This is a genomic window from Pseudomonas mandelii (assembly GCF_024138395.1).
In the GTDB taxonomy this organism is placed as follows: domain Bacteria; phylum Pseudomonadota; class Gammaproteobacteria; order Pseudomonadales; family Pseudomonadaceae; genus Aquipseudomonas; species Aquipseudomonas mandelii_E.
In genome coordinates this window covers 1-113,765 of sequence record NZ_JAMYDU010000006.1, presented here as the reverse complement: position 1 = coordinate 113,765, position 113,765 = coordinate 1, and the positions used below count along the sequence as shown (strand labels likewise).

Annotated in this window: 107 protein-coding genes (1 of these 107 running past the window's edge); 48 read left to right on the top strand and 59 right to left on the bottom strand. The window is 59.5% G+C overall.

Translation table 11 applies throughout. From position 1 onward, the window contains the following. The 6 genes from flgJ to NHU87_RS12565 all read right to left on the bottom strand — a co-directional run. A protein-coding gene (gene flgJ / locus NHU87_RS12590) for a flagellar assembly peptidoglycan hydrolase FlgJ (RefSeq protein ID WP_253548729.1) crosses the window boundary here: on the bottom strand, positions 1–775 show its 5' portion. 524 nt of this gene lie to the left of the window's left edge; 775 of the gene's 1,299 nt are visible here — the first part of the coding sequence; its start codon is at positions 773–775; its stop codon lies beyond the left edge, outside the window. Positions 776–786: 11 nt separating this feature from the next. Continuing rightward, a complete protein-coding gene (locus NHU87_RS12585) occupies positions 787–1,875 on the bottom strand; it encodes a flagellar basal body P-ring protein FlgI (protein WP_253548961.1) in 1,089 nt (362 codons plus the stop codon). Between the two features lie 27 nt (positions 1,876–1,902). Next, positions 1,903–2,598, bottom strand: a complete 696-nt coding sequence (flgH, locus tag NHU87_RS12580) for a flagellar basal body L-ring protein FlgH (protein WP_253548727.1) — start codon at positions 2,596–2,598, stop codon at positions 1,903–1,905. A gap of 52 nt (positions 2,599–2,650) precedes the next feature. After that, positions 2,651–3,436 (bottom strand): flagellar basal-body rod protein FlgG, encoded by a 786-nt coding sequence (gene flgG, locus NHU87_RS12575; RefSeq protein WP_008011001.1) that lies wholly within the window; start codon positions 3,434–3,436, stop codon positions 2,651–2,653. A gap of 45 nt (positions 3,437–3,481) precedes the next feature. Next, complete coding sequence (locus NHU87_RS12570; protein WP_131061636.1) at positions 3,482–4,222, bottom strand: flagellar basal body rod protein FlgF; 741 nt, start codon at positions 4,220–4,222, stop codon at positions 3,482–3,484. 366 nt (positions 4,223–4,588) lie between these two features. Then, positions 4,589–6,148, bottom strand: a complete 1,560-nt coding sequence (locus NHU87_RS12565) for a sigma-54-dependent transcriptional regulator (RefSeq protein ID WP_123720667.1) — start codon at positions 6,146–6,148, stop codon at positions 4,589–4,591. A 393-nt stretch (positions 6,149–6,541) separates the two neighbouring features. On the opposite strand from NHU87_RS12565, the gene phhA reads away from it, so the two are divergent. The 6 genes from phhA to NHU87_RS12540 all read left to right on the top strand — a co-directional run bounded on the left by phhA (position 6,542) and on the right by NHU87_RS12540 (position 10,974). Then, complete coding sequence (gene phhA, locus NHU87_RS12560; protein ID WP_253548725.1) at positions 6,542–7,333, top strand: phenylalanine 4-monooxygenase; 792 nt, start codon at positions 6,542–6,544, stop codon at positions 7,331–7,333. 69 nt (positions 7,334–7,402) lie between these two features. After that, on the top strand, positions 7,403–7,759 hold the full coding sequence (locus tag NHU87_RS12555; protein WP_095051726.1) for a 4a-hydroxytetrahydrobiopterin dehydratase: 357 nt from the start codon (positions 7,403–7,405) through the stop codon (positions 7,757–7,759). Then, entirely contained in the window at positions 7,759–8,952 is a 1,194-nt protein-coding gene (locus NHU87_RS12550; protein ID WP_301271426.1) for an amino acid aminotransferase, read from the top strand. Before NHU87_RS12555 ends, NHU87_RS12550 begins: the two co-directional genes overlap by 1 nt. 299 nt (positions 8,953–9,251) lie before the next feature. Then, on the top strand, positions 9,252–9,383 hold the full coding sequence (locus NHU87_RS28415) for a hypothetical protein (RefSeq protein WP_301271425.1): 132 nt from the start codon (positions 9,252–9,254) through the stop codon (positions 9,381–9,383). A 75-nt stretch (positions 9,384–9,458) separates the two neighbouring features. Beyond that, entirely contained in the window at positions 9,459–9,656 is a 198-nt protein-coding gene (locus NHU87_RS12545) for a hypothetical protein (RefSeq protein WP_253548723.1), read from the top strand. A gap of 103 nt (positions 9,657–9,759) precedes the next feature. After that, positions 9,760–10,974: an MFS transporter gene (locus NHU87_RS12540; RefSeq protein ID WP_253548721.1), complete on the top strand. Its 1,215-nt coding sequence runs from the start codon at positions 9,760–9,762 to the stop codon at positions 10,972–10,974. Here NHU87_RS12540 and arfB read toward each other — a convergent pair. Next, positions 10,971–11,384: an alternative ribosome rescue aminoacyl-tRNA hydrolase ArfB gene (gene arfB / locus NHU87_RS12535; RefSeq protein WP_007938537.1), complete on the bottom strand. Its 414-nt coding sequence runs from the start codon at positions 11,382–11,384 to the stop codon at positions 10,971–10,973. The two genes, NHU87_RS12540 and arfB, sit on opposite strands and share 4 nt — an antisense overlap. 196 nt (positions 11,385–11,580) lie before the next feature. Beyond that, positions 11,581–12,993: an amino acid permease gene (locus NHU87_RS12530; RefSeq protein ID WP_253548719.1), complete on the bottom strand. Its 1,413-nt coding sequence runs from the start codon at positions 12,991–12,993 to the stop codon at positions 11,581–11,583. A 963-nt stretch (positions 12,994–13,956) separates the two neighbouring features. Between NHU87_RS12530 and NHU87_RS12525 the strand changes: the two genes are divergently transcribed. Together NHU87_RS12525 and NHU87_RS12520 are read left to right on the top strand one after the other, a co-directional pair. Then, on the top strand, positions 13,957–14,094 hold the full coding sequence (locus NHU87_RS12525) for a hypothetical protein (protein ID WP_176466849.1): 138 nt from the start codon (positions 13,957–13,959) through the stop codon (positions 14,092–14,094). 67 nt (positions 14,095–14,161) lie between these two features. After that, a complete protein-coding gene (locus NHU87_RS12520) occupies positions 14,162–15,127 on the top strand; it encodes a leucyl aminopeptidase (RefSeq protein WP_253548717.1) in 966 nt (321 codons plus the stop codon). 209 nt (positions 15,128–15,336) lie between these two features. Here the strand turns inward: NHU87_RS12520 and rluB are convergent, their stop codons facing one another. The 5 genes from rluB to NHU87_RS12495 all read right to left on the bottom strand — a co-directional run bounded on the left by rluB (position 15,337) and on the right by NHU87_RS12495 (position 20,264). Continuing rightward, the gene (gene rluB, locus NHU87_RS12515) at positions 15,337–16,605 is read right to left on the bottom strand and encodes a 23S rRNA pseudouridine(2605) synthase RluB (RefSeq protein ID WP_253548715.1); all 1,269 of its coding nucleotides are present in this window, start codon (positions 16,603–16,605) and stop codon (positions 15,337–15,339) included. A gap of 311 nt (positions 16,606–16,916) precedes the next feature. Continuing rightward, positions 16,917–17,927: an SMC-Scp complex subunit ScpB gene (scpB, locus tag NHU87_RS12510; RefSeq protein WP_253548713.1), complete on the bottom strand. Its 1,011-nt coding sequence runs from the start codon at positions 17,925–17,927 to the stop codon at positions 16,917–16,919. Between the two features lie 11 nt (positions 17,928–17,938). Beyond that, positions 17,939–18,697 carry a segregation and condensation protein A gene (locus NHU87_RS12505; RefSeq protein ID WP_253548957.1) on the bottom strand — a complete coding sequence of 253 codons (759 nt, stop codon included), beginning with the start codon at positions 18,695–18,697 and terminating at the stop codon, positions 17,939–17,941. A 60-nt stretch (positions 18,698–18,757) separates the two neighbouring features. Further along, the gene (locus NHU87_RS12500) at positions 18,758–19,387 is read right to left on the bottom strand and encodes an L-threonylcarbamoyladenylate synthase (protein ID WP_033864897.1); all 630 of its coding nucleotides are present in this window, start codon (positions 19,385–19,387) and stop codon (positions 18,758–18,760) included. A 13-nt stretch (positions 19,388–19,400) separates the two neighbouring features. Beyond that, on the bottom strand, positions 19,401–20,264 hold the full coding sequence (locus NHU87_RS12495; RefSeq protein ID WP_030130050.1) for a PHP domain-containing protein: 864 nt from the start codon (positions 20,262–20,264) through the stop codon (positions 19,401–19,403). An 87-nt stretch (positions 20,265–20,351) separates the two neighbouring features. On the opposite strand from NHU87_RS12495, the gene NHU87_RS12490 reads away from it, so the two are divergent. The 6 genes from NHU87_RS12490 (at position 20,352) to NHU87_RS12465 (ending at position 24,830) form a co-directional block, all read left to right on the top strand. After that, entirely contained in the window at positions 20,352–20,948 is a 597-nt protein-coding gene (locus tag NHU87_RS12490; protein WP_253548710.1) for a septation protein A, read from the top strand. 1 nt (position 20,949) lies between these two features. Further along, positions 20,950–21,249: a YciI family protein gene (locus NHU87_RS12485; protein ID WP_008074905.1), complete on the top strand. Its 300-nt coding sequence runs from the start codon at positions 20,950–20,952 to the stop codon at positions 21,247–21,249. A gap of 110 nt (positions 21,250–21,359) precedes the next feature. Continuing rightward, positions 21,360–21,770 carry a translation initiation factor 2 gene (locus NHU87_RS12480; protein WP_253548708.1) on the top strand — a complete coding sequence of 137 codons (411 nt, stop codon included), beginning with the start codon at positions 21,360–21,362 and terminating at the stop codon, positions 21,768–21,770. 7 nt (positions 21,771–21,777) lie between these two features. Continuing rightward, a complete protein-coding gene (locus NHU87_RS12475; RefSeq protein WP_048394251.1) occupies positions 21,778–22,455 on the top strand; it encodes a response regulator transcription factor in 678 nt (225 codons plus the stop codon). A gap of 297 nt (positions 22,456–22,752) precedes the next feature. Then, on the top strand, positions 22,753–23,202 hold the full coding sequence (locus NHU87_RS12470) for a Spy/CpxP family protein refolding chaperone (RefSeq protein ID WP_253548706.1): 450 nt from the start codon (positions 22,753–22,755) through the stop codon (positions 23,200–23,202). 287 nt (positions 23,203–23,489) lie between these two features. Further along, the gene (locus NHU87_RS12465; RefSeq protein ID WP_253548703.1) at positions 23,490–24,830 is read left to right on the top strand and encodes a sensor histidine kinase; all 1,341 of its coding nucleotides are present in this window, start codon (positions 23,490–23,492) and stop codon (positions 24,828–24,830) included. A 97-nt stretch (positions 24,831–24,927) separates the two neighbouring features. On the opposite strand, the gene NHU87_RS12460 is transcribed toward NHU87_RS12465, so the two are convergent. Then, a complete protein-coding gene (locus NHU87_RS12460) occupies positions 24,928–25,494 on the bottom strand; it encodes an NAD(P)H nitroreductase (RefSeq protein WP_253548701.1) in 567 nt (188 codons plus the stop codon). 122 nt (positions 25,495–25,616) lie between these two features. Between NHU87_RS12460 and NHU87_RS12455 the strand changes: the two genes are divergently transcribed. Further along, a complete protein-coding gene (locus tag NHU87_RS12455) occupies positions 25,617–27,071 on the top strand; it encodes a TrkH family potassium uptake protein (protein WP_253548699.1) in 1,455 nt (484 codons plus the stop codon). On the opposite strand, the gene NHU87_RS12450 is transcribed toward NHU87_RS12455, so the two are convergent. After that, on the bottom strand, positions 27,028–28,089 hold the full coding sequence (locus tag NHU87_RS12450) for an AraC family transcriptional regulator (protein ID WP_253548697.1): 1,062 nt from the start codon (positions 28,087–28,089) through the stop codon (positions 27,028–27,030). The genes NHU87_RS12455 and NHU87_RS12450 overlap by 44 nt on opposite strands. Before the next feature lie 158 nt (positions 28,090–28,247). Between NHU87_RS12450 and NHU87_RS12445 the strand changes: the two genes are divergently transcribed. Next, the gene (locus tag NHU87_RS12445) at positions 28,248–28,559 is read left to right on the top strand and encodes a DUF962 domain-containing protein (protein ID WP_007895016.1); all 312 of its coding nucleotides are present in this window, start codon (positions 28,248–28,250) and stop codon (positions 28,557–28,559) included. 94 nt (positions 28,560–28,653) lie between these two features. Then, positions 28,654–29,244 carry an HD domain-containing protein gene (locus tag NHU87_RS12440; protein WP_253548695.1) on the top strand — a complete coding sequence of 197 codons (591 nt, stop codon included), beginning with the start codon at positions 28,654–28,656 and terminating at the stop codon, positions 29,242–29,244. A gap of 142 nt (positions 29,245–29,386) precedes the next feature. Here the strand turns inward: NHU87_RS12440 and NHU87_RS12435 are convergent, their stop codons facing one another. Then, on the bottom strand, positions 29,387–30,202 hold the full coding sequence (locus NHU87_RS12435; protein ID WP_095051704.1) for a UDP-2,3-diacylglucosamine diphosphatase: 816 nt from the start codon (positions 30,200–30,202) through the stop codon (positions 29,387–29,389). Between the two features lie 148 nt (positions 30,203–30,350). Here NHU87_RS12435 and NHU87_RS12430 point away from each other — a divergent pair, with 148 nt between their 5' ends. Further along, on the top strand, positions 30,351–31,109 hold the full coding sequence (locus NHU87_RS12430) for a helix-turn-helix transcriptional regulator (RefSeq protein WP_253548693.1): 759 nt from the start codon (positions 30,351–30,353) through the stop codon (positions 31,107–31,109). A 295-nt stretch (positions 31,110–31,404) separates the two neighbouring features. Further along, the gene (locus tag NHU87_RS12425; protein WP_253548691.1) at positions 31,405–32,298 is read left to right on the top strand and encodes a DMT family transporter; all 894 of its coding nucleotides are present in this window, start codon (positions 31,405–31,407) and stop codon (positions 32,296–32,298) included. Here the strand turns inward: NHU87_RS12425 and NHU87_RS12420 are convergent. From NHU87_RS12420 to recQ, 4 genes are all read right to left on the bottom strand, one after another. After that, positions 32,292–32,579 (bottom strand): SelT/SelW/SelH family protein, encoded by a 288-nt coding sequence (locus tag NHU87_RS12420; protein ID WP_007895010.1) that lies wholly within the window; start codon positions 32,577–32,579, stop codon positions 32,292–32,294. The genes NHU87_RS12425 and NHU87_RS12420 overlap by 7 nt on opposite strands. A gap of 112 nt (positions 32,580–32,691) precedes the next feature. Continuing rightward, a complete protein-coding gene (locus NHU87_RS12415; RefSeq protein WP_253548688.1) occupies positions 32,692–34,512 on the bottom strand; it encodes a FimV/HubP family polar landmark protein in 1,821 nt (606 codons plus the stop codon). 127 nt (positions 34,513–34,639) lie between these two features. Continuing rightward, positions 34,640–35,074: a MarR family transcriptional regulator gene (locus NHU87_RS12410; RefSeq protein ID WP_253548686.1), complete on the bottom strand. Its 435-nt coding sequence runs from the start codon at positions 35,072–35,074 to the stop codon at positions 34,640–34,642. Between the two features lie 119 nt (positions 35,075–35,193). Beyond that, positions 35,194–37,320 (bottom strand): DNA helicase RecQ, encoded by a 2,127-nt coding sequence (gene recQ, locus NHU87_RS12405; RefSeq protein ID WP_008010974.1) that lies wholly within the window; start codon positions 37,318–37,320, stop codon positions 35,194–35,196. Positions 37,321–37,743: 423 nt separating this feature from the next. Between recQ and NHU87_RS12400 the strand changes: the two genes are divergently transcribed. The 4 genes from NHU87_RS12400 to lapD all read left to right on the top strand — a co-directional run bounded on the left by NHU87_RS12400 (position 37,744) and on the right by lapD (position 41,627). After that, the gene (locus NHU87_RS12400; RefSeq protein ID WP_253548684.1) at positions 37,744–38,331 is read left to right on the top strand and encodes a YecA family protein; all 588 of its coding nucleotides are present in this window, start codon (positions 37,744–37,746) and stop codon (positions 38,329–38,331) included. A gap of 10 nt (positions 38,332–38,341) precedes the next feature. Continuing rightward, entirely contained in the window at positions 38,342–38,737 is a 396-nt protein-coding gene (locus NHU87_RS12395) for a YbaN family protein (protein WP_253548682.1), read from the top strand. Between the two features lie 219 nt (positions 38,738–38,956). Continuing rightward, on the top strand, positions 38,957–39,664 hold the full coding sequence (gene lapG / locus NHU87_RS12390) for a cysteine protease LapG (protein WP_253548680.1): 708 nt from the start codon (positions 38,957–38,959) through the stop codon (positions 39,662–39,664). 22 nt (positions 39,665–39,686) lie between these two features. Next, positions 39,687–41,627: a cyclic di-GMP receptor LapD gene (lapD, locus tag NHU87_RS12385; RefSeq protein WP_253548678.1), complete on the top strand. Its 1,941-nt coding sequence runs from the start codon at positions 39,687–39,689 to the stop codon at positions 41,625–41,627. Positions 41,628–41,701: 74 nt separating this feature from the next. Here the strand turns inward: lapD and NHU87_RS12380 are convergent, their stop codons facing one another. The 10 genes from NHU87_RS12380 to NHU87_RS12335 all read right to left on the bottom strand — a co-directional run bounded on the left by NHU87_RS12380 (position 41,702) and on the right by NHU87_RS12335 (position 50,525). Next, positions 41,702–42,760 carry an AI-2E family transporter gene (locus NHU87_RS12380; RefSeq protein WP_253548676.1) on the bottom strand — a complete coding sequence of 353 codons (1,059 nt, stop codon included), beginning with the start codon at positions 42,758–42,760 and terminating at the stop codon, positions 41,702–41,704. Positions 42,761–42,842: 82 nt separating this feature from the next. Continuing rightward, on the bottom strand, positions 42,843–43,649 hold the full coding sequence (locus tag NHU87_RS12375) for a DUF4892 domain-containing protein (protein WP_253548674.1): 807 nt from the start codon (positions 43,647–43,649) through the stop codon (positions 42,843–42,845). Between the two features lie 8 nt (positions 43,650–43,657). Then, the gene (locus tag NHU87_RS12370; protein ID WP_253548672.1) at positions 43,658–44,317 is read right to left on the bottom strand and encodes a glutathione S-transferase family protein; all 660 of its coding nucleotides are present in this window, start codon (positions 44,315–44,317) and stop codon (positions 43,658–43,660) included. A gap of 50 nt (positions 44,318–44,367) precedes the next feature. Next, positions 44,368–45,222 carry an alpha/beta hydrolase gene (locus NHU87_RS12365; protein ID WP_253548670.1) on the bottom strand — a complete coding sequence of 285 codons (855 nt, stop codon included), beginning with the start codon at positions 45,220–45,222 and terminating at the stop codon, positions 44,368–44,370. Then, the gene (locus NHU87_RS12360) at positions 45,219–46,025 is read right to left on the bottom strand and encodes an alpha/beta fold hydrolase (protein WP_253548668.1); all 807 of its coding nucleotides are present in this window, start codon (positions 46,023–46,025) and stop codon (positions 45,219–45,221) included. Before NHU87_RS12360 ends, NHU87_RS12365 begins: the two co-directional genes overlap by 4 nt. Before the next feature lie 289 nt (positions 46,026–46,314). Further along, the gene (locus NHU87_RS12355; protein WP_253548666.1) at positions 46,315–46,758 is read right to left on the bottom strand and encodes a hotdog fold thioesterase; all 444 of its coding nucleotides are present in this window, start codon (positions 46,756–46,758) and stop codon (positions 46,315–46,317) included. Positions 46,759–46,791: 33 nt separating this feature from the next. Continuing rightward, the gene (locus NHU87_RS12350) at positions 46,792–48,459 is read right to left on the bottom strand and encodes an AMP-binding protein (protein ID WP_253548664.1); all 1,668 of its coding nucleotides are present in this window, start codon (positions 48,457–48,459) and stop codon (positions 46,792–46,794) included. A gap of 213 nt (positions 48,460–48,672) precedes the next feature. Further along, on the bottom strand, positions 48,673–49,125 hold the full coding sequence (sixA, locus tag NHU87_RS12345) for a phosphohistidine phosphatase SixA (RefSeq protein WP_253548640.1): 453 nt from the start codon (positions 49,123–49,125) through the stop codon (positions 48,673–48,675). Continuing rightward, positions 49,122–49,469 carry a DUF4389 domain-containing protein gene (locus tag NHU87_RS12340; protein ID WP_253548638.1) on the bottom strand — a complete coding sequence of 116 codons (348 nt, stop codon included), beginning with the start codon at positions 49,467–49,469 and terminating at the stop codon, positions 49,122–49,124. The genes sixA and NHU87_RS12340 overlap by 4 nt, the downstream gene beginning before the upstream one ends. Positions 49,470–49,499: 30 nt before the next feature. Beyond that, positions 49,500–50,525 (bottom strand): NAD(P)H-dependent glycerol-3-phosphate dehydrogenase, encoded by a 1,026-nt coding sequence (locus tag NHU87_RS12335; protein WP_253548636.1) that lies wholly within the window; start codon positions 50,523–50,525, stop codon positions 49,500–49,502. A gap of 196 nt (positions 50,526–50,721) precedes the next feature. Here NHU87_RS12335 and NHU87_RS12330 point away from each other — a divergent pair, with 196 nt between their 5' ends. From NHU87_RS12330 to NHU87_RS12305, 6 genes are all read left to right on the top strand, one after another. Beyond that, on the top strand, positions 50,722–52,845 hold the full coding sequence (locus NHU87_RS12330) for a TonB-dependent receptor plug domain-containing protein (RefSeq protein ID WP_253548634.1): 2,124 nt from the start codon (positions 50,722–50,724) through the stop codon (positions 52,843–52,845). 1 nt (position 52,846) lies between these two features. Continuing rightward, entirely contained in the window at positions 52,847–53,779 is a 933-nt protein-coding gene (locus NHU87_RS12325; protein WP_253548632.1) for an ABC transporter substrate-binding protein, read from the top strand. After that, positions 53,776–55,677, top strand: coding sequence for an ATP-binding protein (locus NHU87_RS12320; protein WP_253548630.1), 1,902 nt, complete (start codon positions 53,776–53,778; stop codon positions 55,675–55,677). Before NHU87_RS12325 ends, NHU87_RS12320 begins: the two co-directional genes overlap by 4 nt. 248 nt (positions 55,678–55,925) lie before the next feature. Further along, a complete protein-coding gene (gene fabA / locus NHU87_RS12315) occupies positions 55,926–56,441 on the top strand; it encodes a 3-hydroxyacyl-[acyl-carrier-protein] dehydratase FabA (RefSeq protein WP_018926285.1) in 516 nt (171 codons plus the stop codon). A gap of 11 nt (positions 56,442–56,452) precedes the next feature. Next, complete coding sequence (gene fabB, locus NHU87_RS12310; protein WP_253548628.1) at positions 56,453–57,673, top strand: beta-ketoacyl-ACP synthase I; 1,221 nt, start codon at positions 56,453–56,455, stop codon at positions 57,671–57,673. A 379-nt stretch (positions 57,674–58,052) separates the two neighbouring features. Continuing rightward, entirely contained in the window at positions 58,053–58,241 is a 189-nt protein-coding gene (locus NHU87_RS12305) for a hypothetical protein (protein ID WP_253548626.1), read from the top strand. Between the two features lie 71 nt (positions 58,242–58,312). On the opposite strand, the gene NHU87_RS12300 is transcribed toward NHU87_RS12305, so the two are convergent. The 6 genes from NHU87_RS12300 to cysM form a co-directional block, all read right to left on the bottom strand. Continuing rightward, positions 58,313–59,260 carry a hypothetical protein gene (locus NHU87_RS12300; RefSeq protein ID WP_253548624.1) on the bottom strand — a complete coding sequence of 316 codons (948 nt, stop codon included), beginning with the start codon at positions 59,258–59,260 and terminating at the stop codon, positions 58,313–58,315. 199 nt (positions 59,261–59,459) lie between these two features. Then, complete coding sequence (locus NHU87_RS12295) at positions 59,460–60,002, bottom strand: DUF2058 domain-containing protein (RefSeq protein WP_253548622.1); 543 nt, start codon at positions 60,000–60,002, stop codon at positions 59,460–59,462. Positions 60,003–60,030: 28 nt separating this feature from the next. Continuing rightward, complete coding sequence (gene mazG, locus NHU87_RS12290) at positions 60,031–60,864, bottom strand: nucleoside triphosphate pyrophosphohydrolase (RefSeq protein ID WP_253548620.1); 834 nt, start codon at positions 60,862–60,864, stop codon at positions 60,031–60,033. A gap of 122 nt (positions 60,865–60,986) precedes the next feature. Next, positions 60,987–63,230, bottom strand: coding sequence for a GTP diphosphokinase (gene relA, locus NHU87_RS12285; RefSeq protein WP_008074961.1), 2,244 nt, complete (start codon positions 63,228–63,230; stop codon positions 60,987–60,989). Between the two features lie 127 nt (positions 63,231–63,357). Beyond that, a complete protein-coding gene (gene rlmD / locus NHU87_RS12280) occupies positions 63,358–64,710 on the bottom strand; it encodes a 23S rRNA (uracil(1939)-C(5))-methyltransferase RlmD (protein WP_253548619.1) in 1,353 nt (450 codons plus the stop codon). Continuing rightward, complete coding sequence (gene cysM, locus NHU87_RS12275; protein ID WP_007899067.1) at positions 64,710–65,612, bottom strand: cysteine synthase CysM; 903 nt, start codon at positions 65,610–65,612, stop codon at positions 64,710–64,712. The genes rlmD and cysM overlap by 1 nt, the downstream gene beginning before the upstream one ends. Positions 65,613–66,077: 465 nt before the next feature. Here cysM and NHU87_RS12270 point away from each other — a divergent pair, with 465 nt between their 5' ends. Next, entirely contained in the window at positions 66,078–68,828 is a 2,751-nt protein-coding gene (locus NHU87_RS12270) for a response regulator (protein ID WP_253548617.1), read from the top strand. A gap of 194 nt (positions 68,829–69,022) precedes the next feature. Continuing rightward, the gene (locus NHU87_RS12265; protein ID WP_253548615.1) at positions 69,023–70,012 is read left to right on the top strand and encodes a 2-hydroxyacid dehydrogenase; all 990 of its coding nucleotides are present in this window, start codon (positions 69,023–69,025) and stop codon (positions 70,010–70,012) included. 5 nt (positions 70,013–70,017) lie between these two features. Here NHU87_RS12265 and NHU87_RS12260 read toward each other — a convergent pair whose 3' ends face one another. Further along, complete coding sequence (locus tag NHU87_RS12260; RefSeq protein WP_253548613.1) at positions 70,018–70,404, bottom strand: hypothetical protein; 387 nt, start codon at positions 70,402–70,404, stop codon at positions 70,018–70,020. A gap of 134 nt (positions 70,405–70,538) precedes the next feature. Between NHU87_RS12260 and NHU87_RS12255 the strand changes: the two genes are divergently transcribed. Next, a complete protein-coding gene (locus NHU87_RS12255) occupies positions 70,539–70,973 on the top strand; it encodes a hypothetical protein (protein ID WP_253548611.1) in 435 nt (144 codons plus the stop codon). Next, positions 70,973–71,377 (top strand): META domain-containing protein, encoded by a 405-nt coding sequence (locus NHU87_RS12250; protein WP_253548609.1) that lies wholly within the window; start codon positions 70,973–70,975, stop codon positions 71,375–71,377. The genes NHU87_RS12255 and NHU87_RS12250 overlap by 1 nt, the downstream gene beginning before the upstream one ends. Positions 71,378–71,508: 131 nt before the next feature. On the opposite strand, the gene NHU87_RS12245 is transcribed toward NHU87_RS12250, so the two are convergent. Then, positions 71,509–71,976 (bottom strand): TlpA family protein disulfide reductase, encoded by a 468-nt coding sequence (locus tag NHU87_RS12245; protein WP_253548607.1) that lies wholly within the window; start codon positions 71,974–71,976, stop codon positions 71,509–71,511. 114 nt (positions 71,977–72,090) lie between these two features. On the opposite strand from NHU87_RS12245, the gene arsC reads away from it, so the two are divergent. Genes arsC through NHU87_RS12230 form a run of 3 tightly spaced genes read left to right on the top strand, consistent with a single transcriptional unit; the run spans position 72,091 to position 73,464 of the window. After that, positions 72,091–72,444, top strand: a complete 354-nt coding sequence (arsC, locus tag NHU87_RS12240) for an arsenate reductase (glutaredoxin) (RefSeq protein ID WP_253548605.1) — start codon at positions 72,091–72,093, stop codon at positions 72,442–72,444. After that, a complete protein-coding gene (gene wrbA, locus NHU87_RS12235; protein WP_253548603.1) occupies positions 72,441–73,037 on the top strand; it encodes an NAD(P)H:quinone oxidoreductase in 597 nt (198 codons plus the stop codon). The genes arsC and wrbA overlap by 4 nt, the downstream gene beginning before the upstream one ends. A gap of 1 nt (position 73,038) precedes the next feature. Continuing rightward, positions 73,039–73,464: a DUF2069 domain-containing protein gene (locus NHU87_RS12230; protein ID WP_038979465.1), complete on the top strand. Its 426-nt coding sequence runs from the start codon at positions 73,039–73,041 to the stop codon at positions 73,462–73,464. A 90-nt stretch (positions 73,465–73,554) separates the two neighbouring features. Here NHU87_RS12230 and NHU87_RS12225 read toward each other — a convergent pair whose 3' ends face one another. Further along, on the bottom strand, positions 73,555–74,229 hold the full coding sequence (locus tag NHU87_RS12225) for a DNA-3-methyladenine glycosylase I (protein ID WP_038979464.1): 675 nt from the start codon (positions 74,227–74,229) through the stop codon (positions 73,555–73,557). 123 nt (positions 74,230–74,352) lie between these two features. Continuing rightward, positions 74,353–75,177, bottom strand: coding sequence for a tRNA 2-thiocytidine(32) synthetase TtcA (ttcA, locus tag NHU87_RS12220; protein ID WP_253548601.1), 825 nt, complete (start codon positions 75,175–75,177; stop codon positions 74,353–74,355). A gap of 430 nt (positions 75,178–75,607) precedes the next feature. Here ttcA and NHU87_RS12215 point away from each other — a divergent pair, with 430 nt between their 5' ends. Both NHU87_RS12215 and NHU87_RS12210 read left to right on the top strand, forming a co-directional pair. Then, positions 75,608–76,210 carry a Yip1 family protein gene (locus NHU87_RS12215; protein ID WP_030131100.1) on the top strand — a complete coding sequence of 201 codons (603 nt, stop codon included), beginning with the start codon at positions 75,608–75,610 and terminating at the stop codon, positions 76,208–76,210. A gap of 154 nt (positions 76,211–76,364) precedes the next feature. Further along, a complete protein-coding gene (locus NHU87_RS12210) occupies positions 76,365–76,859 on the top strand; it encodes a SprT family zinc-dependent metalloprotease (protein ID WP_008074985.1) in 495 nt (164 codons plus the stop codon). 244 nt (positions 76,860–77,103) lie between these two features. Here the strand turns inward: NHU87_RS12210 and NHU87_RS12205 are convergent, their stop codons facing one another. After that, a complete protein-coding gene (locus tag NHU87_RS12205; RefSeq protein ID WP_253548599.1) occupies positions 77,104–78,285 on the bottom strand; it encodes a CaiB/BaiF CoA transferase family protein in 1,182 nt (393 codons plus the stop codon). A gap of 145 nt (positions 78,286–78,430) precedes the next feature. Then, positions 78,431–79,765 (bottom strand): dicarboxylate/amino acid:cation symporter, encoded by a 1,335-nt coding sequence (locus NHU87_RS12200; RefSeq protein WP_253548596.1) that lies wholly within the window; start codon positions 79,763–79,765, stop codon positions 78,431–78,433. A gap of 340 nt (positions 79,766–80,105) precedes the next feature. Between NHU87_RS12200 and NHU87_RS12195 the strand changes: the two genes are divergently transcribed. Continuing rightward, positions 80,106–81,104 carry an AraC family transcriptional regulator gene (locus NHU87_RS12195; protein WP_253548594.1) on the top strand — a complete coding sequence of 333 codons (999 nt, stop codon included), beginning with the start codon at positions 80,106–80,108 and terminating at the stop codon, positions 81,102–81,104. 108 nt (positions 81,105–81,212) lie between these two features. Here the strand turns inward: NHU87_RS12195 and NHU87_RS12190 are convergent, their stop codons facing one another. From NHU87_RS12190 to NHU87_RS12175, 4 genes are all read right to left on the bottom strand, one after another. Continuing rightward, on the bottom strand, positions 81,213–81,572 hold the full coding sequence (locus NHU87_RS12190) for a DUF6124 family protein (RefSeq protein WP_253548592.1): 360 nt from the start codon (positions 81,570–81,572) through the stop codon (positions 81,213–81,215). 507 nt (positions 81,573–82,079) lie between these two features. Beyond that, positions 82,080–83,426, bottom strand: a complete 1,347-nt coding sequence (locus tag NHU87_RS12185; RefSeq protein WP_253548590.1) for an ATP-binding protein — start codon at positions 83,424–83,426, stop codon at positions 82,080–82,082. Next, on the bottom strand, positions 83,423–84,100 hold the full coding sequence (locus NHU87_RS12180; RefSeq protein WP_253548588.1) for a response regulator transcription factor: 678 nt from the start codon (positions 84,098–84,100) through the stop codon (positions 83,423–83,425). The genes NHU87_RS12185 and NHU87_RS12180 overlap by 4 nt, the downstream gene beginning before the upstream one ends. A 247-nt stretch (positions 84,101–84,347) precedes the next feature. Then, positions 84,348–84,950: a porin family protein gene (locus tag NHU87_RS12175; RefSeq protein WP_253548586.1), complete on the bottom strand. Its 603-nt coding sequence runs from the start codon at positions 84,948–84,950 to the stop codon at positions 84,348–84,350. 146 nt (positions 84,951–85,096) lie between these two features. On the opposite strand from NHU87_RS12175, the gene NHU87_RS12170 reads away from it, so the two are divergent. Then, entirely contained in the window at positions 85,097–85,888 is a 792-nt protein-coding gene (locus NHU87_RS12170) for a dienelactone hydrolase family protein (protein WP_253548584.1), read from the top strand. Between the two features lie 149 nt (positions 85,889–86,037). Continuing rightward, a complete protein-coding gene (locus NHU87_RS12165) occupies positions 86,038–86,763 on the top strand; it encodes a 4'-phosphopantetheinyl transferase family protein (protein ID WP_253548582.1) in 726 nt (241 codons plus the stop codon). 116 nt (positions 86,764–86,879) lie between these two features. Here the strand turns inward: NHU87_RS12165 and NHU87_RS12160 are convergent, their stop codons facing one another. Both NHU87_RS12160 and NHU87_RS12155 read right to left on the bottom strand, forming a co-directional pair. After that, on the bottom strand, positions 86,880–88,490 hold the full coding sequence (locus NHU87_RS12160) for an ATP-binding protein (RefSeq protein ID WP_253548580.1): 1,611 nt from the start codon (positions 88,488–88,490) through the stop codon (positions 86,880–86,882). Next, the gene (locus NHU87_RS12155; protein WP_253548578.1) at positions 88,487–89,200 is read right to left on the bottom strand and encodes a response regulator; all 714 of its coding nucleotides are present in this window, start codon (positions 89,198–89,200) and stop codon (positions 88,487–88,489) included. Before NHU87_RS12155 ends, NHU87_RS12160 begins: the two co-directional genes overlap by 4 nt. A gap of 734 nt (positions 89,201–89,934) precedes the next feature. Here NHU87_RS12155 and NHU87_RS12150 point away from each other — a divergent pair. Further along, on the top strand, positions 89,935–92,829 hold the full coding sequence (locus NHU87_RS12150) for a ribonucleoside-diphosphate reductase subunit alpha (RefSeq protein WP_253548576.1): 2,895 nt from the start codon (positions 89,935–89,937) through the stop codon (positions 92,827–92,829). Positions 92,830–93,127: 298 nt separating this feature from the next. Here NHU87_RS12150 and flgE read toward each other — a convergent pair whose 3' ends face one another. The 6 genes from flgE to NHU87_RS12120 form a co-directional block, all read right to left on the bottom strand. Beyond that, positions 93,128–94,441, bottom strand: a complete 1,314-nt coding sequence (gene flgE / locus NHU87_RS12145; RefSeq protein WP_253548574.1) for a flagellar hook protein FlgE — start codon at positions 94,439–94,441, stop codon at positions 93,128–93,130. Between the two features lie 30 nt (positions 94,442–94,471). Continuing rightward, a complete protein-coding gene (gene flgD, locus NHU87_RS12140) occupies positions 94,472–95,161 on the bottom strand; it encodes a flagellar hook assembly protein FlgD (protein WP_253548572.1) in 690 nt (229 codons plus the stop codon). A 15-nt stretch (positions 95,162–95,176) separates the two neighbouring features. Then, positions 95,177–95,620, bottom strand: a complete 444-nt coding sequence (gene flgC / locus NHU87_RS12135; RefSeq protein WP_253548570.1) for a flagellar basal body rod protein FlgC — start codon at positions 95,618–95,620, stop codon at positions 95,177–95,179. A gap of 3 nt (positions 95,621–95,623) precedes the next feature. Continuing rightward, positions 95,624–96,031, bottom strand: coding sequence for a flagellar basal body rod protein FlgB (flgB, locus tag NHU87_RS12130; RefSeq protein ID WP_253548568.1), 408 nt, complete (start codon positions 96,029–96,031; stop codon positions 95,624–95,626). Between the two features lie 364 nt (positions 96,032–96,395). Then, positions 96,396–97,223: a protein-glutamate O-methyltransferase CheR gene (cheR, locus tag NHU87_RS12125; protein WP_253548566.1), complete on the bottom strand. Its 828-nt coding sequence runs from the start codon at positions 97,221–97,223 to the stop codon at positions 96,396–96,398. A gap of 46 nt (positions 97,224–97,269) precedes the next feature. Beyond that, the gene (locus tag NHU87_RS12120) at positions 97,270–98,202 is read right to left on the bottom strand and encodes a chemotaxis protein CheV (protein WP_253548563.1); all 933 of its coding nucleotides are present in this window, start codon (positions 98,200–98,202) and stop codon (positions 97,270–97,272) included. 81 nt (positions 98,203–98,283) lie between these two features. Here NHU87_RS12120 and flgA point away from each other — a divergent pair, with 81 nt between their 5' ends. The 4 genes from flgA (at position 98,284) to NHU87_RS12100 (ending at position 100,901) form a co-directional block, all read left to right on the top strand. Further along, a complete protein-coding gene (gene flgA / locus NHU87_RS12115; protein ID WP_253548561.1) occupies positions 98,284–99,045 on the top strand; it encodes a flagellar basal body P-ring formation chaperone FlgA in 762 nt (253 codons plus the stop codon). Positions 99,046–99,223: 178 nt separating this feature from the next. Continuing rightward, positions 99,224–99,550 carry a flagellar biosynthesis anti-sigma factor FlgM gene (gene flgM, locus NHU87_RS12110; protein WP_105346318.1) on the top strand — a complete coding sequence of 109 codons (327 nt, stop codon included), beginning with the start codon at positions 99,224–99,226 and terminating at the stop codon, positions 99,548–99,550. Positions 99,551–99,598: 48 nt separating this feature from the next. Continuing rightward, complete coding sequence (locus NHU87_RS12105) at positions 99,599–100,066, top strand: flagella synthesis protein FlgN (protein WP_008071798.1); 468 nt, start codon at positions 99,599–99,601, stop codon at positions 100,064–100,066. A gap of 88 nt (positions 100,067–100,154) precedes the next feature. After that, positions 100,155–100,901, top strand: coding sequence for a flagellar brake protein (locus tag NHU87_RS12100; RefSeq protein WP_253548559.1), 747 nt, complete (start codon positions 100,155–100,157; stop codon positions 100,899–100,901). 63 nt (positions 100,902–100,964) lie between these two features. On the opposite strand, the gene NHU87_RS12095 is transcribed toward NHU87_RS12100, so the two are convergent. The 4 genes from NHU87_RS12095 to NHU87_RS12080 form a co-directional block, all read right to left on the bottom strand. Next, on the bottom strand, positions 100,965–102,347 hold the full coding sequence (locus tag NHU87_RS12095) for an MFS transporter (protein ID WP_253548557.1): 1,383 nt from the start codon (positions 102,345–102,347) through the stop codon (positions 100,965–100,967). A 73-nt stretch (positions 102,348–102,420) separates the two neighbouring features. Next, on the bottom strand, positions 102,421–103,662 hold the full coding sequence (locus tag NHU87_RS12090; protein ID WP_253548955.1) for a glutamine synthetase family protein: 1,242 nt from the start codon (positions 103,660–103,662) through the stop codon (positions 102,421–102,423). 370 nt (positions 103,663–104,032) lie between these two features. Then, positions 104,033–104,725: a sensor histidine kinase gene (locus tag NHU87_RS12085; RefSeq protein ID WP_253548555.1), complete on the bottom strand. Its 693-nt coding sequence runs from the start codon at positions 104,723–104,725 to the stop codon at positions 104,033–104,035. Further along, positions 104,722–106,326 (bottom strand): tetratricopeptide repeat-containing response regulator, encoded by a 1,605-nt coding sequence (locus tag NHU87_RS12080; RefSeq protein WP_253548553.1) that lies wholly within the window; start codon positions 106,324–106,326, stop codon positions 104,722–104,724. The genes NHU87_RS12085 and NHU87_RS12080 overlap by 4 nt, the downstream gene beginning before the upstream one ends. Positions 106,327–106,711: 385 nt before the next feature. On the opposite strand from NHU87_RS12080, the gene NHU87_RS12075 reads away from it, so the two are divergent. Continuing rightward, a complete protein-coding gene (locus tag NHU87_RS12075; protein WP_253548551.1) occupies positions 106,712–110,845 on the top strand; it encodes a CheR family methyltransferase in 4,134 nt (1,377 codons plus the stop codon). A gap of 15 nt (positions 110,846–110,860) precedes the next feature. On the opposite strand, the gene NHU87_RS12070 is transcribed toward NHU87_RS12075, so the two are convergent. Next, positions 110,861–111,400, bottom strand: a complete 540-nt coding sequence (locus tag NHU87_RS12070) for a hypothetical protein (RefSeq protein ID WP_253548549.1) — start codon at positions 111,398–111,400, stop codon at positions 110,861–110,863. Between the two features lie 627 nt (positions 111,401–112,027). Here NHU87_RS12070 and NHU87_RS12065 point away from each other — a divergent pair. Continuing rightward, on the top strand, positions 112,028–113,765 hold a 1,738-nt coding region (locus tag NHU87_RS12065; RefSeq protein WP_253548547.1), incomplete at its 3' end, for a VCBS domain-containing protein.

Below are 113,765 nucleotides of genomic sequence, written 5' to 3'. Positions count from 1 at the left end.
GGATTTGCGCCATGGCACGACCATAAATCTGCAGGCGTCCGCTGGATGTCGTATCCGTTTGCGCAGCGAGCCAATCGCCGTTGTACAGCGGTCCGGAATCGGTCTTGGTGCTCTGTGGCAACTGGATATTGTTCTGCACCGTTGTGGCAGTCGTTGCAGCGGTCGATGCCGACGGCACCAGCCCGGCGAGCAAACGATCGGCCAGTTTCGGTGGCAGCGCCAGACGCCGCTGATTGATCAGCGCCATGTCATTGCGATGAACGCCCTCGCCCGCGCTTGCCGGCGTTTTCATCGAGCGCGAAGCCCACAATGGACGCTCACCATTGAGGCGCGACAGCGGCCCGTTGGTGGCGACTGTACCGGCGGCAATCGGCGTTTCCACGGCGGCTTTCGCGACAGCTTGCTTGGCGGCAGACGCTGCCGCGGCCTCACCCGGCGCCAGCGGTTTGTTCTTCGACATCTGGCGCATCAGCACGTCCGCCAAGCCAATACCACCGCCTTCGCGGGACAGGGAAACGGCCAACTGCTGGTCGTACATTTCCTGGTATTGCTTGGCGGCAGGGGTATTGAGCGGGTTGTCCTGGCCCAGCGCATCGGTGGCCGAGCGCATGGACTTGAGCATTTCACCAAGGAACAGCGATTCGAATTCCTGCGCCACTTTGCGCATGTTCGCATCGCTGTTCTTGTCGCCGACCTTGAGCTGGTTCAGGCGGTTCAGGTCCGAGTAGGAACCCGAGTCGCTGCTGCTGACCAGCCCACTTTTGCGCATATCCATGGTCGCCGTCCTCAGATCACGATCAGGTCGGCTTGCAACGCACCGGCCTGCTTCAGCGCTTCGAGGATCGCCATCAAGTCACCCGGTGCCGCGCCGACCTGGTTCACCGCCCGGACGATTTCGTCGAGGGTGGTGCCCGGGCCGAACTTGAACATCGGCTTGGCTTCTTGCTGAGCGTTGACCCGCGAGCGCGGCACCACCGCCGTCTGCCCGTTGGACAGAGGGCCGGGCTGGCTGACGATAGGGTCTTCGGTGATGGTCACGGTCAGGCTGCCATGGGTCACGGCGGCCGGGGAAACCTTGACGTTCTGGCCGATCACGATGGTGCCGGTGCGCGAGTTGATGATGACTTTCGCCACCGCCTGACCCGGGTCGACTTCGAGGTTTTCGAGGATCGATAAATAGTCGACCCGCTGACTCGGATCGAGTGGCGCAGTGACGCGGATCGAACCACCGTCGATGGCCTGAGCGACGCCAGGGCCAAGCATGTTGTTGATCTTGTCGACGATACGCTTGGCGGTGGTGAAGTCCGAACGGTTGAGGTTCAGGGTCAAGCTATTGCCCTGATTGAAACCGCTTGGCACTGCTCGCTCGACCGATGCACCGCCAGGGATGCGACCGGCCGACGGAACGTTGACGGTGATCTTCGAACCGTCACGACCCTCAGCATCGAAACCGCCGACCACCAGGTTGCCCTGAGCGATAGCGTAGACGTTGCCGTCGATACCTTTGAGCGGCGTCAGCAGCAAGGTGCCGCCGCGCAGGCTCTTGGAGTTGCCGATGGATGCGACGGTGATGTCCACCTGCTGACCCGGCTTGGCGAACGCTGGCAAATCTGCACTGATCGATACCGCCGCGACGTTCTTCAATTGCACGTTGCCGGAACCGGCCGGCACCTTGATGCCGAACTGCGAAAGCATGTTGTTGAAAGTCTGCAGGGTGAACGGGGTCTGGGTCGTCTGGTCGCCGGTGCCGTTAAGCCCGACCACCAGGCCGTAGCCGATCAATTGGTTGGAACGCACGCCGGAAATACTGGCGATGTCCTTCAGCCGCTCGGCTTGAGCATCGAAGGCCACGAACAGCAACAGGGCGCCCACCATAAGGCTTTTCAGATTCAACGTAGCCACCTAGAAAGGGAACAGCGGGCTGAGGAAGAAACGGTCGAACCAGCCTGGCTGACTCGCATCGGCAAACGCACCGGTGCCCGAATAGGTGATGCGCGCATCGGCGACGCGGGTCGACGGCACGGTGTTGTCGGTGGCGATGTCATCGGCGCGAACGAGGCCGGCAATCCGCACCAGCTCATCGCCAGTGTTGAGGGTCAGCCACTTCTCGCCACGCACGGCGATGATGCCGTTGGGCAACACGTCCGCGACGGTCACGGTGATCGAACCGGTCAGGCTGTTGCTCTGGCCGGACTTGCTGTCGCCCTTGGTGGCGCGGTCACCTTCGTAACCGACGTCCAGACTCAGGCTACCGCTGCCCACGGGATCACTGGTGCTTAGGCCGCCCCCGAAAAACGAGCTCAGACCGATGTCAGTTTTGCTGTTCTTGTCGATCTGCGAATTGGCGTTCTTGCTCGCCTGGGTGCGCTCGTTCAGGGTGATGGTGATGATGTCACCGACCCGGAACGCCTTGCGGTCGCTGTACAGGTTCTGTTCGAAACCGGCCTGGTAGATCGAGCCGTTATTGGCGGCAGCCGGCAGCGGCGTGCGCGGCAACACCGGGGCGTAGTAAGGGTCATTGGGCTTGGGCGGCGGGGCAACGCAGCCCGCGAGCACGACGACCCCACTCAGTGCCAGAACAGATACAAAGCGATTCATGACCCTACCTCACGGTGTTGCAGGCGACCTCATGGCCGCCTCATAGACTTGATTACAGATTCTGCGTTACGAACGAGAGCATCTGGTCGGCGGTGGAGATCACTTTGGAGTTCATCTCGTAGGCGCGCTGAGTGGTGATCATGTTGACCATCTCTTCAACGGTGCTGACGTTGGACGTTTCCAGGGTGTTCTGCAGCGTGGTGCCGAAACCGGCGAGGCCCGGAGTGCCGACTTGCGGCGCGCCACTGGCAGCGGTTTCCAGGAACAGGTTGTTACCCACCGCTTGCAGACCGGCCGGGTTGATGAAGTCGGCGGTTTGCAGGTTGCCGATCACCTGGGAGGCCGGGTTGCCGGCAACGGTGATGGACACGGTGCCGTCACGGCCGACGGTGAAGGTCTGGGCGTCGTTCGGAATGACAATGGCCGGCTCCAGGGCGAAGCCACTGGCATTCACGATCTGGCCGTTGGAATCCAGGTGGAACGTACCGTCACGGGTGTAGGACGTGGTGCCGTCCGGCTGCAGAATCTGGAAGAAACCGCGACCGTCGATGGCCATGTCCAACGGCTGCTCGGTGGTTTGCAGGCTGCCGGCGGTGAAGTTTTTCTGAGTGCCGACGATGCGCACACCGGTACCCACTTGCAGACCCGACGGCAATTCGCTGTCCTGGGTCGACTGGGCGCCTGGCTGACGTTTGATCTGATACAGCAGGTCCTGAAACTCGGCGCGATCACGTTTGAAACCCGTGGTCGATACGTTCGCCAGGTTGTTGGAAATGGTGGTGAGGTTGGTGTCCTGGGCGGACAGACCTGTTTTGGCAACCCATAGAGCCGGAAGCATTCGATTCTCCTCGTGCGCCTGTTTTACGGCGCGACGTTCTGATAATTAGCTGATCTGCAAGACCCGAGCCATGGCCTGGTCATCGTCTTTGGCGGTGTTCATCATCTTGATGTGCAGCTCGAACTGCTTGGCCAACGCCAGCACCGAAGTCATTTCTTCCACGGCATTGACGTTGCTCGACTCCAGGAACCCGGACACCAGTTTGACGTTGGCATCGGCCTGCGCCGGCTTGCCATCCTTGGTGTGGATCGAACCGTCCAGGCCCTTGGTCATGTTCTTGAAGTCCGGGTTGACCAGTTTGATCCGGTCGACTTCAGCCATCACCCGCGGGCCTTCGCCCATCGCGCGGATGCTGATGGTGCCGTCTTCACCGACTTCGATTTGCTGCTCGGGAGGCACGGCAATCGGGCCGCCATTGCCAATCACCGGCATACCGTTGCCGGCGCGCAGCACGCCCAGCGCGTCAACGTTCAGGCTGCCGGTGCGCACGTAGCTTTCACCGCCATCGGGGTTCTGCACGGCGATCCAGCCGTTGCCCTGCACCGCGACATCGAGGTCACGACCGGTTTGCACCAGCGCACCAGGAGAGAAGTCGGTGGCCGGACGCTCGGTCATGGCAAACGCACGCGCCGGAAAGCTGTCACCAAACACCGGCATCGAACGGGCCTGTTCCAGGTCCTTCTGAAAACCGTTGGTAGAGATGTTCGCCAGGTTGTTCGCATGAGCCTTCTGCGCCAGTGCATTCTGGCTGGCGCCGGTCATTGCCACATAAAGGTACTTGTCCACACTCTTTCCTCTGCATGCCGGACGTTTGCCGCCCACCGCTGTACTGCTGAGCCATAAGCAATTTGCAGACCAACTTTTTTCTGGCGGCGCAGGGCCCGGCAAACAAAGGACTTGAGGGATTAAGAGGGGATTGGGGGAATGTATCGAAGACGAAAAACCGGCGGTGTTATGCCGCTTACGGCAAGCGTCGACCTCCAGGGCTCAACGCATGCCTGGTAGCAGCTGCCGAGCCTGCGAGGCTGCGTTCGGCTGCGAAGCAGTCGTGAAATCAGATATCGCGGTGAGTCAGGAAAACCTTACATACAGGATTTGCGACGGCTGCGCCGCCGAACGCAGCCTCGCAGGCTCGGCAGCTGCTACAGGGCACTAGCCCGGTTCTTTACCGACTTCGTACTCACGCAACTTATTGGCAATGGTTGTATGCGAAACCCCCAACCGCTTGCCCAGTTGACGACTGCTCGGATGCTCGGAATACAAGCGCTCCAGTACGGCTTTCTCAAAGCGACCGACAATCTCGTCCAGCCCGCCCTCAAGGGAAAAGTCGCCAAGCGGCTGACGCACGCCGTAGTCCGGCAGACGAATGTGCTCGGCTTTGACGGTGCCGCCGTCACACAGGGAAACTGCCTGGAACAGTACGTTCTCCAACTGCCGCACGTTACCCGGCCAGTGATAGTGACTGAGCCGCTCCATCGCCGCCGGAGCCAGTTTCGGCAACGGGCAACCGATCTGCCGACTGGCCTGATCGAGGAAGTGTTCCACCAGCGGGGCCAGTCCGTCGAGGCATTCGCGCAGCGGCGGGATGTGCAGCGAGAGTACGTTCAAGCGGTGGTACAAATCCTGGCGAAACTCACCGCGAGCGCACAACTCGGACAAGTCCACTTGCGTTGCGCAGATCACCCGCACATCCAGATAGACCTCTTCATCGCTGCCGACACGTCGGAAGCAGCCGTCCTGCAGAAAACGCAGCAATTTCACCTGTAAGCGCGGGCTCATTTCACCGACGCCATCGAGAAATAGCGTACCACCCGCCGTTAGCTCCAACAGCCCGAGCTTGCCTTCGGCCCGCGCCCCTTCGAAGGCACCCGGGCCGTAGCCGAACAGTTCGGTCTCGGCCATGGACTCCGGCAGACCGGCGCAGTTGAGCGCCATCAACGGTGACTGCCCACGCGGGCTCGCCAAGTGACAGGCCCGCGCCAACAATTCTTTGCCGGTGCCGGTTTCGCCTTCTATCAATAGCGGCGCATCCAGGGGTGCCATGCGCCGCGCTTCGCGCACCACCGCCGCCATTACTTTCGAACTCTGGAAAATGCTGTCGAAGCCACGCAACTCCTGCTTGCGCACGTTATAAATGCGCTCGCCCACCCGATCCGCCCGGTGCAACGTCAACACCGCACCGGCCATGGCCTCGCTTTCGTCATGCTCCGATTGCAGCGGCGCGATGTCGGCGAGAAACACGTCACCCTTGACCTTGACCCGCAAGCCATTGATCCGCGACTTGTTGGCGCGCACCAGCTCCGGCAAATCGAAATCCTCGGCGTACCGCGACAACGGAATCCCCGGAACCTCGTCCACCCGCACCCCGAGCAACTGCGCCGCCGCACGGTTGGCCGCGACGATGGAGCCGCCCATGTCGATCGACAACACCGGAAACTCCAGGGCGCCGAGCAAGGCATTGAGCTCCATGTGCCGACGCTCGCTGGGCATCAGGCCTACGCGCTTGACGCCGAATACCCCGCCAATCGCCTCAAACTTCGGACGCAACGCCTGGAACTGAATATTGATAAGGTTCGGACAGTGCAGGTAGATCGCATTGCCGTGCTCACCACCCACCTCGCCGCGAGCGACGTTGATCCCGTACTCGACCAGCAGATTGAGAATGTCGCGCAGGATACCGATGCGGTTCTGGCAGTGGACTTTGATGCGCATATAAAGGCCCGTAACAGCGGTGAGTAGGTTGCAACCTGTAGGAGCGAAGCTTGCTCGCGAAAGCGGTCTATCTGATACATCGATGCCGGATGGTCCGACGCTTTCGCGAGCAAGCTTCGCTCCTACAGGGGAATTCGCAGTGCACTCGGACGTATTTTTTTGCCGAGCGGCTCAGTTAGTCGTCAAGATTATGTGACAGGTAGAGCGCTTTTCAAACCCTGAAAACTCAATACTTGCGCCATAGCGGCCAATCCGTAACGAATACTTTACGAAAAGTGCTGATTTTTCCTACATGCAACGACGATCACCTGCTGCAACACCGCACGCCTTGGGGTATTTCTAGGTCTATAGCTGTACACACAACAAGAACGAATCCCCAAGCAGGAGAGCAGCATGAAGCAGACGCAATACGTGGCTCGCGAGCCCGATGCGCAAGGTTTTATCGACTACCCCGCCGAAGAACACGCGGTGTGGAACACGCTGATCACTCGCCAACTGAAAGTGGTCGAGGGTCGTGCGTGCCAGGAATACCTGGACGGTATCGAAAAACTCGGTCTGCCCCACGACCGCATTCCGCAACTAGGTGAAATCAACAAGGTTCTCGGTGAAACCACCGGTTGGCAGGTTGCCCGAGTTCCCGCGCTGATTCCCTTCCAGACCTTTTTCGAATTGCTGGCGAACAAGCAGTTTCCGGTGGCGACCTTTATTCGTACCCGCGAAGAGCTGGATTACCTGCAAGAACCGGACATTTTCCACGAGATCTTTGGCCACTGTCCGCTGCTGACCAACCCCTGGTTCGCCGAATTTACCCACACCTACGGCAAACTTGGCCTACAGGCATCCAAGGAAGAACGCGTGTACCTGGCGCGCCTATACTGGATGACCATCGAGTTCGGCCTGGTCGACACGCCACAAGGCCTGCGCATCTACGGTGGCGGCATTCTGTCCTCGCCCAAAGAAACCGTTTACTGCCTGTCGGACGAGCCGGAGCATCAGGCCTTCGACCCGCTGGAATGCATGCGCACGCCGTACCGCATCGACATTCTGCAGCCGCTGTACTTTGTCCTGCCGAACCTCAAGCGCCTGTTCGATCTGGCCCACGAAGACATCATGGGCATGGTCAAGCAAGGTATGCAGCTGGGGTTGCACGCGCCGAAATTTCCGCCAAAGCCCAAAGCGGCCTGAGCAGATCCCGCTCGCGACTTGCGCGCAAAGATAGTAATTTCCAACAAGAATCGAATTCAGGAATACACCATGAACGCTCTGAACCAAGCCCATTGCGAAGCCTGCCAAGCCGGCGCCCCTCAGGTCAGCGACGAAGAATTGCCGATCCTGATCAAGCAGATCCCTGACTGGAACATCGAAGTCCGTGACAGCGTGATGCAGTTGGAAAAAGTTTTCCTGTTCAAGAATTTCAAACACGCGTTGGCGTTCACCAACGCCGTCGGTGAAATCTCCGAGGCCGAAGGTCACCACCCGGGCCTGCTGACCGAGTGGGGCAAAGTCACTGTGACCTGGTGGAGCCACTCCATCAAAGGCCTGCACCGCAACGACTTCATCATGGCCGCGCGCACTGACGAAGTGGCGAAGAACGCCGAGGGCCGCAAATAATGCATTTCGACGCCATCGGTCGAGTACCCGGCGACCCGATTCTCGGCCTGATGGAGGCCTATGCGCTGGACCCTAACCCGCGCAAATTCGACCTCGGCGTGGGTGTCTATAAAGACGCCCAGGGCCTGACGCCAATCCCCGAGGCGGTGAAGCTCGCCGAGCAGCACCTGGTGGAGCGTCAATCCACCAAGACCTACATCGGCGGCCACGGCAATGTAGCGTTCGGCAAGGTCATCAACGAGTTGGTGCTTGGCGCTGATTCGGCGCTGATCGCCGAGCAACGGGCCGGCGCCACTCAAACGCCGGGCGGCACTGGCGCATTGCGTTTGAGCGCCGACTTCATCGCCCAATGCCTGCCGGGCCGTGGCGTGTGGTTGAGCAACCCGACCTGGCCGATCCACGAAACCATTTTCGCGGCGGCTGGGGTCAAGGTCAGTCATTACCCGTACGTGGGCAGTGATAACCGTCTCGATGTGGAAGCGATGCTGGCGGTGCTCAATGAAGTACCCAAGGGCGATGTGGTGCTGCTGCATGCCTGCTGCCACAACCCGACCGGTTTCGACCTGTCCCATGACGATTGGCGGCGGGTGCTGGACGTGGTGCGCAGTCGCGATTTGCTGCCACTGATCGATTTCGCCTATCAGGGTTTCGGCGATGGCCTGGAGCAAGATGCCTGGTCGACCCGGCTGTTCGCCGCCGAGTTGCCGGAAGTGCTGATCACCAGTTCCTGCTCGAAGAACTTCGGCCTGTACTGCGACCGCACCGGCGCACTGATTGTCTGCGCGCAAACCGCCGACAAACTGGTGGATATCCGCAGCCAACTGGCCAATATCGCCCGTAACCTGTGGTCGACGCCGCCGGATCATGGCGCGGCCGTGGTGGCGACCATCCTTGGCGATCCAGAGCTGAAAAGCCGCTGGGCCGACGAAGTGGAAGCCATGCGTTTGCGTATCGCGCAGTTGCGCAGCGGTCTGGTCGAAGCGCTTGAACCCCATGGTTTGCGCGAGCAATTCGCGCACATTGGTGTGCAACGCGGGATGTTTTCCTACACCGGTTTGTCGCCGGAACAGGTCAAGCAACTGCGCGAACGCCATAGCGTTTACATGGTGAGCTCGGGCCGGGCGAACGTGGCGGGGATTGATGCGACGCGCCTGGATCTGTTGGCCGAAGCTATCGCTGACGTCTGCAAGTAATCCTCTCCCACTGATCGCCCTGATCGTTCCCACGCTCTGCGTGGGAATGCCTCAACGGACGCTCCGCGTTCGGCTTTGAAGGGACGCGGAGCGTCCCGGGCTGCATTCCCACGCGGAGCGTGGGAACGATCATCGCCGGCTCCCGCCAGCTCTTACACAGACCTGTCTAGACAATCCCATCCGTCGCAACAATTGGATATAAAAGTCTATTTGTCATTTCTCCTGCTGTATCCTGCGCAGGCTTTTTTAAAAGCGCGGATCTACCAGATCTATCAACAGACTTAGCGAGGAGCGCGAACATGCACGAGATCCCTAATCTCCCCTTCCCAAGCCTGCACGAAACTGAGCAGACAACCACGCAACAAGCCGGTGCCCAACAGCCCGAGACAAAAGAAGCATCTGAACGCCGCCAGGCCGACAGCGAAGACTGATACACCCGCACGAACAGACCGTGTGGAAAGCGCTAATATGCGCTTTCCACACCGCCTGAACCTTGAGCCCTCCCCATGACCGATGAATTCACTCCTCCTTTTGATGAAGAGCTGCAGGCCAGCGTTCTGATCGGCACCGCCGAGAAGATGATCGAGATCTGGAATCGCCTTTCCCCCGAGAAGCAAGCCGCCCTGCTGGCCCGCTTCGGCAGCGAAGAAAACGCCTTGGCCGCCCTGGTCACGACACAACTGGTTGCCCCCACCAAACCCTGACTCACCCCGCCCGGCAAATAGTTTTACTTTTTCTACCACCCGCAGTCGTCCGCGCCGCTATCATAAGCAGCCTATCTATCCTGCTGCCCGCGGACCTTTACCCATGTCAGAACCCCAGCGCCCCATGGCGGTCACGCTGCAAGTCGTTTCCATCGTCCTGTTCACGTTCATCGGTTACCTGAATATCGGCATTCCCCTGGCTGTATTGCCGGGCTACGTCCACAGCGACCTCGGTTTCGGCGCCGTGATCGCCGGGCTGGTGATCAGCGTGCAATACCTGGCCACCCTGCTCAGCCGTCCTTACGCCGGGCGCATCATCGATAACAAGGGCAGCAAACTGGCGGTGATGTACGGCCTCGCCGGCTGCGGCTTGAGCGGTGTGTTCATGCTGATTTCGGCCTGGACGCAAAGCCTGCCGACGCTGAGTCTGATCAGCCTGTTGATCGGCCGACTGGTGCTTGGCAGCGCAGAAAGTCTGGTCGGCTCCGGGTCGATCGGCTGGGGCATCGGCCGGGTCGGCGCGGCGAATACCGCCAAAGTCATCTCCTGGAACGGCATCGCCAGTTACGGCGCGCTGGCGGTCGGCGCACCATTGGGGGTGCTGCTGGTCAGTCAGTTGGGCTTGTGGAGCATGGGCGTAAGTATCGTGCTGTTGGCCGTTCTGGGCCTGGCGCTGGCCTGGCCGAAAACCGCTGCGCCGATCGTTGTCGGCGAACGCCTGCCGTTCATGCATGTGCTGGGGCGCGTACTGCCTCACGGCTGCGGTCTGGCCTTGGGCTCCATCGGCTTTGGCACCATCGCCACATTCATCACCCTGTATTACGCCACTCAGCAGTGGTCCAACGCGGTGCTGTGCCTGAGCCTGTTCGGCACCAGTTTCATCGGTGCGCGATTACTCTTCGGTAACCTGATCAACCGCCTCGGCGGTTTTCGCGTGGCGATAGCCTGCCTCTCGGTGGAAACCCTGGGACTATTGCTGCTGTGGCTGGCACCCGATGCCCATTGGGCACTGGCCGGTGCGGCGCTGAGTGGTTTCGGTTTCTCGCTGGTGTTCCCGGCCTTGGGCGTGGAAGCGGTCAACCTGGTGCCCGCCTCCAGCCGCGGCGCGGCAGTCGGGGCATACTCACTGTTTATTGATTTGTCGCTGGGGATTACCGGACCGCTGGCGGGTGCGATTGCGGCTGGATTCGGGTTCGCCTCGATCTTCCTGTTTGCCGCATTGGCCGCTCTGGGTGGTTTGGCACTGAGCATCTATTTGTACCGGCAAGCGCCAAAGCACCTTAATGAAAAGCACCGCGAAGAACGCGACGCCCGCTAGAAATCCACCTTGCCACGTCCAGCCTTGATGCTGCCGCGTTTGGTCTTGGATTCGAGCCGACGCTTCTTCGAACCGAGGGTCGGCTTGGTCGGGCGGCGTTTCTTTTCCACTTTGGTGGCGCTGAGGATCAACTCGGTCAGCCGCTCCAGCGCATCGGCACGGTTCTGCTCCTGCGTGCGGTACTGCTGGGCCTTGATGATCAACACGCCTTCGCTGGTGATGCGACTGTCACGCAGCGCCAGCAGCCGCTCCTTGTAGAACTCGGGCAAAGACGAGGCCGGAATGTCGAAGCGCAGGTGCACGGCGCTGGAGACCTTGTTGACGTTCTGCCCACCGGCGCCCTGGGCGCGAATGGCCGTCAACTCAATCTCGGCATCCGGCAGATGGACGTTGTTGGAAATCACCAGCATGGAAAAAAGTCCGATATCAGGACCGCCAGAATACCTTGTAGGAGCGAGGCTTGCCCGCGAAGAACGATAACGCGGTTTGCCTGATGAACCGCGGCGTCTTCTTCGCGGGCAAGCCTCGCTCCTACAGGGTTTTGTATGAACCCATAAAACGACAAACCCGGCACATTGGCCGGGTTTGTTGTATCTGCGCGCTGAGTTATTTCACTGCAGCCTGCAACGCCTGCTGCGCACTACGCTTGTTCTTGATGCCGTAGCAGATCCACATGAAGGCGACCCACACCGGAATCGCATACACAGAGATCTGGATGCCCGGGATCAGCAGCATCACGCCAAGGATGAACACCACGAACGCCAGGCAAACATAGTTACCGTACGGGTACCACAGGGCCTTGAACAACGGCGTCTGTTTGGTCTTGTTCATGTGCTGGCGGAACTTGAAGTGCGAGAAGCTGATCATCGCCCAGTTGATCACCAGGGTGGCCACCACCAACGACATCAACAACTCCAGTGCATGTTGCGGAACCAAATAGTTCAGCAGCACCGCGACCAGGGTCACGGCAGCCGACGCCAGAATCGAACGCACCGGCACGCCGCGCTTGTCGATCTTCGCCAAGGCTTTCGGCGCATCGCCCTGCTCGGCCATGCCCAGCAGCATGCGGCTGTTGCAGTAGGTGCCGCTGTTGTACACCGACAGCGCCGCGGTCAGGACCACGAAGTTGAGGATGTGCGCGGCGGTGTTGCTGCCGAGCATCGAGAACACTTGCACGAACGGGCTACCGCTGTAGGCATCGCCGGACGCGTTCAGTGTCGTCAGCAAGCTGTCCCAAGGAGTCAGCGACAACAGGACCACCAGCGCACCGATGTAGAAAATCAGAATCCGGTAGATCACCTGGTTGATGGCTTTCGGGATCACGGTTTTCGGTTTGTCGGCTTCGGCTGCGGTGAAACCGAGCATTTCCAGGCCGCCGAAGGAGAACATGATGATCGCCATGGCCATCACCAGACCGCTGACGCCGTTCGGGAAGAAGCCGCCGTGCTCCCAAAGGTTGGTCACAGAGGCTTGTGGGCCGCCGTTGCCGCTGACCAGCAGATAGCTGCCCAAGGCAATCATGCCGACGATCGCCACGACTTTGATGATCGCGAACCAGAACTCGGCCTCACCGAAGACTTTGACGTTGGCCAGGTTAATCAGGTTGATCAGTACGAAAAACCCGGCGGCCGAGACCCAGGTCGGGATATCCGGCGCCCAGTAGTGGATGTATTTGCCGACCGCGGTCAGCTCGGACATGCCCACCAGGATGTACAGAATCCAGCAGTTCCAGCCCGACAGGAAGCCGGCAAAACCGCCCCAGTATTTGTGGGCGAAGTGGCTGAAAGAACCGGCGACCGGCTCTTCGACAATCATTTCACCGAGTTGGCGCATGATCATGAAAGCGATGAAGCCGCAAATGGCGTAGCCGAGAATCATCGACGGGCCAGCGGATTTGAGCACGCCGGCCGAGCCGAGGAACAACCCGGTACCGATCGCGCCACCGAGGGCGATCAGTTGAATATGGCGATTTTTCAGGCCGCGTTTCAGCTCGCCTGAATGCGAGTTTTGTCCACTCATGAAAAAGGTCTCACGCAAGGTTTGATGATGTTCGGTAGACGTTGCTGCTCGGTTGCGATTTCAAGCAGCGCCGATCAAACCCCAGCGCAGGCACCAGGAGTTCAGCGTTTTTACGACAGTCATGCGTCACCTGTTTGTTTTTATCTGTGACGAAATCGAACCCGACACGCTCGTGACGCGGCGGAGTGAACAAGGCGGGTAGCCTTGAAGTTTGCGCAGTTGCGCAGAGGGTCACAGTTAAAACGCGGCGCATTGTACACCTGTAACCCCCTGCTGCCAGACACCGCTGGATCAGCGCGTCGGTTGCCGGGATTGCCTGTGTCCGCCTCGAGGGTCTCGGGCGACTGCAAAAATTGAGTCAGACCTTTGCAGGTCATCGATAAGGGCAGCGGAAAAATCGCCCTTTGGGGAGAGATAAAGATGAGTCACGGCGTTCATTGCGCCTCCTTCTTGTTATGCACCTGCACGACAGGCATGGGGCGCATCTCACCCTTCCTGCGCTGCCGAAACAAGCGTGCCAGAGCCCTTGAAGACTACAAACCCGGCGGTTGGCGGAAGGTTTTCCTTACAGATCTTTCCATCGCCGCATTCCACGGGGCTTAAGGGCGCTTTGCGTAAGGTTTTATTGACAATGCGTAACGTAAATTTTCCGAATCAGATCAAAAGGCCAACTGACTGTAAATTGACGATAGGAAGCTTCCTAAGGAAATATCCTGCTTAGTTTTCTGTTTTTTATTAAGAAAATCGGCTTTCGAAAAATGGAATAAATAGTTCAAACGGAAATTGTTTAATTATTTTTTTGCATTCCAAAACCCTGTGAACTAGGTTTTCAGCGACTTGCCGAGCCGCATCGACCGGCACGTTGGCGCGCTCTTCAACGAGTGAAAAACACGCCACTGCTCTTATCAAAAGTGATCTTACCGAAGCTGTTCTTACCCGAAGAAATCATCTAGGAGATTCACCATGCAAGCACCAGACAAAGACTTGGACACTGAACTGCAACTGGACGATTGGTTTGAAGCACCGACCCATGAAGCCGCCGTCGAAATGATGCAAGCCGACGCGGTTGTTCCGTTCGGCACGGCGATGTGGCCTCTGTAAGACATCCCGGCAGGCATGATCCGGCCGGTGGTGCCTGCCACTTTCTCGGTTTGTCAGGGAGGACTACATGGATAAGCAACGCGCCATCTCGCATTTCCTTTACTACCTCGAACATCACCCTGCCGTTGCCGGTATCAACCCGGCGAAGGTCTTGCTCGGCCATACCGCTGATTACGAGGCACTGACCTGCGCCATTGCCGAACAGGCCGGTAACAACCCACGGTTCAGCTTCAGCGCGATGCGTCTGGACCTCGAACCCACCGAATTGCTGACCCGGGCGATTACCGACAGCGATCTGTACATTTTCTTCTACGACTCCTCCACCCTGCCCAACCCGCGTCCCGACGGCCCGGAGTTTGTCCGCGCGCTGCAGGGCGTGATGGCGGAGAACTGGAAAAAGTCGTTGTTGTTCAAGGATTACGGCGATTACTTCTACGACACTTTCAGTGTCACACCGCAGCGAATTGCCGGGTTGAACAGCCACTTGATCCAGCGCATGTCCCACGCCACTACCCTGAGTTTCAAAGATGATCATGGGTCGTGGTTCGAAACACCCTTGAGCAGTATCAAGAAGTGGACCGACATCAACGGTATCGGCAACTTCGACCTGGCGCCCGGCGAGATCGCTACTCATAGCGAGGCCATTAATGGGCGGGTGAAGTTTATGGGGACTTTCCTCAGTACGATTCCATTTGCCCGCAAATACGGCGTATTGGCGTCACCGCTGGAGTTGTGGATCGAAAACTCGACCATCAGCAAAATCGCCACCGACGTGCCGGGGCTGGAACATGACTTCAACAAGTACCTGGACGCCAATCCGTCCAATCGGCGAATCGAGGAGCTGGGGATCGGCACCAACGAAGGCGTGAAAGATTTGTATGCGCGCAACGCCGGGTTCGAGGAGCGCCATTGCGGCTTGCACCTGGGCTTGGGCGGTGGTGCCAAGGGCAGCCATCATTTGGACCTGATCTTCTCCAGCGGCGTGTTGGCGCTGGATGACGACCCGGTGTTTGATGGGCGGTTTGTTTTCTAGCATCCAGTTTTTGCGGTGATGCGACCAATGTCTTCGCGGGCAAGCCTCGCTCCTACAGGGTTTCGGTTGGTCACGGGTTTGCGTTCGGCACAACATCTGTAGGAGCGAGGCTTGCCCGCGAAGAGGCCCTCATAAACACCACAAAACTAAATACAGCCCAAAAAAAACGCCATCCCGAAGGATGGCGTTTTTCATGCAGCGCTTACCGATTACTCAGGCTTGCGACGACCAAAGCCTGGACGCTGGCCGGAACCGGCTGGCGCGCCGCGGCGTTTGCCCGATGGCGCGTCACGGTCGACCAGCACGATGCCTGGGCGTTTCTTCGGTGCCGGCTTGGCCGGGCGCTTGGTATCGGCCGGACGGTCTGCCACGGGCGTACCACGACCGGCAGGCGCGCCGCGATCGCTACGACCACCGGACGGAGCGCCACGGCCTTCGCCGCGCTCAGTGCGGCCATTGGCCGGACGCGGCGTACGTGGACCGCGCTCGCCGTCCTGGCGTGGTGCCGGCTTGCGAGCCGGACGTTCGCCTTCGATCTGCGGCTCGCGGGAATCACGCGGAGCAACAGCTGTCTGGCCACCGGCTGCTGGACGCAACGTACGCACGCGCTCGGTCTTGCCCATCGGACGCGACGATTTACGCTGCATGCGATCGAGCTTGTCTTTGCTCTTGGCGTTCATTTGCGGCATCGCCACCGGCGTCAGGCCGACTTCGGCACTGAGAATGTCGACTTCGTACTGACTCATTTCGCGCCAGCGGCCCATCGGCAGGTCGGAGTTGAGGAACACCGGACCGAAACGCACGCGCTTCAGGCGGCTGACCACCAGGCCCTGGGATTCCCACAGACGACGGACTTCGCGGTTACGACCTTCCATCACCACGCAGTGGTACCAGTGGTTGAAACCTTCGCCACCCGGAGCCTGTTTGATGTCGGTGAACTTGGCCGGGCCGTCTTCGAGCACCACGCCTGCCTTCAGGCGTTCAATCATCTCGTCGTCGACTTCGCCACGTACCCGTACCGCGTATTCACGGTCCATTTCGTAGGAAGGGTGCATCAGGCGGTTAGCCAATTCACCGTCGGTGGTGAACATCAGCAAACCGGTGGTGTTGATGTCCAGACGACCGATGTTGATCCAGCGACCTTCTTTCGGACGCGGCATCTTGTCGAACACGGTCGGACGACCTTCAGGGTCATTACGGGTGCAGATCTCACCATCGGGTTTGTTGTACATGATCACGCGGCGTACCGACTCGGCGGCTTCTTCGCGCTTGATCACCCGGCCATCGATGGTGATGGCGTCATGCAAGTCGACACGCTGGCCGAGGGTGGCGTCTTTGCCATTGACCTTGATGCGGCCGTGGCTGATCCAGGCTTCTACGTCACGGCGCGAGCCGACGCCGATGCGGGCGAGGACTTTCTGCAGCTTTTCGCCTGCTGGGCCGATTTCCTGGTCGTCTTTCTGGTCGTTGATACTCATCTGGGCACCTCCCGGTGTGGTCTGTTCAGGATGCTCTGGATTGAGGGTCCTGAAGCGTTATAAATCTGTGTACTTGGCGAAGCGATCGCCGAAGGGTCGCGAATCATACGCTCATGAAGAGGTTCGCGCATCAGAGACTAGCTGATCGACAGAAGGTTATTTGTTTTTCCGCCGACCGGTGGCACCCCGAGGGAAACAAGATCAAAAGATCGCAGCCTGCGGCAGCTCCTACGGGATCGGTGTTCATCCGCGATATTTCGGTGAACACCGATCCCGTAGGAGCTGCCGCAGGCTGCGATCTTTTGGCGGGCTCAATCTTCGAACTGGCGGCGTTCGGCTTCGATGGCTTCTGCCAGAGCCTTGGCTTCGGCTTCTTCGTCGGTCAGCTCGGGCTCGGGTTTCGACTGTTCAAGCGCGGCGACGGCAGCCAGGAGCTTTTCGCGAGCTTCGGCGACGCCAAGGATGTCATCTTCCTGTTCTGGCTCTGGCTCTGGCTCTGGCTCTGGTTCCTGTTCTGATTCGACTTCGGCTTCAGCCTCGATCTGAGGTTCAACTTCGGTATCAGGCTCGGGCTCTGCCAACTCCCCTTCGCTCTCGGTCACCGCCCCATCCCGCAGCAAATCGTCGAAGTCGGTCTTGAGTCCTTCTTCCATGGTGTCCAGTTCCAGCAACAATGTGTGGAAACTGGTTTCTTCCTTCGGCTCCTCCGGCTCGGCGCTGGCGTCGGCCAGTTCCTGCAAGCCTTGCGGCACCGGCGCGTCGTCGAAATCGAGGACCGGATCAGGTTCCAGCTCACGCAGTTCGGCGAGCGGCGGCAGGTCATCGAGGTTTTTCAGGTTGAAGTGATCGAGAAACGCCTTGGTGGTGGCGAACATCGCGGGTTTGCCAGGCACGTCGCGGTACCCGACGATGCGGATCCACTCACGCTCCAACAGGGTTTTGACGATGTGGCTGTTGACTGCCACGCCGCGCACGTCTTCGATCTCGCCCCGGGTGATCGGCTGGCGATAGGCGATCAGGGCCATGGTTTCGAGCATGGCGCGGGAGTAACGCTGCGGCCGCTCTTCCCACAAGCGTCCGACCCACGGCGCGAATTTTTCGCGGATTTGCAGGCGATACCCGGAGGCGACTTCCTTCAACTCGAAAGCACGACCGTCGCAGGATTTGGCCAGAATCGTCAGCGCTTTCTTGAAAACAGGGGGCTCGGGCCGCTCGCCTTCTTCGAAGAGTTCGAACAGGCGTTCAAGCGATTGCGGTTTTCCCGAGGCCAACAGAAAGGCTTCAAGCAATGGCGCCAGCTCGCGGGGTTCAGTCAGGTTCATGATTCAACTCGTTATTCGGCTCGGGCCCGGACATGGATCGCCGCGAACGGCTCATTCTGCACCAGCTCGACCAAGGATTCCTTGACCAGTTCGAGGATCGCCATAAAGGTCACCACCACCCCCAAGCGCCCTTCTTCAGCGGTGAACAGCTCGACAAAAGGCACAAAACCGCCGCCCTTGAGCCGTTCCAGTACATCACTCATGCGCTCGCGGGTGGACAGCGCTTCACGGCTGACCTGGTGGCTTTCGAACATGTCGCCACGGCGCAGGACCTCGGCCATGGACATCAGCAACTCTTCCAGACTCACGTCCGGCAACAGTTTACGCGCCCGGGCTTCCGGGGCATCGAGCTTGGGCACCACCACGTCGCGACCGACGCGGCTCAGGCCATCGATGCCTTCGGCGGCAGCCTTGAAGCGTTCGTACTCCTGCAAGCGGCGGATCAACTCAGCGCGAGGATCGTCTTCTTCGTCTTCGATCGTTTCAGCCCGCGGCAACAGCATCCGCGACTTGATCTCGGCCAGCATCGCGGCCATCACCAGGTACTCGGCGGCCAGCTCCAGGCGCACCGACTGCATCAACTCGACATAGCCCATGTACTGACGAGTGATTTCCGCCACCGGGATGTCGAGGATGTTGATGTTCTGTTTGCGGATCAGGTACAGCAGCAAGTCGAGCGGGCCTTCGAAGGCCTCAAGAAAAACCTCGAGCGCATCCGGCGGGATGTACAGGTCCAGCGGCATTTCCATGACCGCCTGGCCATAGACCATGGCGAAAGGCAGTTCTTGCTGGGCGCCGGCCTGGCTATCGACGGGTTCTACTGCAGACATCTAGGCCTCGGCCATGAAAGGTGCAGGGTCGCCGCAACCGACGCGTATGACTTCCGGTTCGCCGTCGGCGAGGCTGATCACGGTGGACGCCTTGATCCCGCCGAAACCGCCGTCGATGATCAGGTCCACCTGATGCTCGAGCAACTGCCGCATCTCGTGGGGATCGGTCAGCGGGTCAGTGTCGCCGGGCATGATCAGGGTCACGCTCATCAGCGGCTCGCCGAGCTGCTCCAGCAGCGCCAGCGCTATCGGATGGCTGGGTACACGCAGGCCAATGGTGCGTTTTTTCGGGTGCAGCAACAGCCGCGGGACTTCGCGGGTGGCATTGAGAATGAAGGTGTAAGGGCCAGGCAAGTGAGCCTTGAGCACACGGAAGGTGCCGGTATCAATTTTGGCAAACAGGCCCAACTGCGACAGGTCGCTGCAGATCAGCGCGAAGTTGTGCTTATCATCCAGCTGACGTAGCCGGCGCACGCGCTCCACGGCGTTTTTGTCGCCGATCTGGCAACCAATGGCGTAGGAAGAGTCTGTGGGATAAATCACCACCCCGCCGTTGCGGATGATCTCTACAGCCTGTTTGATCAGGCGCGCTTGCGGGTTTTCCGGATGAATCTGGAAAAATTGACTCACATTCTCTACCTGTTCAGACGACGGCAATAATTGGGTCATGTTTGAATCGACACCACAGTGGTGGCAGATCCTCCGGAAGCGGGCGATATTCACCGATCTCGGACCAGCCTCCAGGGCCATGAAAATCACTGCCGGCGCTGACCAGCAGACCAAACTCGCGGGCAAGAATCGCCAGGCTGCCCACCTGTTCGGCGGGTTGATGGCCATTGACCACTTCTATCGCGTGGCCCCCTGCTTGAATATAGTCGGCAATCAGGCGACGACGCTTGCTGCGAGTGAAATCGTAGTGCCAGGGATGCGCCAGGCTGACCCAGGCACCCGCGGCGCGCAGGGTTTCGACGGTATCTTCCAGGGTTGGCCAGTGTTGCTTGACGTCTCCCAGTTTGCCGGCGCCCAGCCATTTGCGGAACGCTTCGGCGCGATCCTTGACGAAACCTTCGCGCACCATCCAGTCGGCAAAATGCGGACGGGCCGGCGCATTACCGCTGTCGCCTAGTTCCTGTTGAATGGCCCGGGCGCCGTCAAGCGCCCCCGGCATGCCTTTCAACGCCAACTTGCGACTTATTTCTTCGGACCGTAGCCAGCGGCCATCGTGCAATTTGGCGATGGCCTCGACCAACGGCGGTGCATTGACGTCGAACCCGTAGCCCAAAACGTGAATGGTCGCCCCGCCCCAGGTGCAGGACAATTCGACGCCATTGACCAGTTGCATCCCCAGCGCCGTCGCGGCGCTACGGGCCTCGTCGAGGCCCTCAAGGGTGTCGTGATCGGTCAAGGCCAGGACTCGCACGCCTTTCTCGAACGCACGCGCAACCAGTACCGCAGGCGCGAGGGCGCCATCGGAAGCCGTGCTATGGCAGTGCAAATCAACATTCACAGGACTGTGTAACCTCAAATCAGCTGACGCTATCGCGCGTCAATATGTTTGTTATTATGCCGCCACATCCTGCTTCTGGCTGCCACTGTGAAACAATTCATCGACTTCATCCCGCTTCTGCTGTTTTTCATCGTCTTCAAAATCAATCCACGGATCGTCGACATCGGCGGTTATCAACTGTCTGTCGGTGGTATTTACAGCGCCACCGCAGTGCTGATCCTCAGCTCCCTGGTGGTTTACGGCACGCTGTTCATCAAGCAGCGCAAGCTGGAGAAGAGCCAGTGGCTGACCCTCATCGCCTGCCTGGTCTTTGGTAGCCTGACCCTGGCGTTCCACAGCGAGACCTTCCTGAAATGGAAAGCTCCGGTGGTCAACTGGCTGTTTGCCCTCGGGTTCATCGGCAGCCACTTCATCGGTGATCAACTGTTGATCAAACGCATCATGGGCCACGCGCTGACACTGCCGGAGCCGGTCTGGACTCGTCTGAACATCGCCTGGATCGGCTTTTTCCTGTTTTGCGGCGCCGCCAACCTGTTCGTTGCGTTCACCTTCCAGAGCTACTGGGTCGACTTCAAAGTCTTCGGCAGCCTGGGCATGACGTTGCTGTTCCTGGTCGCTCAGGGCATCTACCTGTCCCGCCACTTGCACGACGCCGACACCACAACGCCAAAAACCGAGGACTGACATGCTTTACGCAATCATTGCCACAGACGTCGCCAACTCCCTGCAAGCCCGCCTGGCCGCACGGCCTGCGCACCTTGAGCGCCTGCAAGTGCTTAAAGGCGAAGGTCGTATCGTATTGGCCGGCCCGCACCCGGCCGTCGACAGCAATGATCCGGGCGCGGCGGGTTTCACCGGCAGCCTGATCGTCGCTGAATTCGATTCGCTGAGCGCCGCACAGGCCTGGGCTGACGCCGACCCGTACATTGCCGCAGGCGTCTACGCCAACGTTTTGGTCAAGCCGTTCAAGCAAGTCCTGCCGTAAACGCCATCAGCGCGATGAACCTTGTCGGTTCATCGCGCGTTCAATCGCTCATTATTCTCGTTTACCGGCCGACAACCTGCCCAATACTCGTATTGGAATCAGGAGTTGCGATGCGCAAAGGTCCGTTGTGTCTGATGTTGGTGACGTTGTCGATCATGGCGCCCGCCCACGGTGAAGAAAGCACCGAGGGTCACAATTCGACGCCATTGTCCTTGAGTGCCGGCAGCCAGATCACTGAGTTGCAGCAGCGCTTGAAGGCTAGCGAGCAGCAACGAGAAACACTGAGCAAACAATTGCAAAATGCCGATGGCGAACGCGAAAGCGCTCAGTTGAGCCGGTTGCGCCAAGAGAATCAGCGCCTGAAGCTGCAACTCAAGGAAATCCTGGCCAGCCCGCTACCGCGCCTGCTGACGGATCAGCAACAGTGGTTCGTGATCGGGGCCGGAGTTGCGCTATTGGCGCTGCTCTGCGGTATCTTCGCCAGTGGTGCACGTAGAAAACGTCGGCAATGGCTAAATTGAGTGAGTCATGAGCGAGCTGTTATTAATTGATGATGATCAGGAGCTGTGTGAGCTCTTGAGTAGTTGGCTGAGCCAGGAAGGCTTTCAGGTCCGCGCCTGCCACGACGGCCAGAGCGCCCGTCGCGCGCTGGCCGAAACGTCCCCCGCGGCCGTGGTGCTGGACGTGATGCTGCCTGACGGCAGTGGCCTGGAACTACTCAAGCAACTGCGCAACGACCACCCGGAGTTGCCAGTGCTGATGCTTTCGGCCCGTGGCGAACCGCTGGACCGCATTCTCGGCCTGGAACTCGGTGCCGATGATTACCTGGCCAAACCGTGCGACCCACGGGAGCTGACCGCGCGTCTGCGCGCAGTGTTGCGCCGCAGTCATCCGACGGCCGTCTCCAGCCAGCTCGAATTGGGTGACTTGTGCTTCAGCCCAGTGCGTGGCGTGGTCAGCATCGATGAACAGGAATTCACCCTGACCGTCTCCGAAAGCCGTCTGCTCGAAGCCCTGCTCAAGCAGCCCGGCGAACCGCTGGATAAACAGGAACTGGCGCAAATCGCCCTCGGTCGCAAACTGACTCTGTACGACCGCAGCCTGGACATGCACGTGAGTAACCTGCGCAAAAAAATCGGCCCGCACCCCGACGGCCGCCCGCGCATTGTTGCGCTGCGCAGTCGTGGTTACTACTACAGCCTATGAAACTGACGCGATCCTTTGTAGCAGCTGTCGAGCCCCAGCGAGGCTGCGTTCGGCTGCGGAGCAGTCGTAAACCCTGTCGGCGCAGTTCAACTGGAACACCGAGTGAATGATTTTCACGACGGCTTCGCCGCCGAACGCAGCCTCGCAGGCTCGACAGCTGCTACGAGGCTTGTGTTTGTCAGCAAGGTAGAAAATCGTCTTTACCCAAGCTTTACGCTCCGCTGACCGCCGCTGACCTTGATCTCCGTAATCTGCACACATCCGGAACGTACCGGGAATGAGACAAGGAGATACACCATGCGCAAGACTCTTATCGCTCTGATGTTTGCTGCCGCCCTGCCAACCGTTGCCATGGCCATGCCTGAAGGCGCAGGTCCGATGGGTGACCACATGGACGGCTCACGCCACGGCGGTCAGATGCACGGCATGCACGGTAAAGGCCCTTACAGCCAACTGGACCTGAGCCGCGAACAGCGCGAGCAAATCCGCAAGATCATGGGCGAGCGGATGCATGAGCGTCAGCAACTGGTCGACAAGTACCTGGAAAAACTCTCGCCAGCCGATCAGAAAGCCTTGAAAGACGAGATGGCGGCCAAGCACAAGAAAGCCGAAGCCGATGTTCGCGCACTGCTGAAGCCGGATCAACAGAAGCAATTCGACGAGATCCAGAAGAAAAAAGCCGAGCGTCGCGCCGAATGGGCCGAGTTCAAGGCCTGGAAAGCGCAGCAAGCGCAAAAAGCGCAATAATGCGCTAACCCTCGACCCAACGGCTAAACCCCGTTGGGTCTTTTGCCTCTCGATTTAATGTGGGAGATTCTATGGTTGAGGGGGCAAGCCCTTATTCCACTCAGTTAAGGATAAATCGGACCTGTAGGAGCCAGGCTTGCCGGCGAAAGCGCACTTAAGGACGCCTTCGCCGGCAAGCCTGGCTCCTACGAAAAGCGGTTTGCTCGCTTAACTGACTGGCATAAGGGCTTGCCCCCTCACCACACAAGCCCGCTCCCACATGGATTTGCGCTAGTTGAGGATTTTCTGTGCGTTCATTGTTCTGGCGTATCCTGGCCAGCTTCTGGCTGGCCATCGCTCTGGTTGCAGGGCTTTCCATTCTGCTCGGGCACATGCTCAACCAGGACGCGTGGATTCTCAGTCGCCACCCAGGCCTCAACACCTTGGCCGAACAGTGGACGCAAACCTACGAAAGCCAGGGTGAGGAAGCCGCCCAGGACATTCTGGAACAGCGCAAGCGTCAGTATCACATCAACGTTCAAGTGCTCAACGAGGCAGGTGATCCGGTGGTACGCGGCACCTTTCCACGGCGGGCGGCGGCTTTCGAAGCCCGGCAGAACAATGACGATCGGCGCCTGCCATGGCGGCGTCTGACCGATGAATACACCAGCGCCAAGACAGGCGACACCTATCTGCTGATCTATCGCGTCCCGCACCCGGAACTGGATGCCTGGCACCGCGAAAGCCTGCTCTGGCCGTTGAGTGCACTGGGTATCGCCCTGGTGGTGCTGACCCTGTTCAGCCTGTTGGTGACTTTTTCCATCACGCGACCACTGAGCCGTTTACGGAGTGCCGTGCATGACTTGGGGCAGACAACGTATCAACAGAACAGCCTGGCGCAACTGGCCAACCGCCGCGATGAATTCGGTGTGCTGGCCAACGACTTCAATCGCATGGGCGCACGTCTGCAAAGCCTGATCGGCAGCCAGCGGCAGTTACTGCGAGACGTGTCTCACGAGTTGCGTTCACCTCTGGCCCGACTGCGCATTGCGTTGGCACTGGCCGAGCGGGCCAACCCTGAGGAGCGGGAAAAACTCTGGCCACGCCTGACCCGTGAATGCGATCGACTGGAAGCGCTGATCAGCGAAATCCTGGTACTGGCGCGCGTCGATGCCGACAACGCCAGTGCCGAAGAAGTCGATCTAAACGCGCTGCTCAATACCCTTCAAAAAGATGCTCAGCTGAGCTCGCCAGAGCAGAACGTGCGCCTTGAGGCCGAGCCGCAACTGAACCTCAAAGGCTGGCCGACCATGATCGAGCGCGCCGTGGACAACCTGCTGCGCAATGCCCAGCGCTTTAACCCGATAGGGCAACCGATCCAAATGCAGGCGTCGCGTCAGGGCGACAGAATTGTGGTCAGCGTGCGCGATCACGGCCCCGGCGTAGAGGCCGAGCATTTGAATCAACTGGCTGAGCCGTTCTATCGGGCACCGGGGCAAACAGCGGCCGGGCATGGCCTCGGGCTGGCCATTGCGCGTCGTGCGGCGGAGCGACATGGCGGCAGTCTGGTGCTGGCTAATCACCCGCAGGGCGGGTTTGTTGCCAGCCTGGAATTGCCATTGGTGCCGGGGGCGGTGGTGCAGCCTTAAAAGCTTCGCGGGCAAGCCTCGCTCCTACAGGTTGTGCGGTGATCGTGCCGTAATACAAATCCGTAGGAGCGAGGCTTGCCCGCGAAGCATTTGATCTTCAGGCCTTACCGGACCAGGCGCTGACAAACTCGGTCAAATCAACTTTCTCCGCAACGCGCGGTTCTTTCTGCGGCGTGCCAAGGTAAAGAAACGCAATCACCTGTTCCCCTTCCGCCAATCCCAAGCCTTTAGCCACATGCGCCGAATAAGCCAGCTCACCGGTACGCCATACCGCGCCAATGCCTTGCGCATAGGCCGCCAGCAAAATCCCGTGGGCCGCACAGCCTGCCGCCAACAGTTGCTCGGACTTGGGATACTTGTCGTGTTCCTGCAAACGCGCAATCACCACAACCACCAGCGGAGCACGCAGCGGGCCGTTGCGCGCCTTGTCCAGCAAGGCTTCGGACACATCACTGTCTTGCAGCTTCGCCGCCTCGGCCAGCAACTCGCCCATTTGCTCGCGCGCCGCGCCTTCGACCGTCAGGAAGCGCCACGGCTGCAAATGGCCGTGATCTGGCGCGCGCATCGCGGCGGCAAACAGCACTTCCCGCTGCTCGGCAGTCGGTGCCGGATCGAGCAGTCGTGGGACGGAAACACGGTTGAGCAAAGCGTCGAGAGCCTGCATCGGCCACCTCCTGTAGAAAATGTTTGGCTATTCTAGCGTCAACTGTCGCGACGGCGTCGGTTTACATGCCCTGCGCCGCAGGTAGAATGGCGCCCTTCCTACTATTAGCCCGAGCGGACTTCATGGCGTTGCCGACCTTACGGATCATTGGTTTCATCATCGGCATCTTCCTGATCACGCTGGCCATCGCCATGGTCGTGCCCATGGCCACGCTGGTGATCTTCGAGCGCACCAGCGATCTGCCGTCGTTCCTTTGGGCGAGCATGATCACCTTCGTCGCCGGCCTGGCCCTCGTAATACCGGGGCGCCCCGAGCACATCCATCTGCGTCCGCGAGACATGTACCTGCTGACCGTCAGCAGCTGGCTGGTGGTGTGCATCTTCGCCGCGCTGCCGTTCCTGCTGACCCAGCACATCAGCTACACCGACTCGTTCTTCGAAAGCATGTCCGGCATCACCGCCACTGGAGCGACGGTGCTCAACGGCCTGGACAACATGTCCCCCGGCATCCTGATGTGGCGTTCGTTGCTGCACTGGATCGGCGGCATCGGCTTTATCGGTATGGCGGTAGCGATTCTGCCATTGCTGCGCATCGGTGGCATGCGGCTGTTTCAGACCGAGTCGTCGGACCGTTCCGAAAAAGTCATGCCCCGTTCGCACATGGTGGCGCGTTTGATTGTTGCGGCCTACGTCGGCATCACCATATTCGGCAGCCTGGCCTTCTGGTGGGCCGGGATGAGCCCGTTCGATGCAATCAATCACGCAATGTCGGCGATTTCCACCGGCGGCTTCTCCACCTCCGACAAGTCTTTGGCCAATTGGCCGGAGCCTGCGGTGCATTGGGTCGCCGTCGTCATCATGATTCTCGGTGCCCTGCCGTTCACTTTGTATGTCGCCACATTGCGCGGTAACCGTCGGGCGCTGATCAAGGATGAACAGGTTCAAGGCCTGCTCGGCATGTTGCTGGTGACCTGGCTGGTGCTCGGCACCTGGTACTGGTGGACCACCCAGTTGCATTGGCTGGAAGCCTTGCGGCATGTGGCGCTGAACGTGACGTCGGTGGTGACCACCACCGGTTTTGCACTGGGGGACTACAGCCTCTGGGGCAACTTCTCACTGATGCTGTTCTTTTATCTGGGGTTTATCGGTGGCTGCTCGGGCTCGACCGCTGGCGGGATCAAGATTTTCCGCTTCCAGGTTGCCTACATTCTGCTCAAGGCCAACCTTAACCAGTTGATTCACCCGCGTGCGGTGATCAAGCAGAAGTACAACGGCCACCGTCTCGACGAAGAAATCGTGCGCTCGATCCTGACCTTTTCGTTCTTCTTCGCCATCACCATTTGCGTCATCGCATTGCTGCTGTCGCTACTGGGCGTGGACTGGATGACAGCGCTTACCGGCGCGGCCGCCACAGTGTCCGGGGTTGGCCCGGGGCTTGGCGAAACGATCGGCCCGGCGGGCAACTTCGCCAGCCTGCCGGATGCCGCGAAGTGGATTCTCTCGTTCGGCATGCTACTGGGCCGGCTGGAGATCATTACGGTGTTTGTTCTGTGTATCCCGGCGTTCTGGCGTCACTGATCGGCATGGGCGCTTCCATCAACCGCGTCCGGTATTCGCCGGGGGTGGAATCGAACCAGCGGCGGAAGGCGCGAAAGAAGTTGCTCGGATCGGCAAACCCCAGCAGGTAGGCAATTTCCAGCAGGGTCATATTCGGTTGCGCCAGGTATTGCTCGGCCAGTTCACGTCGGGTGTCATCCAGCAACGTCTGAAAACTCGTGCCCTCTTCCTGCAAGCGGCGCTGCAAGGTGCGTTGCGACAAGTGCAGCGTCTGGGCCACCGCATCGCGTTTGGGTTCGCCTTGGGGCAGCAGACGGCATAACACCTGGCGCGCCTTGTGAGTCACGCGGGTCTCGGAAAACCGCGCCAGGTATTCGCCGGCAAACCGGTCGTGCAACCGCGCCATGGCCTCATTGGCAGTGGGCAGCGGTGCCTCCATGTCGGCGCGCTCGAAGATCAAGGCGTCATAAGGCGCGTTGAACATCAACGGGGCATGGAAAGCTTGTTTATAGGGTTCAAGATCAACGGGGTCGTCGCCTTGCAGCAAGACTTTGCGCGGCTGGAGCACGCGGCCGGTCAGCCAGCCGCAAAGTGCCAGGGCGCAGGCCATTGATGCTTCGGCACTCTGTCGGGTCGGCGGCAGGTGGTCGCCATGCACCGTCAGAATCAGCGCGTAACCCTCATCCAGCAATCGGAAACTCAAGTCGGCACTTTCGGCGATGATTCGCTGATAACGCACCAGACGTTGAAAGCCTTCAGCCAGGGTCTGGCTAGACATCAAGGCATAACCGGCGACATGAAAGGACGCCGGTCGCACCACCTTGCCCATGTTCAGGCCGATCGCCGGGTTACCGGACAGCTCGACCGCGCGCTGCCAGAGCCGCGTCATGGAATCTTGCGGGAAGCGCGCATCCGGATCATCCAGTGCCGCATAGTCGAGCCCTAGCTGCTTGAACAGAACCCGGCAATCCAGGCCGTCCATTTCCAGTGCTTTGACAATCCCCATCGCCCAGCTTGCAGAAGTCGTTCGTTCGCTCATGGCGTTTACTACGTGATGGCCGCATGCCACGACCCAATTCCGAAGGATACTAAAGTGGCGCCCATTGTCACTGGCTGATGCTAATGATCACTCTAGACTTAAATAGGCTACCCGCAGGACAGCTTGTCGCCTGCCCAACCACCACAGAGATCGCAGTCGTGGAAAACATCAAGCGTTTCAACAGCTTCGCTGAGTTTTACCCGTATTACCTCAGCGAACATCGCAACAGCACCTGTCGACGATTGCACTTTGTCGGTACCTCCCTGGTTATTTTCATTCTGGCGCTGACCATCGGCAACGGCGCGTGGTGGATGTTGCTGGCCCTGCCGCTGGCCGGTTACAGCTTCGCCTGGGTCGGGCATTTCTTCTTCGAGAAGAATCGCCCTGCCACCTTCCAGCATCCTCTTTACAGCCTGCTCGGCGATTTCGTCATGTACCGCGACATGATTCTGGGTCGCGTGGCGTTCTAGGCTCCATGGGCCCCAAAAGCGTCTTGTGCAGCCAATGCTGGATCCAGGTTCTACACTCAACACATCCCTTTCGATCAGAACAAGAGGATAGCCGATGAATGCCCACGCCCGTTTTACTCATATGCAGGACGGCACGCAGGAAGACTGGGCGATCATCGCCGCAGATTTCAGTGCCTATGCCCGGCAATTGCCCAAACGGATCGTGGCGCACCTGAAGTTACTGGAGGGGGATTTCGGCGGTTTCCCGGTGGATCGTCTGACCCACTCCCTGCAAACCGCCAGCCGCGCGTGGCGCGATGGTCGCGATGAAGAGTACGTGGTCTGCGCCCTGCTCCATGACATCGGCGACACACTGGGCTCCTACAATCACCCGGACATCGCCGCAGCGATCCTCAAGCCGTTCGTCAGCGCCGAGAACCTGTGGATGGTGGAGAAGCACGGGATTTTCCAGGGCTATTACTTCTTTCATCACCTGGGCATGGATCGGCATTTGCGCGAGCAATTCAGCCGTCATCCGCAGTATCAGGCGACCATCGAATTTTGCGCCCGGTACGATGCGGCGGCGTTTGATCCGGCGTACGACACGCTGCCGCTGAGCTTCTTCGAACCGATGGTGGAGCGGCTGTTTGCACAGCCGAAGAATTCGATTTACAAGGCGGCGATGGAAGAGCATTCGCCGGCCTGATAGGTCACAGGAGACCGCTTCGCGGTCCATCGCGGGCAAGCCCGCTCCCACAGGTTTTTGCAGTGTTCAAAAAAGTTGTGCACCACCACAACCCTGTGGGAGCGGGCTTGCCCGCGATGGGGTCGGCCAATACACCTGATTTTTAAGCCGGCTCCGCGACCTTCACCGCTTTCAACTCGGCCTCTCGCGCCTGAGCATCGGCCAATCGATACAACTCGATCGACCCATCCCAATGCTCGATCAGTGCAGTGCACGACTCAACCCAATCCCCGCAATTGAGGTAATCCACCCCGCCGACCTTGCGAATCTCGGCATGGTGAATGTGCCCGCACACCACCCCGTGCAACTCGCGTTTGACGCATTCGTGGGCGATGGCTTCTTCAAAATCGCTGATGAAGCTGACGGCGGTTTTGACCTTATGCTTGAGGTACGCCGACAGCGACCAGTAGCCGTAGCCATAACGGGCACGCCAATGGTTGAGCCAGCGGTTGAGCGTCAGGGTGAATTCGTAGGCCGAGTCGCCGAGAAACGCCAACCAGCGATGGTAACGGGTGATCACGTCGAACTGATCGCCGTGAATCACCAGCAGATGACGGCCATCGGCGGTCACGTGCACGGCTTCATCCACCAACTGGATATTGCCCAAAATCAGCTTCGAATAACGGCGCAGGAATTCGTCATGGTTGCCGGTGACGTAGATCACTTCCGTGCCACGCTTGCTCATGGTCAGCAGGCGACGAATTACATTGGTATGCGCTTGCGGCCAATACATGCCGCTGCGCAGTTTCCAGCCGTCGATGATGTCGCCGACCAGATAGACCTTGTCCGCGTGGTAGCCCTTGAGAAATTGCGACAGGTGTTCGGCCTGGCAGTCCCGGGTGCCCAAATGCACATCGGAAATCCACAAGGTCCGCACACGTTGCTTACGGCTGGGTTTGGCGAGCTCGGCGCTGGTCATGGACAACCCTCAGGACAAGTTTTGGCAAGCTTGCGCCGGTCGGGTTAATTGCCCATGACAATCGCAAGTCAGTCCTGTGACAACGCGCGCCTGCGCGCCCTCGGTGTAGACTGGCGCCTCCCTCATCAAAATCGCCATGAGACCTGCGATGAGACCGATCCTCACGTTACGCCAGTACACCCACGACCTGATCGTCCATAGCCACGACCACGCGCAACTGGTGTTCGGGTTGTCGGGCGCGCTGGACTTCGAGGTCGAGGGGCAAGGCAGTCAGGTGGTGCAGCAGAGTTTCGTGGTAGTGCCGTCGGGCGCGCATCATGCCTGCGACAGCGCCCATGGCAGTCGTTGCCTGGTGCTGGATGTGCCGAGCGACCAGTGGGTTTCGCAGTCCCTTGGCGATCACGCCGAGGCCAGTCGCCGCTTGCTCGACAATGCCGGGCGCCTGTCGCTGGACGCCGGGCAAAGCCAACTGGTGAGTTGGCTGGCGGGCAGTCAGATCAGTGATCCGCTGATTGCCCAGCAAGGCGCGGTGCTGTTGCTGGCGAGCCTGAACAACGCCAAACCCGACAGCGTGGGCGGGCGGCGTCTGCCTTATGCTGCGCTGAATGCGCACATCGATCAATACGCGGCCTATCCGCTGCAAGTCGCCGATCTGGCGCGTATTGCCGGCCTGTCCAGCGCTCGGTTGCATGCGCGGTTCGTGGCTGAATGCGGGCAAACGCCGATGGACTACATTCGCAGTCGTCGGCTGCACATTGCCGTGCGCTTGTTGCGCGATTCAGCGCTGCCCATCGGCGAGATCGCCTGTCGGGTGGGTTACAGCTCGCAGAGTGCATTCGCCGCGGCGGTGCTGCGTGAGTTCGGAGCCTCACCCGGTAAATTGCGCCGCGAGGCTGGCGACAAATGACGCGAGTCTGGCGACAGACATAACCAAGCGTTGCGCGATTAAATGTAGCAGCTGGCGAAGCCTGCGTTCGAGCGCGAAGCGGTCGCAGTCGGAACAATGTAGTTTGCCTGATACTCCGCATGCACTGGTTTTACGACCGCTTCGCGCTCGAACGCAGGCTTCGCCAGCTGCTACAGGAGGCTGCGATCTTTTCGGGATCGACGAAGATCAAGATCAACAGATCGCAGCCTTCGGCAGCTCCTACAACGGCCGACGGTGTTGTCGGCCAGATTCGATACGCTTATCAAGGATTGCAATGACTCCCCGTACCGCCCTTGGCGCTCTGCATATCGGCGCACTGATGTTCGGCCTGACTGGCGTATTCGGCAAACTCGCCGCCGCCTCGCCGGCCATCATCGTGTTCGGCCGTGCCGCGTTTGCCGTCCTCGCATTGACGTTTTTCGCACGATTCGCCAGCAATACCCGTTGGCACAAACTCGACGCCACGGACCTGCGCCGCCTGCTGCTCAGCGGCTTGCTGCTGACCGGGCACTGGGTAAGTTTCTTCATCGCGGTGAAGGTGGCCGGGGTGGCGATCGCAACCCTGGGTTTTGCCAGTTTCCCGGCGTTTACCGTGATCCTCGAAGGGCTGATCTTCCGCGAGCGCATCCGCGCCAACGAAATCCTGCTGGTGGTGCTGGTCAGCATTGGCTTGGTGCTGGTCACACCGGACTTCGATCTGGCCAGCGGCGCCACCACTGGCCTTCTGTGGGCAGTGGCTTCCGGCTTGTTGTTCGCCCTGCTGTCCCTGACCAACCGCGCCAGCTCCGGACAAATCCCGCCAGTGCAGGCGGCACTGTGTCAGAACGTGGTGGTTGCGATCTGCCTGCTGCCGGTGGCGGTGCCGCAGTTGAGCGAAGTGCGCGCCATCGACTGGTTATGGATCGGCCTGCTCGGGGTGTTCTGCACCGGCGTCGCCCACAGCCTGTTCGTCGCCAGCCTCGCGGTGATCAAAGCCCGGACCGCGTCAGTGGTGTTTGCCCTGGAGCCGGTTTACGGCATCACCCTGGCCTGGCTGTTGTTCGATGAAAATCCGACCCTGCGCATGCTGATCGGCGGTGCGCTAATCATCGTCGCCATCGTGGTTTCCAGCCGGTTGTCCGGCAACTCAAGCAAAAACGCCGTGGCGGCAGAAGCCGCGTCTCACTGAGTGCGATCGTTGTGGCCCAGGTCGCGGTCCGGATCGATCTGATCGCGGACCCGCTGCTTGAGCACCTTGGCCTCGGGGAAACCGCCGTCGGCCTTGCGCTCCCAGAGCTGCACATCGTCACAGAAAATGTGAAAAACCCCGCCGGTGCCGGGCACCAGAGACACTTTGCCCAGGTCGTCGCCGAAGGTGCTGAGCAGTTCCTGGGCCAGCCAGGCGGCGCGCAACAGCCATTGGCATTGCGTGCAATAGGTGATGACGATTTCCGGTTTACGCGCGGTCATGATTGGTAAAACTCCTGTGGGCGAGGCTTGCCCGCGAACCAGACGGCGCGGTTTATCAGAATAACCGCATTATCGTTCTTCGCGGGCAAGCCTCGCTCCCACAGGAAAGGGTTTATCGAATACCGGCCAACAGCGTCCGAGCCGTTTCCTTGAGCGGTTCGTCGCCTTCCTTGAGCAGCTCGTTAAGCAATTCGATGGCGCTGTCCAGATCGCCGTCATCGATGCAGGTCTGGGCCTGCTCAAGTTTACCCGCGCTGCTCGGCCCCGCCGGTTCAAGATCCATCAATTCAGCACTTAGCGGCTCAAGCTCCAGCGGCTGGCTGGCATCGCTGAACTCGTTGAGAAAGGTCTCGTCCAGAGATTGAGCGTCAGGTTCGGCGATCCATTCAAGCTCGGGCTCATCCAGCGTCGGCTCCTCGGGCATTTCGAAGACATCGGGTAACACGTGCAGGTTCGAGATGAACCCGGGCTCGTCTGCCTGCGCTTGCTCATCCGACGGTTTGGCGCTGGACGGTGAGTTTTCGAAGGGGCTGATCAGGTCCCAGTTCGAATCCATCGACAGGTCATCGAGGTTTAACTGAAATTCATCGCTCGGTGCAACGTCAGGGATTGCAGGCGTGGACGGCGCCACTGCCACGGCGGCGACCACCGGTGCGGCGCTGATCAGCTTCGGATGGCGGGCGCGGATATCCTGAAGTTGCTGTGCGTCGAACCCGGCGTCTCGCAGGCTGCTTTCCTGCGCGTCATAAGCTTGCACATCGCCCTGTTTACCGAGGACTTCCAACAGTTGCACGGCCAGATCGGTGCGCTGGGGTTCCCTAACCAACGCGTCTCGCAACAAACCGGCCGCCTCGGACAAACGGCCATACGCCAGATAGATACCAACCCCTTCCAGCACGTCGCCTGCGGGAGTCTCTTCGGCCGATCCGGCTAGCGGTTGCGGCTGGGACGTCGGCCTGATCGGTTCTGCTGTGCGGTTGAGCACCGGTTCATGACGCGACGGCAGCACGGGTAACGGCTCGGGCTGGACCAGAGCCTGAGCCTGAGCCTGCTGTCGTTGCCGGCGAATGAATACCGCGAGCGATACCAACGCCACCACTGCCAGCAACCCGATGATCAGCAGCCACGGAGTCGGTTCTGACTCCTCTACTACAACGGGCACCGGCGCCGCCGCCACCTGGGGCACGACCGGCGCTACTGCTGCCTGTTTGACTTCCGCCAATTGGGTTTGCAGCTCGATCACCTGCTTTTTTTGCCCGGCGATCTGCTCATCCTGAGCTTGAAGCTTGGCATTGAGTTCATCGAGAGTCTTTTGCAGCTGCTGGTTCTGCAGCACGCTGGCGGCCAGTTGTTCGGCAACAGCATCATTGGCAGGCGCAGCAGCTGGTTTACCGACCTCGGCCTTGGGCGTCGCTCTTTTCACAGCAGGTGACGGTGCAACCGCTGGCTCGACGGACGGGAACGCGGAAGACTGAGGGCGCGGCGCGGGCTCGTCGTTGACGGGAACAATTCCCGGTGACCCCGGAGGATCGATCAGCACTGTGTACTCGCGCAGCAAACGGCCGTTGGGCTGATTGAGCTGCACCAGAAAATTCAGGAAAGGTTCATTGACCGGTTTACTGGAGGTTACCCGGATCAGGCTGCGGTTGCCCCGCAGGATCGGTGTGAACTTCAGGTCGTTGAGGAAGAACACCCGCTCGACGCCCGCGCGGCTGAACTCGTCCGCCGTTGCCAGGCTGACCGATAGCTCGCCCTCCTCCAGACCACTAACGTCCACCAGGGCAATGTCGGCATTGAACGGTTGATTCAACGCCGAATGCTGGGTGATCTCACCCAAACCGAGCGCAGGGGCCAATGCCGAGTAAGTGACAGCACCACCGACCAGCAGTAGCCTGGCGCAACACCGCAATACAACGTGCCAACTCTCGAGCATGAGCATCCCTTAGATAACCAGAACCAACTGTACGTGTTCGCACATCCGGTACGAACACGATATTGCCTAGTAGTTCTTTATAGTCTGCCCAACGGGGTATCTCAAAAGTCCGGCGCGTGGTTGTGCCTCAAGATTTTTCCAGGTTACCCAGGATGTGCCCGTGGACTCGCATGCAGACTTTCAAATCCGCCTCATCAACGCCTTCGAACAGTTCGTGGCGCAACTGGGTGGCAATGGTTTCAATTTGTTCGATCAAGGGCCGGGCCGGGGCACAAAGGACGATTTTTTTCGCCCGACGGTCTTCCAGCACGGATTGGCGTTGCACCAGACCCTGACTTTCCAGGCTGTCGAGCAGTCGAGCCAGGGTTGGACCTTCGACGCCGACGCTTTGCGCCAGTTCGCGTTGGGTGGGGGCATTCTCGAAACGCGCCAGGTGCAGCAGCACCAGCCAGCGCGCCTGGGACAGACCCAGGCCAGCCAGTCGGCGGTCCAGTTCGGCACGCCAGCCCCGAGACATCTGGGCCAGCTGCATGCCAAAGCGGTGTTGATCGGTTAACGGCATAAAACACTCATGGTTAGCTGAAAATAGAGAAAAACTAATTATTAGTCAGCTAAGCATGACCTTTGGCTATAGGCAAGGCTTGCTCTGTACTGAATCGTTACATCTGTGCCGCGGGTCATTCAGACTTCGAATTCCGACTGCAGAGCGGCACGAACGCAGTACAAAACACCTTCCGGAACTCTCCCCGCGAACAGCGCAGCAATCTCCGACACGGGCGGCAGTTCGCCTTCGCCGTCGAGGAAAGCGTCCTGGACTTCACCCATCAACTCTTCGGGCAGGTCCAGCGCCTGTTCCAGCGACAACTGCTGCTTGCCGATCGCCTCGGCGAGCATCGCGTAGACGTTCTTTTCCGAGCATTGCAGCTGACCGGCGATCTGCAACGGCGTCATGCCGGCCCGGGCCAGTGTGATCAGCTCGTGGCGCACATCGGCCACCACTTTCGGCGCCTCGACCTGACCGCCGAGCACTTCGAGGAAGGCCTCGCCGTAACGCTCCAGTTTGCGCGCGCCAACGCCACTGACCGTGGCCATTTCCGCCAGTGAGGTCGGCTGGCTGCGGAGCATTTCCAACAGTGTCGAGTCGGGGAAGATGACGTACGGCGGCACGCCATGCTCTTCGGCCAGTTTGCGGCGCAGGGCACGCAAGGCTTCCCACTGTTCGCGTTCTTCACCGCGAACCAGTTGGCTGGCCTGGCTCTTGCTGCTTTTGGCGGTGGTTTGCGGCTTGAGATCGCGGCGCAACTCCAGGGTCACTTCCCCCTTGAGCAGCGGCCGGCAGGTATCGCTCAGGCGCAGCCCGCCGTAGCCTTCAAGGTCGATGTCGGCCAGACCACGGGCAACAAGCTGTCGGAACAAAGAGCGCCATTCGCTCTCCCCCATCGCTTTGCCTACGCCGTATACCGACAAATGCTGATGACCGAAGCTGCGAACCTTTTCGTTGTCCTTGCCCAGCAATACGTCGACCAGATGACCGACGCCATAACGCTGACCGGTGCGGTAAATCGCCGACAGCGCCTGACGGGCCGGCTCGGTGGCGTCCCAGGTTTGCACGCCATCGACGCAGTTGTCGCAATGGCCGCACGGCTCGGGCATGTCTTCGTCGAAATACGCGAGCAGGGTCTGGCGGCGGCAGCGGGTTTCTTCGCAGAGCGAGAGCATGGCGTCGAGCTTGTGCTGCTCCAGACGCTTATGGCGTTCGTCGCCTTCGGAGTTTTGCAGCATTTGCTTGAGCATCACCACGTCTTGCAGGCCGTACGCCATCCAGGCATCCGCCGGCAGGCCGTCACGACCGCCGCGACCGGTTTCCTGGTAGTAGGCTTCAAGAGACTTAGGCAAATCCAGGTGCGCGACAAAACGCACGTTAGGCTTGTCGATGCCCATGCCGAACGCCACGGTGGCGACCATGATCAGGCCTTCCTCGTTGAGGAAGCGCTTCTGGTGATGGGCCCGCGTGTCGTTGGGCAGACCGGCGTGGTACGGCAGCGCCGGGAAACCTTGCTCACTGAGGAACACCGCTACTTCATCAACCTTTTTGCGCGACAGGCAGTAAACGATACCGGCATCGCTGCGCCGCTCGGCGAGGAACGCCAGCAACTGCTTGCGCGGCTGTTCCTTGGGCACGATGCGATAGAAAATATTGGGGCGGTCGAAACTCGAGAGGAAACGCTCGGCATCCTGCAGATGCAGACGATCGACAATTTCTTCGCGGGTGCGCTTGTCGGCCGTCGCGGTCAGGGCAATACGCGGGACGTTGGGGAACAATTCCGCCAACTGGCCCAGTTGCAGGTATTCCCGACGGAAGTCGTGCCCCCATTGGGACACGCAATGCGCTTCGTCGATGGCGAACAGAGCTATTTCAAGGCTTTGCAGGAAGGCCAGCATGCGCGGCTGAACCAGGCGCTCGGGCGCCAGGTAGAGCATTTTGACCTCGCCGCGCTTGATCCGCGCCGCCAGATCACGCTGTTGCTCAGCGCTCAACGTGGAGTTCAACGCCGCCGCGGCGACGCCCAGTTCTTCGAGGGTGGCGACCTGATCGTCCATCAGCGCGATCAGCGGCGACACCACCACCGCCAGGCCTTCGCGCAGCAGTGCCGGCACCTGGAAGCACAAGGACTTGCCGCCACCGGTAGGCATCAGCACCAGGGCGTCGCCGCCACTGGCCACGCGCTCAATGATTGCACCCTGACGGCCACGGAAACTGTCGTAGCCGAAGATGTCCTTGAGGACGCGTTGTGCCTGTTCGAGCATAAAAACTCCAAAAATCACCGAAACATCCCTGCAAGGCTGGTTCAGAATCATGAAAGCTGCACCGACAAATCGTAAGTGCGCATTGCATGACGCTTCATATCTCAGCCGTGACGCCAGCAGGGCATCACAAAACGCGCGAGTATACCCGACGCCTGTCCGGCAAAGGGCGCCGCTGAGAAGAGGAACGCAATGCAATCCCTGTGGGAGCGGGCTTGCCCGCGATGGCGGCGTGTCAGGCGAAAAATGTATTGGAAGTACCGGCCTCATCGCGGGCAAGCCCGCTCCCACAGGGATTGGGCCAGACTGGCGGTATCGACAACCACAGAATCCCCCCGCAAGGCTGCAAATATGCCGCACGGCTGGCCTGAGCGCTCAAGAAGGCCTAGAATTCCCGCATCGTATATTCCCCAAGGTAGCCCTTTAATGTCCTTCGCTGAGCAACTAACCCGCCTGCAAGTCTTCCTCGACGCCGACGAGCTGCATGACGAGGCGCTGGACTACGTGGCCGCCCACGGCTACCTCACCGCGCTGTCGATCTGTTCCGAAAGCGTTCCCGACCGTGAATGGATCGACGCGCTCTTCGCCGAAGAGCCGCATTACGCCGACGACACCGAGCGTGAAGCGATCGAATCCACGCTGGTCCTGCTCAAGGCGCACATCGCCCGCCAACTGGCGTCCGACGAAGAGTTCGAGCTGCCATGTGAGCTCGACCTGGGTGACGACCCGGACGATTCCGACCTGCGCGGCTGGTGCATCGGTTTCATGGAAGGCGTGTTCCTGCGCGAAGCGGCCTGGTTCGAAACCGCCGAAGACGAAGTCAGCGAAATGCTGCTGCCGATCATGGTCGGTTCGGGTCTGTTCGACGAACAGCCAGAGTTCGAAGACATCGCCAAAGACGCCAACCTGATGGACGACATGATCGTGCAGATCCCGGAAGCGCTGACCGCGCTGTACCTGCTGTGCCAGGCGCCAGACGAAAAACCGGCGATTCTCAAGCCACGTCACCACTAAGGTTTTGCCTATGGACAACCCCATAGGCAACCGCTCCCTGATGTTGCGCTATGTGCTGCTGGCCATCGGTTGGCTGAGCGTAGCGCTGGGGGTGATCGGGATTTTCCTGCCGGTGCTGCCCACCACACCGTTCCTGTTGCTGGCGGCCGCCTGTTTCGCCCGCAGTTCACCGCGCTTCTATCAATGGCTGGTTGAACATCCACGGCTGGGGCCGTGGGTTCGCGACTATCTGGATGGCAACGGCATTCCGCTCAAGGGCAAGGTCTATGCGATCGGCATCATGTGGGCAAGCATTCTGCTGTCCTGCTACCTGGTGCCCTTGCCGTGGGCGCGCGGGATCATGCTGACCAGTGCAGTGCTGGTGACGGTTTATATTCTCAAGCAGAAAACCCTGCATAAACCTTGAGGTTGATCGTTCCCACGGTCCCCGTGGGAATGCAGCCCGGGACGCTCTGCGTCCCCTTCACCGGTGTGACGCAGAGCGTCACCGGATGCATTCCCACGCAGAGCGTGGGAACGATCATCAACAGAAAGCAATCCGCCGACGTCCTTTCGTCCGACGACCTGCCCTTCCTCGCTGAAAACACCGCCTAGACTTCAGACATCTGCACCCGAGCAGCCAGACATGGCCCGCAGTCCGCGTAGTCCAGGAAGGTCAACGCTCCGGCTTCGGTTCGGCGGATGGCTGCTGCTGACGAGTTTTCTTCTGACAGGGTCAGGCAACATCTCGGCTGATCCTGACTTTGTGCAGATTCTGCAAACGGCCGAAAATCGTTACGGCCCCCTTGGCTTGGGCCGGGAACGGATCGAGGCCTGGAGTCAAATGCTGCAAAGCGAACTCAACACGCCCGAGCGCGAACAACTGAACGCGGTCAATCGCTTCTTCAATCAACAACTGAGTTTTCAGGACGACACGCGTATCTGGCACCAGACCGATTACTGGGCCACGCCAGTGGAAACCTTGATCAAGGCAGCAGGCGACTGTGAAGACTTCGCCCTGGCGAAATATTTCAGCCTGCGTCACCTCGGTGTTCCCAGCGAGAAACTGCGCATCACCTACGTCAAGGCCCTGACCCAGAATCAGGCGCACATGGTATTGACCTTCTACAGCAGCCCCACGGCCGATCCGCTGGTGCTGGACAATCTGAGTGACGAAATTCGCCCCGCCTCCCAGCGAAAGGATCTATTGCCGGTGTACGCCTTCAACGCCGAAGGCCTGTACTTGCCGGGAGCCAATGGCGGCAAACGCAGCAGCGACTCGAAAAAACTGTCGCGTTGGCAAGACGTGTTGAGAAAGATGCAATTTGAAGGGTTCGCCGTGGGCGAAGGCTAGCCGCCACTGCAAGGAGCGTTTTATGTCACTGCGCAAACAGTTGTTTCTCGCCATTTGCCTGTTCTTGCTGGTGGCCTTCGGCGGCAGTTTTTTTGTCAGCCTGGAAAGCTCTCGCGAACAGATGCTCGACCAGTTGCGCTCCCACGCTCAGGACGCCGCCACGGCATTGGGCCTTTCACTGACTGCGCAGATCGATGACCCGGCGATGATTGAATTGATGGTCAGCTCGATTTTCGACAGTGGCTATTTCAGCAGCATCCGGGTCGTCAATATTGTGGATGAACAGGTGTTGGTGGAACGTAGCGCGCCAACGCAAATCGAGGGCGTTCCCGGCTGGTTCGTGAGTTTGGTGAACCTACGTCCACAGGGTGGCGATGCACTGATCATGCGGGGCTGGGAACAGGCAGCACGGGTCGAAGTGTTGAGCAATCCGCAGTTCGCCCTGGCCAAACTCTGGGACAGTACCCTCGGCGGCCTGATCTGGCTGCTGACTTGCGGCTTGCTCAGCGCGGTATTGGGTGCCTGGTTATTGCGCCGCCAATTGCGCCCTCTCGACAAGATGGTCAAACAGGCTGAAGCCATCAGCAAACGTGAGTTCCGCAGTTTGCCGAAGCTGCCACGCACCCCGGAACTCAAACGCGTGGTGCTGGCCATGAATCAGATGGTGGAGAAACTCAAGGCGCTGTTCGAAGAAGAGGCCGCGCGCAGCGAAAAACTGCGGTCCGATTCTTATCAGGACAGTCTTACGGGTTTAGCCAACCGGCGCTTGCTGGATGAGCAACTGGCCGATGAACTACTGGTTTGCGAGCAAAGCCGCGACGGCCATTTACTCATGCTGCGGATCAATGACCTGATCGGCCTTAACCAACGTTTGGGCGGCCAGCGCACCGATACCCTGATCGGCGCCGTCGGCGAATTGCTTAAACGCCTGACGCAGCCAGCGGAACGTCGAACCTGGCTTGCGGCGCGCAATCGCGGCGGTGAATTCAGCTTGCTGACGCCGGGCGTGGACATTAAGGATGCCGCCCGTCTGGCCTCCGAAATCAGCGCCACTCTGGAAAACCTGCGCCTGACCGGTGCCAGCGACTGTATGCCCGTGGCGCATCTGGGCGTCGTCGCCTATTCCCCCGGCGAACCGGCAAACGATGTGCTGCTGCGCCTCGATCAAGCGCTGACCCAGGCCCGACAGCACCCCGAGCGGCCGTGGATACACTTGGCCCGTTCCGATACCGCGCCGAACCAGTCCCAACATGACTGGCGCAACTGGATCGACGAGGCGCTGACCGAGGGCAAGCTGCAGCTGTATTTCCAACCGGTGGTGCAATGCGCCGACACCAGCCAGGTGCTGCATCACAAAGTCCTCGCACGCCTGCTTGACCCGCAGGGCGAGGCAATTGCCGCCGGACATTTCCTGCCGTGGATCGAGCGCCTTGGCTGGTCGGCACGGTTCGACCTGGCGATGCTCGAAACCACTCTTGAATATCTGGCCGCCAACCGTTGGCCACTCGCGCTGAGCTTGTCCGGCAGCACGCTGCGCGATCAGACCCAACTGAAACTGATCTGCGACATACTTGAATCACTGCCGGAACTGGCGCCGCTGCTGACCCTGGAAATCGACGAACGCCAACTGCCGCCCCCTGAAGAACTGCAACGCCTGAGCCATAGCCTGCTCAACACTGGTTATCGCATCGGTTTGCAGCATTTTGGCGGCAGCTTCAGCCAGATCGGCAACCTGACGCAACTGGGGCTGGCTTACCTGAAAATCGACGGGGCTTACATTCGGGGTATCGATGAGCAGACTGACAAGCGCCTGTTCATCGAGGCGATTTTTCGGGCGACCAATAGCATTGATTTGCCGTTGATTGCGGAGATGGTGGAAACGCAGGGGGAGCTGGAGGTCATTCGGGAGTTGGGGTTGTTCGGGGTGATGGGAAGACTGATCGGGCCGCCGGAGCCGATGTGAATCGGGCGGCCCGCATCATCCGCGTCATCGTTCATCGCGAGCAAGCTCGCGTCAACGTGTTCGGTGTCAGCGTCTCAGGGCCGGCGATGATCCTCGACCCGAGCCTGACTCTTGCTCCAATCGGTCAGCAGGCTATAAGCCACGGCCAACAACGTCGGGCCGATGAACAGACCGATAAACCCGAACGCAATCAACCCGCCAAATACCCCGAGCAGTACAATCACCAACGGCAAATTCCCGCCCCGACTGATCAGGTACGGCTTAAGCACGTTGTCGACTCCGCTGATGATGAACGTGCCCCAGATCCCGAGGAACACCGCCATCCCGTATTCACCCTTCCAGGCCAGCCACGCCGTGGCCGGAATCCACACCAACGGCGGCCCCATCGGAATCAGACTCAGCAAAAACGTCACGATCCCCAACACCAGCGCCCCGGGCACGCCGGCAATCAGAAAGCCGATCAGCGCCAGCACTGCCTGAGCTGCGGCTGTGCCGATCACACCGTTGACCACCCGCTGCACGGTGCCCGCCACCAATTCGATGTAATAACCGGCGCGGTCACCGATCAGCCGTTCCAGCAACCCATGGACAAACACCGCCAACCGCGGCCCGTCCCGGTAGAAAAAGAACACAAAGACAATACTCAGTGTCAGCTCAAGGATGCCGCCGCCGATCTGCGCACTGCGCGCCAGCAACCAGTTACCGACCTGGCCCAGATAAGGCTTGATCGCCAGCATCATCGCCGCGCCTTGCTGATCGATGCTGTTCCAGAGACCCAACAGCCGCTCGCCGACCAAGGGAATACCGCCCAGCCAGGTCGGTGCTTCAGGCAGACCGTCGACTTGCACATCCTTGATGAACGCCGTGGCATCGCGTACATGATCTGCCAGGTTGAAGCCCAGCCACACCAGCGGTGCTGCCACCAGTAACATCCAGGTCAGCGTCAGTAACAGCGCCGCCAGGGATTCACGACCATTGAGCCAACGGGTCAGCAAACGCATCAGCGGCCAACTGGCAAACGCCAGCACCGCGCCCCAGAACAGCGCCGACCAGAACGGCGCCATCACCCAGAAGCTCGCGCCAAACAGCACCAGGAGCAGAATCTGCACCAACAGCCGGTCGTTATTGAGCATGTAAGATCCCGAAAAAAGTCAGCCGAAAAAGTCAGTCAGCAAAGAGTAGGCGAACGCGCAGAACGCGTTCACCGAATGAAGCTTATCGCAACAGCTCGAAGTGCAGGCCAGAGCCTTCGACGTTGGCGGTTTCCATCCGCGCCGAGCGCACCCCCTGGCCGATCAGCGCCTGGCGCCAGGCTTCGGCATTGGGGCCCGACACATTGACGCGCAATGTAGTGTCCAGGTTCAGGCCTCGGGAAATCAGACGCAGCCAGGTTTCGTCAGGGTCACCGTCGAGTTTGGGGAAATCGAGTTTTCCCGTGCTTTTTAGCTGTCGCAGCAAGGTCGCGGAAGTTGGCAGCAAATCGCCCAATGGTGCAGCAGCGTCGAACTGCTCGACGTGCAGATAGGCTTTGCGATTGCCGCGAGTGATGCTGTAAAGCGCCACCAGTGTGTTGTCTTGAGGGGCTGCCAGACGCAGCAGCAAATAAGCCTGCTGATTATCGGCGCCATACAGCTTGGCGTTGCCGAAGACTTCATTGGCCCACAGACTGCTTTCGCCGCAATCCCGGGCCTGGCACCAGAACAGCAACTCGGCGCCCTGCTTCTGCAAGGCTTCGCGAGCGGTGGTGAAGGCATCGGTGGAGGAGTGCTCCGGTGGCAATTCGTAGGTCACCGAGGTGGTTTGCCCCCGGGCGGTGACTTGGCCGTCAAAGCGCAGCTGGCCACTGATCTTGCGGATCGAACCCAGCGGGTAGATCCGCTCGAGTTCGACAGCCGGGCGATAGTCGACGATCTGCGCATCGGCCATACGCGGCACGATCGGCAGGTCCTGACTGCCAGGGACATCAGCGGCAAATAAAAGAGGACTGAAACAACACAGCGCCAGCAGAGTGAGTGAACGCATGGATAGACTCATCGAATCAGCATGGCCTGGGCACCCTTGATGACACTGTCGTCATCGATGCGCTCGGGCACCAGTACGCCGCGTTGGACCGCAGGGCGCGCCTCCATGGTAGCCATCCAGCGTTGCAGGGCTGACAAGCCATCCACCGCGACACCGGACCATTCATGGCCACGGACCCACGGATACGTGGCAATGTCGGCAATGCTGTACTCGCCCCCCAGAAACTCTACGGCTTGCAGACGCGTATCGAGCACTTCGTACAGGCGCCGGGTTTCGTGTTGATAACGGTCGATGGCGCCCTGGAGTTTTTCCGGGAAATAACGAAAAAACACGTTGGCCTGGCCCTGCATCGGCCCGATTCCGCCCATTTGGAACATCAGCCACTGCAACACCACCGAACGCCCCTTGGGGTCCTGTGGCAGCAGTTTGCCGGTTATCTCGGCAAGGTAAATCAGAATCGCGCCGGACTCGAACACGGCAAAATCGCCATTGGCACGATCGACAATCGCCGGAATCCGCCCATTGGGATTGATCTTGAGGAAGTCCGGGGACTTCTGTTCCTTTTTGTCGAAACTCAAGGCGTGCACCCTATAGGGCAGGCCGAGTTCCTCGAGCACGATAGAGACCTTGTGGCCATTCGGGGTCGCAGCGGTGTACAGATCTATCATGGTTGTCTCCCATTTCAACCCGCCCAGCCTCGACAGTTGCCGGGCGCAAGTCAAGGAACGGCGAAGAACCGATTGAAACAGTCTGCGACAAGGTCGGCACCGGGTTGGTCATTCAGGTGCAAATGATGGCCGCCAGGCAACTGTTCACGGCTAAAGGGTAGACGTTCCAGCAACTCGGGATGTTTGGCGAGCATGCCGTCAGCCGCGACCACCAGGTGTGTCGGACAACTGACGCGCTGGACGAAGGCCATCGCCTGTTCAGTGGTCAGACGTAGCGGCGACGGCAGGGTCAGGCGGTTGTCGGTGCGCCAGGTATAACCGCCCGGCACCGGCATCAGGCCTCGCTGGGCCAGCAGTTCGGCGGCTTCGCGACTGACCGCCACCAAACCTTTCATGCGTGCTTCGATGGCACGGTCGAGGGTGTTGTAGACCGGTTTGCGTTTTTCCCGCAGATCCAGCTGCGCTTGCAGGGCCATGCCCATACGCTCGGCGGCGTTTTCGCCTTTGTCTGTAGGGGGAATGACGCCATCGATCAAGGCCAGATGAGTCACCCGCTCCGGCAACGACCCGGCCAACACCAGCGAGACGATCGCCCCCAGGGAATGCCCCAGCAGCGCAAAACGTTTCCATCCCAACTGCTCGGCCACTTGCAGCACGTCGTGCGCGTAGTCCCACAACGCGTAACCAGCGCCATTCGGCCGATGCCCCGAGTGACCGTGCCCGGCCATGTCCAGCGCAATGATACGCAAGCCTTTGAGCTTGGGCGCCAGCCGGGCAAAGCTATTGGCGTTGTCCAGCCAGCCGTGCAAGGCGATCACCGGCAAGCCATCCTCGGGACCAAACAAGTGCGCCGCCAACTCGATATGCGGCAGGCTCAGGCGAACTTCTTCGACGACGCTGCTCATGCGCAATCCTGTTGGCTGCGACCTTCCCAGCGACTGAACAGCTTCTTCAGCAGCGTGGCCGTGTCTTGTGGACGTTCGAGGGGAAACATATGGCCGCCGGGCATGGTCAAGTACTCACCCAGGGGCATGCGCCCGACGGAACGGGCGTGATGGCGCATCACCACGCGGCTCTTGTGCCCGCGAACCACCGCCAGCGGCACTTTCAATTGCCGTGCACGACCGGGGCTGGTATGGGGCACGCCACGGTAGATGCTGATTTCCGTGGCCGGGTCGAAACGCAGGCGCAGCTTGCCGCCGACATTGTGCAAACCATGTTGCAGATAAGCCTCGAAGCATTCCGGATCGAAGCCACGAAACAGGGTTTTACCGGCGAAATACAGGCGGGCCGCGTCCAGATCGGCAAACTCTTCCCGTCGGCCCAACGTACGGCCGGCCGGGGTCAGGCGATCGATGAAACCGAAGCGCTTGGCGGCACGGATCACCCATTGATCGGCGCGGGTCAGCACCGGCGAATCGAGCATCACCACGCCGCGATAAAGCTCAGGGCAACGTAAGGCGGCGTGCAGGTGCAGCACGCCGCCAAAGGAGTGACCGACGCCCCAGACCGGCTCCGGTTGCTGCTTGAGGTGATGAATCAGCTCATCCACCAGGTTGTTCCAGTTGTCGTCCGCCGGAAAACGCGGGTCATGGGCGTGCTGCTCCAGATGCGTCACCTGATACTCGGGCGCCAGCGCCGCGAACAACTTGCCGTAGGTCCCCGAAGGAAAGCCATTGGCGTGGGCGAAAAATATCTGTTGCGACATACCTGCAAATCCATGAGCGAGAACGGGGGTTGATTGTCCGTAAGACCGGGTCTTACAGCAATGACCGTAACTGACAGGAATGATGACAGTCGGGTCAGGGTTATTGCGAGGGAGCAAGAATGGCCCAGAACCTTGTAGCAGCTGGCGAAGCCTGCGTTCGGCTGCGAAGCAGTCGTCAATCCTGCCACCTTGATGTTCCCGAAAGGCTGCGGTGAATGGTTATACGACTGCTTCGCAGCCGAACGCAGGCTCGCAGGCTCGACAGCTGCTACACAGAGCACACCGAAACTCAACGCGCCGGAGGATTCTCCCCCAACGGCACCACCGCCATGGTCAGCCGCGACACGCAACTGGCCTTGCCTTCATCACTGCTCAACCGAATATCCCAGACATGCGTGGTGCGACCGATGTGAATCGCCTTGGCCACCGCCGTCACCCGTCCACTGCGCAGACCGCGCAAATGGTTGGCGTTGATTTCCAGGCCCACGCAATAAAACTTGCTGGCGTCGATGCACAGGAAACTGGCCATCGAGCCAACGGTTTCGGCCAGCACCACCGAGGCGCCGCCGTGCAACAAACCATAGGGTTGGTGCGTGCGATGATCGATGACCATGCTCGCGGTCAGGGACTCGTCATCGAAGGCTTCGAAGCGAATATCCAGCACTTCGCCGATGGTGTTTTTCTGGATTGCGTTCAACTGCTCGACGTTGGGAGTGGTGCGCCACAGACTCATCGTTACGTTCCTTTGTTGGTTTTTGTTCGTGGCTCAATCCTGCCACAGCACCGCCTCGCTACGCTCGCTCCATTCTTCGAACCGCGCGCCGTAAGCGGCTTCGATCATGTTGCGCTTGATCTTCAGGGTCGGTGTCAGGAAGCCGTTTTCCACCGCCCAACTGTCCTTGACCACCACCAATCGGCGCAAGCGTTCATGCCGGTCGAGAACGCCATTGACCTCCTCCAGCAGTTTTTCCAGGCTTGAATGCAAACCCGCCCGGGCCGATCCATTCGCGTCCTGCTGACCGACTGCCGACAACACGCACAACCCCAGCGGTGCACTCAAACCATCGCCGACCACGCACACTTGTTCGATCCGCGCATGCACCGCCAGGCGATTCTCGATCGGTGCCGGGGCGACGTATTTGCCTTTGCTGGTTTTGAAGATTTCCTTCAATCGCCCGGTCAGGCGCAGGTTGCCTTCGGCGTCTTCCTCGCCCTTGTCACCGGTACGCAGAAAACCATCCTCGGTGACAGTTTCGGCGGTTTTCCCGGGTTCCTTGAAATAGCCGAGCATGGTCGCGCCGCTGCGCACCAGTACTTCACCAGACGGTTCGATGCGCACTTCGACTTCCGGGCAAGGCTTGCCGATCCAGCCGGGTTTGTTCTGACCGGGCTGGCCAATGTGGGAATAACCGCAGCTTTCGGTCATGCCGTACACCTCCAGCACATCCAGCCCCATTTTTTGGTACCACAGCAGCAAGCTCCGCGGTACTGGCGCCGCGCCGGACAAGGCGACGCGCAAGGCGTCCAGCCCCAGCCCGGCGAGGACTTTGTGCCCTACCCGTTTGCCGATGAAGGGCAAGCCGAGCAGAAAGTCGAGGCGTTTGGCCGGGATCTTGCCGTAGACGCCCATCTGGAATTTGGTCCAGATCCGCGGCACGCCGAACAGCGCGGTCGGCCGGGCACGTTTTAGATCAGTGAGGAAGGTATCGAGGCTCTCGGCGAAGAACACAGTTTGCCCGGTATAGATCGACGCCAACTCGACGAACATCCGCTCGGCGACGTGGCACAACGGCAGGTAGGACAGCAGGCGATCCGACTCATTCAAGCCGAATAACTGCGTGCCACGGGTGGTGGCAAATCCCAAGGTGCCGAAACTGTGCATCACGCCTTTGGGTTGGCCCGTGGTGCCGGAGGTGTAAATGATGGTCGCCAGTTGATCGGTGGCGGGTTTGGGGTCGTCCTGAATCGGCGAACTGCATTGCAGATCGGCCCAGCTGAAATCGAAGGTGCCAGCCGGGCACAGCGGCAGGCTGACGGTCGGCAGGTCGGGGCTGACCCCGTTGGACATGCCCGGCCAGTCATCCAGCTTGCCAATGAATACCAGTGCGGCTTCGGAGTGATTGAGCACCTGAGCCACGGAATCGGCGGTCAGATTGGGATAAAGCGGCACCGAGACATGCCCGGCCATCCAGATCGCCAGGTCGGCGATGATCCAGTGGGCGCAGTTCTTGGAGATCAGCGCGATATGACTGCCTTGGGGCAATTCGCGAGCCCGCAGCCAGTGAGCGGCACAGCGTGCCTGATGACCAACGTCAGCCCAGGTCAGCGTCTCGACTTGGCCGCCCCCCATCGGTTGTACCAAAAAGCGTTGGCGGGGATGACGGGCTTCACGCTCGTAGAAGGCATCCAATGGCAAACGGAAAGCAGCAGACATGCGACTTGCTCCTTTATTTTTTGTCTGGAGCAAGCGTAGTCAACCAAGCAAGTGCTTGGTTGACTATTTCACACAAAAAATCAGGAGCGACACCGCCGACCTTGTAGGAGCGAGGCTTGCCCGCGAAGCTTTTAGCGGTTTCGAAGGCCCCTTCGCGGGCAAGCCTCGCTCCTACAAAAGCAGAAGCAAAACCCCAACCAGAGCAGAAGCAGATTACGGGTGCTTGATGCCGTTAAGCTTCATCGCCCCGATCAGCAGTTCATTGTTCTCCAGCTCGGCCAGGCCAGCGGTGCTGACTTTTTCCGGTGGATAGCCGGCGCCGTGCTGCAGGTAGCTCAGCAGGTTGCCCACCAGCGGATTGTGACTGACCAGCAGGACATCACTCACCGATACAAGCTGCTCCGCCACCTTGTCCGGATCGGTATCCGGGGTCAGCCAGTCGACCGTGCGAATCTCCGGCTCGAAACCCAGAGCCTCACGCACCAGCAAAGCCGTCTCCTGCGCTCGCAGAAGAGGGCTGGAATAAATGGCGGTAAGCGGCTTCCCGATCAATTGGGCGGCAGCGCGCAACACCTCTTCACGCCCCTTGACGGTCAATGCCCGCTCGGAGTCCGGGCGAGTACCGTGAGGTTCGGCTTCGCCATGACGCAATACCCAGAGTTTCATAGTTTTGGCTCCTCATCTCGGGCCGGATGCGGTGCTGGCGCCACGACGTGCGGGGCTTCACCTTCCGGTGTACGCGGCGTCGGCCAGTCGGCGAACGGCCAGGGTTTCTGGTCGCTGTGGAAGGCGCCGAAACGACCGATCTGCGCCAGAAACTGGCTCAGACTGTCGCCAAAATTCATCAGGCTGGCGCTCGGTGCGCCATAAATCAAACGATAGATCAGCTGCACCAACACCACCGCACCAAGGATCAACTGCGCCACTTGCCAGACCAGCACATAGACAATCATCCACAGCACCCGCAGCAGGATGGATTCGTACTTGGCTTCTACTTTCTGATCATTCATGTCTCACTCCGTTCCTATTAAGTAGAGGGTTCAGTTGAAACCGCTGGTGGAAATAAAGTCGACGTCGGTTTTCGGCTCGCCGCGCATCAGCAGTGCGATCACCTGATCAAGCGTGCGCCCTTCGAACAGAATCGCATGCAATCCGGCGACCAGCGGCATATACACGCCCGCATCCGAAGCCTTGGCCTTGAGCACCTTAAGGGTGTTCACACCTTCAGCGACTTCGCCCAGACGCGTCACCGCGTCTTCCAGGCTCAAGCCCTGGCCGAGGGCAAATCCGACCTGATAGTTGCGGCTTTTCGGCGACGAACAGGTGACGATCAGATCGCCGACACCCGCCAGGCCGAGGAAAGTCATCGGGTTGGCGCCCTGATTCACCGCGAAGCGAGTCATTTCCGCCAGTGCCCGGGTGATCAGCATGCTCTTGGTGTTTTCACCCATGCCCAACGCCACCGCCATGCCGGCGATAATGGCGTAGACGTTTTTCAGGGCTCCGCCCAGCTCTACGCCAAAGCGATCGGCGCTGGCGTACACGCGAAAGGTCCGACCATGCAGCGCTTCCTGAACCCTTTGGCAAAGCTCTTCGTCTTCGCTGGCGACCACTGTAGCGGTCAGCGCGTGTTCGGCGATTTCACGGGCCAGATTCGGGCCCGACAGCACGCCGATGCGCGCTTGCGGGGCGATCTCTTCGAGAATTTCGCTCATCAGCTTGAACGTATGGGCTTCGATCCCTTTGGTCAGGCTCACCAGCAGTTTGCCGCTCAAACGCTCGGCGTGAGGGACCAGGACCGAGCGCAGCGCGCTGGAGGGTAGCGCGACGAAGCACAGATCGCAGGCCTCCAGGGTGGCTTGCAGGTCCGTGACCGCCTCAACCGCCGGAAGAATCTTGATGCCTTTGAGGTAACGCGGGTTCTCACGATTGACCCGAATGGCCTCGGCCTGTTCGGGGTCGCGCATCCACAGCCGGACCTGATGCCCATTCTCGGCCAACAGATTAGCCACGGCGGTACCAAAACTTCCGCCTCCCAGGACCGCAATTGGGCGCTGTTCAGTCATATGCAATCCGTTAATCCATACCAGTGGCGATGCCGGCATTATACGGAGCGGCCCGGTTGCAGCCAGCCCCAGCGTCAATTACCGACACTTGTAGGAAGAAGACCAAGAAAACCGAGGAAAATGCCCACAACGTGACTGGAAAAGTATTTGCGCTCGGTTAACATGCGCGCCAACTAATCGCTATCAAGGCCGTGCCGTGTCTTTTGGCTTTCCCTATCCTCGCTCGCCGCTGGTACTGGTGCTGATTTTCAGCTCGCCATTGCTGGCCGACGACCTGTTCCTCGACAACGATCCGTTGCCGCAAGTGCTGACGGCGACCCGCCTGAAGCAGTCCCCTGCGGCCGTGCCGGGCAGCATGACAGTGATCGACAGCGAACTGATCAATGCCAGCGGCGCGCGGGATATCAGCGAGTTGTTGCGGCTGGTGCCGGGGATGATGGTCGGTAATATCAGCGGCAATCAGGGGGCGGTGAATTACCACGGCACCAACGCCAGCGAAGCGCGGCGCATGCAAGTGCTGATCGACGGTCGCTCGGTGTACCGCGCAGGCCTGGCCACGGTGGACTGGAGTGATATTCCGGTGGCCATGGAAGACATTGAGCGCATCGAGGTTTTCCGTGGCCCGAACACCGTCAGCTATGGCGCCAACGCGCTGATGGCGGTGGTCAACATCATCACTCGCAAACCGGCCGACAGCCACGGCACGCGACTGAAAGTCACCCGTGGCCAGCGCGGTATCAATGATTTCTATGCCAGCCAAGGCATGGGTTGGGACAGCGGCGACTTGCGCCTGTCGCTGTCCGGCCAGCAAGACGATGGCTTTGACTCGGACCGCACCGGCGCCGATTACCGCGACAGTCGTCGCTTGAACCGCTTCAGCCTCGCCGTCAGCCAGACGCTCAATGAAAACCAGAGCATCGACTGGCAACTGAATGCCAAGGACGGGACCAACCAGCGGCCCTATACCTACCGTCCGGTGTTCTCAGGGATTACCGATGCCGGGGACAATTCCGACGTCATCGCCAAGGACTATGCCGGCTCGCTGCGCTGGAATCTGGACATCAATCCCAATCACAGCCTTTACATTCAAGGCTCGGCGCAACACTGGGATCGTCAGCAGACTTGGCGTGCCTGCGATGCCGAGATCTCGTTCAGCCCGGAACTGACCGAGCTCTGGCAACTCAATCCGAATTACACCGAACGCCTGGCGCGCAACATGGACCGCTACACCAGTTCGGGCGCACCGGCAGGGACCGAGGCGGAACGTGCGCTGGGCAATCAGGTACTCAGGCAATGGCAAAACGGCGCCCGGCAAACCCTCTGCGGCGACATTGACCAGAGCGCCCGGGAATCGCGCTACGACCTCGAACTGCAAGACACCCTCAGCCTGTCCGACAGCCTGCGGCTGGTCAGCGGCATGAACTATCGTTACGACCGGGCCAATTCCGAGACCTACTTCAATGGCACGCTCGACGACACCACTTGGCGGGCGTTCGGCCAACTCGAGTGGCGCGCCACCGAACACTGGTTGCTGCAGGGCGGGGCGATGTACGAAGACACGCAATTGACCGGCAACTCGCTGACCCCGCGAGTGGCGGTCAATTACCTGATCAACCCGCGCCACGGCTTGCGCGCGGTGTATTCGGAAGCTATCCGCTCGCCGGACATGTTCGAGAACAACGTCAACTGGAGTTATCAGGTGACCAACCTGAGGCCCAGTGCCTATGGCCAGTCCAGCGCCCGTTATTTCGTCAAGACCCGTGGCCCCGGCGACCTCGAACAGGAACGCATGCGCTCTCGGGAGTTGGGCTACAACGGCTACTTCGCAGAGTGGGGGCTGGCAGTCGACGTGAAGCTGTTCCATGACGAAATCACCGGCATGATCAGCGAACCGCTGCGCAACAACCAATACATTGCCAGCAACTCGAACAGCTCGCGCTTCAGCGGGACTGAAACCCAGCTGGATTGGCGCGTCAGCAGCGCCGACCGCTTGCGCCTGACCTATGCCTATGTCGATGCCGAGGCGAGCAATCCGCTGGATGCACAGCAGACGGCGCGCAACAGCGGCTCCGCCGGTTGGCTACGCAACTGGGGCCACGGCTGGAACAGCGCGCTCTTCTACTATGGCGCCGACGCACTCAACGGTTACCGCTTCGAACGGCTCGACACGCGCATCGCCAAACGCATCGGTTTGGGCAAGGCCAATCTGGAACTGGCCGGGGTCCTCCAGCAACGCTTCGACAATCAGCCCACCACCTTCGTCGACAACAACTACGACGAACGCCGGGTGCTCTACTTCAGCGCGGAGCTGGAGTTCTAAGATGCAGAATCGCCCGTCACCAAAGACGCCAACCCTTGGCCGCCTGCTGGCCGGGTTGTGCCTGGTGTTTACCGGGCTACTGTGCAATCTGCCGGCACGGGCCGCCGACATTCTGTTGACCGGCGCCGAGGACAATCCCGGCGTGCAGTCTTTCGTTCAAGCCCTCAGCGAGTTGCGCCCCACCGACACTGTGCGCTTCCAGCCTGTCGCCAGCCTGCCGGCGCCAGGCCAACTGCCCGTCGACACCCGCCTGGTTCTGCTCGACTTGCCCAGCCTCGACTGGCGCCTGCAAGGCGCCCAAGGCCCGGCGACGCTGGTGCTGCGCATCAGTCGCTTGCAAGCCCGACAACGCTTGGGCAATGACCTGCCCCCACACCTGAGCTTGCTCTGGAGCGATCCGCCGCTGGAGCGACAATTGCGCTTGACCCGACTGCTGCTGCCTGAGGCCCGGCGGATCGGCGTGCTTTTCGACAGACACAGCGAATTCCTGTTGAAAGAACTGCGTCAGGCCGCCCTGCCCCTGGGCCTTGAAGTGGTCACCGAGCGTTGGGACAACACCCATGACAGCCGCCCCTTGCAGGCCCTGCTGAAAAACAGTGATGTGCTGCTGGGCCTGGACGACCCTGATCTGTACAACCCCAAAACCGTGAAAAACCTGCTGCTCAGCAGCTATGCGCGGCAATTGGCGCTGATCGGTCCCAACGCAGCCTTCGTCAGGGCCGGCAGCCTGGCCAGCACTTACAGCGACCAGAGCGATTGGCTGAAGATTCTCGACGAACTGCTCGACCGCCCCTCGAACACCTGGCCACGCGCACTTTATCCGCAACACTTCAAGGTCTTGAGCAACCCGCAAGTGGCTCGTTCATTAAGTATCGAATCGATGAATGAAGCCTCTGTCGCAACACAGCTGGCCGAAGGAGAACGCCGCCCATGACCTTCCGTCGCGGTTGGGACATCAATACCCGCACCCAGATCATCAGCCTCGGCCCGGCCTTGCTGCTGACGTTGCTGCTGATCAGTTTTTTCACCTTCGTGCGAATCCAGGACCTGCGCCAGGAGCTCAATCACACTGGTCAGTTGATCGCCAACCAACTGGCGCCGGCCACCGAATACGGCGTGATTTCGGGCAATAACGAGGTACTCGAAAGCTTGCTCAAGGCCACCCTGGCCACGCCCAATGTGCGCTTTCTGGAAGTGCAGGACAGCACCAACCGGATTCTGGTCTATGTCGAGCAACCGTCGGAAGCGCACAACCGCTCGCATCAGGTCGAAGTGTTCCAGGCACCGGTGCGCCTGCAACGCATCGCGCTCAACAATGACTTTTTCCAGAACAGTCGTACCGTCGCCAGTGCGCCGGGCGAGGATTATCTGGGCCGGGTGATCGTCGGCCTGTCCAATGACGCCTTCAACCAGCGCCAGCAGGAAATCCTCTTCAAGGCCGCGATCCTGGCCTTGTTCGCTCTGCTGTTTACGTTTCTGCTGGCTCGGCGCCTGGCCGGCAGCCTGTCGAAACCGATCCACGACATCGGCAATGCGGTCAAGGCGATCCAGGAAGGCGACTACAAAACGCCCCTGCCGATTGTCGACGACACTGAACTGGGCGCCCTGTCGCAGCACATCAACAACCTCGCCCAAGGTCTTGAACGAGCCAGTCGCGAACAGCATCAGGCCATGGCGCAATTGATCCAGACCCGCGAAGAAGCGGAAAAGGCCAACAACGCCAAATCCGATTTCCTGGCGATGATGAGTCACGAACTGCGCACACCGATGAATGGCGTGCTGGGCATGCTGCAATTGCTGGAAACCACCGAGATGACCGAGGAGCAGAGCGAGTACGCGGCGCTGGCCTCGGAATCCACCGAACACCTGCTCAAAGTGATCAACGACATTCTCGATTTCTCGCGCATCGAGCGTTCGGAACTGGAGCTGGAGCACATTCCATTCAACCTCGCGGACCTGATCAGCAGTTGCGCCCAGTCGTTCCAGCACAGCGCGGTGCAACGCGGGCTCGACCTGCAACTGCGCATCCCCGTGGACATGCGTGCCCTGCAGGTTCAGGGGGATCCGACGCGGATTCGGCAGATTCTGGTCAACCTGGTCGGCAACGCTCTGAAATTCACCGAACGGGGCCGCGTTACGATCGAACCGCAGTGGCAGTCCCTGGATCACGAACTGCTGTGGTTCACCTGCACCGTACGCGACAGCGGAATCGGCATCCCGGCCGAAAGCCTGGAGTTGATGTTCAACGCGTTTCAGCAGGCCGACAGTTCTATTTCAAGACGTTACGGCGGCACCGGACTGGGGCTGCCGATTGCCCGCACCCTGGCCGAGCGGATGGGCGGCACCTTGCGCGCGCAGAGCGAAGAAGGCGTAGGCTCGGCGTTTACCCTGGAAATCCCTTTGGCGCTGTATATGCAGCCATTGCCGGTGCTGACACCACGAGGACATACCGGTAATGACCACGGCGAAGGTCGCAATGTGCTGTTGGTGGAGGACAACCCGGTCAACCGCACCGTTGTTGAAGCAATGTTGCGCAGTCTGGGCTTTACTGTCAGCGTCGTCACCGATGGTGCACAAGCAGTGCGTAGTGCCGAGAGCATGATTTTTGAAGCGATTCTGATGGACTGCCGACTGCCGGTCATCGACGGCTACGAGGCCACCCGACAGATTCGCCGATTACCCGGCTGCGCTGACGTGCCGATCATCGCCCTGACGGCCAATGCCTTGCAGGGCGACCGTGAAGCCTGTTTATCAGCGGGAATGAACGATTACCTGGCCAAGCCCTTCAAACGCACTGATCTGCAGCAAATTCTGCAACGATGGGTGCAGTAGTACAGGCCTTTCGGCTATCTGCGACTGGCGTGAACGACGAAAGTGCGGCAGTCTTAGGCACCCGAACAGGCCCGAAAAGGGGCTTGAATAATAATTTCAGTGCACAAGTGTACATTCATGTCCTTGGTGCTGTGACTTTCACCACAACGCAATAGTCTATGAGTAGGCTGCTGACTCGAGGCATGAACGCTTCGATCGGCCGGGAAGATTCGCCCCCACCCTGCCGCATGGACTATTGAGGAGCTCGCATGACCAAACAAAACGCCTTTACTCGGGAAGACCTGCTGCGCTGCAGTCGCGGTGAGCTGTTCGGCCCAGGTAACGCGCAACTGCCCGCCCCGAACATGCTGATGGTCGATCGCATTACCCTGATCAGCGAAGAAGGTGGCAAGTACGGCAAAGGTGAATTGGTCGCCGAGCTGGATATCACTCCGGACCTGTGGTTTTTCGCCTGCCATTTCGAAGGTGATCCGGTGATGCCGGGCTGCCTGGGCCTCGATGCCATGTGGCAACTGGTCGGTTTCTTCCTCGGCTGGCAAGGTCTGCCGGGCCGCGGTCGCGCCCTGGGTTCGGGCGAAGTGAAATTCTTTGGCCAGGTACTGCCGACTGCCAAGAAAGTCACCTATAACATCCATATCAAACGCGTCCTCAAAGGCAAGCTGAACATGGCCATTGCCGATGGTTCGGTGACCGTCGACGGCCGCGAAATCTACACCGCCGAAGGCCTTCGGGTCGGCGTTTTCACCTCCACTGACAACTTCTAAGGGTTATCCGCATGCGCCGCGTCGTTATCACTGGTCTGGGCATCGTTTCGTGCCTGGGCAATGACAAAGAGACCGTCTCCGCTAACCTGCGTGCAAGCCGCCCTGGCATCCGGTTCAACCCGGAATATGCCGAAATGGGTCTGCGTAGCCAGGTTTCCGGCTCCATTGACCTTCCCCTCGAAGAGCTGATCGATCGCAAGATCTTTCGCTTCGTCGGCCACGCGGCGGCTTACGCCTATCTGGCCATGAAAGATGCCATCGCAGACTCCGGCCTGACCGAAGAACAGGTTTCCAACGTTCGTACCGGCCTGATCGCCGGCTCCGGTGGCGCGTCGACCTTGAACCAGATGGAAGCGCTGGACATCCTGCGCGAGAAAGGCGTCAAACGCGTAGGCCCGTACCGCGTCACGCGGACCATGGGCAGCACCGTTTCGGCTTGCCTGGCCACGCCGTTCAAGATCAAGGGCGTGAACTACTCGATCTCTTCCGCCTGCGCCACCAGTGCTCACTGCATCGGTAACGCTGTGGAGCAGATCCAGTTGGGCAAACAGGACATCGTGTTCGCCGGCGGCGGTGAAGAAGAGCATTGGAGCCAATCGTTCCTGTTCGACGCCATGGGCGCATTGTCCAGCCAGTACAACGAAACCCCGGAAAAAGCTTCCCGTGCCTACGACGCCAAGCGTGACGGTTTCGTCATCGCCGGCGGTGGCGGCATGGTCGTGGTCGAAGAGCTGGAACACGCTCTGGCCCGCGGCGCGAAGATCTACGCGGAAATCGTTGGCTACGGCGCGACCTCCGACGGCTACGACATGGTCGCCCCAAGCGGCGAAGGCGCCATCCGCTGCATGCAGATGGCCATGTCCACCGTCGACACACCGATCGACTACCTGAACACCCACGGCACTTCGACTCCGGTCGGCGACGTCATGGAAATGAAAGGTGTGCGTGAAGTGTTCGGCGACAAGGCCCCGGCCATCAGCTCCACCAAGAGCCTGTCGGGTCACTCCCTGGGCGCTGCCGGCGTTCACGAAGCGATCTACTGCCTGCTGATGATGGAAGGCAACTTCATGGCGGGTTCCGCCAACATCGACGAACTGGACCCGGAAGTGGCAGACATGCCGATCCTGACCAAGACTCGTGAAGACGCCACCATCAACACCGTGATGAGCAACAGCTTCGGTTTCGGTGGCACCAACGCTACGCTGGTGCTGAAGCGCTGGCAGGGTGAGTAATACCCCGCCGCTTCGCTTCAAATAAAAACGCCCCGACTGGTTCGGGGCGTTTTTTTTGCCTGCAAATTGGCTCCGGGGATCGCTTTTCGTAGGAGCCAGGCTTGCCGGCGAAGGCGTACTCAAGGACGCCTTCGCCGGCAAGCCTGGCTCCTACGGGTATTGTGTTCAGTCCGCGATTTCGCCCTCATGAACATGAAACCTTTGTCATGAAACTTTAGGGCCTGCGACCGAATGCCGCGTATTTCGCGGGCTGCAGGACTTTTGCTAATTCTGACAAAAATGGGTTGCCGAACTCTGTCGTTTACTTAGCCAGCTAACAAAATATATAACAAAGGCCTGCACACGCCTTGCTGCAGATAACAGAGATTGGAGCTAGCAGATGACTGTAAAAGTAACTGAACGCGACGATTCACATATGTCCCACGAAGGCATCGCCGCCGGTATCCGCATCTGGGATGTACATCAGCAGGACATGCTGGTTGGGATGTTTCACTCCGAGACTGACGCCCAAAATTACAGGGTCGAGCTGGAGCTGCAGGAGCACAAGCGCGAGGCCGCTAACGCCTGAGACATATTCCAGCCGCCGAGCCCCAGCCTGCTTGAACCGCCACAAGCAGGCTGTAGCCATTCGTTGCGTTCTCAGGCGATAGGGATTGTCGTCAAATAAAGATTCTCGTCAATGACTTGCGACGGGACAATTTCGACGATATCGCCGTTCTCAAGTCTTGCAACCTCGCACTCACCACTGCCCATGCTGTCATTCCTGATGGAAAACTGGATGGAGGATGAGTGACGCTTGAAGTAGTTGAAATGCATGCCGCTCGCAATCAGAAAGTCGATTTTCGCATCCACGAGTTCGATTTCGCTATCACGCTCACCGTCTTTCTGCGCGATGTAATCGAGACACAGATTGATGCCAAACGGACAACCGGGTACCAGACTGTTCACAAACTTTGTCCCGTAACCACCAAAACAACTATGCTCTGCCTGTACACTGCTGAGACTCTTAACTTTTATCAGAACCTCATCGAATAACTTGAACGTCAAGTATTCGTTTTCCGCAGCTGCATGCTCTCCAAAATCGACACTCGACACATACCGTTTCGGCCACATCGACATGAGCGGCGTATGGACTTCGTACTCTTTATTAGTCATCGCCAGTAAGTAATTTATAACATCGTAGTAACTGACTTCGCCCTCCCCGACTTTAATCAGCGTCGCACAACTTCCGGCCAGCAAAACTATCTTGCCGTACTCTTCAACGGGCAAATCGACCATCAGCGATTTCACGTAGACGGGGACTTTCTCCAGGTAAGCGGTAGTCAGTTCGTGAAGCTCTTCTTCGCTGTCGATTTCGCGCCACGGGACGTTCCAGAAAAACTCTGGAAGGGTAAAGAACAGGCACTCCGCGCCCGGACAGATCTCACGTGACGCCCGCGCCGCGATCTCGATTTTCCGGCGTGTCTCAGCGACGCGGATATCCAGCTCGCTGGTTACATAATCGGTGATGGATTGATGGGGCGCGCGCACATTCGAAAAATTTGAGGTAAACATAGGCTGACGCAAAGAAGCTATGTTGATATCCATTATTAATATCCCTAAGTGATCTAATTAAAATTCATTCTCCCGAGACAAAAAAACACGCATTCGGCTAACTACCGACCACCGAGCCAAACAAGCGCAATTAATTTTCCGAACAAAGAAAACCCGAAAGATCGTAGCGATACGCTCTTTCGGGTTCAATGCATTACTTGAGCAATACTTTAGTTGATGTGTCTGAACTTCATTACCACATCAGATCATCAGGAATCTGATAAGCCGCGTACGGATCGTCTTCGACGCTGACTTCTTCCGTCTGCACATTCAGCTGCACGATGCGCTGTGGATCGCGCTCCTGAATCTTCAGCGCCGCTTCACGAGGGATTACTTCGTAACCGCCGGCGTAATGCACGATCGCCAGCGAGCCGCTGCTTAGTTTGTTGCGCATCAGCGTATTGACGGAGATGCGCTTGACCTTCTTGTCGTCGACGAAGTTGTAGTAGTCCTCGGTGGTCAGCTTGGGCAGGCGCGAGACTTCGATCAATTGCTTGACCTGGGCGGCGCGGGCCTTCGCTTCGGCCTTCTCTTGCTGCTGGCGGTTCAGCTCCTGGTCGCGCTTGACCTTCTCGGCCATGGCTTCCTGAGCGGCACGCTGCTGGGAGTCATCGAGTTCGATCTGACCTTTGTGGGCCAGACGTTGCTGCTTCTGCTTCTCTTTGCCGACCTGTTTGGCCTGCTTTTGATTGACCAGCCCTGCTTTGAGCAACTGGTCGCGAAGGGAAATGCTCATGGTGCTTATTTCTCACTTAGGCAACTGCTCAACCGCAGCTGGGCAAATTCTTTTCCTGACGTTTGGCTTCGCCCCACAAGGCGTCCAACTCTTCTAGGGTGCAATCTTCTATGGGACGGTGGGTGTCGCGCAATGCCTGTTCGATAAATCGGAAGCGTCTTTCAAACTTTGAGTTCGCGCCGCGCAGTGCGGTTTCCGGATCGACCTTGAGATGCCGTGCCAGATTGACCACGGAAAACAGCAGGTCGCCGACTTCATCGGCAATCGCTGCGGGGTCATTGTCGGCCATGGCTTCGAGTATTTCATCGAGCTCTTCGCGAACCTTGTCGAGCACCGGCAAGGCGTCCGGCCAGTCGAAACCGACCTGCCCCGCGCGCTTCTGCAGTTTTGCCGAACGGGACAGCGCTGGCAACGCGGCAGGCACGTCGTCGAGCAAGGACAACTGCTGCGGCGCCGAAGACTTCTCGGCGCGTTCTTCAGCCTTGATCTCTTCCCAGCGTTGTTTGACCTGCTCTTCATTCAGACGCGGGATGTCCAGCTGCGCATACAGATCACCGGTGGGGAACACGTGAGGATGACGGCGGATCAGCTTGCGCGTGATGCTGTCGACCACGCCATCGAATTCGAAGCGCCCTTCTTCCCGGGCCAGTTGGCTGTAATAAACCACCTGGAACAACAAGTCGCCCAACTCCCCCTGCAAATGATCGAAGTCCCCGCGCTCGATGGTGTCGGCGACTTCGTAGGCCTCTTCCAGGGTGTGCGGGACGATGGTCGCGTAGGTTTGCTTGATGTCCCACGGGCAGCCGTATTGCGGGTCGCGCAGGCGGTTCATCAGGTGCAACAGATCTTCAAGTGAATACATCTTTTATCAATCTCTACATACCTGTAGGAGCGAGGCTTGCCCGCGAAGGCGGTGTTTCAGGTATGCCGCCTTCGCGGGCAAGCCTCGCTCCTACAGTCACCATCAATTTCCGTGCAGGTCTCTCACGGTGTGCGGTTACGCCGGGTTTCGATGATGTTCGGCAACTGGGAAATCCGCCCCAGCAACCGTCCCAACGCATCCAGCCCCGGAATCTCGATGGTCAGGGACATCAACGCCGTGTTGTCCTCTTTGTTCGAACGGGTGTTGACCGCCAGCACGTTGATCCGCTCGTTGAGCAGCACCTGCGACACGTCACGCAACAGACCGGAACGGTCGTAGGCGCGGATGATGATGTCCACCGGATAGGTGAGCACCGGCACCGGCCCCCAACTGACCTGGATGATCCGCTCTGGCTCGCGTCCGGCCAGTTGCAGCACCGAGGCGCAATCCTGACGGTGAATGCTCACGCCACGGCCCTGGGTGATGTAACCGACGATCGCGTCCCCCGGCAACGGCTGGCAGCAGCCGGCCATCTGGGTCATCAGGTTGCCCACTCCCTGGATCTGAATGTCGCCGCGCTTGCCCGGTTTGTAGCCGGTGGCTTTACGTGGGATCAGTTCCAGCTGTTCGTTGCCGCGTTCCGGCTCGACCAGTTGCTGCGCCAGGTTCACCAATTGCGCCAGACGCAAATCGCCTGCACCCAATGCGGCGAACATGTCCTCGGCGGTCTTCATGTTGGCCTTCTCGGCCAGCTTGTCGAAGTCCACCTGCGGCAGGCCGAGGCGATTGAGTTCGCGCTCGAGCAAGGTTTTACCGGCCGCGACGTTCTGATCGCGGGCCTGCAATTTGAACCAGTGAACGATCTTCGCCCGCGCCCGCGAGGTGGTGATGTAACCCAGGTTCGGGTTCAGCCAGTCGCGGCTCGGAGTGCCGTGCTTGCTGGTGATGATCTCGACCTGTTCACCGGTTTGCAGGCTGTAGTTGAGCGGCACGATCCGCCCGTTGATCTTGGCGCCGCGGCAGTTATGACCGATTTCGGTGTGCACGCGATAGGCAAAGTCCAGCGGTGTCGCGCCCTTCGGCAAGTCGATGGCGTGACCGTCCGGGGTAAAGATGTAAACCCGGTCCGGCTCGATATCGACCCGCAGTTGTTCGGCAAGGCCACCAATATCACCCAGCTCTTCGTGCCACTCGAGCACCTGACGCAGCCAGGAGATTTTCTCTTCGTAGTGGTTCGAGCCGGACTTGACGTCGGTGCCTTTGTATTTCCAGTGGGCGCAAACCCCCAGCTCGGCTTCTTCGTGCATCGCATGGGTGCGGATCTGCACTTCCAGCACCTTGCCTTCAGGGCCGATTACCGCGGTGTGCAGTGAGCGGTAGCCGTTCTCTTTCGGGTTGGCGATGTAGTCGTCGAACTCTTTCGGGATGTGCCGCCACAGCGTGTGAACAATGCCGAGCGCCGTGTAGCAGTCGCGCATTTCCGGCACCAGCACGCGAACCGCGCGCACGTCATAGATCTGGCTGAATTCCAGACCCTTGCGCTGCATTTTGCGCCAGATCGAATAGATGTGTTTGGCACGGCCGCTGATGTCGGCATCGACGCCGGTGGCCTGCAACTCGTCTTTGAGTTGGGTCATGACGTCGGCGATAAAGCGTTCGCGATCCAGCCGCCGCTCGTGGAGCAACTTGGCGATCTGCTTGTACTGGTCGGGCTCAAGGTAACGGAAGGACAAGTCCTCCAGTTCCCACTTGATATGACCGATGCCGAGGCGGTGGGCGAGCGGCGCGTAAATGTCGAAGACTTCACGGGCGACGCGGTTGCGCTTCTCGTCGTCGGCGGTTTTCACCGCGCGGATCGCACAGGTGCGCTCGGCCAGTTTGATCAGCGCGACGCGCACGTCGTCGACCATGGCCACGAGCATTTTGCGCAGGTTTTCCACCTGGCCTTGAGTGCCCAGCACCAGGGATTGACGGGGGCTCAGGCTGGCGCTGATTGCCGCCATGCGCAACACGCCGTCGATGAGTTTGGCGACCACCGGACCGAAGCGCTGGCTGACCGCCGGCAACTGGATCTGGCCTTCGCGCACGCCGCGGTACAGCACCGCTGCGACCAACGAGTCCTGGTCGAGTTTGAGGTCGGCGAGAATCTCGGCGATCTCAAGGCCCGTGCGAAAACTCGAGGTCCCTTCGGACCACAGATTCTTCGCCGCATTGGCTTGTTGTTCGGCCTCGCGAGCGAACTCGCAGGCTTCCTTCAAGGCTTCGCGATCCAGTGCCAGATCGACACTGACCGCATGATCGAGCCAAGCCTCGAGGTTGATACTGCCGTCAGTGTTGATCGGCTGGTGTGCTCTCACCTGTACCATCTTGCTTACCTTCCCTACGACGCAGATTCAATGCGTCAAATCGCTGACCTTCGCTGCCCGTGTGCACTCGCGGGGCTAAGACGAATGCGCTTTGCACGAGCGGGTCAGTCGGACCAGACGAGCCGTCCTAGCTCGCTTCAAATAACGCCATGGCCTCGACATGTGCCGTCTGAGGAAACATATCGAGAATCCCGGCACGTTTTAACCGGTAGCCCTGCTTGATCAATTCGACTGTGTCGCGCGCCAGCGTTGCCGGGTTGCATGACACATACACCAATCGTTTGGCGCCCAGGGACGCCAGCTTGCGCACCACCTCGAAAGCACCGTCGCGAGGTGGGTCCAAGAGTACCGCACAAAAGCCTTCATCGGCCCATTCAGCATCGGCCAAAGGCTGGGATAAATCGGCCTGAAAAAACTTCACGTTATGCAGATTATTGCTGACAGCATTTGCGGCGGCACGCTCGACCATCGCCTGCACGCCCTCCACCGCCACCACTTCGCGAACGGTTTTGGCCAGCGGCAAGGCAAAGTTGCCCAACCCACAAAACAGGTCCAGAACCCGTTCATCAGATTTCGGCGCCAACCATGCCAACGCCTGGGCGACCATCGCTTCGTTGACCCCGGCGTTGACCTGAATGAAATCTCCCGGCCGATACGCCAGGTTCAAGTCCCACTGTTCAAGGCGATAGCCCAGCGACTGATCGGCCTCGACCGGTTGCGGCTCGCCGTCGCCATGCAGCCACAACTGGGCTTCATGGAACGCGCAGAATTCCTTGAGGATGGTCATGTCGGCTTCGGACAACGGCGCCATGTGCCGCAGCAATACCGCCAATGACGAACCGCTGAACAACTCCACATGTCCCAGTGCCTGAGGTTTGCTCAAGCGCCGCAGCATCTCCGGCAAGCGGGTCATGATCGGTTGCAAGGGCTGTACCAGCACCGGGCATTCGTTGATGGCGACGATGTCCTGACTACCGGCAGCGCGGAAGCCGACTTCGAGTTTTTTCGCTTTCATGTCCCAACGCACCGCCACTCGGGCGCGACGACGGTAGCCGAATTCCGGACCGCTCAACGGCGCTGCCCACTCTTCAGGTTCGACACCGGCAACCCGCGACAATTGCTCGGCGAGCATGCGCTGTTTCAGGGCGAGCTGTTCGTTGTGGGGCAAATGCTGCACGCTGCAACCGCCACAACGACCGGCATGAGCGCACGGTGCCGGGCGGCGTAATTCACTGGCCTGGAACACGCGCTCGGTGCGTGCCTCGACCACTTTGCCGTGGGCACCCAAGACCCGCGCCTCAATGTCTTCACCGGCCAATGCGCCGATGACGAACCAGGTGCGACCTTCGAAAAACGCGATACCGCGACCGTCATTGGCCAGGCGCTCGATGGTCAAGCGCTGCTTTTTGCCGGTCGGGACTTGCGGGGCCTTGCTGCCGCCCGTGGGCTGGAAGCGCAGGCCTCTCTCTTGCTTGGCCATCAGTTGGGCGCGTCGAAAATGCCGGTCGACAAGTAACGGTCGCCACGGTCGCAAATGATCGCGACGATCACCGCGTTTTCAACTTCTTTGGACAGACGCAGCATCGCCGCCACGGCACCGCCCGAGGACACGCCGCAGAAGATGCCTTCTTCGCGCGCCAGACGACGGGTCACGTCTTCCGCTTCGCTTTGCGCCATGTCGACGATCCGGTCCACGCGCTCGGCCTGGTAGATCTTCGGCAGGTATTCCTGCGGCCAGCGACGGATGCCCGGAATCGCCGAGCCTTCCATCGGTTGCAGCCCGATGATCTGCACGTTGTCGTTCTGCTCTTTCAAGTAGCGCGAAACGCCCATGATGGTGCCGGTGGTGCCCATCGAGCTGACAAAATGCGTGATGGTGCCTTCGGTCTGACGCCAGATTTCCGGACCGGTGGTGGTGTAATGCGCTTCAGGGTTGTCCCCGTTGGCGAACTGATCCAGCACCTTGCCGCGGCCTTCAGCTTCCATTCGCTGGGCGAGGTCGCGAGCGCCTTCCATGCCTTCTTCCTGACTGACCAGAATCAGCTCGGCGCCATAGGCCGTCATCGCGGCTTTACGCTCGGCGCTGGAGTTGTCCGGCATGATCAGGATCATCTTGTAACCCTTGATCGCGGCAGCCATCGCCAGGGCGATCCCGGTGTTGCCCGAGGTCGCTTCGATCAGCGTGTCGCCGGCATGGATCTGCCCGCGCAATTCGGCGCGAGTGATCATCGACAGCGCTGGACGGTCCTTGACCGAACCCGCTGGATTGTTCCCTTCAAGCTTGAGCAAAAGGGTATTGCTGGTGGCGCCAGGCAGGCGCTGCAAACGGACCAGCGGAGTGTTGCCGACGCAATCGGCGATGGTTGGGTACTGCAAGGTCATGGCGTATTCGCAATCCAGACTGCGGGGGCGCCTATCATACCGGCAAACGTGCGCAGGCCATATCACGCAAAGTAAGGGGCTTATGGCGAATGGGAATAAGGGTGGGTTTGTATTGAATGTGAGGCCCATCGCGGGCAAGCCCGCTCCCAGAGGGTTTGGAGTTGATCACGTAATTGGTGGCAGACACACATTACCTGTGGGAGCGGGCTTGCTCGCGAAAGCGGTGGGTCAGGCAACATCAATGTTTACTGTGCCGCCGTCTTCGCGAGCAAGCCCGCTCCCACATGGATTGCGCTTAACTGACCGGCATTGGGGCTTGCCCGCGAAGGCGTCAGCACTGAACTGGCCGACGAATGACGACATCAATTTTACGAAGATTGCCCGCATGCAAATCGCTACACTGCGCAGGTGGCGCGTGCCGGATGCATGTGCAGGTCAATAAACAGCTGGATGCGGGAGAAATGCGTGCTCAAGAAACTGGGAATTAAAGGCCGCGTGCTGTTGCTGACCCTGTTGCCGACCACCCTGATGGCGCTGGTTCTTGGCGGCTATTTCACCTGGATGCAGCAATCGGATCTGCAATCCCAACTCATGCAGCGCGGCGAAATGATTACCGAACAGCTGGCACCGCTGGTGGCCCCGGCCATGGGTCGCAAAGACAACGACCTGCTGGAACGCATCGCCACCCAGTTCCTGGAACAAACCGACGTGCGCGCGGTGACTTTCCTCGCCCCCGACCGCACACAGCTGGCCCATGCCGGCCCGACCATGCTCAATCAGGCTCCGTTGGGCAGCGGTTCACAGCTGCTGCGCCGCAGTGGCAATGACGCCACGCGCTACCTGTTGCCGGTATTCGGCAAACATCGCAACCTGGCCGGCGACCTGATCCCCGATGAAGCCGACCGCTTGCTGGGCTGGGTCGAACTCGAACTGTCACACAGTGGCATGTTGCTGCGCGGTTACCGCAGTCTGTTCGCCAGCCTGCTGCTGATCGGCGCAGGCCTGATCGGTGCGGCGCTGTTGGCGTTGCGCATGGGCCGGACCATCAACCGGCCGCTGAGCCAGATCAAACAAGCCGTGGCACAGCTCAAGGACGGTCATCTGGAAACCCGCTTGCAGCCCCTCGGCAGCCAGGAGCTGGATGAACTGGCGTCCGGCATCAACCGCATGGCCGGAACCCTGCAGAACGCTCAGGAAGAATTGCAAAACAGCGTCGACCAGGCCACCGAAGACGTGCGTCAGAACCTGGAAACCATCGAGATCCAGAACATAGAGCTGGACCTTGCGCGCAAGGAGGCCCTAGAGGCGAGCCGGATCAAATCCGAGTTCCTGGCCAACATGAGCCATGAAATCCGCACACCGCTCAATGGCATTCTCGGCTTCACCCATTTGCTGCAAAAAAGCGAATTGACCCCGCGCCAGCTCGATTACCTGGGCACCATCGAAAAATCCGCCGACAGCTTGCTGGGGATCATCAACGAGATTCTCGACTTCTCGAAAATCGAGGCCGGCAAACTGGTGCTCGATCATATTCCGTTCAACCTGCGCGACCTGCTGCAAGACACCTTGAACATCCTTGCCCCGGCAGCCCACGCCAAAGAGCTTGAGCTGGTGAGCCTGGTTTATCGCGATACGCCCTTGTCGCTGGTGGGCGATCCGCTGCGACTCAAGCAGATTCTCACCAACCTTGTGAGCAACGCGATCAAGTTCACCCGCGAAGGCACCATCGTCGCCCGGGCCATGCTCGAAGAAGAGCATGAAGACAGCGTACAACTGCGCATCAGTATTCAGGACACCGGCATTGGCCTGTCGAATCAGGACGTGCGCGCCTTGTTCCAGGCTTTCAGCCAGGCCGATAACTCGCTGTCCCGGCAACCTGGCGGCACCGGCCTGGGGCTGGTGATTTCCAAACGCCTGATCGAACAGATGGGCGGCGAGATCGGCGTCGACAGCACACCGGGTGAAGGCTCGGAATTCTGGATCAGCCTGAGCCTGCCCAAAACCCGCGACGACGCCGAAGACCTGCCCGGGCCCCCCTTGCTCGGTAATCGGGTGGCGGTGTTGGAAAACCATGAGCTGGCCCGTCAGGCCTTGCAGCATCAACTGGAAGACTGCGGCCTGGCAGTCACACCCTTCAATACCCTGGAAAGCCTGGCCAATGGCGTGACCAGCGCCCATCAGACCGATCAGGCCATCGGTCTGGCAGTGCTCGGCATCACCAGCAACGACATGCCGCCAGAGCGCCTCAACCAGCATATCTGGGACCTCGAACACCTGGGCTGCAGAGTGTTGGTGCTGTGCCCGACCACCGAACTGACGCTGTTCCACCTCTCGGTGCCCAACCCACACAGCCAGCTGCAGTCCAAACCGGCCTGCACGCGCAAACTGCGTCGGGCCCTGTCCGATATGGTCAACCCGCGCCAGCAGCGCAGCGACCCCGGCGAACCGCTTTCCAGCCGCGCGCCGAAGGTCCTTTGCGTCGACGACAACCCGGCCAATCTGCTGCTGGTGCAAACCCTGCTCGAAGACATGGGCGCCAAGGTGCTCGCGGTGGAAAGCGGTTGTGCCGCGGTCAAGGCCGTGCAGAACGAGACCTTCGACTTGGTGCTGATGGACGTGCAGATGCCCGGCATGGATGGACGCCAAAGCACCGAAGCCATTCGCCAGTGGGAAAGCGAGCGGCATTGCACGCCATTGCCGATCGTTGCCCTCACCGCCCACGCAATGGCCAACGAAAAACGCGCATTGCTGCAAAGCGGCATGGATGACTACCTGACCAAACCCATCAGCGAACGGCAACTGGCGCAGGTGGTGTTGAAATGGACCGGCCTGGCATTGCGCAATCTGGGGCCGGAACGTTCCAGCGAGAGCAACAATGGTAATGACTTGCAGGTGCTCGATCACGACGAAGGCCTGCGCCTGGCGGCTGGCAAGGCCGATCTGGCGGCGGATATGCTGGCAATGCTCCTGGCTTCCCTGGAAGCCGACCGCGAGGCCATCCGCGTCGCCCGTGAAGCCAATGACCAGAATGCGCTGATCGAGCGGGTCCATCGCCTGCATGGAGCGACCCGTTATTGCGGCGTCCCGCAACTGCGCGCCGCCTGCCAGCGCAGTGAAACCCTACTCAAGCAACAGGACCCGAAAGCCCCTGGCGCGCTGGAAGAACTCGAACGAGCCATCAATCGCCTGGCCGCCCAGGCGCGCATCAATGCCTGATGCAGCGCAATAACGCTGGGCACCTTGAAGGCTAAGCTCAGGCTTTTGTAGCAGCTGCCGAAGGCTGCGTTCGGCGGCGAAGCCGTCGTCAAATCAGACGCTGCGGTCTTTAGGTAAACCGCGGATACAGGTTTCACGACGGCTGCGCCGCCGAACGCAGGCTTCGCCAGCTGCTACACATCCAGGAGGACAACATGCGCACGATTCTTTTCAGCAGCCAGACCTACGACCGCGACAGTTTTCTGAGTACCGACCTGCCCGCCGGCATCGAGCTGCATTTCCAGCCGGCGCGCCTGAGCCTCGACACGTTGGCGCTGGCGGAGCATCACGAAGTGGTCTGTGCCTTCATCAATGATGACCTTAGCGCTCCGGTACTCGAACGTCTGGCCGCGGGCGGCACACGTCTGATCGCCCTGCGCTCGGCCGGTTACAATCATGTCGATCTGGCGGTGGCCAAACGTCTGGGGCTGGCGATTGTGCGGGTTCCGGCCTACTCGCCTCACGCAGTGGCCGAACACGCGGTGGCGCTGATTCTGGCGCTTAACCGCCGACTGCACCGTGCCTACAACCGTACGCGCGAAGGGGATTTCAGCTTGCACGGGCTGACCGGTTTCGACCTCGTGGGCAAGACCGTCGGCGTCGTCGGCACCGGGCAGATCGGCGCGACCTTCGCGAAAATCATGAACGGCTTCGGCTGCCGGTTGCTGGCCTGTGATCCTTACCCGAACCCGCAAGTCGAAGCGCTCGGCGCACGCTACCTGAGCTTGCCGCAACTGCTGGCCGAGTCGCAGATCATCAGCCTGCATTGCCCGCTCAACGAACAGAGCAAACACTTGATCAATAGCGAGTCACTGGCGCACATGCAGCCCGGCGCAATGTTGATCAACACCGGGCGCGGCGGTCTGGTGGACACGCCGGCGCTGATCGATGCATTGAAGGACGGCCAATTGGGCTATCTGGGGCTGGACGTGTATGAAGAGGAAGCGCAGCTGTTCTTCGAGGATCGGTCCGACCTGCCGCTGCAGGACGATGTGCTGGCGCGCCTGCTGACCTTTCCGAATGTCATCATCACGGCGCACCAGGCCTTCCTCACCCGCGAAGCCTTGGGCGCAATTGCCGCGACCACCCTGCAGAACATCGCGGCCTGGGCGGCCGGTTCGCCACAGAATCAGGTCGAAAGCTGATCGACTCAAGCCTTGGACAACAGGAACATCAAAGCCAACCAGCCGAAGCCCAGCAAGCGCTGCCCCAGCGAATGCCCGCGACGCAGCAGGAACCAGACAAAAAACGGCGGCAGTAAGAAAATCATCAGTTTCAGCCAGAGTTCCACTGGACGCGGCCCGCCGGGTGCCAGTGCCGGAATCTGTGCCTCGACTTCGACGTTACGTTTGCGCCCGAAAGCGGCGGGGGTCACCCTGGGCACGCTCTCATTGGTCGGTAAACGCCCGAAAGAAAGGGGCGTCTGCGTTGCCGTCGACGTGGCGGCTTCTGCCACCGCAGGTGCACCGCAATGAATGCAAGCAGGCGCCGTGGAACTGATGCGTTGCTTGCACTCAAAACATTCAATCAACGCCATTTCTGTTCCTTAGAGATGCAAAAGCGGCAGTGTGCCATGACTCGGCAGGTCATTTGAACCAGATCGAAGGTTACATGCCCGCGCCATGCTGCGTTCATGCCCGTGCTAGCATATCGCGCATATTTGGAGGACCCATGGTCGAACACGATTTTCGCTATAGCCTGATGAACCCGCAACACACCCTCACCGAATGCCGCGCCCTTGTGCCGGGGCGTTATCAAGTCACCGGCAACGGCGGCTCGATTCGTAATAACGACGTGCTGGTAGTGACCCTTAAAGGCAGCAAGGACTTGTCCATGCGCCTGACCGTCGAAACGGTTCGCCATCTGATCAACCCGCCGGGCCAATGGGTCGCGGTGGCCAGTGGTCCGGTGTTCGGCGAAATGGCGATCCACACCTGGAAAGTCAACTGCGACAGCTGCGCCAAAGAGCTGAGCTTTGAGTTCGCGGTCGACGCCAAGCTGGGCAACAAGGCGGAAAAACCGGCGGCCACTGCGCGCATTGCCGAGCTGGGCTGGGCCACAGTTGCCGACAAACACCTGTGCAAGAAGTGCCAGGAGCCTGCGTGATGAAACGCCTTGCTCTGACCGCCATGGCCGGCGCCAGTCTGTTGGGCTGCGTCGCCGAACCGGTGCAATTGCAACACAACCGCAGCTATATTCTGGAATGGATCGGCGAGCGTCCGTTGATGGACTACAGCCATCTGACCATTACCCTCGATGAAGACGGTCGGGCCTATGGCAATGGCGGCTGCAACCACTGGTTCGCGCCGTATACCCTGGAAGGCGACAAGCTGAGCTTCGGCAAAATCGGCAGCACCCGCAAAATGTGTGCGCCGGCGTTGATGGAGCAGGAAAAACGCTTCCTGCAGGCGCTGGAAAACGTGCAGCGCTGGGATGTTTCACCGATCGACCAGATGCGCTTCTGGCCGGCGCAAGGCAAACCGTTGCGTTGGTGGCTTGAAGAGGGTTGATCCTCTCGCTCCGATCGTTCCCACGCTCTGCGTGGGAATGCCGCCCGGGACGCTCCGCGTCCCTTTGTAAATCGTGACGCAGAGCGTCACAGGATGCGTTCCCACGCAGAGCGTGGGAACGATCAGCGCACTCAGTTCTTCGCCTGCAACGCCTCAAGCTTCGCCATCACCCCCGCCGCCGTCTGCTCGCCCATCAACTGTTCCCGCACCTTGCCCTTGTCATCGATGATGTAAGTCACCGGCAGCGCTTCACTGCGCGGCAATTCGAAAAGGTCGGCCGGGTCTTGGGCGAGCACGGTGAAGGCGATCCCCAGTTTCTCGCTGGCGCTTTTCAGCTCTTCGCCCTGAACATTGTCGAAGTTGACCCCGAACACACCGATCTTCTTGCCCTTGAGCTGCTCGGCCAGCACATTCAACTCGGGAATCTCGGTACGGCACGGGCCGCACCATTCGGCCCAGTAATTGAGCACCAGCCATTGTTTGTCCAGACGTTCGGCGGCGACCTTCTGGCCATTCTGGTCGGTGCCATAGTCGTTGCCGCAGCCCCCCAACAATAACGCCCCCATGATCGCCAATGCCGCTGCCAGTCGCCTTGTCATGTCTCGATCCTTGTCAAAAATGGAATGCACCTGCGACCCATCGCCTCCCAAGGTTCTGGATTACGCGCCGCACAGTTAGAATAGCCGCCACCTTACGCAAGATGCGACCCGCAAATGACCGATCTGACGCTTTATCACAACCCGCGCTGCTCGAAATCCCGCGGTGCGCTCGAACTGCTCCAAGGTCGTGGCGTGGCCCTGACCGTGGTCCGCTACCTGGAAACCCCGCTGGACGCCGCGCAAATCCAGAGCCTGCTGAGCAAGCTCGGCATCAGCGCCCGGCAATTGCTGCGCACCGGCGAGGACGAGTACAAAACCCTCAACCTGGCCGACAGCAGCCTGAGCGAGGCGCAATTGATCGCTGCCATTGCCGCGCACCCGAAACTCATGGAGCGCCCGATTCTCGAAGTCGGCGACAAAGCCATCATCGGCCGTCCGCCGGAGAATGTGCTGGAGTTGCTGCCGTGAGTGCGCCATACATTCTGGTTCTGTATTACAGCCGCAGTGGCTCGACCAATGAAATGGCCCGGCAGATTGCCCGTGGTGTCGAGCAGGCCGGCCTTGAAGCCCGGTTGCGGACGGTGCCGGCGATTTCCAGTGAATGCGAAGCCGTGTCACCGGACATTCCCGATGAAGGCGCGCTGTACGCCAGCCTCGACGACTTGAAGAACTGCGCCGGCCTGGCCCTCGGCAGCCCGACCCGCTTCGGCAACATGGCTGCACCGTTGAAGTATTTTCTCGATGGCACCAGCAACCTGTGGCTGACCGGCGCCCTGGTGGGCAAACCGGCCGGGGTCTTCACCTCCACCGCGAGCCTGCACGGCGGCCAGGAAACCACGCTGCTGTCGATGATGTTGCCGTTGTTGCACCACGGCATGCTGATCACCGGCCTGCCTTACAGCGAGTCGGCGCTGCTGGAAACCCGCGGTGGCGGCACGCCTTATGGCGCCAGCCATCACGCCGGTGCCGATGGCAAAAGCGGTTTGAATGAACACGAAGTTGCGCTGTGCCGGGCCTTGGGCCTGCGGTTGGCGAAGACTGCGCAAAAGTTGGTGAGCTGACATGGCCAAAAAGCCGAAGATTCTGCCTTCCATCGAATGGCTCGAACCGCGAGTACGGGCGATGCGCGTCATCAGCCTGCTGTGCTTTTTCGGCCTGGTGGGACTGCTCTGCGTCTACTACCTGGTATTCGCCGACCTGCATGGCGCGCGGCCGTGGGTGATTCTGCTGATCGAACTGGTGCCGCTATTGTTGATGGCGCCGGGGATGATTGTCGGCAGCGCCCGTGGGCATTCGTGGATGTGTTTTGTGGTGAACCTGTATTTCATGAAGGGCGCATTGGCCGCCTATGACCCGAACCGGCAGTTGTTCGGTTTACTGGAAATGGGCGCGAGCCTGGCGGTGTTCTGCTCGGCAATGTTGTATGTGCGGTGGCGGTTTCAGTTGAATCGCAAGTTGGCGGGTGAAGGCGAAACCTCCGTCGCCTGAACTGACGCCTTCGCGGGCAAGCCTCGCTCCTACAGGTAATGCGGTGCTCTTGTAGGAGCGAGGCTTGCCCGCGAAGGCCGCAACACGGTTTCAATGATTCACTGTGTAAGCCAGCATCATCGAAATCTGGCTCATCGGCCGTCCACCGCTCTCTTCGTGCCATTGGTTGAACGCAGCCTGCACTGTGGCCATGTCCCGCAAACTGGTCGGCACCTTGTCGACGATTTTCTGCGCACTCAGCGCTGCCACCACGTCGTAGCTCGGCACGAAGGTGTCCTTGCCGACCATACGCAAGAATCGCGGTGCCGATAACCCGCCCAATTGATGCCCGTGTTTTTTCAGATAGGTCCACAAGCCGACGATGTCGGTCACCGGCCATTCGGCGATCAGGGCACCAAAGCTGCCCTTCTCATGGGCCACGTCCAGAATGAACTGCGCATTGCGCGGCACGCTCTTGAGCTTGCCCAGGTGGCGGATGATTCGCGCGTCCTGCATCAAGCGCTCGAGATGCTCGGCGCTCATCAGCACGACTTTTTCCGGGTCGAACTTGAAGAACACCTCTTCGAAGGCCGGCCACTTGGCGTCCACCAGGCTGTGCTTGAGCCCGGCGCGGAACACCCGCAACGCCATGGTCGACAGGTAGCGGTCATCGCTGATCTTGCGCAATTGCGCCGGGGTCTTGGGAACGGGCAGATGGGCTTCCAGTTCAGCCGCCGAACCGAAGCGGTTCAAGCAGTATTCGTTCAGCCACTTGTAATCGCGCATGCCCTCTCCTGAGGTTAACGAAAAACCTGGGGGAGCGGGCTTGCTCGCGAATGCGGTGTGTCATTCAACATAGATGTCGGATGGCACACCGCATTCGCGAGCAAGCCCGCTCCCACATTTTGTTTAGAGATTTACTACGTTGACGAACCGCGATGCGGCGGTTTCATCGATGCGCAGGTTGGTGAAGTCAAACAGGTTGCGGTCCGCCAGTTGCGACGGGATCACGTTCTGCAAGCTGCGGAAAATGCTTTCGGTGCGGCCCGGCGTCTTGTGTTCCCATTCCTGCAGCATCTCTTTAACCACCTGGCGTTGCAGGTTTTCCTGGGAGCCGCAGAGGTTGCACGGGATGATCGGGAATTGCTTGAGGTCCGAGTAAGCCTGAATGTCTTTTTCATTGCAGTAGGCCAGTGGGCGGATCACCACGTTGCGACCGTCGTCGGCGCGCAGCTTCGGCGGCATGGCCTTGAGCGAACCGTTGAAGAACATGTTCAGGAAGAACGTCTCGACAATGTCGTCACGGTGATGACCGAGGGCCATTTTGGTCGCGCCGATTTCATCGGCAAAGGTGTAGAGCGTGCCGCGACGCAGGCGTGAGCACAGCGAGCAGGTGGTCTTGCCTTCCGGGATCAGCTCCTTGACCACTGAATAAGTGTCTTTCTCGACGATGTGATACTCGATGCCCAGTTCTTTGAGGTAAGCCGGCAGCACGTGCTCGGGAAAGCCTGGCTGCTTCTGGTCCATGTTCACGGCCACGATCTCGAACTTGATCGGGGCGACCTTCTGCAAATGCATCAGCACGTCGAGCAGGGTGTAGCTGTCCTTGCCACCGGACAGGCAAACCATGACCTTGTCGCCGTCTTCAATCATGTTGAAATCGGCGACAGCCTCACCCGCCTGACGGCGAAGGCGCTTTTGCAGTTTGTTCTGGTTGACCGTAAGAGTGCCCATGACGCGAAATCCGTGAGGTGTGACGAAAGGCCGGCATTTTACGCAAAAACCCTTTCGGGGCGAAGAGCCCGAATTTTCCAAAGAAATTATGCGCCATCGCACCCTTTGTAGCAGCTGGCGAAGCCTGCGTTCGGCGGCGAAGCCGTCGTCAATCAAATCTATGCGGTTTGCCTGACATACAGAGGTGGATGGTTTACGACGGCTTCGCCGCCGACGCAGGCTTCGCCAGCTGCTACAGAACAGACCCGGCGGCGATTAACAAGTGTGTTTACAGCGCGATTTGCTCTAAGCCCCTCGCACTATTACCAGCAACTACTTTCTATACTGCGGCATAAGGTCGCACACATATTCAGACCTGTACTTACCTGGCCACTTTGGCCCGTAAGCGCTCCGCTGGGGGGCGATGGCAACAACAAGAGGAGTGACTGGCATGATCCATCACGTAGTGGGGCTCTTCACCCACCCTGACCAGGAATGGAAAGAAATCCGTGGCGACCAGGAGGAAAGCATCAGCCACATGTACCTCACGCATACCCTGATTCTGGCGGCGATCCCTGCCGTGTCGGCGTTTATCGGCACCACACAGGTCGGCTGGGTCATTGGTAACCGGGCGCCGGTGATGCTGACCATGGAAAGCGCGCTGTGGATGACCATCATGTCGTACCTGGCGATGCTCGGCGGTGTTGCGGTGATGGGCGCGTTCATCCACTGGATGGCTCGCACCTATGACGCCAACCCGAGCCTGGCACGCTGTGTCGCGTTTGCCACCTATACCGCAACGCCACTGTTCATCGGCGGTCTGGCGGCGCTGTATCCGCACATGTGGCTGGGAATGATCGTCGGCACCGCCGCCATCTGCTACACGGTGTACCTGCTGTATGTGGGCCTGCCGACGTTCATGAACATTCCGTCGGACGAGGGATTCCTGTTCTCAAGCTCGGTGCTCGCCGTAGGACTGGTGGTACTGGTGGCGATCATGGCGTTCACGGTAATTGTCTGGGGACTCGGCGTGGGGCCGGTCTATACCAATTAGCAACACACCAAAAACAAGATCTGCCAACACAGGCCGCCGCAAGGCGGCCTTCTACTCTCTAAGAAAGAGCAGGAGCGACGACCATTCGGCACCTGAGCGATTCGCAAGCCTTAGGGGTTGCGGCATACTCGACATCCTTGGAGATCCATCAAGCATGCCCGAGCAACTCAATACCCGCGTTGAAGACTGTTTCCAACAAGCCGAATCCTTTTTCAAACGACCTTTCAAACGCCCCGTGGTGAGCCTCAAGCTGCGCGGGCAAAAAGCCGGTGTCGCGCATTTGCACGAGAACCTGCTGCGCTTCAATCCGCAGCTGTACCGTGAAAACACCGAAGACTTCCTCAAGCAGACCGTGGCGCATGAAGTCGCGCACCTGATAGCCCATCAACTGTTCGGCGACCGCATTCAGCCACACGGCGAAGAGTGGCAACTGATCATGCGCGGTGTTTACGAACTGCCGCCCAATCGCTGCCACACCTACGACGTCAAACGCCGCAGCGTGACCCGCTACATCTACAAATGCCCGTGCCCCGACAGCGATTTCCCGTTTTCGGCCCAGCGTCATGGTCTGGTGCGGCAGGGACGGCGGTATTTGTGTCGGCGCTGTCGCAGCACCTTGGTGTTTAGCGGAGAGATGCGGGTCGAGTAACCCATGATCGTTCCCACGCTCCGCGTGGGAATGCATCCCGTGACGCTCTGCGTCACAGTGGACGCGGAGCGTCCATGGCGGCATTCCCACGCGGAGCATGGGAACGATCAATCATCCTTGGTGCCTGCACTGGCCTCATCGCGGGCAAGCCCGCTCCCACAGTGGTCGGAGTCGTTCACAAACTTTGTAATCAAAGCTGATTCCTGTGGGAGCGGGCTTGCCCGCGATTGGGCCGGTACAGCCGCTAAAGAATTACCTTGGCACGACGCAATTCCTCGATCCGCTCAACACTAAACCCCAACTCCCCCAACACCAGATCCGTATGCTCACCCAGCCCCGTTCCGATATGCCGCGGCTCAGGCAACCCGTCCGAAAATTTCAACGGGCAAGCCATCTGTGCCTGAGTCGTCCCATCGCCCCTCGGCACCTCAACCACTAATTCCCGTGCTTTCAACTGCGGATGCCGCACCGCTTCGCCCAGGCTCAACACCGGCTCGACGCACGCATCGACCCCGGCAAACAATTCACGCAACTCGGCAAAGTCATATTTTTCGAATTCAACTTTCAACGCCTCCTTGAGTGCCTGTTGCCGGGCCGGTTCGGGTGACAACCCCTCGGCTGCCAGTTCCGGCCGGCCCAATGCCGTGCAGAGTTGTTGCATGAACACCGGCTCCAGACTGCCCACCGACAACCAGCGTCCATCGCGCGAACGGTAATAGTCGTAGAAGCTGCCACCGTTGAGCATCTGGTCCTCTCTGCCCGGCTCCACGCCACAGGCCAGATACCCGGCACCGGCCATGGCGTTCAGGCTGAAAGCGCAGTCAGTCATGCTCACATCCAGATGCTGCCCCTGCCCGGTCTGCTGCCGCGCGATTACCGCCGCCAGCAGGCCGATCACCCCGTACAACGAGCCACCGGCGATATCCGCCACCTGCATGCCCAACGGCAACGGGCCGCTGTCGGCGCGGCCGGTGTAGCTCGAAAGCCCCGCCAACGCCAGGTAGTTGATGTCGTGCCCGGCGCGATCCTTGTAAGGGCCGGTCTGGCCATACCCGGTGATCGATACATAAATCAGCTTCGGGTTGATCGCCTTCAAGGCTTCATACCCCAAACCGAGCCGGTCCATCACGCCGGGACGAAACTGCTCCAGCACGATGTCGTAGTCCTGCAGCAATTGCTTGATCACCTCCAGCGCCTCGGGCTGCTTGAGGTCCATCGCCAGGCTACGCTTGTTGCGATTGAGGTACGCATGGCTGGCCGACACGCCGTGATCATGCGGCGGCAGCACCCGCAGCAGGTCCATGCGGGTCGGCGATTCGATGCGCAGCACCTCGGCGCCCATGTCTGCCAGCAGCAATGAGGCAAACGGCCCCGGCAACAGTGTCGAGAAATCCAGAACCTTGAGTGATGCCAGTGGACCGAGCATAAGTGTTCTCCAGTGCGATCCCCCAAGCCTAGGCAGCCGAGGACATTGCAGCAATCACCTTATGTGTCAGTGGCGGTGACCGTTGCGCTCAAATTGCAGGCATTAAAAAACCCGCCGAAGCGGGTTTCTTATGCAGCCTGTGTACTTACTTGACGCTGGCCGGGGTTGGGCCTTCAGCCACACCCAGGTCGTCTACTTCACGCTCGTCGGAGATACCGCGACCGCCAGAAGCCAGCTCGGTTTGCAGCGTGTCTTCGTCCAGCTCTTTCACCCACTTGGCGACCACGATGGTGGCCACGGCGTTACCAACAAGGTTGGTCAGCGCACGGGCTTCGGACATGAAACGGTCGATACCGAGGATCAACGCCAGACCGGCAACTGGCAGGGAGCCAACAGCGGACAAGGTGGCAGCCAACACGATGAAGCCACTGCCGGTCACGCCCGCAGCACCTTTCGAGGACAGCAACAACACCAGCAGCAAGGTGATCTGGGCAGTGAGGTCCATTGGGGTGTCAGTCGCCTGAGCGATGAACACTGCCGCCATGGTCAGGTAGATCGAAGTACCGTCGAGGTTGAAGGAATAACCGGTCGGGATCACCAGACCCACTACCGATTTCTTCGCACCCAGGCGTTCCATTTTGATCAGCATGCGTGGCAGCGCGGATTCCGAAGAGGAAGTACCCAGCACGATCAGCAGTTCTTCACGGATGTAGCGAATCAGCTTGATAACGCTGAAACCGTGCGCGCGGCAGATGGCGCCCAGAACCAGAAGCACGAACAGGATGCAGGTGATGTAGAAGCAGATCATCAACTGACCCAGTTGCACCAGCGAACCGACACCGTAGGCACCGATGGTGAAAGCCATCGCACCGAACGCGCCGACTGGAGCGAGCTTCATAATCATGTTGATGATGTTGAACATCACGTGAGCAAAGCGATCGATGAAGTCCAGCACCGGTTTGCCGTAGGCACCCAGGCGATGCAGGGCGAAACCGAAGATCACCGAGAACATCAACACTTGCAGGATGTCGCCGTTGGCGAACGCACCGACGATGGTGTTCGGGATCACGTTGAGGATAAAGGCAATGATGCTCTGGTCTTTACCGGCCGAGATGAAGCCAGCGATTTTAGTGGTGTCCAGAGTCGTCACGTCGATGTGCATGCCGGCGCCCGGTTGCACGACGTTGACCACGACCAGACCGATCAGCAAGGCAATGGTGGAGACGATTTCGAAGTACAGCAGCGCATAGCCGCCGGTCTTGCCGACCGATTTCATGTTCTGCATGCCGGCGATACCACTGACGACGGTACAGAAGATGATCGGTGCGATGACCATTTTGATCAGTTTGATGAACCCGTCACCCAGCGGCTTGAGGGCTACACCAGTCTGCGGGTAGAAGTGACCGAGCAGGATGCCGATAGCGATGGCAACGATCACCTGGAAATACAGGGATTTATACAGTGGCTGACGAGTCGTCATTGCAAAGTTCCTCAAGAGTGCCTCAGTAACAACATCCGTCTGTTGTCCCTGACACCTCAATTGCGAACCCTCCTGCACTGGAGGGATTTGTTTTGTCGAGCTGCGCGACGGCAGACCTCTGCGGCTTGTATCGCAAGCCCCGTGCCACCTTCGAAAAAAACCCTGCCAGCCTTGTGACATCAAGGGTTACAGGTTTTTCTTTGTCACCCATTAGCCACAACGATGTGGCGGATTTCCGCCCATCAGCCAAACCTCGTCCTGCAATTTGGCGGATATCCGCCTTGTTCATCCTCGACCGGCACCGCTACCATCCCTCGATCAGTGGACGGACCTGCCCTCTATGCGCGAACGCACCATCGCCAGCCATTTCGCTCGTGCCGCCCTCGGTGGCGCGCGTCGGCGTGGCTACGACTATTCGAGTCTGTTGCAGCAATTAGGGATCAGCCCCGAGTTGCTCGAGGAGCCGCGCGCCCGAATCGCGCCCGAGCAGTTCACCCGATTGATCCAGGGGCTGTGGCTGGCGCTGGACGATGAATACCTGGGCTTCGGGCAAGCCCCGAGCAAACCCGGCAGCTTCGCGATGATGTGCCACGCGGTGATCCACTGCCGCACACTGGAAAAAGCGCTCAATCGCGGCTTATTGTTTTACAGCCTGTTCCCCGGCGCGCCGCTTCTGACGTTGAGCCGCGAAGGCGATCTGGTTCGCCTGAGCCTCGACGATTCGCCGCTGTGGGACCCGGACCACTTCCTCAGCGAAAGCCTGTTGGTGATCTGGCATCGGTTCGGCAGTTGGCTGATCGGCCAGCGCATTCGTCTGGAGCAGGCCACGTTCAGCTACCCGAGGCCCGAACACGGGGCCGAGTACGACTTGCTGTTTTCTTGCCCGCTTGAGTTTTCTTGCGCGCAGAGCAGCCTGCTGTTTCACAGTCGTTACCTGAACATGCCGCTGTTGCAGGACGAACGAACCCTCAAACACTTTCTCGAGCGCTCCCCCGCCGACCTGCTATCGCGCCCCGACGAAGGCGACAGCTTGAGCAGCCAGTTGCGACGATTGCTCAGCCGCGACAGTGCGCGCTGGCCGGACCTGGAAGCCGTGGCCGCGCACCTGCACATCAGCCCGCAAACCTTGCGTCGGCATTTGCGCGAAGAAGGCACGAGTTTTCAGGAATTGAAGGATCAGTTGCGGCGGGATATTGCGATTTATCACCTGGGGCGCGCGGATCTGTCGTTGCAACAGATTGCCGAACAGCTGGGGTTTTCCGAACCGTCGGCGTTTCACCGGGCGTTCAAGAAATGGACGGGGTTGACGCCGGGGGCCTACCGGGCTCAAGAGCTTTAAGATCAAAAGATCGCAGCCTCGTTTCACTCGACAGCTCCTACATGGGTTTTATATTTCCCTGTAGGAGCTGTCGAGTGAAACGAGGCTGCGATCTTTTGATTCTTCTGGCTAGCCTCGCGGATCGTAGTTATCCAGCACCCGATTCACTGCCAGCTCGCCGAGCATGACCACCGATTGAATCCCCAACATCATGTTGCGATGTGGCATGCCCATCAATCCGGCGAACTCACTGAGCATCATGCTCGCTGACGCCAGGGATTCGCAGGCGTTGACCAGCAGGGTTTCGTTATCGACCTCGGCACCGACATGGTAAATGGTGCTGGGTTTGCGCTGGGTGTCTTTGGGGATGGATGGCTTGAGGTGGTAATCGAGGGCGCGGTCGGCGGCTTCGTTGAGTTTTTTGGAATCGAGGGATTCGTAGGGGGAAACGTCGTCGGTTTCCGGAGGATTTGGCGTTGGCTTGAACATAGTGAAACTCCTAATTGAAATGTAAGGAGCCTTCACCCTCGCTACCAAACGAAGGGTGGCGGCCATACGCGGGTTGGTAGACCGGCAACTAGGACCCGGCGCCCCCGAAGGAGCCCTGCGCATGACCACCATAAAACAGAGACCTGAACAGGCCTGCAAACGGTGCGCTATGCGACTAGTTAAACCGGGCTACCAAACCCGATCGCTTTTTTCAGCGACAGGCAAACGATAGAGCCCGGCCCTTAGGCGCACAAGCCGGCGGATTCTGGCGTAGTCGTAGGCAGCGGCGCAAGGATGTGTAGCCTGGGAGAGTATCTGGAAGTGTCGTTTAAACAGTGCTTGTTTAGTGGTCTGACATCGAGCCTTGTGGTGGCTGTACCGGCCTCATCGCGAGCAGGCTCGCACATTGGATCTGCGGCGTTCGCAAAAAATGGACTCACTGCAAATCCCCTGTGGGAGCGAGCCTGCTCGCGAAGAGGCCCGAAAGAACACCATCAATCCAAGGGATCAAACCACCGGAAAATGAATCCGGAACGCCGCCCCGCCCATCGCAGAATCCCCCAGCGTCAGCTTGGCGCTGTAGCTTTCGATGATGTCCTTGACCACCGCCAACCCGATCCCCTGCCCCGGATGCTGGCGATCCAGCCGCTCTCCGCGCTGCAGAATCCGCGCACGCTGATCCGGTGGTACGCCCGGCCCGTCGTCCTCGACGCACAACTCAATCCCGCTGAGGGTTTCGCGCACGCTGATACGCACTTCGCTCAGGCACAGGCGATAGGCGTTTTCCAGCAAGTTGCCCATCATTTCCAGCAAGGCGCCTTGCTCGATCGGCACGTAGCACTGCTCCGGCAGGTCGAAGGCGACCCGCACGTTTTTGTCGCGGTAGACCTTGTCCAGGGTGTCACAGAGGCTTTGCAGCACCGGGCGCAGGCGTACTTGATGGCGCACCAGACCGCTTTTGCGCAGGCTGGCGCGTTGCAGCTGATAGCCGATCTGCTGGCTCATGCGTTCGATCTGGGTTTGCAGCACCCAGGCCTGCTCGCGCTCTTGCGGCTTTTGCGCCATGTCTTCGCTGACCCCTTGCAACACCGTCAGCGGGGTTTTCAGGCTGTGAGCCAGGTCGTCGAGAGAATCGCGATAACGGCTGCGCTGTTCGCGCTCGCTGTGCAACAAGCGGTTGAGCGAGCCAGTCAGGCGCAGCAGTTCACGCGGGTGTTGTTCGCTGAGGCTTTCCCGGGTGCCGCTTTCGATCTGGTCCAGCTCCTGGCTCAGCCGACGCAACGCCTGCAAGCCCCAGGTCAGGCCGATCCACAGCAAGGCGAGCAACACCAGCAAAGCTGCGCCGAAGCCCAGGTAAAGGTTTTCCCGCAGGCCTTCGAGAGTGATTTCGTATTCGCACACCGGTTGCAGGGCGACGATGCTGAACGCGGCGCTTTGGCCGCCCAGCAGCTTGACCTCGACGTCATAGACGAAGAACTCTTCCCCGTTGGCTTCGCGGATTCTCGCGAACTCGTTGCCGCGCCCGTCGTAACGCGGCTTGTAGTTGATCTTCTCTTCCTGGGTGGCTTTCGAGCGCCAGACCAGGTGACCTTCGCGGTCATAGATGTAGCCGAGCAAACGGCTGTCGGTGAGGTTGAAACGCTCATCGGGCAACTGCGCCGGCATCTGTAAGCGGTTGTTATCCACCCGCGCGGCGGAGATCAGCGTGGTGACGTCCGACGCCAGGCGCTGCTCGATGGAATCCTGCAACGCCAGGCTGAACGCGCCCTGCATCGCCGGCAGCAACGCCAGCATGAACAACACCGCCAGGATCGTGGCGGCGAGCATCAATCGGACACGAAGGGAACGAATCAAGTGCAGCGCTCGTTAAACAGGTAGCCGAGGCCACGCACGGTATCGATCGGCTTGAAGCCGGCCGGGCCTTCGAGTTTGCGGCGCAAGCGACCGACCAATACCTCGATCACATTCGGATCGCGCTCGTCGTCATCCGGGTAGAGCTGCTCCATCAAGCGATCCTTGGCCACCACTTGCTGGTGATGCCGCATCAGGTACTCGAGAATCCGGTATTCGTAGGCGGTCAACGCCAGCGGCTGTTCATCGAGGGACGCCTGTTTGCGATTGAGGTCCAGCAGCAATGGCCCGGCGATGATGGTCGATTGGGTGAAACCGCTGGAGCGGCGCAGCAAGGCATTCAGGCGGGCGTCCAGCTCTTCAAACTGGAACGGCTTGACCACGTAGTCGTCGGCACCGGCGGCGAGGCCTTCGACCTTGTCCTGCCAGTTGCCCCGCGCGGTGAGGATCAGGATCGGAAAGGTTTTGCCCTGGGAACGCAACTGACGAATCAGGTCGAGCCCGCCCATGCCCGGCAGACCGAGGTCGATCACCGCCAGGTCATGGTTGAACTGCCCGGCCTGGTACAACGCCTCCTCGGCATCGGCCACGGACTCGACCACGTGGCCGCTATCCGTCAGGCGGGTTTGCAGGTGATGGCGCAACAGCGCTTCATCTTCGACGACCAGCAATTTCATAACGCTCTCCTGGGCAAATCAACATCTCCAAAGACGCGGCGGTGCACCTCGATGGCTAACATGGCGACGCCGGATCAACACTAAAAGCCAGTCAGTTGAGCGAAACCTGTGGGAGCGGGCTTGCCCGCGATAGCGATCTGTCTGACACATCAATAGTGAATGTGCTGCCGTCATCGCGGGCAAGCCCGCTCCCACAGGGATTGCGTTTAACAGACTGGCCTCGGCGCATACCCTCACGAAACGCTTTTTAGAAAGCGTAGTTGGCGGACAGGTAGGTCTGGGCGCTGCTGGTCAAGTCCAGCGAACCCTGTTTGCTGCCGCCGCGCTCGCTCATCTCGGTGCTGGCGTTGCTGCGCAGGTAACGGTAACCCAGCTCGACCGAGGTGTTTTGCGAAACTTGCTGCAATACACCGAACTGGCCGCCAATGGCGTAACCGATGTCGCTGTCGCGGCTGAAGCCTGGCGATTCCTGGGTCAATTTGGTCAAACCGGCGGTGGCGCCACCGAACAATTTGGTGCTGCTACCCACCGGGTAGAACAGATCGTAGCTGCCCAGCAGATTTTCCTGACGCAGCTTAATGCCATTGTGCGAGCCCGACACGTTGTCGTAAGTGGCGTAGTAGCGGCCCTGGCTGTCTTGCTGGCCCAGACGCACGCCCCAGGTGTTGTCCTTGCCGATCACACCGTCGGCGTTCGGGTGGTTGAGGTTGTCGTTCAGGGCGCTGGATTTTTTAACCTTGTCGCTGGTCTGGCCAAAGGTCAGGCCGGCGAAATTGGTGGTATCGGCGTGGGCCGCCACACTGGCGCCCATCATGGTGAAAGCCAGAAGCAGTTTTTTAAAAGTAGTCATTGGGGAGTTTCCTCATGCGCTATGTGCTTTTTGGGTACGGGGCAAGGTTACTGCCCCCTCCCTGTACTGCCCCTGAACGCACACTGAACCTGAGCTGAATCAAATCGACTACGCTGTCTGGACAGTTATTAATAAGGAGATTGATCATGCGCGTGTTTCTCGCCCTCGTATTACTGGCTCTAAGCGGGGTCAGCCAGGCCGCCATCCAGACCCAGGAAATTCCCTATCAGAGTGCCGACGGCACCAAGCTGATCGGCTATTACGCCTACGACGACGCCATCAAAGGCCCGCGCCCGGGCGTGGTGGTGGTGCATGAGTGGTGGGGGCTCAACGACTACGCCAAGCGTCGCGCCCGTGATCTGGCCGGTCTGGGCTACAGCGCGCTGGCGATCGATATGTTTGGCGACGGCAAGAACACCGAACACGCCAAGGACGCCATGGCCTTCATGCAAGCTGCATTGAAGGACAGCGCAGCAGCCAGCGCGCGGTTTCAAGCCGGGCTCGACTTGCTGAAGAAACAGCCGCAAACCGATCCGGCCAAACTGGCGGCCATCGGTTATTGCTTCGGCGGCAAGGTGGTGCTGGATGCGGCGCGTCAAGGCGTGCCACTGGCAGGCGTGGTGAGTTTCCACGGTGCGCTGGTGACCAATACGCCGGCGACGCCTGGTAGCGTGAAGTCGAAAATTCTGGTGGAGCATGGCGCTCTGGATAGCATGGTCACGGCGGAAAACGTGATGGCGTTCAAAGCGGAAATGGACAAAGCCAAGGCCGACTACAAATTCGTCACCCTCGAAGGTGCCAAGCATGGGTTCAGCAATCCCGAGGCAGATCGTTTGAGTCATGGCGACCACGGTGGGCCGGACATTGGTTACAGCAAGACCGCGGATGAGAAGTCTTGGGCGGATATGCAGGCGTTTTTCAAGAAGATTTTTGGTTAAGACCCTCGACCGAGTAACGGCCTTCGCGGGCAAGCCTCGCTCCTACGGGATTGCATCGTCCTTGTAGGAGCGAGGCTTGCCCGCGAAGAACGACAACTCGGTCCAACTGACACTACCCTCACACGTGGCAACCCGGCAAAATGCCGGTCATGAATCCCGTCCCCGCCCTACCCGCCTGCTGCACCCCACTCGACGCCCACTGGCCGCTGCCGTTTGTGCTGCCTGATACGGTCTTGTTGGGTACCCACTTCGATACCAGGCAACTGGCCAGCGATGATTTCCAGCGCAGCGCCATCGAGCCGCCCGCGAGCATCCAGCGTTCGGTGGCCAAGCGCCAAGCCGAGTTTCTCGCCGGGCGAGTCTGCGCTCGGGCGGCGTTGCAACAACTGGAAGGGCTGAGTTTCATTCCGGCCATCGGCGAAGACCGCGCACCGGTGTGGCCAGCGCATATCAGCGGCTCGATCACCCACAGCACCGGCCGGGCCGCAGCGATTGTCGCGAACAAGGCGCACTGGCGTGGCCTGGGGATGGACCTGGAAAACCTGCTCGATGCGGAGCGCGCCGAACGCCTGGCCGGGGAAATCCTCACCGGGCCTGAGTTGCAGCGCATGGCTGCCGGGGCTGACGATCAATTGGCAATGCTGGTGACGCTGACGTTTTCGGTGAAGGAAAGCCTGTTCAAGGCGCTTTACCCGATCGTGCAGCAGCGCTTCTATTTCGAACACGCTGAAGTGCTGGAGTGGAGCGCGGGTGGTGAAGTGCGGTTGCGGTTGCTGACAGACCTGTCCAGTGAATGGCGTAATGGCACTGAGCTGGATGCGCAGTTTGCGGTGATGGATGGGCAGTTGTTGAGTCTGGTCAGTATCAAGGCCTGAGGATTTGTAGTGCCTGTCAGGGCCTCTTCGCGGGCAAGCCTCGCTCCTACAGAGGAATGCGGTCAGGGTACGAGCGAGGCTTGCCCGCGAAGGCGATTGCCCAGACACCAACACTCTCAACGCCGCTCCTGACTCCTCGGCCAGCTCAAACTGAAACAGGCCCCGCCCAGGCTTTTGCTTTTGCTGATCAATGCTCGCCCGTCATGCCAATGGATGATTCGCCGCACAATCGATAACCCCAACCCATGCCCGCCCGAGGCGCGGGTGCGGCTGTCATCGAGGCGCAGGAACGGGGTGAAAATCTTCTCCCAAGCCGTTTCCGGCACGCCCGGCCCGTCATCCTCGACATCCACCCGACAGCGCTGCTGCCCCACCTGATAACTGACGGTCACCCGGGAATGGGCATGGCGCATGGCGTTGCTTACCAGGTTCTGCAACGCCCGGTGCAAGTAACGCGGCTCGGCCTCAACCCAGGCGTCGTCGCAATCGGCAGCCGACAGGCACAAGCCGCGCTGCACCGTGACCTCGGCGCGCAGCGGCGCCAGTTCTTCGATCACCTGATTGACCAACGCGTCCAAATCGATCCGCTGAAAATTCAACGCCGGCGAACCTTGTTCCAGCCGCGCATAGGTGAGCATCTCGTCGACCAGCCGATCGAGGTCCTCGATGTCGTGGTCCATCCCTTCGCGGTATTTCTCCAGCGCCTCCGGCGTGGTGGCCGAGCCGATCATCTCCAGGCCAAAACGCAAACGCGCGACCGGCGTGCGCAGTTCATGAGACACGGCACGCACCAGTTCTCGCTGAATCGCGAGCAATTGCTGCAAGTGCTCGGCCATACCGTTGAACGCCGAGGCCAGACGCCCCACCGAATCCGCGCCGCGTGCCGGGACGCGGGTTTCCAGGCTGCCCTTGGCGATGCGCGTGGCGGCGGCTTCCAGCCCGCGCAAACGGCGCTCCAGCTGACGCACCAACAGATAGACAATCAAACCGATCAGGCTCAGCCCAAGGGCCGCGATCAGCACCAGCCACTCGGGCGGGTACGGATTCATCTGATACAGCGGGCCGATTTCCAGCACCCACGGCGTACCGACCATGCCGGCAAACACCCGGATCGAATCCCCTCCCTTGCCCAGCGCCATCACCGTGTCGCCTTCGGATACGCGGCGGCTCTGGTCTTCGTCCATGTCGGCCTGATCGACCGTGACCAGCCGCAGATCGAAGCCGAACCCCTTCTCTTCCTTTAATTGCGCCAGACGCTTGGGCTGCTCGGCCACCGGGTAGCGCACCAGTTCATCGGCCAGCAGGTAAATGGTCGCCCGCGCCAGTTGTTCGCTGATCTGCTGGACTTCCCCCGTAAGCACCAGTTGTTCCTTGTCGCTGACCAAGCGGTAAACCTTCGCCGCGTGCGGGCCGGTCTGCTCCACCAAGGCCTGGCCGCGCAGCACGCGGGTACGCTGGGTCAGGTCGAGACCGGTCTGGGGGAATGTCTTCAGCGCCAACGGAATCCCGAGCAAGCGCTCCCACACCAGCAAGGCCCGGTGGCGCTCGGTTTCGTTCATCGGTTGCAGGTTGTCGGCCATCAGCGAGAACGTGCCGTGGGCCAAGCGCTCGCGGTATTGCTCGCTGCGCACCTGATTGAGCAAGTGCAAGGCCAGCACACCAAGCACGGCCACCAGAATCAGCGCCGCGCACATGCCGCCGTAGATGCGCAGGAAGATAGAGTTCACAGGGTGCAGGCTTCCGGAACGAACAGATAGCCTTTACTGCGGATGGTTTTGATCAGTCGCGGATGCTCCGGGTCATCGCCGATCTTCGGGCGGATGCGTGAAATGCGCACATCAATGGAACGGTCCTGACCGTCATAACCGATACCGCGCAGCGCGGTGAATATTTCTTCGCGAGACAGAATGCGCCCGGCGTTGGCCACCAGCAGCCAGAGCAGATCGAACTCGGCGCTGGTCAACTCGATGCCTTTGTCATGCAGCCAGGCCTCGCGCAACGCGTTATCCACCACCAACGGGCCGAACTGCAGACGTCGTTGTTTTTCCGGAGCGGTTTCAGGGGTTTCACTGCGCCGCAATAAAGCCTGGATGCGCGCCAGCAGCAGACGTGGGCGAACCGGTTTGCACACGTAGTCGTCGGCGCCGAGGTCGAGGCCGAGGATCTGATCGGTATCATCGGTGCGCGCGGTGAGCATCAGAATCGGGCCTTCATACTGGTCGCGAACCTTGCGGCAAATGCTCAGGCCATCTTCGCCAGGGAGCATCAGGTCGAGGATCACCAGGTCCGGCTGCTCGTTGATGATGCGTGCCACCGCCAGGGCGCCATTGCCCTCGATCGCCACGCGCAGGCCGTTGGCTTCCAGGTAATCGCGGGTCAGTTCGGCCAGACGCTGGTCGTCCTCGACAATCAATACCTGCCAGGCTTCTTGCTCCACGATGACCTCTGCTTGCCAACATAACTTTAAGGGAAGGATCCGCCCGTCTTTTTGTAATGATTGGGGAGGATAAGAATGCATCTGCATTGGCCGATTGTATAAACGGCGCACGTCTGGAACACAAGCGGGTAAATGCGTTCGGACACAACGGTTTTTTGTGATAGGGTTCGCGCCCTTAAAAATCCGGCCGGGCGTTTTCGATCATTGAAAATCGATGAAAAATAGTCCGCTCCAGCAGCGTCGCGGCTTACACGCGCGTTCCACCTTTCACCCACAATTTACGCACAGGTTTATCCACAGGTAGTACGTTGCAATCCCCCCCCAAAACGCATTATCTTGTAGCACGGCGCCAAAAAAACCCTACATGTAGGGTTTTGACTTAAAAGCCCAACCACATTTCAGACCAGAAACTCAAGTGCTTTATTGCCTGTTTATGGTTGAACCAAGCGTGATTTTACAAGCCCAAACCGCATACGCGGATGGCACCGTTTTTTCAGGCCTGAACGGCCAAAACGGTACGGGTGTTGCAGTCATTACTGTCACCCTGAATGGAATCCGGTTTCGAGCCCACGCTCGCAGCCAAAGACTTCGGCAAGGAAGCGGCCTCATTAGCCTTTTTCCTACTGTCCCGAAGTTGTTATGCCCGACGCCCGTCGGTTGTAGTGCTTCAGGACAGAACGGTGGGCACCGTGATGGTGCCCAAACAAACATAGAGAATGTGGAGACAACCCCCCATGCAAACCGACACAACTCGCGAGAACCCGCAGGGCACCTTGCCGCAGGCCGCCGATTCGAATTCGGATCTGTCCGCCACCGCGCCTGGCCAACTGCGCGTGATCAAGCGAAACGGGACTGTCGTTCCTTACACCGATGACAAAATCACCGTCGCCATCACCAAAGCGTTTCTTGCAGTTGAGGGCGGCACCGCTGCCGCTTCGTCGCGCATCCACGACACCGTTGCCCGCCTGACCGAACAGGTCACCGCAACCTTCAAGCGTCGCATGCCATCGGGCGGCACTATCCACATCGAAGAAATCCAGGACCAGGTCGAACTGGCCCTGATGCGTGCCGGCGAGCAGAAAGTCGCGCGCGACTACGTGATCTATCGTGACGGTCGCTCGAAAGAACGCGCCGCCCACGCACCGGCCGAAGAAGCAGTCAACGCTCATCCATCGATCCGCATCACCCGCGCCGACGGCAGCCTCGCACCTCTGGACATGGGTCGTCTGAACACCATCGTCACCGAAGCGTGCGAAGGCCTTGCAGAAGTCGACGGCGACCTGATCCAGCGCGAAACCCTGAAGAACCTGTACGACGGCGTGGCCCTGACCGACGTCAACACCGCGCTGGTGATGACCGCCCGTACGCTGGTCGAGCGTGAGCCGAACTACTCGTTCGTGACCGCCCGCCTGCTGATGGACACCCTGCGTGCCGAAGGCCTGAACTTCCTGGGCGTCGCCGAGAGCGCGACCCACCACGAAATGGTCGACCTGTACGCCAAGGCGCTGCCGGCGTACATCGCCAAAGGTATCGAATTCGAATTGCTGAACCCGGTTCTGGCGACTTTCGACCTGGAAAAACTCGGCAAGGCAATCAACCACGAGCGCGATCAGCAGTTCACGTACCTGGGCCTGCAAACCCTGTACGACCGCTACTTCATCCACAAGGACGGTATCCGCTTCGAACTGCCGCAGATTTTCTTCATGCGCGTGGCCATGGGCCTGGCAATCGAAGAGAAGAACAAAGAAGACCGTGCGATCGAGTTCTACAACCTGTTGTCGTCCTTCGACTACATGTCCTCGACTCCGACCCTGTTCAACGCCGGTACCCTGCGTCCACAGCTGTCGAGCTGCTACCTGACCACCGTGCCGGATGACCTGTCGGGCATTTATCACGCGATCCACGACAACGCCATGCTGTCCAAATTCGCTGGCGGCCTGGGCAACGACTGGACGCCGGTTCGCGCGCTGGGTTCGTACATCAAAGGCACCAACGGCAAATCCCAAGGCGTTGTACCGTTCCTGAAAGTAGTGAACGACACCGCCGTCGCCGTTAACCAGGGTGGCAAGCGCAAAGGCGCTGTGTGTGCCTACCTGGAAACCTGGCACATGGACATCGAAGAGTTCATCGAACTGCGCAAGAACACCGGTGATGACCGCCGTCGTACCCACGACATGAACACCGCCAACTGGATCCCTGACCTGTTCATGAAGCGTGTCTTCGATGACGGCCCGTGGACCCTGTTCTCGCCATCCGAAGTTCCGGATCTGCACGACCTGACCGGCAAGGCCTTCGAAGAGCGTTACGAGTACTACGAAGCCCTGTCCCAGTACCCGGGCAAGATCAAGCTGTTCAAGACCATTCAGGCCAAAGACCTGTGGCGCAAAATGCTGTCCATGCTGTTTGAAACCGGCCACCCATGGCTGACCTTCAAAGACCCGTGCAACCTGCGCAGCCCGCAGCAGCACGTGGGCGTGGTTCACAGCTCGAACCTGTGCACCGAGATCACCTTGAACACCAACAAGGACGAGATCGCCGTTTGCAACCTGGGTTCGATCAACCTGCCGAACCACATCACCAACGGCAAGCTGGACACCGCCAAGCTGGAACGCACCGTGAACACCGCCGTTCGCATGCTCGATAACGTTATCGACATCAACTACTACTCGGTGCCACAAGCGAAGAACTCCAACTTCAAGCACCGTCCGGTCGGTCTGGGCATCATGGGCTTCCAGGACGCCTTGTACCTGCAGCACATCCCTTACGGTTCCGACGCTGCCGTCGAGTTCGCCGACAAGTCGATGGAAGCGGTCAGCTACTACGCGATCCAGGCGTCCTGCGACCTGGCCGACGAGCGCGGCGCTTACGAGACGTTCCAGGGTTCGCTGTGGTCCAAAGGCATCCTGCCGCTGGATTCGCAACAGATCCTGATCGAGCAGCGTGGCCAGCAGTACATCGACGTTGACCTGAACGAAACCCTGGACTGGGCACCGGTTCGCGCCCGTGTGCAGAAAGGCATTCGTAACTCCAACATCATGGCCATCGCACCGACCGCGACCATCGCCAACATCACCGGCGTGTCGCAGTCGATCGAACCGACTTATCAGAACCTCTATGTGAAATCGAACCTGTCGGGCGAATTCACCGTGATCAACCCGTACCTGGTTCGCGACCTCAAGGCTCGCGGCCTGTGGGACTCGGTCATGATCAACGACCTGAAGTACTACGACGGTTCGGTGCAGCAGATCGAGCGCATTCCGCAAGAACTCAAAGAGCTCTACGCAACGGCGTTCGAAGTGGACACCAAGTGGATCGTTGACGCGGCCAGCCGTCGTCAGAAGTGGATCGACCAGGCTCAGTCGCTGAACCTGTACATCGCCGGTGCTTCGGGCAAGAAGCTGGACGTGACCTACCGCATGGCCTGGTACCGTGGCCTGAAAACCACTTACTACCTCCGTGCCCTGGCCGCGACCAGCACCGAGAAGTCGACCATCAACACCGGTAAGCTGAACGCTGTTTCCAGCGGCGGCAACCACGGCGACGACTCGGTCCTGGCAGCTCCAGCAGGTCCGGCACCAGTGCCAAAGGCTTGCGCGATTGACGAGCCGGATTGCGAAGCTTGCCAATAAGCTGAGCCGGTAGGCGCTGAAAGGCGCTTACTCAAACCCCCGATCAGTCCTCTGGATTGGCCGGGGGTTTTCTTTTGTCTGGAGGAAAGTGGTGGCCGGGCTGACGCCTTCGCGGGCAAGCCTCGCTCCTACACGATGTATGTCGTCCAGATGATCAACGCGATCCTGTAGGAGCGAGGCTTGCCCGCGAAGAGGCCCTCACCAACGACACAAACCCGGATGCCTGACAAAAATCCCGGCCCATAAAAAAGCCCCTCTTGCGAGGGGCTCTTTGTGAAGCGCTATCTGCTAACCAGCATCAGGTCATCTGAATGATGGTCTGCATGATGGTGCTCTGGGTGGAGATGGTCTTGGCGTTCGCCTGGTAGTTGCTCTGGGCTTTGATCAGCTCGACCAATTCATTGGTCAGATTGACGTTGGACTCTTCCAGGGAATTGGACACGACCGAACCCAGAGTGCCGGTTGTCGGCGCATCGACACCCGCCACGCCTGAGGCGAAGGTTTCTTTCCAGCGAGTACCACCGATCGGCTGCAAGCCTTGCTCGTTAGCGAAGCTGGCGACTGCAACCTGACCGATGGCCTTGGTTTGCTGGTTGCTGAAGTTGGCGGTCATGACGCCGGTGGCGTCGATGCTCAGGCTGGAGATCTGGCCGGTCGCGTAACCGTCCTGGAATTGGGCGGTACGAGCGGTTGGCGAGTTATAAGACGTGGTTAGCGCCATGTTGAACGCGATACCGCCTGCAGCCGCCGTGGAACCATTCGCCCCCCAGGTCGGAGGAATCGTCGCGGCGTTGGTTACAACCCCCGGGACCCAACCGGTCATGGTCAAGGTGTTACCAGTCTGGGTCCAGCCAGCACCCGCCGTCAGCGTATTGATGCTGCCGTCGGAGTTGAAAGTGATGTTGGCGGTGATCGCCACTGGTGGCGTGGTAGCGGGGTTGGCCGGGGAACGACCATCCATGTAAGTGTGGACACGCCAAGCGTTAGTACCCGTTTTCACGTAGTACTGATCCATGGTGTGCTCGTTACCCTGACTGTCATAGACCTTGGTAGAGATGGTCTTGTTATAGCTATTGGTGTCAGTCGGGCTGAACGTAGCCACAGTCGGCAAAACCTCGGACGAATTCAGGTTCATCGTCTGATCGACTTTGGTGGTCGGGTTCGGCTTGAGAGCCGTGGTATCAATCTTCAAATCAGTCAACACACCGTTGATGATCTTGCCGTTGGCATCAACGCCATAACCCTGCAAACGGTTGCCGTTGTTATCAACCACATAGTTTTCAGCGTCAGTCTTGAACGCACCGGCACGGGTGTAGCTCAGGGAGCCGTTGTCGCTGAGGATGAAGAAACCGTTGCCCTGGATGCCCATGTCGAGCACGTTGCCGGTGTTGTTCACGTCGCCCTGGCCGAACTGCTGGGAAACGTTGGCCAGACGCACGCCGTTGCCGATGGTCTTGCTGCCAGTACCCAGGCGGGTGGCCGAGTACACGTCTTCGAATTCTGCACGGGACGATTTGAAACCGGTGGTCGCGACGTTGGCGATGTTGTTGCCGGTCACGTCCAGTTGTTTGTTGGCTGCATAGAGACCGCTAAGGCCGATATTGAAAGACATATTCCACTCCTTGTGCCGTGTTAGTCGGCTCTATATACCAATGGTTTGTACTTTGGACAGGGCAACGCTGCCCATGCCTGCCAGGTTCAGCATCAACTCACCGCCGGTCTGGCTGATGGTCACGCTGTTAACGGTCGCTGGCAGATAAGTAATCAGCGATGTCGCCTTGCTGTCGATGGTGGCTGTTGCGCCGAAGGTGTAAGTACCCGCCGGTGCCACCGCGCCCGCATCGTCCTTGCCATCCCAGATGAAACTGGCGTTACCGGCACTTTGACTGCCCAACTCGAGAGTACGGATGGTCTTGCCTTCCGAGTTGGTGATCTTGACGGTGGCGGCGGGAACCGAGGTTGGCACCACAACGGTACCGTTGAGGCTCTTGGAGGTGTCGACCACGGCTTTGTCGGTCTGCGCAATGACCGAGCGGCCCACCAGCGAAGAAGCCTGCAAAGCTTGCGAAGAGCTGTAGCTGCTGGCAAGGCCGCTGACCGTATCGTTCAGCGTGGTGATACCTTCCAGGCTACTGAACTGCGCCAGCTGGGCCACGAACTCACTGTTGTCTTGAGGATCGAGCGGGTTCTGGTTTTTCAGCTGAGTCACCAACAGCTGCAGGAACGCGTCCTTGCCCAGTTCCTGGCCGCCGGTAGCGGCCGTGGTCAGGCTGTCTTTGGTGGTAGTGGTCGTGACCGAAGAGTTGGCCAGAACATCGCTGATAACGCTCATATGAATCGCCCCTTATCACTGACCGAGGGTCAGGACCTTCTGCATCATGGTTTTGGCGGTGTTCATCATTTCGGCGTTGGTCTGGAACGAACGGCTCGCGGAAATCATGTCGGCCATTTCTTCGACGACGTTGACGTTCGGGTAGTAGACGTAGCCCTTGCCGTCGGCAGCCGGATGGTTCGGCTCGTAGCGCGCGTCAAGGTTGCTCTGGTCTTCGACCACGCCCAGCACTTGCACGCCTTGACCGGCCGCGTCCTGGTTCTGGAACAGTGAATCGCTGCCGCCGCTCTGGCCGCCCTGGAACATGGTGGCGAACACCGGGTGACGCGCACGGTAGGTCTGATCGATGCTCGACGAAACGGTCTCGGCGTTGGCGATGTTCGAGGCCACGGTGTTCAAGCGAGTGGTCTGAGCGCTCATGCCGCTACCGGCAATGTTGAAAACACTGGATAGAGACATGGATTACTCTCCGCGCAGGGCTGACACCAGCCCTTTGAATTTACTGTTGAGCAGCGTGAAGCTGGCCTGGAAGTTGACTGCGTTTTCCGCGTAGTTCGACTGTTCCAGCTGGGCGTCCACGGTGTTTTGGTCGATCGACGGTTGCATCGGCGTGCGATACATCAGCGACTCGCCGCCATTGCCCAGGCCTTCAGCTTCGATGTGACGGCTGTTGGTCATGTTCAAGGCGAACTTGCCGTTTTTGGTTTTCTCGTTCTGCTCGGCGAGCACTTTCGAGAAGTCCAGATCCCGAGCCTTGTAGTTCGGGGTGTCGGCGTTGGTGATGTTGTTGGCCAGGACTTCGGCACGCTGAGCGCGGAAGCCCAGGGCTTGTTCGTGGATACCGAGCGCTTTATCGAAGCTGATGCTCATGTCGGGAAACCTTCGGGTGACCTGATTTTTCGTACGATGGATATAGCAAGCGGCGTGCCAATTCAAAAAAGCCCATAAACCGGGGCTTTGCGCGCGGTGGCAAGGCGGCAATGCCAGAAAAGCGGCAACCGATTTCCGCCGTCTGCCGCTTTTCTGCCGCTTTCCCACAGGCAATACCAATCACCTGTAGGAGCGACGCTTGCCCGCGAAAGCGGTGTGTCAGTCAAGGATGATGTTGTCTGACACACCGCTTTCGCGGGCAAGCCTCGCTCCTACAGGTGATGCGACGTCTATGAGGATCAGGCACAAAAAAAAACGGGAGCCCTCTGAGGACTCCCGTTTTTTTATGCCTGACGCTTTTGCATCACTTCGCCTTGTAAATGATCCCCGGGCTGCACTGGACCATTTGGTAATGATCCGGCAAACCGTTCAACGCTTCGGACGCGCCAAGGAACAGATAACCGCCCGGCTTCAGCGTGCTGTGGATGCGCAACAGGATGTCTTTCTTCACCTCGGCGGAGAAGTAGATCAGCACGTTGCGGCAGAACACGATGTCGAACTTGCCCAGGCTTGCGTAGCTGTCCAGCAGGTTGAACGAGCGAAATTCCACCCGGCTCTTGATCGGTGCCTTGATGGCCCAGCGTCCCGGCCCTTTGGGGTCGAAGTAACGCTGAAGGCGCTCGGGCGACAGACCGCGGCCGATAGCCAGGCTATCGTACTCGCCGGTTTTACAGTTGGTCAGCATGGTGCCGGACAGGTCCGTGGCAACGATCTGCGCGCCCATCTTCAACTGGCCCATGTTGACCCGCTCGAACTCATCGATGGACATCGACAGCGAGTACGGTTCCTGGCCCGACGAACACGCCGCCGACCAGATCCGCAGGCGCTGGCCGGGGGCTGCCTTGATCGCTTCGGGCAATACCTTGTTCTTCAAGACTTCAAACGGATAGGTGTCACGAAACCACAGGGTTTCGTTGGTGGTCATGGCATCCACCACCATCTCGCGCAAACCGCTGCGCGGCTGGGTCTGGATGCGCTGAACCAGCTCACCCAGCGATTTGATGCCCTGCTGTTCCATCAGTTTGTTGAGACGGCTCGAGACCAGGTATTGCTTGTTTTCACCGAGCAAAATGCCACAGGCTTTTTCCAGGAAGACCCGAAACTGTTCGAAATCCAAATTACCCGTAGACAATGATGCGGCCTCTTAAATCGTGTTGACCGCCAGGGGCAAAGCGCCCCTAGCTGATATCTGCTGCTTTGATCCGGTCGACTACCCGGGATGCCAGGTCATCAGGGCGGAACTTGGCCAGGAAGTCATCGGCACCGACCTTCTTGACCATCGCCTGATTGAATACACCCGACAACGAAGTGTGCAGGATGATATGCAGCTTTTGCATGCGCGGGTCGTTGCGGATCTCGGCCGTCAGGGTGTACCCGTCCATCTCCGGCATCTCGATGTCGGAAATCATCATCAGGAACTCGTTTTCCGGCTTCTTGCCCTCATCGACCAGCTTGCGCAGGTAATCCAGCGCTTGCCGACCATCGTTCAACGCCACCACTTCGACGCCGACGGTTTGCAGGCAACGGGTCACCTGCTTGCGCGCCACCGATGAGTCATCGACCGTCAGCACGCGCAAGGACAACGCCTTGTGCTGAGTCTCGACATCCACCACGCCCACCGAAATCGCTTCCGGTGTCGGTGCCACTTCCGCCAGCACCTTCTCGACGTCGATGATTTCGACTAACTGATTGTCGACCCGAGTCACAGCCGTCAGGTAGTGATCGCGCCCCGTGCCCTTGGGTGGCGGATGAATCTCCTCCCAGTTCATGTTGACGATGCGCTCCACCGACCGAACCAGGAAACCCTGGGTCTTGGTGTTGTACTCCGTGATGATCACGAAGGGATTGCTCTGATCTTTCAGCGCTCCGGAACCGGTTGCCATCGCCAGATCCAGAATCGGAATGGTCGCCCCCCGAATATTTGCCACACCGCACACGACAGGACTGGACTTGGGCATCAGGGTCAGCTTGGGGCATTGCAGCACCTCACGAACCTTGAATACGTTGATCCCATACAGCTGCTGGCCGTCGAGACGGAACAACAACAGCTCAAGGCGATTCTGCCCTACCAGTTGCGTGCGCTGGTTCACCGAATCCATTACACCAGCCATGCCCAGACTCCTACACCAACGCTAAGTGTGTTGCGACGCACATTCATCACTAAACGGCACGGCGCTTGCTTTTTAACTCTTATGAACACAGAACCGACATTTTTCCGACACCTGACTTCAACCTGTCGCAGATTACTCTGCGCGATGTCGGCCGCTTGCCTGTTCAACGCTGGCAGCCCTGCCCTTGCTGACGCGGTTACCTTGCCTGACATGCTTATCGGCGTCACTCAGGGCTTTCTTGAATTCACCGTAGAAGACTATCTGGCCACGAGTCAAACGCAAGGACGCTACGAGATCGAGGTCAACCAGCTCGATCCGCGCCTGCGCATGCCAATGTGCGACAAGGAATTGACAGCCACCCTCGAGAGCCCGGCGAGGCCTCTGGGCCGGGTCACGGTCAAGGTTCGCTGCGAGGGCGCCTCCCCCTGGACCGTCTTCGTACCCGCTCAAGTACGGCTGTTTCGCGACATCGTGACCACCACTCGTCCGCTCAAGCGCACAGGGATTATCGAACCTCAGGACGTGACCCTGCGTGAGCGCGATATCAGCCTGATAAATCAGGGTTTTCTGACCTCCGTCGATCAGGCGATCGGACAAAAACTTACCCGACCAATGGTCGCCGATCAGACCATAACCCTGGTGCACCTCGAACAGGCGGAAGTGATTCGCAAGGGCGATCAGGTGGTGATTACCGCCCGCAGTGGTACGCTCAGTGTACGTATGCCGGGTGAAGCGCTGTCCAACGGCGGCATGAGCGAACAGATTCGGGTGAAAAACCTGAACTCCCAGCGGGTCATCAAGGCACAAGTCACCGCGCCTGGCCAGGTGGAAGTTTCTATGTAAGCGACCCTGACGGGATCTCTGTTCGTGAAGATATGGCGCTGCCCGAGGCTGTTCCCTAAACTGTGCCGCATGCGCAAGATGCGCTGGCGCATGCTCGCTCATTGATAAATGGGCCTAAAGTTTTCACAGGGAGAGCCGAAAACATGGCAAGCGTCCAAATATCCAGAGGTTTTTTGTCATGGTCATCGATTTCAGTCGTTTAAACAGCTCCTCGTCACTTACGGGCAGTACACGTACCAGCGCCGCGAAGGAAACCGCCGAAGCCGGCCAATCCGCGCCGCTGAATACCCCGGCCGAACAGGCCAGTACCACCAAAAGCGGGGAATCGGTACACCTCAGCAATGAGGCTCAACAGTTGCAGAAGGTCACTGACAAGCTGCGCGATCAACCTGCCGTCGACAAAGCCCGCGTGGCCGAGTTGAAAGCAGCGATTGCCGATGGCAGCTATAAAGTCGACAGCAACCGTGTAGCCAGCAAACTGCTCAACTTCGAAGCCCAGCGCTAGGCCACGGCCCGCGCCAGGCTTTTGGACGCTTAAAACCCAAGGCCAGCCATGCACGACACTAATTTACTGCAACTGATCATCGACGACTTTGCCCCGGCGCAACACCTGCTGGAGCTGCTGCAAACCGAGTCCCTCGCGCTGCACGGTCGCGACATGCCACTGCTTGAAGAGATTCTGGCGCAGAAACAGGCATTGATCATTTTGCTTGAGCAGCATGGCCGCAAGCGCAGTGAAATCCTCGCCAGCCTCAACCTGCCGACCAATCGCCAGGGCCTGGAGCAACTTGCCAGCCATTCGAGCATCGGCGATCAGTTGCTGGCGCAGAGCGACGTGCTGACCGACCTCCTTGCTCAGTGCCAGGCCGCCAACGTTAACAATGGCCAGTCGATTCTGGTGCAGCAGGCCGCCACGGCCAATCAGCTGAAAATTCTCACCGGCGGCGAGCCACCAGCGCTCTACGATGCCCGCGGTTCAACCTCCAAACTCGCAAAACCACGCCCGCTCAGTCAGGCTTGAGCCTTTCAATGAGCACGCTCTATCAAGACGCGAAACATGCTGGCAGAATGCTAGCCAGTAGTCATATTTGTCTGGAGATTGATGCCCCGTGTTCAATGCCTTAAGCGCGGAAGATGCTCCGCAGCCACCCAAGGTGCTCACCACGCCCCTGGAAATCTCCGGCAATCTGCGTCAGCTGCAAGACAGCCATGACCCGCTGATCATCACGTTCCACGAGCGCAGCCAGCGCTTCCAGAGTTATCTGGTGGACGTCGACCGTGACAGCAACATGATCGCCCTGGACGAAATGATCCCGCGCGATGGCGAGCGCTTTCTGCTGGCCGGCGAACCGTTCAAGGTCGAAGGCTTTCACGACGGTGTGCGCATCGCCTGGGAAAGCAATGGCCCGCTGACCATCGACGAATCCGGCGATGGCCGCTGCTACCGGGGCGCGCTGCCCGATGAGGTGGTTTACCACCAGCGCCGCAATGCTTTTCGCGCTGCGTTGAAGCTGGCGCAACTGGTCGGTGTCGATCTGGGTGGCGACAAGCTCAAGTCGCCCGTCAAGGGCAAACTGCTGGACATCTCTGCCACCGGCTGCAAGTTGCGTTTCGAGGGCGACATCACCGCCAGCCTGCAACTGGGCCAGGTCTACGACCGCTTCGTCGCCGCCCTGCCCTTCGGCAGCATGACGGCACCGGTCGAACTGCGTTACCTGCACTTCGAAGAGAAGATCAACACCACCTTCGCCGGCGTGCGTTTTCACAACATGAGCGGCCTGGTGCAGCGCCAGGTCGAGCGGTTCGTCTATCAGCTTCAGCGCGAAGCGCGGCGCTTCGATAAAGACGACTTCTGATACGCCTCTCCCATAAAAAACGGGCAGTCCCTTGCGGTGACTGCCCGTTTTTTTATGCCTTGATCAAGGCCTCGCTTCGGTAAAGCTTTGCTCGCGACCCGTGTCCGGGTCTTCTGATTCCGAATCTGTTTCAGCTTCGATTTCGGGCTCGGCATCCGGATTGAAATCAGTATCCGGAGTGACCGGGTTCTGCATCTGATCCTGCACCACCTGCTCATCGACTCGCGGGTCCAGGCAAGCGACCAGTGGCGAACTCGACATACTGTCTGGCATGGCCACGTGATGCAGCGGAGCATCGTCCACCTGATGCAGGTTGGTAACCGCTTTCGGGCGAATTCGCCACACCAGCACCAACGCAAAGAAGCTGAAGAAGGCATAGAGCATCTGACTGCCGAACAGCTTCATCAACACCCCGGCCACCAGTGGTCCGATACTCGCGCCGACACCGTAGGTCACCAGCAGCATCGCCGTCAGCGACACCCGGCGATCACCCTCTACGTGGTCGTTGGAGAACGCCACCGCCAACGGGTACAGACAGAACTGCACCAACGAACAGAAAAACCCGGCGATGAACAGCACCTCCAGCGGCACCTTCTGCATGATCGCCAGCGGCAACGCAGCCAGTGCCAGGCTGAACGCGAAACAACGGATCAACAGCGCCCGATCATAGCGGTCCGATAGCCAACCCAACGGCCATTGCACCACCAGGCCGGCAAAAATGCAGCTACCCATGAACAGACCGACCTGCTCGGTGGACAACCCTTGCTGCGAGGCATACAGCGGCGCCAGACCGTAGAACGAACCGACGATCAATCCCGACCCCAACACCGTACTCAGTGATTGCGGCACACGCTTGATGAAGAACCGTGGCTCCATCGGTGCCGGGTGCAGAGGCGCCGGGTGAATCCGCCGTGTCAGGGCCACTGGCACCAGGCACAGGGCGAAACACAGTGCGACCAGCATCAGCAGTTCCAGACCCAGGCCCGGGTGCATGACCAGAATCAGCTGGCCCAACACCAACCCCAGGTACGAGGCGATCATGTAGCCGCTGAACACCACCCCACGTTTATTGGCTTCTGCCTGCTCATTGAGCCAGCTTTCGATCACCATGTATTGGCACATCATGCCCAGGCCGACAATCACTCGCAGAAACAGCCACGCGGGTAGCCAGTCGACCAGACCATGACCCAGCACCGCCGCGCCGACGATCCCGGCGCAGGCTGAATAAGCCCGAATATGCCCGACCCGGGCGATCAGCCGATGGCCGATCTTGCCGCCCAGCACCAGGCCGAAATAGTTGGCCGCCATCAACGCACCGACCCACAGACTGTCGACGTTATCGGCCGCCAGGCGCAGGGCAAGATAAGTACTCAACAGGCCCGAGCCGATCAACATCATCAGCGAGGCAAAATAAAGCCCCCGAAAAGATTTCAAGATTTGGCGCATCGGCGTTCCGAGCGGCTCCTTGCAGTGAGTATCGGGCTATCGACAAAAACGATAGCCCGACGGCGACGGATCGTCAGGCCTGGGCTGCTAGAACACGCCGTTCCCAGGGAGTAATTTCATCAAAGAAGCTGGTCAACTCCATGGTCTTCGAAGCGATGTAGCCTTCGATGAATTCCTTGCCGAACAGTTCCTTCGCCAATTGGCTACGTTTCAGACGTTCAAGAGCGGCATGCAAGGTACACGGCAACGAAAGATTATCCGGCACAACGATTTCACCCTGGATCGGCTCGCTTGGCTCCAGTTTCTTTTCGATGCCATACAACCCCGCGGCCAGGCTCGCGGCAATCGCCAGATACGGGTTGGCATCGGCCCCCGGCAAGCGGTTTTCGACCCGACGAGCGACCGGTGAACTGGCCGGAATGCGCAGCCCGGCGGCGCGATTGTCGTGGGACCAGCAGGCATTGTTCGGCGACGCGTAAGGATGGCACAGGCGCTGATAGGAGTTCACGTTCGGCGCAAACAGCGCGGTGAAATCCGCCAGGCCGGCCTGCTGACCACCGATGAAATGACGGAAGGTCGCGGTCGGCTCGCCGGCCTTGTCGCTGAACACGTTACGCCCGCTGCCGATCTCGACGATGCTCTGGTGGATATGCATCGAACTGCCCGGCGTGTGCGCCAACGGCTTGGCCATGCAGACCACCGTCAGGCCATGCTTGAGCGCCACTTCTTTGAGCAGATGCTTGAACAATAAGGTCTGGTCGGCCAACAGTAGCGGATCGCCGTGCAGCAGGTTGATCTCGAACTGGCTGACGCCCATCTCGTGCATGAAGGTATCGCGCGGCAAGCCCAGCGCCGCCATGCATTCATAGACTTCATTGAAGAACGGCCGCAAGCCGTTATTGGAGCTGATGCTGAACGCCGAATGACCGTCCTCGCGACGACCGTCCATGCCCAGTGGTGGCTGGAAGGGTTGCGTCGGGTCAGGGTTGGGCGCGAAGACGAAGAACTCCAGTTCGGTCGCTACCACCGGCGCCAGACCGAGAGCGGCGTATCGAGCGATCACGGCCTTGAGTTGGCCACGGGTCGACAGTGGCGAACTCTCGCCAGTCAGCTCGTGCGCATCACAAATGGCCAGCGCGCGAGGCTGCGAGCTCCAGGGCAAACGGTGGATCTGCACGGGATCAGGCACCAGCGCCAGGTCGCCATCATCGCTGCCATAAAAGCGCGCCGGCGGATAACCGCCCATGATGCATTGCAGCAGTACCCCCCGCGCCAACTGCAAACGCCGCCCTTCAAGAAACCCTTCGGCGGTCATCACCTTGCCGCGTGGTACGCCGTTCAGGTCCGGCGTGACACATTCAATCTCATCAATGCCCGTCAATCGCTGCGCGAGTGAACGATGGCCATCGGTTGTCATGACGCAATCCTTGTTGTTGTACGAGCCGCGAACGGCGACTCGTACAAAATAGGCTCCGGCTGTTCGGAATATCAAGCAGCGTCAAACAAAAAGGCGCAATCCTCTACTAACAGCCGAATCGCCATGGGCAACACGGCCCTCGTAGGAGCTGCCGAAGGCTGCGATCTTTTGATCTTTGCCTTTAAAAACAAGATCAAAAGATCGCAGCCTTCGGCAGCTCCTACGGTCAGTATTCCAAGTCAGAAACGGCGTACGCAGGAGTTATTGTTCAGGCGAGATACAGGCTGAACACGCCGCCGCCCAATGGGCCGCCATTGCTGATTTCGGTGCGTCCACCCACGCCATTGCGCTGGTGCAAAGCGGCAATCCGCCCGGCAAAGTACAACCCCAGGCCAGTACTGCCACTGCTGTGGTTGATGCCCTGCACGTAATCGGCCTGACGCTCGATCATCTCGGGCGGATAACCCTCGCCATCGTCATTGATGGTCAGTACCAGTTGCCCGGCCTCATCGCTGACGCTGATCAACAAGGCATGACGGGCGTAACGAATGGCGTTGTTGATGCTGTTGGCGAGCACCGAGGCAACCAGCTCCCGGTCGAAGAAACCCAGTGGACTCAACGGGTCCACTTCATAGGTCGCAATGATGCCGCGGCTGGCGAATACTTCTTGATGAGCCGCCAGTTGCGCCTCAATGAAATCATCCAGCTCATGGTAGGCCGGCTGCAACGGCATCTGGTTGACGCCGAGTTTGTACAGCCCCAGCAACTGCACCAGCATGCCATTGAGGTGGGCGAACTCGAAGTCGATCACGCCCTGCTCCGGGGTGTGTCGCTCGGGATCGGGCAAACGCGCCAGCCATTGGCTGTGCGCCTGCATCAGCATGGCCAGTGAGTTCTTCATATCGTGGACGGTGGAGGCAATCACCGTGGAAAAGTCGAGTGACGGTTCGTTGTCGATCATTCGCCGAACGCCTTGATTTTCAGTTTCTGGTAGCGCGGATAACGCGCGTCGGTATCGGGCATCAGGCCGACGGTTTTCAGGCAGGCGCGGCATTCTTCCAGCTCGGCCGACGGCACGCTGGTATCGGTGCCATGCAGCAACGACTGCGCCATGTTCAGGGCAATACTGATGTTCTTCGGCTGCAGCGCCAGGGCTTTGCGGAACACATCCCGGGCCTCCACCAGATTGCCGGTCTTGTACACCCGCACGCCCTGACGGTTGAGGTCGGCGGCCGCGTTGCCCGAGTTGAGAATCGTCGGGTCGTCGGTCAGCTTGGCGATGCCTTTCATCACGGTCGGATCGTCGCCGTAGATCTCCGCACAGTTTTTCAGCATCGAAGCGCCGGCACTCGCCTGCCCGAGCATTTGCAGCTGCTTGGCGACCAGCAGCGCCGCTTCGGCGCTCATGAACTGCTCCATGCCATCGAGGCGCATCATTGCCTGCTCGGTGAGCTTCTCGGCGGTTTCGGCATCGTTGAGCAGCAGGCTGGTGGCTTTCATCAGACGCGCACGAATCTGCAAGCCAGGATCGGAAGGGTTCTCCTTCGCCACCGCACTCAGCGTGGTATTGATTTCCAGCCGGGTCCGAGTGTCCAGCCCCTTTTCACTGCCTTTGCTGATCAAGGCGTGGGCCAGGCCGAGGTTGCTTTCCGCATCCTTGAAACGTGACTGCGCCCCTTGGGCCACAGCCTGACGATAGGCTTTTGAGGCCGTGTCGAAATCCTCGTTGGCCATCGCCAGCTTGCCCAACAACGCTTGTCGGCGCACCGCCAGTGGCGACAGGCGAATGGCCTCTTCCAAGACTCTCTGCGCCCCCTTGGTGTCGCCTTCGGCGACCAGCACATCGGCCATGCCGTCGTAGAGGGCCGGCATCATCGGGAAGACTTTCAGGGCTTTCTCATAAACACCCTTGGCCTGGCTGACCTGACCGCGTTTGAACAGCAACTGACCCAACCCGGCAAACGCCCACGGCAATGGCCGATCAGCAATGATGCTGTCGTACAGACGCTCCAGCGCTTCGTTCTGATTCAAGTCGCGCAACGCATCGGCGCGGTAACGCAGGCACAGCGGCGAATAACGAATGTCCTGTTTGCACAGGGCGATACAGGCATTGAGCACTTCAACCGGTTTGCCCCGGTCAAGGGCTTGCAGGATCGGTTTGAGCAAGGTCTTGCGCTGTTCCAGTCGCTCCAGGCGCTGAGCCAGGCCGGAACGGTTGAACGGCTTGGTCAGGTAAGCATCAGGCTCGTGCTCCAGCGCGCTGAGCACCATGGCCTGGCTGGTTTCGGCGGTGACCATGACAAACACACTTTCATGGCTGATCAGCTTCTCGATCATCAGGTCTTCCAGCACCTGCTGACCGTTCTTCTTGCCGTCGCCCAAGTGAAAGTCCTGGAGAATAAAGTCGTAGGACTTCTGCGAGCACATGCGCAGCGCCTGTTCACCGGTATCGGCGGTGTCGACCTCCTTGACGCCCAGCTCCCGCAGCATGGACCTGACGGAACTGCGGAAATCCGAGAAATCATCGACGATCAGAAAACTCTTTTGGTGATACGACAGCATCGAAGATTTCCAGGCAATTTAAGAAGAACAACCCAAAGACAAACCACACGGGCGCATGCAGCTTCGCGGCCCTTTTTTGGCGCGCAGATGATAGCGAGAGGCCATAGGCTATCAAGCGATTTCGCATAAACCCGTGATGACAATTGCCGGCCGCCAGAAGTAAAAATGACAACGACTGTTCGGGTTATCGGCCAGTAGTCGCGTTCCCTTGAAGCAGCGGGAGTGCAATTGCGCATTTGCTGTCAAAAACTTATATAGGGCCCTAAACGCACGCTAAATAATTGAAGGTGTTATTGAAAAACGGGATTATCCTGTTTTATGACCCGCGTTTTTTATACCCGCTTGCATGCAAAGCGTTTTACATCGCCAGCAAAGGCAGAATGAAATGACCACCACCTCCAAGCCTTCGGCCACGGCTCCCGAGCGACAGGCCTTGAGTCCCAGCACCCTGGACTTTCCGGTGGTAGGCATCGGGGCGTCGGCAGGCGGGCTCCAGGCCATTAAATTGTTCTTCCAGAACATGCCTAATGACAACGGCATGGCGTTTGTGATCATTCTTCATCTGTCGCCCGACCACCAAAGCATCGCTGACAAGATCATCCAGGAATCGACCCGGATGCCGGTCCTGCAGGTCACCGAAACCGTGCCGATCGAGAAAAACCGGGTATACGTCATCTCACCAGCGCAGCGGCTGACGATGAATGACGGCAACCTTGAGGTCAGTGACAACGACCCGCAGCTGGGACGCCACGCCTCGATCGATCTGTTCTTCCGCGATCTGGCCCAAGTGCACCGCGAGCGCGCCTTCTGCCTGGTGCTCTCGGGCACCGGCTCCGACGGCGCGGTCGGCTTGTCGCGCATCAAGGAACAGGGCGGTATCACCCTGGCCCAGGTGCCGGAAGATGCCGAGTTCGACGGCATGCCCCGAGCGGCCATCGAGACTGGTATGGTCGATCTGGTGTTACCCGTGGTGGAAATGCCGCAAAAACTGCTGGACCTGTGGCACAACTCCCGGGAAATCACTTTACCCGCCGCCAATGACCCGGAACTTCAAACCCTCGCCCCCAGGACCGAGCGCGATGCAGCGTTCGCCGAACAAATGCTCCACGACATCCTGATCCAGTTGCGCACGGGCACCGGGCATGACTTCAAGCACTATAAACGCGCGACGGTATTGCGGCGGATCGAGCGCCGCATGCAGGTCACTGCCCAGCCAGATCTGGGGGCTTATTACCGCTACCTGCAAGACAACCCCGAAGAAACCAAAGCGCTGCTGGCGGACATGCTGATCGGTGTGACCAACTTCTTCCGCGATCGCGAAGCCTTCGAAGCGCTGGAGCGCGATATCGTGCCGCAATTGGTCAAGGCCGCGGTGTCGGCGCAACCTGAGAAAGAGGAGATTCGGGTGTGGTCGGCCGGCTGCTCTACCGGCGAAGAAGCCTACAGCCTGGCGATGCTGGTCAACGATCAGCTGCAATTGGAGGCCAGCCAGGCCTCGCTGCAGGTTTTCGCCACCGACATCGACGAACGCGCCATCAGCTTCGGCCGGGCGGGTCTGTACCCGCAAGCCATCGTCACCGATGTGCCACCAACGCGGCTACGGCATTATTTCGTCAAGGAAAGTGAACACTTTCGGATTCGCAAGGAAATCCGCGAAAAGGTGTTGTTCGCCAAACACAGCCTGTTGTCTGACCCGCCCTTTTCACAAATCGACCTGATTGTTTGCCGTAACTTGTTGATCTATCTGGATCGCGAGGTACAGCGCGAAATTCTTCAGATGTTCCACTTTGCATTGCGGCCCGGCGGTTTTCTATTCCTGGGTTCTTCCGAAAGCGCAGAGGCTTGTTATGAGCTATTCACGCCGGTGGACAAACGCAACCGGATCTTCCGCGCCAAGACCGGCACCACCAATAGCCGTCGCACACCCACCGTGCCGCGCGGCGGTTATGTGCGCACCAACACTTCCCTTCAGGCCCCCCAAAATGCAGTGCAGAGAAAGCTGTCTTTCGCCGACATCCACCTGCGCGCCCTCGAACGCGCGGCTCCACCGAGCATAATCGTCGATGCCAACGCCGACATCTTGCACATGAGCGAAGGTGCCGGGCGTTTCCTTCGGCATGTGGGCGGTGAATTGTCACGCAATCTGCTGACGCTGATTCTTCCGGAACTGCGCCTGGAAATCCGCACCTCGCTGTTTCAGGCCCATCAGAACGGCATCGCCGTCAAATCCCGCGAGGTGCCGTTCAAGCGCGAAGACCGGCGTTATAACGTCAGCCTGCAAGTGCAGCCCTACAAGGATGAAGAGTCGGATGGCGAGTTCGTCCTGGTGATTTTCGAGGAAGTCGAAGTCGATCCTTCTCAGAAGGCCACGACCCAACTGCAAACCGAGAGCCAGGTACTGTCCAACCTGGAGCGTGAACTGCAGCGCACCAAGCTGCATTTGCAAGACACCATTGAACAATCGGAAATTTCCAGTGAAGAACTGAAAGCTTCCAACGAAGAAATGCAGGCGATCAACGAAGAACTGCGCTCGGCCACCGAAGAGCTGGAAACCAGCAAGGAAGAGCTGCAATCGATCAACGAAGAGTTGCTGACAGTCAACTACGAGCTAAAAACCAAAGTCGAAGAAACCGACAAGATCAATGACTACCTGACCAATCTGATCGCCTCCACCGACATTGCCACGGTCTTTGTCGACCGCAGCATGCGGATCAAGTGGTTCACCCCGCGCGCCACCGACATTTTCAGCATGTTGCCGATGGATACCGGCCGTTCCCTGCTCGATATCACGCATCGTCTGCACTACGACGACCTGGCGAGTGATGCCGCACTGGTGTTCGAATCATTGAACATGATCGAACGGGAAGTCAGCAGCACCGACAACCGCTGGTACATCGCCCGCCTGCTGCCCTACCGCTCCAGCGAAGACCATATCGACGGCACCGTGCTGACGTTCATCGATATCACCAAACGCCGCGCGGCCGAAGAAGAACTGCGCCTGGGCGAAGAACGCATGCGCCTGGTGGCCGAAAGCACCCGCGACTACGCGATCATCACCCTCGATGAACAGGGCGTGATCACCAGCTGGAACAAAGGCGCCGAGGTGATCTTCGGCTACAGCAAGGCCGAGGCCGAAGGCGCTTATTACGACTTCATTTTTTCCGCCGAGGACCGCGCCTCTGGCGTGCCCGAAACCGAACTGCTGGGGGCACGCACCCAGGGCCGTTCCGAAGATGAACGCTGGCACCTGCGCAAGGATGGCAGCCGCTTCTATTGCAGCGGCGAAGTAACCCTGCTCACCGGTGATCACCTTCAGGGCTACGTGAAAATCGCCCGGGACCTGACCGGTCACAAACGCCAGCATGAAGAGCAAAGCCAACAACTGGCCGAGACGCTGAACACCAATTACCTCAAGGATGAGTTCTTCGCGGTCATGTCCCACGAACTCAAACACCCGCTGAACCTGATCCAGCTCAATGCCGAACTGCTCAGGCGTATGCCGGTGACCAAGTCGGTGGCACCGGCCGCCAAAGCGGTCAACACCATCTGCGATGCCGTCAGCAGCCAGGCGCGGATCATCGATGATCTGCTGGACGTCGCCCGTGTCCGTACCGGCAAGCTGAAGTTGAAGCCGATCGCCGTGGATCTGGCCGGTGTGCTGCGCGATATTTACCACGTCGTCCTCAATGATCAACACAGCACCACCGTCGACTTGCAAGTACCGTCGGAGCCGTTGCTGGTCCATGCCGATCCGACGCGCCTGGAACAGATCATCTGGAACCTGGTGAACAATGCACTGAAATTCACCCCACCCAATGGCCACGTGCAATTGATCGCGAGCAAGGCCGGGAACATGGCGCGGCTCGACGTCAAAGACAACGGCACCGGCATTGCGGCCGAGAACCTTGAACACGTATTCGACCTGTTCGGGCAGGCTGAGACACAGCACACCAACCACCAACGTGAGGGGCTGGGCATCGGCTTGTCACTGGTCCGTCAATTGACAGAAGCACAACGAGGGACGGTTGAGGTGAGTTCTCCGGGCATCGGGGCGGGCTGTACCTTCAGCGTTTACTTGCCGCTGGCCAACGTCGAAGGTGACACGCAAGCTGCGCCCCCGATCGACGAGGCGTCAGGAAGATTGAGCGGCTTGACGATCCTGCTGGTCGACGACTCTGCCGAGGTGCTGGAAACCTTGAAGATGCTACTGGAAATGGAAGACGCCGAAGTCATTGCTTTCGATCGTCCGGTGGCGGCTCTGGACGCGGCGAAGAGCACCCGTTTCGACCTGATCATTTCGGATTTGGGCATGCCGGTCATGAACGGCCATGAGCTGATGAATGCACTGCGTCAGTTGCCGCTCGCCAAGGATGTGCCAGCCATTGCCCTGACCGGTTATGGCTCCAGCAGCGACGTAAAAAAGGCCCGTCAATCGGGCTTTAACCAGCACATTGGAAAACCGGTTTCCTACGATGACTTGATCGCAACCATCGAGACCCTGCGCCAGCCACAGACCTGAGGGGCCGGTAATGGCTCAACGTAAATAGGTGCGTTGCACGCAGACGCGCCGGTCGATTGCCTGCCTCAGACGCTCCTTGTGGTCTGCCCAGACCTTGGGATCGACCTTGGGCGCACGCATGAGGTCCAACATGGCCGCTTTGGCGGCCAGATATTCCTTCCATGCGTCGTCGCAGCTGAGCTTGAAACGCTCATATTCGCTCATTTCCATCCGCCGCAGCGCCAGCACCGACTCATCGGTGATGACCGGGCCTAGCGTCAACTGCACCCGATGCGGTGCGACGAACCCCTGCGTGTCCGCCACAATATCCCTGGCGCGCCGAGCGCCCCACTGTAACGCCGCGCAGTAAGACTCATCGCGATCCCTGTCGTGAAACTCCTCACACAGCATGATCCCATGATCATCGTAAATACCAATGAACACCTGGGTGACCCCCTCATGGCTCACCCGCGCCCGCACTTCCACCTGCATCCCGTCGCTAAGCACTTCTTCATGGATGTGTAGAGGTAACCGGTTATCGGTCCATAACCAGAACTGCGCGCCTCTGTGTCGCATTGCCGGGCTCCTTGTGGAGTGAGCAGTAAGGCACAGCAATGACTGACTTTCCATGTAGGTCGTCGGGTGGTTCGGGCACCAAAAAAACCGCCGGAGGAATTGCCCTGACAGGGCTTTTTTAACAGCTGACGCTGCAATTCGAAGATGTCCCAGCACTGGGTATGACGCAGCCAGCCCATGCCGCATAAGGGTTTCAGCTCATTTGAGCCACACCCGTGTTGAGTGTCTGCAGCCTTTTCGCCAAAAACAGATCGACATAATATTGACACCAAAACATCCACTTGTCGGAATATTGGCACATCGTACTGTTACCTTCGCTTAACACCTTTACAAAGCCTGAGCCCACAACTAAACACACATCAAACTGATATCAGGAAAGGCCGTATCCCTGAGTCGGTGCTACCCCAAAACACGGCCTCACCCAGCCTTTCTCCAGGAGTCCCTTCCCTATGGGCACTCTCAGTCGATCGCGTGCCATGTGCAGCGCAACCCCAGCTGGCGGACGATGTCCGGCGGCCGCCTCGCACCGCTCCTGAACAACCTGAGCAGTGCAAGAACGGGACTTCGTCCTGTTAGCAGTCCCCAACGATTCTAAAAATAAAAAACTGGCACTCTCGGGAGAAAGACATGGCTACCACCACAACGACCAGCGGCGGCACCGTTACTTCGCTTTCCAACACGCCGCAGGCGCAGGACGACATTTTCACTACCGGAGTTACTGGCACGGGCACCGCGACCATCACCGAAGACCTGCTCGGGGTCATGTACCTGAACGTCATGTCCAATGACCTCGGCGGCAGCGCAAAGACACTGTGGTCACTCGATAACGCGACCAGTCTGTCGACTGCCACCAAGGTTTATGCACCGGCCGACCTCCTGATCCAGGACACGGGCAGAATTGAGGCGACGAGTACTGACACCAGTTTCAACGGGGCAAAGATCTGGATTACGGCGGATGGCAAAGTCGGCTATGACGCCGCTACGTTGTCGACGACTTTCAAGGCACAACTTCAGTCGCTTGCTGCTGGAGGATCCCTGACGGACAGCTTTACCTATGCGATTCGCCTCGGCAACGGCACGCTCAGTTGGGCCACCGCGCAGGTGCAGTTCGCGGGTGTGAATGACAGTGTGACGATGAACATCGGCGTGCAGGCCGGCACGGTCACCGAAGATGCGACCACCACGTCGAGCCCGACCGACTCGCTGAGCACGACAGGCACAATCGCCTTTAGCGACGTAGACCTGAGTGACACGCACACCGCCTCTTTCGTCGCGGCGGGAGGCAATGCCACAGCGCTGGGCAACTTCGCCCTTGCCCCCGTGACTGAAGCGGCCAACGCCGCCGACGGCACCGTTAACTGGACTTACACCCTGAATAATGCGGCAGCCCAATACCTGGCCCAGGGGCAGACTGCTACTGAAACCTATGTGGTCACCATCAGTGACGGGCACGGCTCGTCGACCACGCAGAATGTAACCATCACCATCACCGGCACCAACGACCAGGTGCAAATCACCAGCGGCGTGCAGACCGGCGATGCCGGAGAAGACAGCGGCGACTACGCGGCCAGCGGCAGCATCACCTTCACCGACGTCGACCTGATCGACACCCATAGCGTCACTGTCACACCGGGCGCTTCCGGCTATCTGGGTAGCTTCACCACCAATCCCCTGAGCGACAGCACCGGTACGGGCAGTGGTTCGCTAGGCTGGAACTTCGCGGTGGACAACGCCGCCCTGCAGTTCCTCGGCGAAGGCCAGAGCGTCACCCAAACCTATAACGTCGCGATTGGCGACGGCGCGGTTCAGACCGTGACCATTACCCTCACTGGCACCAACGACCAACCGACGCTGACGATTGTCGACAGCACCGGCGCGATGAGCGAAGGCAACGGCACGGCTACCCTGAGCGACAGCGGCGCCTTGAGCTTTGCCGATCTGGACAGCATCGACACCGTGACCGTGTCGCAGACTGCCAACGGCGACATCGCCTGGAGCGGTGGCACGCTCAATGCGAGCGTGGCCTCGGCATTGGTGGCCGGTTTCTCGGTCGATCAGAACAGCTGGGACTACAGCAGCAATCAAAACCTCGACTTCCTCGCTGCGGGTGAAACCATCACCTTCTCGTATGCGGTGGTCGCCACCGACGACAGCGGCGCGGCTAACGCTGCTTCGGCGGAGCAGACTGTCACCATCACTATCACCGGCACTAACGATGCGCCCGTGCTCAGTTTCGCGACAGGTAACGATGCCGGCGCGGTGCAGGAAGACACCACGCTTAGCGTCAACGGCCAGTTCAGTTCGGCCGACATCGATCATGCCGCCACCGCCACCTGGAGCATTGCCGGTACGAATACCGGCACCT

What these genes read in the sequence shown, in the direction of transcription:
- NHU87_RS12430 (WP_253548693.1), top strand. Translation starts at nt 30,351, where the DNA reads ATGAGACCGATCCTCACGTTACGCCAGTACACCCACGACCTGATCGTC.
- lapD (WP_253548678.1), top strand. Translation starts at nt 39,687, where the DNA reads ATGTCACTGCGCAAACAGTTGTTTCTCGCCATTTGCCTGTTCTTGCTG.
- NHU87_RS12105 (WP_008071798.1), top strand. Translation starts at nt 99,599, where the DNA reads ATGCACGACACTAATTTACTGCAACTGATCATCGACGACTTTGCCCCG.
- NHU87_RS12350 (WP_253548664.1), bottom strand. Translation starts at nt 48,459, where the DNA reads ATGTCTGCTGCTTTCCGTTTGCCATTGGATGCCTTCTACGAGCGTGAA.
- NHU87_RS12325 (WP_253548632.1), top strand. Translation starts at nt 52,847, where the DNA reads ATGCAGAATCGCCCGTCACCAAAGACGCCAACCCTTGGCCGCCTGCTG.
- NHU87_RS12505 (WP_253548957.1), bottom strand. Translation starts at nt 18,697, where the DNA reads ATGGTCTATGGCCAGGCGGTCATGGAAATGCCGCTGGACCTGTACATC.
- recQ (WP_008010974.1), bottom strand. Translation starts at nt 37,320, where the DNA reads ATGCTCGAACAGGCACAACGCGTCCTCAAGGACATCTTCGGCTACGAC.
- NHU87_RS12090 (WP_253548955.1), bottom strand. Translation starts at nt 103,662, where the DNA reads ATGACCGCCGAAGGGTTTCTTGAAGGGCGGCGTTTGCAGTTGGCGCGG.
- NHU87_RS12365 (WP_253548670.1), bottom strand. Translation starts at nt 45,222, where the DNA reads ATGAGCAGCGTCGTCGAAGAAGTTCGCCTGAGCCTGCCGCATATCGAG.
- NHU87_RS12245 (WP_253548607.1), bottom strand. Translation starts at nt 71,976, where the DNA reads ATGACAAGGCGACTGGCAGCGGCATTGGCGATCATGGGGGCGTTATTG.
- NHU87_RS12255 (WP_253548611.1), top strand. Translation starts at nt 70,539, where the DNA reads ATGGTCGAACACGATTTTCGCTATAGCCTGATGAACCCGCAACACACC.
- NHU87_RS12480 (WP_253548708.1), top strand. Translation starts at nt 21,360, where the DNA reads ATGCGCAAAGGTCCGTTGTGTCTGATGTTGGTGACGTTGTCGATCATG.
- NHU87_RS12120 (WP_253548563.1), bottom strand. Translation starts at nt 98,202, where the DNA reads ATGGCTGGTGTAATGGATTCGGTGAACCAGCGCACGCAACTGGTAGGG.
- NHU87_RS12340 (WP_253548638.1), bottom strand. Translation starts at nt 49,469, where the DNA reads ATGAATGATCAGAAAGTAGAAGCCAAGTACGAATCCATCCTGCTGCGG.
- NHU87_RS12530 (WP_253548719.1), bottom strand. Translation starts at nt 12,993, where the DNA reads ATGAGTGGACAAAACTCGCATTCAGGCGAGCTGAAACGCGGCCTGAAA.
- NHU87_RS12150 (WP_253548576.1), top strand. Translation starts at nt 89,935, where the DNA reads ATGCAAACCGACACAACTCGCGAGAACCCGCAGGGCACCTTGCCGCAG.
- NHU87_RS12195 (WP_253548594.1), top strand. Translation starts at nt 80,106, where the DNA reads ATGCGCGAACGCACCATCGCCAGCCATTTCGCTCGTGCCGCCCTCGGT.
- NHU87_RS12180 (WP_253548588.1), bottom strand. Translation starts at nt 84,100, where the DNA reads ATGAAATTGCTGGTCGTCGAAGATGAAGCGCTGTTGCGCCATCACCTG.
- NHU87_RS12215 (WP_030131100.1), top strand. Translation starts at nt 75,608, where the DNA reads ATGATCCATCACGTAGTGGGGCTCTTCACCCACCCTGACCAGGAATGG.
- flgE (WP_253548574.1), bottom strand. Translation starts at nt 94,441, where the DNA reads ATGTCTTTCAATATCGGCCTTAGCGGTCTCTATGCAGCCAACAAACAA.
- NHU87_RS12380 (WP_253548676.1), bottom strand. Translation starts at nt 42,760, where the DNA reads ATGCTCAATAACGACCGGCTGTTGGTGCAGATTCTGCTCCTGGTGCTG.
- NHU87_RS12460 (WP_253548701.1), bottom strand. Translation starts at nt 25,494, where the DNA reads ATGCAGGCTCTCGACGCTTTGCTCAACCGTGTTTCCGTCCCACGACTG.
- NHU87_RS12370 (WP_253548672.1), bottom strand. Translation starts at nt 44,317, where the DNA reads ATGATAGATCTGTACACCGCTGCGACCCCGAATGGCCACAAGGTCTCT.
- NHU87_RS28415 (WP_301271425.1), top strand. Translation starts at nt 9,252, where the DNA reads ATGCACGAGATCCCTAATCTCCCCTTCCCAAGCCTGCACGAAACTGAG.
- NHU87_RS12555 (WP_095051726.1), top strand. Translation starts at nt 7,403, where the DNA reads ATGAACGCTCTGAACCAAGCCCATTGCGAAGCCTGCCAAGCCGGCGCC.
- NHU87_RS12400 (WP_253548684.1), top strand. Translation starts at nt 37,744, where the DNA reads ATGTCCTTCGCTGAGCAACTAACCCGCCTGCAAGTCTTCCTCGACGCC.
- NHU87_RS12230 (WP_038979465.1), top strand. Translation starts at nt 73,039, where the DNA reads ATGGCCAAAAAGCCGAAGATTCTGCCTTCCATCGAATGGCTCGAACCG.
- sixA (WP_253548640.1), bottom strand. Translation starts at nt 49,125, where the DNA reads ATGAAACTCTGGGTATTGCGTCATGGCGAAGCCGAACCTCACGGTACT.
- NHU87_RS12260 (WP_253548613.1), bottom strand. Translation starts at nt 70,404, where the DNA reads ATGGCGTTGATTGAATGTTTTGAGTGCAAGCAACGCATCAGTTCCACG.
- NHU87_RS12300 (WP_253548624.1), bottom strand. Translation starts at nt 59,260, where the DNA reads ATGGATATCAACATAGCTTCTTTGCGTCAGCCTATGTTTACCTCAAAT.
- fabA (WP_018926285.1), top strand. Translation starts at nt 55,926, where the DNA reads ATGACCAAACAAAACGCCTTTACTCGGGAAGACCTGCTGCGCTGCAGT.
- NHU87_RS12525 (WP_176466849.1), top strand. Translation starts at nt 13,957, where the DNA reads ATGCAAGCACCAGACAAAGACTTGGACACTGAACTGCAACTGGACGAT.
- rlmD (WP_253548619.1), bottom strand. Translation starts at nt 64,710, where the DNA reads ATGGCCAAGCAAGAGAGAGGCCTGCGCTTCCAGCCCACGGGCGGCAGC.
- flgH (WP_253548727.1), bottom strand. Translation starts at nt 2,598, where the DNA reads ATGAATCGCTTTGTATCTGTTCTGGCACTGAGTGGGGTCGTCGTGCTC.
- NHU87_RS12470 (WP_253548706.1), top strand. Translation starts at nt 22,753, where the DNA reads ATGCGCAAGACTCTTATCGCTCTGATGTTTGCTGCCGCCCTGCCAACC.
- NHU87_RS12520 (WP_253548717.1), top strand. Translation starts at nt 14,162, where the DNA reads ATGGATAAGCAACGCGCCATCTCGCATTTCCTTTACTACCTCGAACAT.
- NHU87_RS12440 (WP_253548695.1), top strand. Translation starts at nt 28,654, where the DNA reads ATGAATGCCCACGCCCGTTTTACTCATATGCAGGACGGCACGCAGGAA.
- arsC (WP_253548605.1), top strand. Translation starts at nt 72,091, where the DNA reads ATGACCGATCTGACGCTTTATCACAACCCGCGCTGCTCGAAATCCCGC.
- mazG (WP_253548620.1), bottom strand. Translation starts at nt 60,864, where the DNA reads ATGTATTCACTTGAAGATCTGTTGCACCTGATGAACCGCCTGCGCGAC.
- NHU87_RS12375 (WP_253548674.1), bottom strand. Translation starts at nt 43,649, where the DNA reads ATGCGTTCACTCACTCTGCTGGCGCTGTGTTGTTTCAGTCCTCTTTTA.
- NHU87_RS12085 (WP_253548555.1), bottom strand. Translation starts at nt 104,725, where the DNA reads ATGATCGACAACGAACCGTCACTCGACTTTTCCACGGTGATTGCCTCC.
- NHU87_RS12175 (WP_253548586.1), bottom strand. Translation starts at nt 84,950, where the DNA reads ATGACTACTTTTAAAAAACTGCTTCTGGCTTTCACCATGATGGGCGCC.
- rluB (WP_253548715.1), bottom strand. Translation starts at nt 16,605, where the DNA reads ATGAGTATCAACGACCAGAAAGACGACCAGGAAATCGGCCCAGCAGGC.
- NHU87_RS12355 (WP_253548666.1), bottom strand. Translation starts at nt 46,758, where the DNA reads ATGAGTCTGTGGCGCACCACTCCCAACGTCGAGCAGTTGAACGCAATC.
- relA (WP_008074961.1), bottom strand. Translation starts at nt 63,230, where the DNA reads ATGGTACAGGTGAGAGCACACCAGCCGATCAACACTGACGGCAGTATC.
- ttcA (WP_253548601.1), bottom strand. Translation starts at nt 75,177, where the DNA reads ATGGGCACTCTTACGGTCAACCAGAACAAACTGCAAAAGCGCCTTCGC.
- phhA (WP_253548725.1), top strand. Translation starts at nt 6,542, where the DNA reads ATGAAGCAGACGCAATACGTGGCTCGCGAGCCCGATGCGCAAGGTTTT.
- cysM (WP_007899067.1), bottom strand. Translation starts at nt 65,612, where the DNA reads ATGACCTTGCAGTACCCAACCATCGCCGATTGCGTCGGCAACACTCCG.
- NHU87_RS12070 (WP_253548549.1), bottom strand. Translation starts at nt 111,400, where the DNA reads ATGCGACACAGAGGCGCGCAGTTCTGGTTATGGACCGATAACCGGTTA.
- flgA (WP_253548561.1), top strand. Translation starts at nt 98,284, where the DNA reads ATGAACACAGAACCGACATTTTTCCGACACCTGACTTCAACCTGTCGC.
- NHU87_RS12410 (WP_253548686.1), bottom strand. Translation starts at nt 35,074, where the DNA reads ATGCCGTTAACCGATCAACACCGCTTTGGCATGCAGCTGGCCCAGATG.
- NHU87_RS12320 (WP_253548630.1), top strand. Translation starts at nt 53,776, where the DNA reads ATGACCTTCCGTCGCGGTTGGGACATCAATACCCGCACCCAGATCATC.
- NHU87_RS12335 (WP_253548636.1), bottom strand. Translation starts at nt 50,525, where the DNA reads ATGACTGAACAGCGCCCAATTGCGGTCCTGGGAGGCGGAAGTTTTGGT.
- NHU87_RS12165 (WP_253548582.1), top strand. Translation starts at nt 86,038, where the DNA reads ATGAATCCCGTCCCCGCCCTACCCGCCTGCTGCACCCCACTCGACGCC.
- NHU87_RS12075 (WP_253548551.1), top strand. Translation starts at nt 106,712, where the DNA reads ATGACCACCACCTCCAAGCCTTCGGCCACGGCTCCCGAGCGACAGGCC.
- NHU87_RS12420 (WP_007895010.1), bottom strand. Translation starts at nt 32,579, where the DNA reads ATGACCGCGCGTAAACCGGAAATCGTCATCACCTATTGCACGCAATGC.
- flgM (WP_105346318.1), top strand. Translation starts at nt 99,224, where the DNA reads ATGGTCATCGATTTCAGTCGTTTAAACAGCTCCTCGTCACTTACGGGC.
- NHU87_RS12485 (WP_008074905.1), top strand. Translation starts at nt 20,950, where the DNA reads ATGCTTTACGCAATCATTGCCACAGACGTCGCCAACTCCCTGCAAGCC.
- scpB (WP_253548713.1), bottom strand. Translation starts at nt 17,927, where the DNA reads ATGAACCTGACTGAACCCCGCGAGCTGGCGCCATTGCTTGAAGCCTTT.
- NHU87_RS12360 (WP_253548668.1), bottom strand. Translation starts at nt 46,025, where the DNA reads ATGTCGCAACAGATATTTTTCGCCCACGCCAATGGCTTTCCTTCGGGG.
- NHU87_RS12250 (WP_253548609.1), top strand. Translation starts at nt 70,973, where the DNA reads ATGAAACGCCTTGCTCTGACCGCCATGGCCGGCGCCAGTCTGTTGGGC.
- NHU87_RS12425 (WP_253548691.1), top strand. Translation starts at nt 31,405, where the DNA reads ATGACTCCCCGTACCGCCCTTGGCGCTCTGCATATCGGCGCACTGATG.
- NHU87_RS12210 (WP_008074985.1), top strand. Translation starts at nt 76,365, where the DNA reads ATGCCCGAGCAACTCAATACCCGCGTTGAAGACTGTTTCCAACAAGCC.
- flgD (WP_253548572.1), bottom strand. Translation starts at nt 95,161, where the DNA reads ATGAGCGTTATCAGCGATGTTCTGGCCAACTCTTCGGTCACGACCACT.
- NHU87_RS12585 (WP_253548961.1), bottom strand. Translation starts at nt 1,875, where the DNA reads ATGGTGGGCGCCCTGTTGCTGTTCGTGGCCTTCGATGCTCAAGCCGAG.
- NHU87_RS12190 (WP_253548592.1), bottom strand. Translation starts at nt 81,572, where the DNA reads ATGTTCAAGCCAACGCCAAATCCTCCGGAAACCGACGACGTTTCCCCC.
- fabB (WP_253548628.1), top strand. Translation starts at nt 56,453, where the DNA reads ATGCGCCGCGTCGTTATCACTGGTCTGGGCATCGTTTCGTGCCTGGGC.
- arfB (WP_007938537.1), bottom strand. Translation starts at nt 11,384, where the DNA reads ATGCTGGTGATTTCCAACAACGTCCATCTGCCGGATGCCGAGATTGAG.
- NHU87_RS12305 (WP_253548626.1), top strand. Translation starts at nt 58,053, where the DNA reads ATGACTGTAAAAGTAACTGAACGCGACGATTCACATATGTCCCACGAA.
- NHU87_RS12550 (WP_301271426.1), top strand. Translation starts at nt 7,759, where the DNA reads ATGCATTTCGACGCCATCGGTCGAGTACCCGGCGACCCGATTCTCGGC.
- NHU87_RS12455 (WP_253548699.1), top strand. Translation starts at nt 25,617, where the DNA reads ATGGCGTTGCCGACCTTACGGATCATTGGTTTCATCATCGGCATCTTC.
- NHU87_RS12200 (WP_253548596.1), bottom strand. Translation starts at nt 79,765, where the DNA reads ATGACGACTCGTCAGCCACTGTATAAATCCCTGTATTTCCAGGTGATC.
- NHU87_RS12475 (WP_048394251.1), top strand. Translation starts at nt 21,778, where the DNA reads ATGAGCGAGCTGTTATTAATTGATGATGATCAGGAGCTGTGTGAGCTC.
- NHU87_RS12565 (WP_123720667.1), bottom strand. Translation starts at nt 6,148, where the DNA reads ATGCGCATCAAAGTCCACTGCCAGAACCGCATCGGTATCCTGCGCGAC.
- lapG (WP_253548680.1), top strand. Translation starts at nt 38,957, where the DNA reads ATGGCCCGCAGTCCGCGTAGTCCAGGAAGGTCAACGCTCCGGCTTCGG.
- NHU87_RS12395 (WP_253548682.1), top strand. Translation starts at nt 38,342, where the DNA reads ATGGACAACCCCATAGGCAACCGCTCCCTGATGTTGCGCTATGTGCTG.
- NHU87_RS12225 (WP_038979464.1), bottom strand. Translation starts at nt 74,229, where the DNA reads ATGCGCGATTACAAGTGGCTGAACGAATACTGCTTGAACCGCTTCGGT.
- NHU87_RS12415 (WP_253548688.1), bottom strand. Translation starts at nt 34,512, where the DNA reads ATGCTCGAGAGTTGGCACGTTGTATTGCGGTGTTGCGCCAGGCTACTG.
- flgC (WP_253548570.1), bottom strand. Translation starts at nt 95,620, where the DNA reads ATGTCTCTATCCAGTGTTTTCAACATTGCCGGTAGCGGCATGAGCGCT.
- flgB (WP_253548568.1), bottom strand. Translation starts at nt 96,031, where the DNA reads ATGAGCATCAGCTTCGATAAAGCGCTCGGTATCCACGAACAAGCCCTG.
- NHU87_RS12095 (WP_253548557.1), bottom strand. Translation starts at nt 102,347, where the DNA reads ATGCGCCAAATCTTGAAATCTTTTCGGGGGCTTTATTTTGCCTCGCTG.
- NHU87_RS12545 (WP_253548723.1), top strand. Translation starts at nt 9,459, where the DNA reads ATGACCGATGAATTCACTCCTCCTTTTGATGAAGAGCTGCAGGCCAGC.
- NHU87_RS12295 (WP_253548622.1), bottom strand. Translation starts at nt 60,002, where the DNA reads ATGAGCATTTCCCTTCGCGACCAGTTGCTCAAAGCAGGGCTGGTCAAT.
- NHU87_RS12170 (WP_253548584.1), top strand. Translation starts at nt 85,097, where the DNA reads ATGCGCGTGTTTCTCGCCCTCGTATTACTGGCTCTAAGCGGGGTCAGC.
- NHU87_RS12435 (WP_095051704.1), bottom strand. Translation starts at nt 30,202, where the DNA reads ATGACCAGCGCCGAGCTCGCCAAACCCAGCCGTAAGCAACGTGTGCGG.
- NHU87_RS12205 (WP_253548599.1), bottom strand. Translation starts at nt 78,285, where the DNA reads ATGCTCGGTCCACTGGCATCACTCAAGGTTCTGGATTTCTCGACACTG.
- NHU87_RS12265 (WP_253548615.1), top strand. Translation starts at nt 69,023, where the DNA reads ATGCGCACGATTCTTTTCAGCAGCCAGACCTACGACCGCGACAGTTTT.
- NHU87_RS12540 (WP_253548721.1), top strand. Translation starts at nt 9,760, where the DNA reads ATGTCAGAACCCCAGCGCCCCATGGCGGTCACGCTGCAAGTCGTTTCC.
- NHU87_RS12080 (WP_253548553.1), bottom strand. Translation starts at nt 106,326, where the DNA reads ATGCTGTCGTATCACCAAAAGAGTTTTCTGATCGTCGATGATTTCTCG.
- flgG (WP_008011001.1), bottom strand. Translation starts at nt 3,436, where the DNA reads ATGCTTCCGGCTCTATGGGTTGCCAAAACAGGTCTGTCCGCCCAGGAC.
- NHU87_RS12450 (WP_253548697.1), bottom strand. Translation starts at nt 28,089, where the DNA reads ATGAGCGAACGAACGACTTCTGCAAGCTGGGCGATGGGGATTGTCAAA.